Here is a 115,343-nt window from a genome sequence, read left to right as displayed (position 1 = left end):
TCCTTCCTCTTTGCGAACATTGCACGCAAAGTAGAAGAGTTTCAGAAGGCACATCCCGATGCTGACATCATTCGACTTGGCATCGGCGACGTAACACTGCCGCTTGTACCGGCTGTAATCGACGCTCTTCACAAAGCCGTTGACGAAATGGGCAATGCCGAAACCTTCCGTGGCTACGGTCCGGAGCAGGGCTATGAATTTTTGCGCAAAGCGGTAGTAGAAAAAGACTATGCACCGTTGGGCATCACTATTGCCCTCGATGAAGTATTCATCTCCGATGGCGCTAAATCCGATGTAGGTAATATTCAAGAATTATTTGCCGAAGACAACATCGTAGCCATTACCGATCCTGTATATCCGGTGTACTTAGACAGTAATGTCATGGGCGGCCGCACCGGTAAAGCTATTGACGGCATCTTCGAAAAAGTTGTATATTTGCCGACGACGGCAGAAAATAACTTCTCTCCGCACATTCCGAAAGAACGCGTTGATATTGTATATCTTTGCTGCCCTAACAATCCTACAGGAACCGTACTCAGCCGTGCCCGCCTAAAAGAATGGGTTGACTGGTGTAAACAAAACGATGCTATCCTCATGTTCGACTCCGCATACGAAGCATTCATTTCCAGTGAAGACACCGTTCACAGCATTTACGAAATCGAAGGCGCTCGCGAAGTAGCCATCGAATTCCGTTCTTTCTCCAAGACGGCCGGCTTTACGGGCACTCGTTGCGCTTACACCATTGTTCCTAAGGAAGTGACTGCCCGTACTAAAGATGGCGAACGCAAACAGCTTAATCCGATGTGGAACCGCCGTCAGTGCACCAAGTTCAATGGCGTGCCGTATATCATTCAGCGTGCTGCCGAAGCAGTATATACCGAAGATGGTTACAAACAGACGCGCGAGAACATCGCCTACTACAAAGAAAATGCCCGCATCATTCGTGAAGGTCTCGAAAGCATTGGGCTTACCGTATTCGGTGGTGTAGACGCACCGTACATTTGGCTAAAAGCTCCGGCCGGCATGACCAGCTGGGATCTCTTTGATCTCTTATTAGAAAAAGTTCACATCGTAAGCACGCCGGGTTCCGGTTTCGGTCCATCCGGTGAAGGCTATTTACGCCTTACCGCATTCGGTAGTCGCGAAAATACATTACGCGCTATCGAACGCATCAAGACGTTGTCTTTTAAATAAGATAACATCTCGGCGGTAACGCACTCGTTATAAATGCGGGCCCGCCTATGACGGCGGGCCCATTTAAATATATTCTTTACAAAGTATAGTCAAAAAATTTTAAAGGAGATGTATCTCTATGAACAAAATCAGAATTGGTATCGTAGGCTATGGTAACCTCGGTCGCGGTGTAGAAGCTGCTGTAGGTCGTCAGCCGGATATGGAACTTATCGGTGTATTCTCTCGTCGTTCCGGTCTCACCACCAACAGCGGTGTAGCCACCTACACAATGGATCAGCTCGCCGATTTTCAAGGTAAAATCGATGTCATGGTCTTGTGCGGAGGTTCCGCTACAGACCTTATCGAGCAAACACCGGAAGTTGTAAAATACTTTAACGTTATCGACAGCTTCGATACCCACGCCCGCATTCCGGAACACTTCGAGAATGTAAAAAAGGCAGCCCTTGCCTCCGGTAAAGCCGGTCTCATTTCCTGCGGCTGGGATCCGGGTATGTTCTCCTTGCAGCGTGTGTACGGCGAAAGCGTATTGCCGCACGGAGAATCCTACACCTTCTGGGGTCGTGGCGTAAGCCAAGGTCACTCCGATGCCATTCGTCGCATCAAAGGTGTTGTAGATGCTCGCCAGTATACGGTGCCGAAGAAAGAAATCATCGACGCAATCCGCAATGGTGAAACGCCGGAAGTAACTGCCACCTCTTCCCATGATCGCGAATGCTACGTAGTCGTAGAAGATGGTGCCGACAAAGCAGCTATCGAAAAAGAAATCAAAACGATGCCGAACTACTTTGAAGGCTATCATACAACGGTTAACTTCATTTCCCAAGAAGAACTCGATGCCAATCACAAAGGCATTCCTCATGGTGGCTTCGTCATCCGCAGCGGTGAAACCACAGAAGGAACTAAACATATTTATGAATTTTCTTTACAGCTTGACAGTAATCCGGAATTCACCGGTTCTGTCTTAACCGCCTTCGCCCGCGGCCTCTATCGTTTGGCCAGTCACGGTGGTCGCGGTGCCTTCACTGTATTCGATATTCCGCCGGCATGGTTGTCGCCGAAAACGGAAGAAGAATTGCGTGCTCACTATTTATAATGCTATAATAAAATAAATTATGGTTACAGCGCATCTATGAAAATAGGTGCGCTATGATTTTGAGGTGAACACATGAGTACAAATTTAGAAGTAGGTATTGTAGGCTTGCCGAACGTCGGCAAGAGTACCCTATTCAATGCTATTACAAAAGCCGGAGCGGAAGCAGCTAACTATCCGTTCTGTACCATCGAACCAAATGTAGGCGTCGTTGATGTGCCGGACGAACGCATTAACGTCTTGGCTGAAATGTTTAAGTCAAAAAAAATTGTCCCTGCCGCAATGCGCTTCGTAGACATTGCCGGTCTCGTAGCCGGAGCTTCCAAAGGCGAAGGGTTGGGCAACAAATTTCTCAGTCACATTCGTCAGGTAGATGCGATTGCCCAAGTAATTCGTTGCTTTGATGATCCTAACATCACACATGTATCCGGCTCTATCGATCCGATTCGTGATATTGAAATTATCAATACCGAATTATGTCTGGCCGATTTGGACAGTGTCGAAAAACGTCAGCAACGTATTGAAAAGATTGCCAAAAGCGGTGATAAAGCAGCTCGTGCCGAATTGCCGGTATTAGAAAAAGTAGCTGCTGCACTTAGCGAAGCTATTCCGGTGCGTGCGCTTGGTCTTGAAGAAGAAGAACTGGATATGCTCAAGGAGTTAACTCTCTTAACGGCCAAGAAATCCTTGTATGTAGCTAACATTTCCGAAGATGAAGTGTCTGATTATTCCGGTAACGACTACGTTAAGCGTGTACAAGAATACGCAGCTAAGGAAGGTTCCGGTGTCGTTGTCGTGTCGGCACGTATCGAATCGGAAATCGCCGAGCTCTCCGACGAAGAAGCCAAAGCCTTCCTCGAAGATTTAGGCGTAACCGAAAGTGGTCTTGATAAGCTCATTAAAGCCAGCTACAGTTTGCTCGGTTTGATTAACTTTTTTACAGCCGGTGAAATGGAAGCGCGTGCCTGGACGATCGTAGACGGCACTAAGGCGCCGCAAGCTGCCGGCAAAATTCACTCCGATATAGAAAAAGGATTTATACGTGCAGAAATTGTTGCCTATGATGACCTCATTGCCTGCGGCAGTCAAAATGCAGCCAAAGAAAAAGGTCTTGTTCGCTTAGAAGGCAAAGACTATGTCATGAAAGACGGCGATGTAACCTACTTCCGTTTTAATGTATAAACAGAATACGATCCATAAGTAAATTACTGTAACAAAAAGGCCATCGGCTTTGCATTTGCAAAACTGATGGTCTTTTTACATCGTTTTATAAAATTTTATATAATCTCTACTGACTCATCTTAGGCAATGATTTTCTGCTCACTCATCCCCTAAGCGATGCACCGAACAATTCATCTGCCGATAGCTTTACACAATCTTTCGCCGATCCACCGTAGCTATATACCCCGGAATGCGATATACCATTATCTCGCATGTACCCTAAAGCCATTCCCAAATCTACTCGCTTTAGCAAAATACACAAGCCACATGCATGGTGTAACTGCGGTGGTGTAGGAATCAGCTTCATCACCAGTCCCTTTTCTTTGAAAAGTGTCTCTGCTTTAGTAGCAAAATAATAACTGGTGAACATAATCAAAGTATCCATTGCGCGTTCCTAATCCTTTAGCCTACAGAGTGACCATGGCTTCCGTCATCATCGAATCGGAAATAACATACATGTTAGTAATGGTGCCAACCTTAACAGACTCCTTCAAGCCATAAAAATCAAGACAGATACCGCAGGCCGCAATCTCTACACCTGCATCCGCCAAAGCCTGCAGATTTTCCAAGTGTTCCGATCCTTCCGCAACCATTTTAACGCCGCTGTTAATGAAGAAAATCTTTTTCGGTTTTACATCGGCTTCCGTCAAGCAAAACCAGAATGTCTTCATCAAGGAGCGTCCCAACTCTTCACTGCCTTCACCAAGATAGTCCTTGGTCATCAAAAGAACACGACCGCCTACTTCGGGAATTCCTTTTTTCTCATGTACTGTAGCCGTCGATTCTGTCTGATTTGCCACTATATCATTACCCGGCGGCGTCATTCGAATATAGTAAGCACTCCCGCGTTGCTGAATACCTACCGCATACTTTTTAGATTTCCCCAACTTAATTACATTATCTCGGCTGACTTCATTATCTACGACGGTAACAATTACCGCTTCCGGAGAAGCATCCATAGCTTTTTTACTTTCAATAACGGGGACCGGACATAATTTTCCCCGTACGTCCACTACTACTTCTTTACTTGACATATACTGCGCAATCTCCTTTCGTTACTACTTCACCGATACGCGTTGCTGCAACTACACCTGCCTCATGCATGGCCTTCACTAAATCATCGGCTTCCTCCGGCGGCACCGCCAACAGCAATCCACCGGATGTCTGCGGGTCAAAGCAAATATCGCTCCATACTTCATCTACGTTTTCTGCAAAACAAATACCCGATACGGCTTTACGATTTCCATACGTTGCCGCCGGCACCAATCCCATAGATGCCGCTTCCACCGTATCCGTAAACAAAGGCAGCTGCGCTGTGTTGATAACAATAGACACATCACTGCCCTCTGCCATCTCACGCCCATGTCCCATAAGACTGAATCCGGTCACATCCGTGCAAGCATGTACCGTAAAGTGTTGTGCCGTTTCTGCCGCCGCTTTATTAAGTGTAAACATACTGTTTGCCGCCTCTTGCGTGCCGGTCTCAAAGACGCCGCCTTTCAAAGCAGTGCTCATAATTCCGGTACCGATAGGCTTGGTCAAAATCAATGCATCGCCAACCTTAGCACCGCTATTCTTCCATACCTTGTCGGGATGAATCACTCCGGTAACGGACAAACCAAAAATAGGCGTTTCGTTTTCAATGCTGTGTCCGCCTACTACTGCAATCCCGGCAGACTCCAGAATATCCGCCGCCCCGTTTAACACTTCCGTCAATACACCTTGCTCTACCAAAGGCACGGGAAAACCTACAATATTCATCGCTGTCAACGGCCGTCCTCCCATAGCATAAATATCACTGACGCTATTTGCCGCCGCAATGCGCCCGAAGGTACGAGGCTCATCTACGATGGGCGTAAAAAAATCTAGGGTCTGTACTAATGCCGCATCATCCGTCAAGCGATACACGCCGGCATCATCAGCCCCTTTCATGTCTACCAGCACATGTTCATTCGTCGGTACCCGAACTTGCTGCAACACACCTGCCAATATATGCGGCCCTATCTTACAGGCACAACCTCCCTTGGCTGCATAGGTTGTAAGCTTAACCATGTCGCACTTCCTTTCTTACTCTACGGCCTCCGGTCCGCGAGACACAATCTTTTTAACCGCCTTTTCAAATTTAGGGCGAGCGATCATAACTTGGTGACCGCAGCCTCGACACACCATAGTAAAATCTACCCCTATACGTCGCACTTCCCATTCGTCACTACCACAGGGATGCGTCTTCTTCATTTTTACTATATCGCCTACATAATATCTAACAAATGCCATAACTGCCTCCTACACGATACGCTACCTTATTACTTTCTTATTGTAACACTCTTATTTTCTCTATGCAAAATTCAATACGCCCTTACCCGCTTCATCTTTCTTGTCATAATCTACTTCGTCCAGCCACGCAACATAATTTGCTTATTGCAGTTATATCCTTTCGCTTATCTTTTAGATTTCCTAATCTACGCTAGCACAAACCGGATTCTGACATAAACTGGGTTACGGTAACGTAGGTTATCTTATTATAAAGCGTATCAAGTTACCTCATTGAATGGTATATAAAGAATATATTCCGTTAATTATCAATAGAGGATTCTTTACTATGATATTAATTCTCATTTAATAAAATCAGAGTATAGATTATCATATTACTATTACGTATTCCCGAAACATAGATGAAATCTACATTGATAAGCATTATCATTTGAAAATAAATTTATAAAATTCGATAAAAAAGACTTGCTTTTCTCATTTCTATGTCCTATAATGTAATCAACAATGATTATTCATTAATTTGAATTGTTTACTACATTCTAAAAGTTTGTATGTATTGTTGTTTATGTGAGTGCATAAAGGAGAGATTATCATGTCAGAATTAAAAGGAACTAAAACTGAACAGAACTTACAGGCTGCATTTGCTGGTGAATCCCAGGCTAACCGTAAATACACGTATTATGCTGCTGCAGCTCGTAAAGCAGGCTTGAACAAAATCGCTGATTACTTCGAAGAAACCGCTTTGAACGAAAGCGCTCATGCTAAAATCTGGTTCAAACTTCTCCAGGGTGGCGACGTTAACGCTGACGTAGCTGTTAACTTGAAAGACGCTGCTGCCGGTGAAAACTACGAACACACTACAATGTATCCGGAATTCGCTAAAGTAGCTAAAGAAGAAGGCTTTGCTAAAATCGCTTACCTCTTCGAACAGGTTGGTAACATCGAAGCTCGTCATGAAGAACGCTACAACGATCTTCTTAGCTATGTAAACGGCGGTAAAGTGTTCAAACGCGAACAGCCAGTTGCTTGGATTTGCGCTAACTGCGGTTACATTCATGTAGGTAACGAAGCTCCGCAGGTTTGCCCGGTATGTGCTCATCCGCAGGCTTACTTCTCCCAGCATAGCGACGTTCTTCTCTAATTCTAACTACTAAGTAGCTTGATTATAGTGAACGCAAGGTTGCAATACTATATAATAATATAGCCAAGTGGCATTACATGTATGCAAGTGCATACTAAAAGACCGACGGTGGTTTTCCATCGTCGGTCTTTTTCATATCTATAAGCTTCTCATTCTGTTTATTCTGTATATAACTGCCCTGCCTCACAATGCCATCGCTGTTGTCCTACCTCATCAGCTTCATTTTTATCATGAGTAACCCATAAGCAGGGGATCTGCCATTCACCGATAATATCTACCAAATCCCGGCGTACCTGTTCCCGCAAATTCCAATCTAATGCCGACAACGGTTCATCCAAAAGCAGTATGACCGGCTTAGCATATAGAGCACGCCCTAATGCTACCCTCTGTTGCTCACCGCCCGATAATGTGCCTGCCTTTATATCTTTGTACTTACCAAGTCCCAAGCGATTCATAATATGGGATAGTAACGCTTCATCACCGCGTTTGCTATAGGTAATATTGTGATATACCGACATGTGTGGAAAAACAATATTTCCCTGAGGCATATAACCTACAAAGCGTTGCTGCGGAGCCAGAAAAATATTCTTTGTCGTATCCACCCATACCTCATCATTGCGGATAATACATCCCGTAGTAGGGCGTACCAAACCGGCCAGCGATTTGATGATGGTAGACTTGCCGCTTCCCGAAGAACCGGTTAGTGTAGTAATCCCGGTATCCAATACGCCCTCTGCCTGTATTAACAGCGTTGGGCGCTGCACTGTTATTGCAAAAGATATCAAACTCCATCGCTCCTTATTTCTTCATCCTTCAACGTCGCACCGTTAACTTTAAAACGACTAGCGCTCAAAACAGCAACACTACTAAAAATAGTAACACTAATAATACTAACACTAGTAATACTAACACCAATAACACTAACACCCAAAATGCTTACTTCAAAACGATCAGAACAATTATATCAGCGTCGCTGTCCGAATAAACCGCCCTTGGTAATAAGATGTACACTCCACAACAAACCCAGCGTAAGCGCGCAGATATAAACGACAATAGCAAAGGCTCCGCTGTAATCGCCTACTTCCACTAAAGAATAAATAGCCAGCGGCATGGTCCGTGTAAGCCCCGGAATATTACCGGCAATTAAAATCGTCGCACCGAATTCCCCCAATGCTCGACTAAATGCCAAAATAGCCCCCGTCACAATTCCCTTCCAAGCCAAGGGAATAGAAATAGTAAAGAAAATCCGCAGTTCCGAAGCACCCAAGGTACGAGCCACATCTTCTACAGCGGGATCAATCGAACTTAGCGCTGCCCGCACTGTCTGATAAAATAATGGAAAGCCGATGATCGATGATGCCAATACAGCCCCCATTTTGCTGAATACCACCTGTATTCCTATGGACTGCAGCCACGCACCAAAGGCTCCGCCGGGGGAAAAAATAACTAACAACGCAAAGCCCACTACTACCGGCGGCAAAACTAAAGGCAAGGTCAACACCGAATCGATGAGTGCCTTGCCTTTCACATCATACCGCTTCAATATATAATTCAGCAGCAGGCCCACTACGATAATATGTACTAATGCCAGGAGAGCAACCTCCAGCGACAACCATAATGGACTCATAGTTTATAACTACTCCTTGCTAGCTACCGCTATGCATTTATTTTGCTGTATTCGGTACACTGGTAAATCCGTACTTCTGTAAAATCTGTTGTGCTTCGGCACTGGTCAGATACGCATAAAAATCCTTAGCCAATTGATTTTCGTTCTTTGTTACTAACGCAATAGGATAGATAATTGGCTTGTGACTGTCTGCCGGAGCCGTATCGGTAATGACAACGCGATCCTTGGAAGCCATGGCATCCGTCTTATACACAAATCCTGCATCCGCTGTTGCTTCCGCAATATAAGCGGTTACTGCTTTTACATCCTTCGCATATACCAGCTTAGGTTGTACTTGTTCCCATACACCTAATTTTTTAAGACTTTCTTCTGCATACTTACCGGCCGGTACCGTTTCAACCGCGCCGATAGCCAAGCGATTTACATTTCCTAAATCACTGATTTTATAGGCCTGCTTACCTTTGGGAACGATAAGTACCAATGAGTTCGCCGTCAAAGGCTTTACCTTTTCCACCAAATTCTTATCTTGTAACAGCTTCATATTACTTTCGTTAGCCGAAATAAAAATGGACGTAGGTGCCCCCTGCTCAATTTGCTGCCGCAGCGTACCGGAACCGCCGTAATTAATTGCGATCTGGGAAGCATCCAAATGATGTGCCTTCACGTAATCATCCTTCAACTCGTTCATAGCTGCCTGCATGCTGGCTGCTGCTGATACCGTAATAGTTTCTTTTGAAACATCCGCTTTTTTTGTGTCATCGCTTTGCCCGCAACCGGCCGTTACCAATAACAACGCACTTAATGCTACCCCCAACCATTTCTTATTCATCTCACTACCTCCTTATCGTATCGACTCTGATGCTCTGCTCATCACCATATCATATACGCCATCGCAGTCTTTCTAAAAGCAGAGCACAATATATATTTATCTGTTCATATCCATATTACTACAAAACACGCAGTTCCGCACGTCTCATTCATCACATAGGCATAAATTGTCAGTTAATTATCTTTGCTAATCACAGGCTATATGCATTCTCTTTTCTATGGGTACTACATTATGATAGTATCTCACTAAAGAATGTAGGCAGTACATATTTTCATACCGGCTATAGGAAATTAATATATTTTTATTCTTACTTCACTGTGATATAGTATAAATAACAAGTGTAGGTATAGAATTAACAGAGGTTGTCCCTCTCTTAGGAAGGAAGTCATGTATGGAACTGTTTATACATATTTTTTGGACCAGCATTATGCCGATTCTCATTATGGTATTCGCCGGCTTTATATTGGATAAATTATTTACATTGGATTTACGTACCTTAAGTAAGCTGAATTTTTTTATTCTCTTACCTACCTACGTATTCACTCAAATTTACACGGCTCATTTAACAACGGAAAGTATCGAAATTTTCTTCTGTGCCCTGCTCATCTTAATCAGCAACAGTTATGTTGGTGTCGGCGTCAGTAAACTGCTGGGCTATGATTTGAAGAAAACCCAGATCATCCGCAATGCTACCATGTTTAACAATGGAGGCAATATAGGGATTGCCATTGCCACCTTTGTATTTTCCAATGTACCATACATCGTCAACGGCAAAACACCTTATGTGGAAGTAGGCATCGTCGCCATTATCGCTTCTTTTATCATCCAAACCATCAGCTGTAATACGCTGGGCTTTTATCAAGCCGGTGTCGGCGTACTGACTAAACGCGATGCATTGCGCATGGTCTTTCATATGCCGGTGTTATATGTAGCCCCCGCTGCTGTTCTGGCGCGCTGGATTCCCTACGATCTTACCACTCTTATGGTTTGGTCACCGCTGAGCATCTTCTCTCATGCCTTCGTTGGTATGGCTATGATGACCTTAGGTGTACAAATGAGTCGCACTCCTTTGAATTTTATAAAGAAAGACGTTATGGTCGCTACGGCCTTACGCCTCATCGGCGGTCCGATTATTGCTGCCACCTTGATGCTCTTGTTTATCACCCTCTATTCACCGGTGCATCCTATCTCTGCCCAGGCTATCATCATTAGCTATAGCGTACCTTCCGCGGTAAACACGGCCCTCATCGCCTTTGAAATGAAAAATCATCCGGAGTTGGCTACGCAAATCGTCATGGCCACCACCCTTTTCTCGGCCGTCACCATGCCACTAGCCATACTCTTTGCCTATTACCTTTTTCCGATATAAGAGAATATAAAAAAATAAACCCTCTCCTGCGTGGAGGCTCTTCGCAAGACCGAGCCTCCTAGTGGGAGAGGGCTATTTTTGTTATTATAACTTAGCTTTTACCTTTACCGCTACCTTATACATGAACACGCAAAGTACTAAGTACATTACGATGCCCAAATACGTAGCACCTTGGGTAGCATGCCATGCCTTAGCAAACCAGTCGATACCGGCAATGCGCAATACCGCACTGATTAAACTGCCGATAGCACCGCCGGCTACAAAGCCGGATGCAATGGTGCTGCCTTCACTGAGGCGCAATTCATTAGTATCCTTATCATCACTGCTGTGAGATACCAAATGAGAAATCAAGCCGCCTACCAAGACCGGTAAGTTGATTTCCATTGGCAAGTAACTACCAAGGGCAAAAGCCAACGGCGGCACACCAATCATCCAGAGTACAACGGCGAAAAGAGCACCGGCCATATACAACGGCCAATGAGCGCTACCGCCGGACATAAGCGGCTGAACAATAGCTGCCATCGCATTTGCCTGCGGTGCCGGCAATGCATCCGGACCGGTAAATCCATATGCATGATTTAACAAGAGCAATACGCCTACGGACACAACAGCAGATACGATAACACCTACCAACTGCCACAGCTGCATGCGTTTCGGCGTAGCACCTACCAAGTAGGCTACCTTCAATTCCGACATAAAGTTACCGGCTACACCAATAGTGGTACCCAGGAACGCTGCCATCATTAAGATTGCAATGATACCGACATCACCGGTCATACCGGTAGAAGCCAATACTACCGCCGAGAGAATAATCATAAAGATGGTCATACCCGATACCGGTTCGTTACCGGTAAAAGCGATAGAACTGATACCTACTACAGACAACAGGAATCCCAAAATCAAAACGATAAGGAAGGCTAAAATAGTCTGTAAGAAAGTTTGCGCGTAATAAATATGGAAGAAAATAGCAAATAAAACGACAGTAGCAATAATACCTAATGCCAATACGGACATCGGTAAATCGCGCTGCGTGCGCAAGATTTCTACCTGCACTGTCTTATTCGGCGTAAAAATATCTTTTAACGCACGAACGACAACATCCTTAACTACACCGGCCATTGTCAAAAGACCGATGACCCCGGCCATAGCCAGCATACCGATACCTACATGACGTACATAGTTGCTGAATACGGCACGTACCGGTGCATCCGCCAACATCACCGTCTGACCATCAATCACCATCGGATGCGTACCACCTAAGTAGTATACAATCGGCACGCATACAAACCAGGAGAAGAAGGAACCGGCCGCAATAATAGCTGCGTAACGCAACCCCGTAAAGTAACCGATACCGAGCAAGGCCGCATCACTATCAAGACCGAAGCTCAGCTTTAATTTATCTTCCAGTACCTGTCCCCAGGAAAAAGCAGCCGAAGAAATCCCTTCCTTCCACCATCCTAAGCTGTTCAATACAAAGTCGTATGCCATAGCCAAGGTACCGCTGACAATCATCAGCTTTGCCTTACTGCCTTCAGAGCTGCTCAATACTTCTGCAGCGGCACGACCGGCCGGGAACGGATATACGGAATTCATTTCTTCACAGAAATACCGCCGGAACATAACGGACAGGAACACACCCAAAAGACCGCCGAGAATAATCGGCACAATCATCTGGAAGAAGGATAAGCTCGGCATTTTCAAAATATAAATAGCCGGCAAAATAAACATGGCCCCGCACAACACATTTGTGCCGGAGCTAGCAATGGCTTGGATATGCACCGTTTCCGGGAATGCATTTTTGCGTTTGAACATAACCGCCATGCCCATAGCCAATACCGATACCGGTGCAAACGCATCGACGGTCTGACCGATTTTAAGACATAAATACCCTACTGCCAACGCAAACAAAGCAGCATAAAACAAGCCCCAAAATACAACGTAGCCGTTGATTTCCACGTATTCCTTTTGAGGCGACATAATTGGCTCGTGAAGCTCTGTTTTTACCTCTTCGGTAGCCATAAAAAAACCTCCAATTCACATCGACCGTAACACTGAGTTAGTTCGCTGCAATCAGGGCGTTTACAACCGTAACCTGCGAGATCAATCGATCCTCCTCGTCAACGACGCGAATAGACCATACATGACTGCGCTTACCGCGATGCAACAGTTCTCCGATTGCGGTAACAGTCCCTTCCGCCTTTTTAGGTCGCACATGATGTGCCGTAACGGACTGTCCCACCCCCAGATACTCTCCTCTTTCAATCTCATTTGAGGCCATACCGGCGATAGCTTCGCAGAATGCAATCGTGGCGCCGCCGTTCAAATAACCGAACGGCTGTGCATGGAAGGGACCTAGTTTCATACGACTTTCCAATCCCGTTTCCGTACAACGCACATATTCAATAGTAAGCTGCTCTACTAACGACTTCATCGGTCTCGCTCCTCTCTTTTTCATGGCGTAAAAGTTACCTGCCGCTGCGTATACTGATTCAGCACAGCTTCATCCACAACGGCCCCCGAGCCTATACCTGTAGGCACCTGCATAGATCCTTCACTGAATGCGATATCCGGACATATCACATCCTTTTCAAAATATCTGGCGGAATCCGACAAATCGCCGGCCATATACGTATCCGGTAATGCTGCCAACTGTACATGCAGCCACTTAGATATTCCGCTTTCTACCATACTTCCAATCCAATAGGCGATATGCTGCCTCCGGCAATAGTGAATGATTTCCTTCGCCCGTACTAAGCCGCCGAGACGACCGATTTTAACATTGAGCACGTCCAAGGCACCTGCACGGTGTGCCCGTCGTAAATCATCCATGGATTGCACGCTTTCATCAAGGCAAATAGGTGTGCTTGACGGCGTATCTTGCCGCAATTTTCCCAGCACCGACACATCCGCATCCAGCGGTTCTTCAACACACGCCAGCTTATACGGTGCCAGTGCCTGTATCAACGGCCATTCACTGACATGAAAGCTGCGATTCGCATCCGCTGCCAATGTAATCTCCGGAAAAGTGCGGCGCACCAAGCTCACCCGTTCTACCGCATCCGATGGATTAATCTTCAATTTAATACGTTTACATCCCTTCTCAACTTCTCGTCTCACCTTTGCCAACATGTCATCCAGCGCCATGTCTCCGATGACAACCCCCGACGCAATCATCGGCGTAAGAGGCTCACCGAAAAAGGTGCTTACCATAGGCTGACCCAACTTCCTATAGTATAGATCCAACAGCGCATTTTCAACGCCCGCCGTTGTCATTGGATAGGCGTCGCTACCGATTAATCGCACTATATCGTCGGCTACCTGTTCCGGATTCGTTATACGGTACCCCACTAAGCGCGGACCGATGCACTCGGTGCACAGTGACCACGCCGTATCCAGCGTTTCTGCCGTATAAAACGGTGTCGTAAAAGCCACTATCTCACCATAGCCCGTAAGTCCTGTGTTATCGGTAACTGTCACACATAAAGTGTCGCGCTGCGCCAGCCTCCCTTTTGCCGTAACAAAGGCAAATTTCATCGGCAGCACAACGTGTCGTACAGTCACTCGGGCAACCTGCACCGCTGTCGGTACAGATGCACCGTCATTGTCATAGTTCTCTGCCGATGCGGCAACGAACCGTACATTATCGCTGTCCTTCATAGGTGTAGCTCGCCTCGCAGTACTTTACCGGATGCATTTTTCGGCAGACTCGCAATCTGTCGTATGTACTTCGGCAACTTATACCGCGCCAAACGGTTTGCCAAAAAATCACGTACTGCCTCCGGTGCTACCGTACCGGCATAAAACAATGCCGGTACCTGTCCCCAATGTGCGTCTGCTACCGGTATGACCGCACATTCTTCCAAGCCGTCCAGTTCATATAAGGTATCTTCCAATTCTTTAGGATAAATATTTTCTCCGCCGGAGATGATAATATCCTTGCGGCGATTTAACAAATATAAAAAGCCATCCTCATCAATATAACCAATATCATCGGTATTAAGACCTTCCGGCGATAATGGTTTCTTTCCCAAATACCCCGTCATCAACATTGGCGACTGTATCCATATGTCACCGACACCGTGGCTGTCCTGATTCTTAACGGTAATTGTTACGCCCGGCAAGGGCTTACCCACCGCCGCCAATTTATGGGGATACGCTAAAATATTAAAAGTCGCACTTTGTGCAAAGCTTTCCGTCATACCGTATGTTTTATATACAGGTAATCGTTTTTCCAAGCACCGCTTAATCAAAGGCTGAGGAATAAATTCACCGCCTAAGAGAATCATCCGCAAACCATGTGCCGGCACGGCTTCAATAATTCGCTGTAAAATCGTAGGCACCAAGGAAATCATATTCACCTTACCTGCGCCGATAACCTTCAGTACCGGACCTTCTTCATACTTGCGCATAATCGTGGCCGCCGTACCATTGTAAAGGGTACGAAGTATAATGGACAATCCCGACACATGGAACATCGGTAACACAACAAGCCAGTTATCCTCGGCTTCGACACCGATAACCTCCGCCGATGCCGCTACATGCGCGCGAATCTGTCCCCAACGAATAGGTACCGATTTAAAGCGTCCCGTAGTCGCACTGGTATTCATAATCACCGCTATTGCCTTATCATCCGGCTGCCAACAAAAGGACGTGTTTGCCGGTGAATTCGGCATCACCGTTTTACCGCCGGCTGCCGTTAACGCATCGCGTTTCTCTGCCGCTTTTGATGAGCGTGTCGGCACGGTTATATGTAAACTATGAAGTCCCATTGCTGAAATGTCCTCGATTCCATTCCACGGGACATCCCCGGCTACGGTTAGCAAGCTGGTAATCTCTAACGTTTGCATCTGATCCGCCACCTCGCCCGCCGTCAAATGCGTATTTATCGTCAGCACTTCCTTACCGCACAATAGCGCCGCAAATAAAGTGACCGCCATAGCAACGGAGTTTTCTGCTCGAAGTGCCACACGCCGCTGCCCTTCCAATGCCTCTTGCAAGTAGGTAGCCACCGCTATCGTCGCTTCGTACACATCACCATAGGTCCACTCATTTAAAAAGAGTGCCGACGGCCGTTCAACCGCCCATCGTCGAAGCCATTCCATGACTGCACCTCACCATCAAGGGAATTTCGGGAATTGCTTGAAGTCCGGTTTGCGTTTTTCCTTAAATGCGTCGCGGCCTTCCTTGGCTTCATCCGTTGTGTAGTAAAGAAGGGTTGCGTCACCGCCGAGCTGCTGCAAACCTGCTAAACCGTCCGTATCGGCATTAAAGGATGCCTTCAAGAAACGTAACGCCATCGGGGAAAGCTGTAAAATTTCTTCACACCATTTCACCGTTTCTTCTTCTAACTTATCGAAAGGTACCACCGTATTGACAAGCCCCATGTCCAATGCCTGCTGCGCCGTGTATTGGCGGCAAAGGAACCAAATTTCGCGAGCCTTTTTATGACCTACCAAACGAGCCAAGTAACCGGCACCGTAACCGGCATCAAAGGATCCTACACGCGGACCGGTTTGCCCGAACTTCGCATTTTCCGAAGCAATGGTCAAGTCACATACGATATGAAGCACATGACCGCCACCGATTGCATAGCCGTTAACCATAGCAATAACCGGTTTCGGCGTAATGCGAATTAAATGCTGTAAATCGAGCACGTTCAAACGAGGAATACGGTCTTCACCGACATAACCGCCATTACCGCGAACGCGTTGGTCGCCGCCGGAGCAGAACGCTTCCTTATCCTCACCCTGTCCATGGTTGGCACCGGTCAGAATAATAACACCTACTTCCGCATCATCGCGGGCTACCGTAAACGCATCAATCAGTTCCACTACTGTTTTAGGGCGGAATGCATTGCGTACTTCCGGACGATTAATGGTAATTTTAGCAATGCCATTATAGGTTTCATAAATGACATCCTCATACCCTCTGTCCAATACTTGCCAGTTAAATTTGCTCATACCATGACCTCCTTATACATTCTGTCATATCTATATGAAAGATAGTAATTGTGTTAACAGCCTAAGAATAAGCCGACAATCTCGGCAAATTCCTCCGGCTTTTCTACATGCACATTATGCCCCGCACCGGCAACAGACGTTGTCGTAATATTTGGCCACTGCGCATACACCTCGCGCCGAATCGTATCATATTTTTCATCCAGCTCTCCGCTGATATAAAGAGTGGGCATCTTCAGTCTATTCAGCTTATTGCCTGCATAAAGGAACATTCCCTGCCCTGCACCGCGAAGCATGCCGGCAAGGCCGTGCGGCGATACCTCACAACGGCGTTGCCTAATAGCCGCCTGTACGGCCGGTGGCAAATGGCGTTGCGTTTCAAAGATAGGTAACTTTTCCCAGTAGTTCGCAAACCATATTGCCCCATGCGACTCTATCCTAGCCGCCAATCCCGCATCCTTTATGCACCGTTGCAATCGATCATGTCTATCCTTAATACCCGGCGATGCCGACTCGAGAATCAACGCACGATAGGGCAAGTCGGGATACTCCAATGCCATTTGTAAAGCCAGGCGCCCGCCCATAGAGTAACCTAATAGTACGAAAGGCTTTCTCCGGCTGATGACTGTACAAAGAAATTGTAAATCATCCAATATAATATCCGAATCGTACGATGCCGGACTCCACGGTACCGAAGTCTTACCATGCCCCATCATATCAATGGCATAGATACGGAAACCGGGCAATGTCAGTTGATCCCAAGTGCGTCCATCCTCGCCAAAACCATGAAAACAAATCAGCGGCACGCCGTGCTTATCCCCATGCATATGCACATAATATTCCTTACTGTCTATGCCGATACAGGTTCCCTGTCCTTCGCGCAACGATTCCTCCAGTGCCATTGCCTCGTAATCATCTCCTATTAAAGCTTCGCTCGTATAAAGTTCATGACTCATCGCATCACCGTATACTTTCTATGTAACTCTCTACTGCGTGCCCGATCGGTGGGCACTTCAATCAAATATATATCATCGCCGCTTAACGCTTCCGCCAACGTGCGATTAAATGCTTCATACGACTCCGCCTTACAATACCGCAAACCTGTAAGCTGTGCCAAGCCGCCGAAATCAAGCCCGTGCGGCGTAGCAAACAAATAATCAAAGTGCGGTGATTCCCGCTGCGGCAGATATTCAAAAATACCGCCACCATCATTATTGAACAGAACGATTACCAACGGAATCCGATGTGTTTTCCCCATGATAAGACCGTTCATATCATGTAGAAACGATAAGTCACCGGTAACCATAACAGTGCGTTTACCGGCCGCCGCTATTCCCAACGCCGTCGACACCGTACCATCAATTCCGTTAACGCCGCGATTGCCCAATAGTTCTACATCCGCCGAACCGGCTGTCCAGAAGTAATCCATGTCGCGAATGGTCATACTATTTGCTGCCAACAAGCGACTATCCTTGGGCATCTGTTTCTGGAGCAAGCTAATGATGCGCCCTTCAAAAAGGAACGGCTCCGACGCTACGGTAGATAGTTGCGTACGCATTCGTCTTTGATACTCTTGCCAACGAGCTGTGTACGCCGTTGCTTCCGTTACATCCGTAGGCAACATTTGCGCTAATACCTCACGACAAAACAAAGCTACATCGCTGCGCACCACTACATTCGTAGTCAAGGCCGCATTGCGATACTCCACTGCCGGATCCACCTGCACGCATAGTACATCATTGTGAAGACGCATAAACTGCTGGACCCGTTTTGATACAGGAATCTGTCCGAACAGCACCATAAAATCCGGTTTTATATCGGCCTTTACCTCATCAGACGATAAGAACGCATCATAGCTGTCTATAATGTGCGAATGCGTAAAGCGCCGCACCGGTGATAGCGGATCCGCCAATATGGGCACCTGCCATGCTTCGGCCAGCTTCACTATGTCAGCCGCATAGCTATCCCCTCGATAATCGGGCCCGCATAAAAATAAACCGCGCCGACCTACGGGAAGTTCCGGCAACGCCGCTGTCATCTGGCCCGGTATAATACGAAATCCGCGCTGGCTGCGTCCCATAGTAAAATGTGATTCATCTGTATCCGGCATCAACGGTTCGCTGACGGGAACATTAATATGCACCGGTGCCGGGGCTACATCTGTAGCAGCCAGCACGGCTTTTTGAATCACCGTTCGCGGATACACGTTTGGCGTACTTTCTGTGGGGGCCGCCAGTTCTTCGTAGTAAGCAACGAACTCACCGAACAAATTTGCCTGCTTCATCGTCTGCGGCGCTCCCACGGCTCGTAATTCCGCCGGACGATCCGCCGTAATGATGATAAGCGGTACGCGACTGTGCTTCGCCTCTGCCAGCGCCGGTAAATAATGGGCACCGGCGGAACCGGAGGTACAAACCAACACCACCGGACGCCGTGATGCCTTGGCTAATCCGAGGGCAAAAAAGCCGGCGGACCGTTCGTCCAAATTCATATATGTAGAAAATTTCTTATACGCCGTAAACAAAATTGCCAAGGCCGTAGACCGTGATCCGGGACTGAATACAACATCCCTAACGCCTAACAGATACAGCTCATCTACGGCAGACGCTAAATACTCATTCATTACAGGGCCTCCACTATCGTTCTCAGCTTTGTCTTCGTTTCCGTATATTCTTCATCGCACTCGGATCCGTCCACAATGCCGCAGCCCGCATACGCATACATATGCTTGCCTTTAACAAGGGCCGATCGAATGCCTACGGCCAATACGCCGTCGCCTTTGCTGTCCCACATGCCCAGCGGGGATGCATACAGTCCGCGTTCATGACCTTCATACTCCTTGAGTAATTTCAGAGAAACATCCCGTGGCTGACCGCCCATAGCCGGCGTCGGATGCAGCACGCCGCTCCAATCCAACAAACTGTGTTCGTTGTCCTCGGCAGTCACTAAGGTACGCAGGTGAAACAGATTTTTCAACTCCATCAATTCCATCGGCCCCGCTGTTACCGAAGAAGCCAAGCGCTTCATAGATTCCGTAATCATGCGCACCACGATACCATGTTCCCGCACATTCTTATCATCTTGTAGCAACCGCTGTCCCTGCGCCTCGCGATTCTCTGCCGTTTTGCCGATTGTACCGGCCAAAGCATAGCTGGTAATACAGGAGCCTTCCTTTTGCACTAAAATCTCCGGCGATGCCCCCAAGAAGGTACGTCCCTCTTTGTGGTAGCCAAAAATAAAGCATCCCGGATTATTGCTGACGAGACGATGGAGAATACTGCATTCATCAAAATCCTCATCGCCCACCAAGTGCACCTCGCGGGAGGCTACGGCTTTAGTAATGCGCCCGTCTTGAATCGCCGATGTAATAGCCGTAAACAATCGTTGCCAAGCTTCGTAGTCATCGGTACGTTCCTCATAGTGATGTGTGCGAAGTATCGTTCGGTCATCGTCAATCGTTTCCGGTACATCCGCATACATATAGCGCTCACCGTCGGCATCGGCTATGTAATAATGGGAGAATGCAATCATTTCATTGCCCATATCTCGCCACAGATCACCGCGGGCCGTGTCAAAAAAGGTACGCCCGTAAAATATGTACGGATACGCCTTACTATCAGCTTCCGTTTGCAGCACCGCACGACGATCGGCACCGATAATCAAACGCTGCTTCTGTGTATCATACCAAAAGACCCGTTCCCGGCCATCAAAGTGACGCCAAAAGGATAAAGGGTCTGTCAGTTGTAATGTCATTGTATTGTAATTCATGTAGATCCTCACATGACCGCCGCAGCGGCCCCACTCATTCGGTTACCTAACTGTGTTATTATACAACATCTTATTATAGCACTCCCACCCCGTAATCACCAACCAAAAACCGCAACCTGTCTTCTAAAAAAGGACGGCAAAAAGGACTGCTCTGTTCATAGTCCATGCAATGAACAAAGCAGCCCTTCATATAATGACACGTTACTCGTCTATTGATGTGATACATGCTCGATGCCTTGTTCGAGCAATACCGTCACATGATCATCGTTCAAGCTGTACCATGCCGTCTTGCCTTCCTTGCGAAAGGTGACAAGCCGCGCTTGTCTGAGCACGCGCAGTTGATGGGAAATGGCAGACTGTCCCATATCCATGGCATCGGCAATATCGGATACGCACATCTCCTTCGCAAGCAACAGCTGCACGATGCGCAATCGTGTAGGATCGCCGAGCACCTTAAACAACTCGGCTAATTGCAAATAATCTATTTCTTCTGTACGCAGGTCCATCATGTCACTCCTCTAATTAGTATCGGTACTATTATATACCCAATACTCCGTCTTCCGCTACTCTTCTACGGGCGGCGTTATCTTGCCGTCACCGTTTCCCAACTCTTCCAAGGGTATGCGACTATCTCGTTCCTGCTCTTCAATGCTGCCGGGCTTTGCTATCTCGATGGATACACCTTTAGAGTAAACGCCCGTCACCACACCGTGACCATCTTTCACTTTTAGCGTTGCCAACAGCGTGCCCTTATAGCCTTTATAAAATTGCGGATTCACTTTACTGAGATCCACCTTAACGCGATCAAAGGGAATCTGAAATTCTGCGATACCGTTTTCATAGCGCGTAATACGAGCCAATATGTATTCGCCGCTATCCGGTCGATTGGGTGTAACTTCCTTAACCGTAAGTAATCCGCTGGGCTTGGGCACTACCACAACATAAGCTTCTTGCTGCTCCACCGGTGCCCGCTCTCCCATCCACGGGCCTTGGGCACCCAAAAAAGTAACATGCAAATAGTCGGACGGAATCCAACTTGCTCTTCGACTGATAGACACCGGCCACTGATATTCACTGCCTACCTGAAGTAGGCTTGTATACCGTTGTTGCACGAAGAATTGCGACACAATGGCACCGATGGCCACCAAGGCAAAGACAATCCATTTTCTATACTTCATGGTCTTCGCCTCCCTTCATCGCTTCGCTTTCCTCACGTTTAGGCTCTCGCAGCATACGATGTCCTTCTCCTTTAGTCATGCGCAGCGGCACAACCGAAGATGTATTGTCATCAGCTTCACGTTGCGGCAATGTCTTTTCTTTTCCATCTGTACCGATTCGATTTGTTTGTAGGTTTGCTTGCCGATTTGTTTGTCGGTTCGTTTGCCGACTCCCTTGCTGTACCTGTAAATGCTTACGCCACATATAAAATGCATTAATGCCGAACACGGCCAAGCCTACCAGTAGAAATACAATGCCCCGCTCTACAAAGGTAAAGGCCGGATCGAAGAATCGCGCCCCCATCATGGCAATGCACATCACGACACAGCCGTTGAAAAGACCTACCCGCTTTTCTACCGTGCCGCGGATACACATGATGATGGCTAAAAAGATGATATACACATTAAAGATTGCGGACGCCATAAAAGGAGACACTCCGCCGTGAACGGCTCCGCTGATGCCGGCCAAGACTAGCGGGCACAGCCCGATGATCGATTCCGTCACCAATCGTGCCTGTAACAAGCGCCGTTCCAAATATAGCGTAGCGCCCAGTCCCACTACGGCAAGCAATCCTGTAAACCATCCGGGAGTAATCACCGCTTCCGTTTGCCAAGTGCTGAGCAAAGTACCGCACACGACTACATATAAAAGTCCCAATGCTCCGATTCCGCGAAACGGCAATGTCCAAATGCCCTTGCTCCGCGAAAGACTTCCCATGGCAAACGTGCCGTTGGCAAAGGCACCGACAAGTACCAAAGCCAGCGACAGATTATATGACTCAATGACGAAAAACAAGGCTCCCAGCGCAGCTGCCATATATGCCCACGACAACCATAGCAAGAGAAAGTGTCGTTCCTTGTATCGCTGAATCGTATGCCAATAGAAGGGCACGCCCAATGCCAACAGCCCCCACAGCACGATAGGTTCCGCATGAACTGCCACCGCATGCGACGACACACTCCATACCAGGGCACCCAATAAATACACGATCATGCCGATGCCGGATTCCATGATATAGATAACCGGCAAACTAAGCATTAACACCATCAGCACATAGATGCCCACCGCTTCGCCGGTATAGTATGTATCGGCCATGAGAAACGTCGACACACTAAGCGCACCCATAAAAAGTAACGTTGCCCCTTCTGCAAGCGCGCCGCCGCGCTTGGCATGTCCCACGGCAATCCCCAGTACCAATAGAGACAGCACCACAATAACCAGGCTCCAATCGAAGCGCCCATTCGGTGAAAATCCGTACCAATACCCGGCAAAGAGCAAAAATATTCCCATGCCTACCAATATAGATCCCATGGCGAGCACCAACAAACGCGTCATAGACGGCCCCTTGGTGATAGGCGCCGCCAAATACCGATTCCTAATCTCGCGGGCCCCCTCTTCACTGAGCCAACCGTTTGCTTCCCATTCCGGCACTCGGCTACGCAACCATTGCAGTATTTTTGTATCCATCGCTCGCTCCTTTCTCACCTGTCCCCGTAATTCCAAAAAAGGCTTTGCTCTTACGAGCAAAGCCTTCAGCTGCCGTCATACTTATTTAACAACCAATACCGGACATGTGGAGTGGCTCGTTACATAGCTACTTACACTACCCATGAATAAGCCTTTCAATGGGCCGAGGCCTCGGCTACCCATGACGATAAGATCGGCATTGAATTTCTTTGCCACAGCAAGCACAGCCGGTCCCGGTGAACCTACTTCGAATACGCTCTTCACCGTTACATCCGCCGGCACTTCCTTCACTACATCGTTAAGGATTTCCTTGCCCGTTTCTTCCATGTCTTCCGCAATCTGTTCTGATACATAGCCACCGCTGATCGGGGTCTGGTCAAAATTGGAAATAGCCGACACGATGTTAGCTACATGAACAACAACAAGCTGCGCCTTATTGCGTTCCGCAATGGATACGGCATGCTGCAACGCACGCTTTGAGTTTTCCGAACCATCTGCCGGAACAACAATCGTTTTGTATTCTACCGTCATATAAATCCCTCCCATAACGGATACTCCATCCGGTATCTGTACATGTAATCTTTATATTATTTATTTCTTTACCGTACCTATGAACTCCTTCTTTTTTATAAAAAATTTTTCATTTTCTTTTTAAACCTACAGCATAGAATCCAAGAAAGCTTTCGTACGCGGCGATTTCGGAGCACCGAATACCTCTTCTGCGGTCCCCTCTTCTTGGATGATGCCATCAGCCATAAAGATAACGCGGTCTGCTACTTCCCGAGCAAACGCCATCTCATGGGTGACAATAATCATCGTCATGTGTTCTTCCGCCAGTTGTTTAATCGTGCGCAATACCTCGCCGGTCAGCTCCGGGTCGAGAGCCGATGTCGGTTCGTCAAAGAGCATAATGTCCGGATTCATCGCCAACGCCCGCGCAATTGCCACACGTTGCTTTTGACCACCGGATAAACGCGACGGATACACATCCCGTTTGTCCCATAGGCCTACTTTTTTAAGAAGCCGTTCCGCCGTCGGCAGAATATCCGCCTCCTTCATGCCCTTCACCATCTTCGGTGCAATCAAAATATTATCCAACACCGTCATGTGCGGGAATAAATTAAATTGCTGAAATACCATTCCCATGCGCAAAAGCAATTGTTGCTGCGTTGCCTTATCCGCATATACCGCTTTAGCCGTGCCTTCGCTCTTAGCCAGATAGGTACCGTCTACACAAATAGAACCGCCGTCGATAATTTCCAGCTGCCCCAAACAGCGAAGAAACGTAGATTTACCGGAACCGGACGGTCCGATCATCGCCACGACTTCCCCCTTTTCCATTGCCAACGACACATCCTTCAGAACAGGTGTGCCGTCGAAGCTCTTTTCAATATGTTTCATTTCAATAAAGCTCATAGTGCCCTCCTATTCATCATATACGGCATACCGTTTTTCTAAGTAATTAAAGATATTCGTCAAAACAAAGGTCATGATCAAGTAAAAGACCCCGGCCACGATGAAGGCCGACGTATCAAAATCACGCTGCACAATACCGCGAGTGATGCGGAGTACATCGTTCATCGCCAAAATATACACCAAGGATGTATCCTTGAGCAAGTTAATCGTTTCGTTAGCCAGCGGTGGCAACACGCGCTTAATCACCTGCGGCAAAATAATTTTACGCATGGTCTGCGCATAGGTAAAGCCCAACACCTTGGCTCCTTCGTATTGCCCTTTCGGAATCGATTGAATACCGCCGCGGAAAATTTCACACAAATAGGCCGCATAGTTTAATACGAAGGAAATCACTGCCGCCGTCGGTGCATCTAACTGTACACCGATGTAAGGAATAAAAGGCAAGCCGTAATAAATAAATAAGATCTGAAGCATAAGCGGCGTGCCACGCATGATGTACACATAAAACTCAACGATACGACGTACAATCGTCAGCGGTGACAACCGAAGCATAGCCAGTAAAATACCGGATGGCAACGATAGCACCAACACCACAAAGAATAACGAAACCGTTACTTCCAAACCTTCGGAAATAATCGGAACGATATGAAGTAAATAATCCATGATAACCTCCTCTACATGAAACATAGGGAGGACTATGCCTCCCTACGCTTGGGTACTGCCATTTTATTTATAGGCATCTTTGTCGAGCAACGCAGATGTGCCGAACCATTTTTCTGCCAGCTTATCTGCTGTGCCGTCTTTCATCATGTCGCCTAAGATGCTGTTCAGTTTTTCACGCAATGCCGTATCTTCCTTGCGAAGGCCGATAGCATTATCTTCGGAGCCGTAATCACTGCCCGTTACCGCACGGAATTCGCCGGGTTCTTTACTCATTGTATAGTTACCTACGATGCCGTCTACAACCATGGCATCGATACGACCTAATTTAAGATCCATAAACGCATTTACATAGTCACCGTATTTTTTCACTTCTTTAATTTTTTTAGTGAACGGATCCTTTTCCATTACCGTTTCACCGGTACTGCCCTGCTGCGTGCCTACGATTTTACCTTCCAACTGTTCCTTGGAGTTAATCGGAGAATCCTTTCTGACTACGATGATTTGTTTATCTTTCAAATACGGTTTGGTAAATGCCATGTTCTGTTTGCGTTCTTCCGTTACCGTAAGACCGTTCCAGAGAACATCAATATGCTTACTCTTCAATTCCGCTTCCTTGCTGTCCCAGTCGATAGGTTTGAATTCTACTTCCATGCCTGCTCGCTTGGCCGCTTCCTTCGCCATATCAATATCAAAGCCTACGAGATTACCTTTTTCATCGCGAAATCCCATAGGCGGATAGTTGTCGTCAAGACCGATAACAATCTTTTTCGGCAACGTCTGCGTATCCGCCTTATTCGTATCACTGCCGCAACCGGCGGTAAACGCTACCAATGTCAACGCTGCCATACCTAATGTCACTACTTTTTTCCAATTCATGGTGGTCACACTCCCTTTTCTTCATCTCATACAATTACCTTTGTAGTCAAGGTAATCCTTCCTCTCACCGCTTAGCCGCTCGGTAGTGTTGGATGAGCAAACATCTTTCATTACTATCGAACGAATTCTTTGCTGCCAGAGCGTCTCTTGGTTAACTCATGGGCCTATTATACTTTACTTCAATAAAGTTGTAAAGAGGAAAATAAAAGATTCTTTTTTCAGACCGCACTCTCCTTTCTTTGATGGTTTTCTTTCCTACTGTTTAGTTTAGTTTTGTTTAGTTTAAGAATGGTATCGGCGTGCGTATCGGTTTGCGTACCGTTGTGCGTATCGGTTTGTGTATCGGTGTGCGTATCACCGTGCGTATCGCTATGCGTCTCTCGCGCGTATCGTTTTGCGTATCACCGTGCGTATCGGTTTGCGTCTCTCGCGCGTATCGCTGTGCGTCTCTCTCTCGTATCACTTCTGTATCGCTAGGTACATCATCACATGCATTGCGAATTATACCGACTAATGATTTGTACCATCTAATGGTTTGTACTGTCTAATGGTTCCTCCTCTCTAATGGTTCCTCCTGTCTAATCATTTGTAGTAAGGTCTTACATTTTTGTTTTTCATAAAAATAAAAAGAGCCACCCCGCCACAGACATAGTATTGATTACCTATGACTGTCAAAACAGGGTAGCTCTTTTTTAATCATCCTTATGCCCTCTATCATCGATGATGGATAGCAAACGCATTTTATCGGCGTAACGCAAAAACTGAAGGTCCACCGATATGATCATGAGACCACCGTCATTGAGGTTAGCCACATGAATTTCTTCCCAGTTGGCCGTAAAGCCTACAATGTTACCGTAAGGTATATAATTATAATATTTTTCTACATCCCAAACCATATCAATGCGTTCAAAAAAATCTGCCGCCTTTCGCCGTATGACAATCCCTTTATTACAGATATACACCACCGGATCGCCTTGATGATGTATCCGCCACAGGCAAAAGACGATGACAATATAGTCAATCATAAGATGGTTCCAGATGTCGCCATGTCGGGAGTGCCAAAAGGCCCACATCGCCAAAGCCAGATAAAACAGACGCATGATTATGATGACTACCTTATAGTTTGTTATATATTCCTCCACTTCACCACAAGGAAACCGCCGCTCCACCGCTGCTTTATCCATAGCTTTGTCGCCTCCCTTGGTCTTACGATCCCGATTGTCGCTTATTTACGATGCAATCCCATGGCCAATTCTACCTGGCGATAGGTTTTAGCCGCCTTTTCATGTGCCTTTGCCGCCCCTTCGTCAAGAATCGTATCCAGCTCCGGACTGTTGATTAATTCATTGTAACGAGTTTGAATCGGTACCAACGCACCAACGATTAAATCGGCTACATCCTTCTTGAACACACCGTATCCCTTGCCGGCATATTCGCTTTCGATGGTTTCGTACGGCGTTTTGGTAATGGCTGCGTAAATGCCCATCAAGTTAGAAATGCCCGGTTTATTTTCCTTATCGTAATGAACGGAATTATCCGAATCGGTTTGCGCTCGTTTGATTTTCTTGACAATCGTCTTTTCATCATCCAACAAACGGATTGTAGCCAGCTGATTGTCATCGGACTTACTCATTTTCTTTGTCGGCTCTTGCAAGCTCATAACACGAGCACCGCCGATACCGGTTTTTATTTCCGGAATAGTAAAGACCTCACCGTATACGCGGTTAAAGCGCTGCGCCAGGTCGCGAGTCAATTCCATATGCTGACGCTGATCTTCGCCGACCGGCACATAATTGGTTTGGTACAGCAAAATATCGGCAGCCATTAACGGCGGATAGGTCAGAAGACCTGCCGGAATCGAATCACCACGCTTTTGAGATTTATCCTTGTACTGCGTCATGCGTTCCAATTCGCCTACGTAGCTGATGGTGTTCATCACCCACCCCAGCTTAGCATGCTCCGGTACTTCGGATTGTACGAAAAGCGTAACCTTCTTCGGATCTAAGCCGACTGCCAAATACAATGCTGCCAATTTACGAGTATTTTCAAATAATTCTTTCGGATCCTGAGGCACTGTAATCGCATGCTGATTAACAATGCAATAATAGCATTCGTTATCATCCTGATAATCCAAGAAATTGCGAAGAGCCCCCAAATAGTTACCTAATGTCAATTCGCCGCTGGGCTGAATGCCCGAAAATATTACTGCCATTACAAACCTCCTAGTATCCACGCACTGATGAGCGCGTTCTTTACTTACTTTTATCTACTGATGTGTCGCCCAACCCACGAGGGCCATGCAAAAAGGGAGCGACCACACTTCGGCCACTCCCATATTCATATGGTCCGCAGTCGGACGCACGTACTATACTGCTATGCTTATTCTACGGTTACGGATTTTGCCAAATTACGCGGCTTATCTACATCAGCACCGCGCGTAATCGCTGCATAATAGGCTAACAGCTGCAACGGAATAACCGCTAAAATCGGCACCGTATATTTGTCGGCCTTCGGTACAAAAATCGTATGATCCACGTATTTAGCCAGTTCCGTATCACCGTCTACACCGACACCGATAACAACGGCATCGCGCGCTTTTACTTCCTTGATGTTGCTCATCATTTTTTCGCGCACATCTTCCTGCGTTGCCAAACCGATAACCGGCACGCCTTCTTCGATAAGCGCTAAGGTGCCATGCTTCAATTCACCGCCTGCATATGCTTCCGCATGAATATAAGAAATTTCCTTCAACTTCAAGGAGCCTTCCATCGCTACGGCGTAGTCGATAGAGCGTCCCAAGAAGAAGGCATCTTCACGGAAACCATAGTTACGGGCAAAGGATTTAATATCATCTACACCTTCAAAGATTTCATGACACAACGTCGGCAATTTATGTAGGTCTGTCAGAATACGCTGTGCCAAACCGCTGTCCAGTTTGCCGTTAAGCTGACCCAAGTATACGGCCAGCAGTAAAAGTGCTACCAGCTGTGTCGTATAAGCTTTCGTCGACGCTACGGCAATTTCCGGACCGGCCCATGTATAAATAACTTGATCTGCTTCACGGGATATGGACGAACCTACCACATTGGTAATGGCCAATGTCCGGGCACCTAAGCGTTTCGCTTCCTTCAATGCTGCCAAGGTATCGCTGGTTTCACCGGACTGACTGATAACGATAGCCAAGGTATTCTTATCGGTTAACGGGTTGCGATACCGGTATTCGGAGGCAATATCCACTTCCACCGGGATGCGCGCCAACTGTTCGATATAGTATTTTGCTACCAAACCGGCATGATATGCTGTACCGCATGCCGTAATAAGTACGCGGTTAATGGAAGCTACATCGTCCGGCGTCCAGTTCAATTCTTCGTAAACTACTTCCGTATTGTCTTTGGAAATACGGCCTGTCAAGGTGTCGCGAATGGCCTTCGGCTGTTCGTAGATTTCCTTGAGCATAAAATGTTCGTAGCCGCCTTTTTCGGCTGCTTCCGCATTCCATGTTACATGATAAATTTCTTTTTCTATCGGATGTCCCGCACGGTCACTGATTGCTACGGAGTCTGCCGTTACGATGGCTACTTCGCCATCATTCAAAATATATGTATCCCGCGTGCGATTGATAATGGCCGGAATATCGGAGGCAATAAAGTTTTCTCCTTTGCCAAGACCGATAACGAGCGGATTATCCTGCTTCGTACAAATAATACGGGACGGATCGTCGGCACAGGTAATTACCAAGGAATAGGAGCCTTCAATGCGGTCTAGCATCCGGCGTACAGTTCCTTCGAAATCACCGTCATACAAGTCTGCCAACAAATGAGCGACTACTTCCGTATCGGTTTCCGATTTGAATTCATAGCCTTTGGCAATCAATTCTTCTTTGATGGGCAAGTAATTTTCTACAATACCGTTGTGAACAACAGCAAACAAGCCCTTAGCATCCGTATGCGGATGCGCATTCATATCCGACGGACGACCGTGAGTAGCCCAACGAGTATGACCGATACCCACATGTCCCGGGTTCGGATCTGCCTTAACAACGGCTTCCAAGTTGGCCAAACGGCCTACCTTTTTCTGCACTTTTATTACATTATCAGGACCGATAACGGCAATCCCTGCCGAATCGTAGCCGCGATACTCCAGCTTCGACAATCCTTCTAACATAAAATCGGCGGCATTTTCAAAGCCGATATATCCAACAATACCACACATGGTGTTATTCCTCCTTGTTATTGCGTATGTACTTTTTTCTGCGAAACCCTTTGTCTCCGATGTCACCATCGGTCTTTGCTGTTTCGCTGACGACCCTATCGGGCCGAGAGGCATCCGCTGACACTTCGATACTCCTCTACCTCGTCTACTGAAATCGTCTGTCTCCGTTCAGTACTTGCGCTATTCGCTGTTACGAATTCCGTTACCTCCTCATCATTTGCTTCGACAGATCTAATAGCCTGCCCCCAGGGGCGCACTGCTATACGGTATATTATAAATGATAGTCCCCTACATTGTAAAGAAGAGCCACCTTCCGAGGAAAGCAGCTCTTCCGCTATATTAATCTTCTGCCAAGCCTTGTTCGCGACCGATGCAGTCGGCGATGGTTTGACATAAACGTTCCAATTGTGCTTGGTCCGGACCTTCGGCCATAACGCGAATCAACGGTTCTGTGCCGGACGGACGTACCAACACGCGACCGTTTTCGCCAAGCTCACGAGAGGCTTCGGAAATTTCTGCCTGAATAAGAGGATTTTCTTCCCACCCCGTCTTTGTGAGAACACGCACATTGATAAGCAGCTGCGGGTATTTTGTCATAATACCGGCCAATTCCGATAAAGGCTTGCCCGTTTTCTTCATAATGGACAACATCTGTACAGCAGTAAGCAAACCGTCACCGGTAGAATTATAGTCCAAGAAAATAACATGGCCGGATTGTTCGCCGCCGATAGAATACCCTTCTTCACGCATTTTTTCCAATACATAGCGATCGCCTACAGCAGTAGCAAAGGTACGCATTCCCAGTTCGTGCGCCGCTTTGTGGAATCCGATGTTGCTCATAACGGTGCCCACAATCATATCGTCTTTCAGCTTGCCCTGTTCTTTGAGATGACGAGCGCAGAGAAGCATAATCTGATCGCCATCGAGAGCTGTCCCCGTTTCATCAACCAACAAGCAACGGTCCGCATCACCATCATTGGCAATCCCCACCTGTGCACCTTCGGCAACCACTCTTGCCTGAAGTCCTTCCAAATGTGTGGAGCCGGCATTTTCGTTAATGTTCACCCCATCCGGATCCACATTGATAGCAATCACTTCGGCACCTAAGCCGCGCAATACTTCCGGACCTACCATGGAAGCCGCTCCGTTGGCCCCGTCATACACAACGCGTAATCCTTCTAAGGATACATCAATGGTAGACTGTACAAAGCGAGCGTATTCATGAGCCAACGAGCTGTCCCAATGAATGCGTCCCACATGCTCTGCCACTGGTCGCGGTAATTCGTTTTCACCGCTTTTGCGGCACAACACTTCCAGTTCATCTTCTACCGCATCGGGCAATTTAAAGCCTTTGCTGTCAAAAAACTTAATACCGTTATCCGGAAATTTATTGTGCGATGCGGAAATAACAACCCCTGCATCCCAACCGTGTTTACGTACCAAATACGCTACCCCCGGTGTAGGGATGACTCCGGCAATAACCACATCACCACCTACCGAGCAGATGCCGGCGGCCAGTGCGCTTTCAAGCATAGCACCGGATATACGGGTATCGCGGCCGATTAAAAAGACCGGTCGTTCTTTGGATTCTCCGAAATGAGCGGCTGCCGCACGTCCCAAATGATAGGCTAACTCCGGTGTCAAAAATTCGTTAACTACACCTCTAACACCGTCAGTACCAAATAATCTTGCCATCTTTTCATTCCTCCTATAGTGCCAACGGCGCATATTCCGCCATAATGCGAATCGCTGTTTCCGCGCCGTCCAAAGCTGCACTCATAATTCCGCCGGCATATCCGGCTCCTTCGCCCATAGGATACATCCCGCTGGTCGTGGGCGATACTCTATCATCATCGCGCTGTATTCGCAGCGGCGAAGATGTTCTTGTTTCTACACCGGTCATACATACCTCCGGTGCATCAAATCCTTTGATGCGACGTCCGAAATACGGTAACGCTCGCTCCATAACACTCGTTACATAGGTGGGCAGGCAGTCATGCAAATCGGCCGGCACCACACCGGGTGTGTAACTATGTACCGCCGTCTCAGGTATATTGCCTTTTGTATGATTCAAAAAGTCGCCTACGGTCTGAATCGGCGCACAATAATTTCGTCCACCCAATTCAAAGGCTTTTGCTTCCCATTCTCGTTGGAACGCTACCCCTGCCAAGGGATGCTCACCGAAATCATCAGGGCCTACCGTTACTACCACGGCACTGTTCGCCACACCGCTGTCCCGCGCATACAGGCTCATGCCGTTCGTAACCACATGATTGTCTTCCGACGCACTGGCTACGACTTGACCGCCCGGACACATACAAAAGCTGTATGCCGTACGGCCGGTTTCCTTATCGTGGTACACCACAGAATATTCGGCCGCACCCAATCCCAACTCCGCCGGCTCCACACCGTACTGTGATACATCGATAACGTGTTGCGGATGCTCAATGCGAACACCTACCGCAAAGGGCTTGCTTTCCATTCCCACGCCGCGTCGATACAACATTTCGTAAGTGTCGCGCGCACTATGACCGATGCCCATGAGAACAACCGAAGCGGGAATCACTTCATCGTCATTAACGACTACGGCTGCCACATTGCCATTCTCTAAACGCAAGTCCGTTACTTTCGCGCCGAACCGCACATCACCGCCCCACGCAATAATTTGCTCACGCATGCCCTTTACCATATCGCGTAAAATATCGGTGCCTACATGAGGCTTATGCTTAAATAAAATTTCCTGCGGTGCACCAAACTCTACAAAGTATTGCGCAATTTCATGAAGTCTTGGATGCGTTACTCGCGTCGTCAGCTTGCCGTCCGAAAAGGTACCGGCACCGCCTTCGCCAAATTGTACATTGGACTCCGCCTTAAAATGACCATGCGTCCAAAACTCTTCTACATCCTTCGTCCGCGTATCCACATCCTGTCCACGCTCCAGCACAATCGGTCGATAGCCTTCGCGTGCCAAGTAAAATGCTGCCAGCATACCGGCCGGGCCAAAGCCGATAACCACCGGTCGATGCTGCAGCTTCTTCGTGCCGTGTACAATCGCTTCCGGCTTCTCCGGTTGCATGGCACTTATATTTTTGTCGCGACTTAATTTTCTTAACACTGTCTCTTCGTCATTGACCTCCAGGAACAATGTATACACGAAGGTAATCAGCGGTTTCTTGCGCGCATCCACGGCTCGGCGTACAACATGCACCGTCCGAATGCGGCCGCGCAAAGGGGGATATTTTTTCTCCAACAGCGCCGTCAAATCTTTCTGCGCTTTTACATTAACCCTAAAATTAATGACTCTTAGCATTTGTATCTCCTAATAATTTTTTTCGTATATCTACCGTTACATGTACGCGAGTAGGCACTGCCGTCATACCGTCCTCCTGCCGAAGCTCATAATCGCCGGCAAAGGTTTCCGTTACATTTTGCAAAGGAATATCCACGGTTCTGATTTCCGAAAGTCCTCCAATAGCACTTTCCTTACCGCTTACGATGGCCTGCTGCGGATCGACGGTAATACTGCGCACTACATAACCGGCCGGTACTTCACCGACCGTGCTTACCGTAACGGGTAAATTCTTTTCAAAGCGGATTTGTTCCAATTCCAATTGTGCCTGTCCTTGGCGCGGCGTAATGGTCACACCGTCTACAACACCGCCGGCTGCATTCACTGCCGTGATAACGCCGGATGAAGTGAAGTTGCTTTTGCGGTCCACCATGTTTACTTTTAACAGCACATGCGATACTGTTGCTACCAACCGCTTAGGGCCGCTGACGGATACCACCTTCGGCACGGTGCTGATTTTCTTCACCGCAATATCATCGGCCACTTTTCCCAGCTGTTGCACTTCTACGGGAAATTCCTTAACCATATATTCATCTACGGAAATCGTCGCATTGTCCGGGGTCATGCTTACCAGTGCCAAACCACTGGGCGATACAAACTGAATCGGTACATTCTGCTGTCCCGGTGAAATATCTCCTAAATCAACGTACGCCCGTAAAGAGTTTTGCGCCAAAGCCAAAATAGTATTACGAGGTCCTCGCAAATGAACGATGACCTGCTTCGGAATATCTTCTACCACGTATTTATCGCTAAGATTCTGTACATGGACAGGTACTGTATAGGTAGCATCGGTAATCGGATTTTGTTCCTTCATAACATAAAACCACATCAGTACTGCCCCGAGGAAGGACAATACCTTGGCTACCCAGTTGTTTTGCATTTTACGCAGCAATCGCATCATTTGCCCCACCTCCATGTTTTAACGAAGGAAAAGGCCGATTTGGGCTTATCCAGGAACGTACGCAACGCTTCACGCAGCTTTTCTTCCGTTAAATTACGGTAAATATGTCCGCCGTATGTATAAGAAATCTTACCGGTTTCTTCACTGACTACCAATACGATAGCATCGGCCTGTTCGCTAAGACCGATGGCGGCACGATGGCGCGTACCCAATTCCGTACTAAGCGTACGCTGCTGCGTCAGCGGCAATAAGCAAGCCGCCGCCATAATCCGATTATTGCGAATAACTACGGCACCGTCATGCAGCGGTGTATTGGGAATAAAAATATTATTTAACAATTCTCGTGATACTTTACCGTCAATATCAATGCCTGTGTCGATAATTTCGCCGAGACCTACTTCACGTTCGAATACGATGAGCGCACCAATGCGTTCGCGCGACATAACCTTCGCCGCCGCTACGACTTCGCCCACCATGCTTTCGATTTCCGCTTCGCTGGCATCCACCTTCTTAGCCAATAATCGTCCGCGCCCCAGCTGTTCCAGCGCGCGTCTGAGTTCCGGTTGGAATACGACCGGCAAGGCAACAAGAAGAACTGTCATACCTTGGCTGAGGAGCCAGCTCACTACATGCAAATCAAAGAAACGGCTGATGACATTAATAACCAACAGCACTGCCAAGCCCTTTAAGAGAGCCATGGCACGGGTATCCTTTATTTGTTTGTACAAGAAATAAAATATTACGGCCACGCAAAGGATATCGAAAAAATCGCCGACCCGAAATGTTTGAATCAATCCTTGAAATTGAAGCGACATTATATGAAACCTCCTATGAGGGTACTCGTAAAAAAAGAAGGGTATAGCGTCTATACACTTATACCCTTCATTCTATACTATTTTATGTATGGTGTAAAACCAAATTTATCACTGCACACCGGCGTTCTGCGTTTCAATCCACACATCAAGATGACCGCCGCAGACCATCCCTTCCTTCATGGCCACATCATCATTGAGGTCTACATCGATACGACGAAACGCTTCCTTCTTCATCAATGCCTCCAATGCGCTGAGGCGTATTTCATTTTCTGCACGCCCACCACCGATGGTACCGAAAATGGATCCATCCGGATGAACGATCATAGTCGTCCCCGCTTTGCGTGGTGTGGAGCCTTCTGTCTTTAAGATTGTCGCAACGGCTAAGGTACTCTCGGGCCGTGCTTGTAAATATTCAATAAATTCACGCTTCATACTTTAGCCCCTTTCTCGACAAAAACCTTCCTTGCTTGCCTCGTGTAACCGCCAGGTATTCGCTAACAATGGAAAGAGCAATTTCTTCCGGCGTTTCCGCTCCGATTTCAAGACCGATAGGACCGTAAATCATATCTAATTCCTGCTGTGTCCAGCCTTCCGCCTTTAATGCTTCAAAGGCGTGGAAGATACGCTTATGGCTACCCATGACACCCATGTACGTAGGCAGTAACTCGCGCAATTGATTCAAGCATATACTGTCATATTCGTGAGCACGGGTAACAATGATGATACCGTTGTAGGAAGTAAGCGGCAAGTTTCCTTTCAATTCGCGAAAATCCATGCAAATGCGTTTAACCCGACTGTCGAAAAAGTCTTCGCGCAAATACTCGCTGCGATCATCTACCACCGTCACATGGCAACCGATGAACAGCAACATATCCGCAATGCAACGACTTACATGGCCGGCACCAAGTACCAATACTTCCGGATCTTTTTCCACCGGTTCCACAAAGCATTCCGTTGCGCCGACGCGCACAATTTGATTCTGTAAATTGCTGTCCAACGTAAAGCCTTCAATGGACTGGCCGTATAAGACGGTACCGTCTGCACCGTATACTACCTTATCACCCTGGCGAGGGCCGGACACTACCGTCACGATCCACGAAGCCTCATCTCTATCCAGTTGCTGCTTCATCACATCATACATTGTCATCCTATAACCTCTTTCCTCGTAAATGTCTGTTTTCGTCAACACCGTTCGCGCTCTGCCTGCCACGCGGTAATCGCTTCCATTACACCGCCGGCCACGGCCAGCGCCTTATCCGAAATCGTATAGCAATGGAACTCTTCACATCGCGCATCCACATCGGCCAACTTAAAGCCTTTGGTCACCATGAGCCCGCTGGTTAAAATGCCGCGCAGGATGCCGCGGATCTTCGCCTTCACAGGCTCTTTATCCACATAGCCTACGACTTCACCGGCTTCAACTTCTTCTCCGATATGACGACGTGCCGTAAAGAGACCGTCACACGGCGAGTGCATAACCCGTTCCGTCGTATAACCGCCCACATTACCGGGTACCCCCGTATTAGGTAAGGCGGTTCCTTCGTAAATACACCGTCCCAAGGTATGACCGCGCATGGTTTCGATAACCACATCTACGTCATCACCGGCAGTAAATCCCGGTCCGCAACCGATGACGAGCTCCGCATCATCGTTACGCGTGCCTATATTGCGTTTTGCCAAAATGGCATCCACCACAATCGTCGGTCGCAGCGTATCCAAGATTCGTTCGTACGGCTCCGTCACTACGGGAATAACAGCATCGCCGCTGTCAATCAGCTGCTTTGCTTCAGCCAAGGTCATATGACGCGCTGTTAATCGTTCTAAAATCATCTCGCCTAAATGAACGGCATTGCCGTAACACACATCGCGGCGAATCATAGTTGGAATGGCAATCTCACTGACTACCACCGGAAAGCCTGCTCGTTTCAGGCGATAAATAGAGCCGGAAGCAATATCGCCTCCGCCTCTGACTAATACTAATGGTTTCATAGTTTACCCCATAATCGATACATCTTTGCATATTCCTCCGGTGTATCGAGATCGCAACCTACCTCGGCCGGTAAGGGACAATAACTTACATACGCCTTACCCTTGCCGCGCACAATTGCGCGACCGCCTACATCACCGGTCACCTTCATTAAGTCCTCGCGCCATGAAGCGCCGAAGATAACCGGATTGCCACCTCTCGTATCACCGTATTGCGGACAAACAATCCGTTGTCTGTTGCCGCCGTGCTTACCGAACACATCGACCATGCGCCGTATATACCGTGCCTCCAGTAGTGGTTGATCCGCAACGGCACAAAGAATACCGTCTACGTCGCCCAAAGCCGCCACCCCTTGTCGCAATGAGGAGGCCTGACCGTCTTCGGGACAAGGATTTTCTACCGTACAAAAGCCGTGCCGAGTAGCGATGGGCTCCATCGTTGCTCGGTCACGACCTACTACCAGTATTCGTTCACTTTGCATCGGCAAATCCGTAAATGCTGCCAACACCGCATCCAGTACGGTACCGTTTCGCCATGGCAGCAGTGCTTTGCAACGTCCCATGCGCGATGACAAACCGGCCGCCAATACCACCACACCTAACGACATTGGATATGCCGCCTAATTTCACAGCTCGCCTTATAGCCGTCAGCGAGGACAATCCCATCAATAGTCGCACCGGCCAAGCAGTCCAAGAAGGCATCAATCATACGATGCTGCACCGTATCATAGCCGGTGCCGAACAAGATTTTGCGTCCGCGACTGTACTGAAAAAGACCGTGCGGATGCAATACCAAGCGTGCCAGCATATGCGGTGTAACTACAGCTCCGACACGACGCTCCATAACCTCCGATACTTCAGCCATGTTATGTACATGCTCTTCATCGATAGCTTGTCCCAACATTTGCAAGTTAATAACACCTATGGTCATTGTTGTTTCTTTTGGAATAACCGGTTCCGTTTCCTTCGGTGCCTTCAACCATTTTTCACGGGCTCCGTCTGCTTCCACCAAAATTTGCCAATTCGGATGTACCTTGTGCATATCATCGATTTGTCTTGATGACAATGCTGTAACTTTTGTTCCATCTATACCACCGAACCAAGCGGCACAACGACCTTGATGAACCGCTGCCGTACAAAGCTCATCGGCGCGATTAAAATCCTCACCGTAGTACGGATTCCACTGCGCTACCTGTGATTCGTACAGTTTAGTCGTCGTTGTTACCAATGTAGGTTGGCCTTGCAAACGACCGTACTCCACCAATTTAGATAATACCGTCGTCTTACCGCCGGCACCGACAATAGATGTAATTCCCGGTGCGATAAGTGCGTTCCAATGCCTTGCCTGTGTCATGGTCATAGCTGTGCCTCCTCACTGCAAACCAACAAACCTGCCTATACCTGTGCAAGCGTGCGCGGCGCGTTAAGCCGTTTACGCAGTAAGCTCCCCTTTATTATACTCCCATAAGGATGATTAATGTGTTGTTATTTATGCATAGCTTCAAAAACAACCTCAGGAATCATAGGTAATTCGGTCGGTTCTGCACCGCATGCATTAAGAATAGCGCCTTGAATGGCTGGGCATGACGTATTGATAACTACTTCACCGATAGACTTTACGCCAAAAGCCCCCGTCGGCTCATAGGACTCTACAAAATCCACCGTCACCTTACCTGTATCGGTACGATCCGGTATCTTATATAACATAAAGTTATTGGTTTCCAATTGCCCCGCCTGAGAATACCGAACTTCTTCATAAAGAGCCATACCGATACCTTGCACAATACCGCCTTCTGCCTGTACCTTAGCCAACGTCGGATTTACGATCGTACCGCAATCTACTACGGAATAAAATTCAATAGGCACTACCTGTCCCGTTTGGGTATCCACACTTACTTCCGCAATGCTGGCCATAAACGGCGGCGGTGACGTATGACTGCCAAAGGTAGCTGTCGCACTGAGTTGACCGTACGTCGGTCCTACGGACAACTTTGCAGCCATTTCTTTGGTTGTCATGGTGCGACCATCATCCAAGGTGCGCGCTGTCAATCCATCAAAATCTATATTGGCTGTATCTGTTTCCAGCAGCGTAGCAAACTGCTGTACAATTTTTTGACGTAACTCCTCCGCTGCCAGATTGGCCGCTGTCCCGGTTACGTAGGTTGTACTCGATGCATATGAACCCGGATCGAAAGGCACTACATCCGTATCCGCTTCGTAACAACTCATCGCTTCCATAGGGCATCCCAATACTTCACAGGCCATCTGCAATAGTACCGTATTGGAACCGGTCCCCATATCCGTAGAGCCGGTGTATAAAATATAATTACCTTCATCGTTCAAACGAATTTCCACGGTAGCATTATCAATGTTGGCAATCCCCGATCCTTGAAAAGCCAAAGCAATTCCCAAGCCGCCACGATGATGCTCATCAATTTGCCAACTTTTCGGACGTTCATCCCAACGTGCCATAGCCTTTACCTTCGCAATAGCTTCCTTGAGATTGCCGGATTCCAATACCTCATCCGGAGCGTACACCAAAGATGTTTCGCCTACATTGATTAAATTCTTCTCCCGCAGCTCGATTTCATCTATGCCCATCTTCTTCGCCAGCTTTGTTACCGCACATTCCAAAGGCCACAAGGCTTCCGTTGCGCCATAACCGCGGAAAGCACCGCCCGGCATGTGATTGGTATACACAATGTTGGAGCTGTAACGTACAGCCTTCCCCTTATTGTACAGCGGCACCGACTTATGCTCGCCGGCAGTAAAGGTAGTAAATGCATGCGTACCGTATGCACCGGCATCGGATATGGCCACCATGTCAATCACCTGAATGATGCCGTCTTTCGTTGCACCTAGGCGCACCTTCCATTCCCTGGCATGACGGCTGGTCGAACAATTCATGGCTTCTTTGCGATCGAGAATAAGAACTGCCGGTTTTTTTAACGTCCAAGTAACAAAGGCACAAATGAGTTCGGTACAAGCAGTTTGCTTTGAACCGAAACCACCGCCGATACGCGGCTTAATCACGCGTACCTTGCTGGCCGGAATATCAAGGGCATGCGCAATATGACGACGTACATGGAAAGGAATCTGCGTCGAGCTGGTACATACCAATCGTCCGAATTGGTCAATGGTACAAAACGTGCGGAATGTTTCCATTGCCGTCTGCGAGGTAGCTTGGTCAAAATAGGTTTCTTCCACCACATAATCGCATTTTGCCAGTTCGCCTTCAACATCGCCTACCACATGGTTATACGAGCAGGCTAAATTTCGTTTCGGATCTCCACCTACAGGGAAATTGTAATGTAAATCCTCTTCCGGATGTACTACGCTCGGATGATCTAAAGCCGTATGAATATCAAGAACCGGCTCCAATACGTCGTAGGTTACCTTGATAAGCCACATCGCCTGCTTAGCCGCCTTTTCCGATTCTGCCACCACAAAGGCCACTTCATCACCAACATAACGCACCAAAGGCTCCAACAATAACTTATCATACGCAGACGGTTCCGGATAACTTTGCCCGGCCAAGGTAAATCGCCGCTGCGGTACATCCTTATATGTATAAATAGCTACTACTCCGGGAACGCGCATCGCCGCTGCCGTATCAATTGTCACGATACGTGCGAATGCATGAGGGCTGCGCAATACTTTAATAACCAATGCATGAGCCGGTACTAAATCTTCCGTATATACGGCACGACCGCTGAGAATCATAGCGGAATCTATTTTTTTATATCCCTTGCCAACGTGTTTCATACCTCGTCTCCTCTCAAGTATTTGCGAATGCCCCTTAGCTGCGATTCATAGCCGGTACAACGGCAAAGATTTCCTTTTAAGAACGCTTTAATATCTTCGTCTGTAGGATGTTCCTTTTCACGTTTCAACGCCATAGCACTCATCATCATCCCCGTCGTGCAATAACCACATTGATCCGCTCCTTCCGAAGCCAGGCACTCGCCGAGATAGGCTGCTTCATCCGCCAATCCTTCCAAAGTAGTAATGCTATGTCCTACAGCACGGAAAGTCGGGTACGCACAAGATAAAATCGTCTTGCCGTCAAGCCATACCGTACACAACCCACAGTTTGTCGTTTCACAACCACATCGTACACTGTAATATCCGAGATTGCGCAATGTCGCAAGTAACGCTTCATCCTGCGCAATATCAACATTAATTTTTTTATCGTTAATAGTTAATGTTACTTCCATGCCGGTACCTCCCCTGCATTATCGCCTGCTGTCGTCACCGTATGCCATAATCGTTCAATCAACACCTTTGTCATCGCCTGTCGATACGAGGCTGATGCATGGGAATTGCTTTCAAAAAACAATTCTGCCGCTGCTACTTCACCGGCTTCGGCTACCGCATTCTCTCTGCCGGCTGTTAGAATACTGCTTGCCCGCTTTGCTTTTACCGCTACCCCGGGACGACCTCCGACATAAATACTGTAGCCTACCGCATCATGACGCATGGCACCTACCAAATACGGAAAATCCGAAGCAGATTTACGCAGTGCCATAAGAGCCACCGCCGGTTGTTCGCATTTTATACGAACCTCTATTAAAATATCCCGCTTGTCATATGTAAGATAGTCTTCCAAGGACATGCGTCCCGCTTTATAAAGTACTACATCTGCTTTGAGTGCCAACAGCGCCGGAATAATATCGGAAAATCCAAAGCGTCCCGCCACCGATCCACCGATGGTCGCCATGTTTCTAAACTGCACACCTAAAATGGGAGACAGCGCCTGCGGCAAGATGCCGCCGCCCAAATGTTGAAACGCTTCATAGGTTTCCACATCGCGCTGCGTCGTCATCGCTCCGATAGCGTATTCATCGCCGTCCTTTACGATATATTCCAATTCTAATTCCGTTAAATCAATAACAGCCGGCCATTGGCGCTTCCCTAAGCGCAGCCAACATCCTCCGGCCAATAGCGGCGCTGTTTTATGCCGTGTCGTAATCAATTCATACGCCTCATCTAGCGTCGTCGGTTGTAGCATTCGCACACATGTTAGCATCGTTTTTCTCCTGTACCATTACTTAATTCACAAGCAAACTTTCCACAGTTAATATACATTAGTCTTTTATTTACTACTTCAATATAATTATAACTTACGTTTCACTGATAAGCTATAGTTATTTTTAAAAGTTTAATATGCTCATTATGTATATATCTATATATTTTGCTATTTCTTCTCACTTACGCTATAATAAGCCCCATACTCCATAGCTATTTCAATATTTAATTCACGACAATTAGCAGAAAGTAGGTGATCCTATGACAAACAAAATAACTTCGCTCGCTAACCCCCTTGCATCCCCAGACTCCGCTTCCGTAACAGTTTCTACGATTGAAACTCTTTGTCACCGTCTCGGCATTCCTACCGTTGGTATTGCACCATGGCCCTTACCGGCCGACGCCAAAGAACATCTCTTCACGGATGAACCTTGTCCCTTCACGGCCGGTACCCTCGAAGAACGCTTGCAAGGCGGAACGCACCTGGTAACACCGCGCAGTGCTATCGTCTGCCTCTTTCCTTATTACATGAGCACGCCCGCAAAAACAACATCCAACATTGCCCGTTATGCTTGGGCTGATGATTATCACCTGGTCGTAACCGACTATCTGTCTCGTCTTATTGACCAACTGCGTCTAATAGCACCGGAAGCAGAATTTGAAATTCACTGTGATACTTCGCCATTAGCCGATCGCTATATGGCCTACTTGGCCGGCCTTGGTTTTTATGGCAAGAACCGCGCCTTAATCAATCCTACCTGGGGCACCTATACCAACATCGGCTCCATCCTTACCACGCTCCCCTTAGAGCCGGCCACTCCCATGACCCGAAGCTGCCTCGGCTGCAATGCTTGTATACGTCACTGCCCGGGACAGTCCTTAGGCGATAAAGACTTCCACTTTCATACCTGCAAAAGTTATGTAACACAAAAAAAAGGCGACCTTACGGACGATGAAAAAAGTATCATCCGCAAGACGCCATTAATTTGGGGTTGTGATGTATGTCAAGAAGTATGCCCGCATAATCGCGGAATTCCGGAAACACCGATTCCCGAATTCCGCCGAATACAGGCTCGTCTTGATGTATCCGAAGTGGCCCCTCTCAGCAATCGGGAGTTTAAAAATGCCTTTGGTCATCGCGCTTTTGCTTGGCGCGGAAAAAAAGTGCTACTGCGAAATCAGGAAATACTGGACACCTAATCGTATGCCCTACTACGAATCCATTCTTTCCTTTTTATTTTAGTCAGTCATTCTTTAGCTCATCCAAAGAGCATCCCATAGCCGGTAAGTAGAGTTCCATAAAGCGATGTACTGCCGGTAGTTCCATTGCCATCAGTTTATTGTAAATCGAATTATATGCATCATCAAATTCATCGTTTCCCGCACGACGTTCGATGATGCACTTCATAAAAGCGGCCAGAGTATCCGCAGCCTTTAACAATCGCCGGTAACTCTCTTCTACCGGTTCATCGATAACCTGTCGATATTCGTCGCGCAACGATACCGGCAACGTACCGACGAGTAAATTTCTTGCTCGTCGCTCAATATCACCGTATAAGCTACGCAGCTGAGGATCAAAATATTTTATAGGTGTCGGCATGTCACCGGTAAAAATTTCACTTACTTCATGGTACATGGCCAGCACCGCCAAGCGGTTAGCATCCACCGGTACAAGATTCGTCGCAGCTATTTTTTCGCCGATCTCGTTGTCCTCTGTCGAGGTTTCGGTCTTACAATCTGCAGGTAAATTACGCAACCATTCATTGTGAAGCAACGCCAGATTATGTGCGATGAACGCCGTTTCCAAGCTATGCTCCAAAATATTTTCTTCTTCCGTGTTACGCATCAGCCCCCACCGACGGATATACCGCATGCGATGTAATAAGGCAAAAAAGGAGTGCTCTTTCATTTCTCTCCTCCCACGGTAGCAAAACCGTAATCCAAAAGGGCCGGTGCATCACTCCACCGGTAGTCATCATTGAGAAGAACGGCAATCATTGTATGACCGTTACGGGTAGCCGAAGCCACCAAACAATCTCCAGCGGCTTCCGTATACCCTGTCTTTAATCCATTGGCACCGGGATATTTATTGCGGATAAACAGATTGGTAGTACGCACCGTTTCCGGCGCACGGTTTTGATAAGGTATCTTGTAATAGTCATTGGCCACATAATCGCGGAACATAGGAATTCGCATTCCATAGGCAGCAATACGAGCTAAGTCCCGCGCCGTCGTATGATGCCCTACCTGTGTTAATCCATGAGGGTTTAAGAAATGACTGTGTGTTGCTCCGGCTTCGGCAGCTACTTTATTCATTTCTTCCGCAAAGGCCTCTACGGAACCGCTTACATTTTCCGCCACTACTACAGCCGCATCATTACCACTGGCTACCATCATACCTTCCGCCACAGCCTGTAAGGGCAATTCATCACCTACGCGCACACCTAACACCGAAGGCTCCATGGAGGTGGCGTACGGTGTAATGGTCGCCATTTCATCCATCCGTGTACCTCGTAGCTTTAACGCCGTCAGGAGCGTAACCATCTTTGTCGTACTGGCCGGATGCATCCATTTATCTGCATTGTGTTCATATAAGATGCGCCCGGATTCAGCCTCGATCAACACCGATGCTTCCGCATGCACTGTCGGCACCGGCAATGTCGGCGATGGCGTTGCTGTTCCCGTCTCGGTTTGAATACGAGCACGCAAATCGATAGGACCGTCAGCGGCATATACTGTTCCCGACAGCGCCGTGCCGCACAGACTTGCTACCACTAAGCCTGTGACTATTGTTTGTTTCCACATACTCCTTCATCCTCTCTTTTCTTTTATGGAAGCCTTCGTTTCTCCGTACTGTTTATTTTCGACCACAATACCATATCACTTGGTTATTACTTACCACTAGTTTTTGCTTGACGGCGTTTGCAACGGAGACACCGATTCATCGATACCGGCCTTCGGGTAATCTGCAATATGCACTGTCCGCTGTGGGTACGGAATGCTAATGTCATGTGCATCGAAAGCATCCTTTACGGCAGACATGGTATCGTAAAAGACGGCCAAATAATTTTCATTTTTAATAAGCGGAAATGCCGCAATGCGTACGGAATTATCCCCAAATTCTTTAATGCCGATTTCCATATGCTCTGCATTTAAAATGCGTTTATCTGCTTGGAAAAGTTCACGCAATACCGCAATTGCCTGATGATGGTCATTTTCATACGCAATATCAAAAACAAAAGGAATATAGCGGGTGTCTCCGTAGGTACTATTCGTCACTTGCGATGTAGTCAACATGGAATTCGGAATAAAAATAGTCCGCGACTCTTTAGTAACAATAGTGGTACTCATAAATTGAATGCTCGTTACCGTACCGGATACATCATTAATCGTAATCCAATCACCGGCTTTGAAGGGTTTAAAAATCAGAATGAGCAAACCGGATGCAAAATTTGATAGATTATTTTGTAAAGCCAAACCTACAGCCAAACCTAATGCACCAAAGGCAGCTAGAAAGGAATTTGTCGGGAAGCCTGCCACACCTAATGCGGTCATCAGGACAATAATCAGAATACTGTAGTAAATAATTTGTCCCACAAAGGAAATAACCGTATGATCATAGTTAGCCTTGGCCATCATACGATCGGCAATATTTTTAATGACCCCGGCAATATATCGCCCGATGATGAAAACCACAATCCCCATCACCAGCGAAGGACCATGCGCCAACGCAAAATCCTGTAATTTGTCGATGTAATTTACTCCTTGATGAACCTGTTCCTTTACATTGTCGGCAACCGTCGTCGCTGCCGCGCTGGCTAATAACATAAACGTCTCCTTTCCGCGATACCCTAATGACAAACTATATAAAAACGAGTAAGATAAAAGTAATACAATATCTACTATTATACATCATTTATACAATGACGCGAGGTATTAACAATGCAAACAAATCCCTACACGGCTCCTACTGAACTTATCACCGGAGGTCGTGTAACAACCACAATAAATTCTATTACGGTAGATTTTGATACGATTCACTACGCTATCTGCACCGGCCCTTTACACGGTGGCCTGCACCACGTCATGGCCGTACGCAATCAGCAATTAGCCTTCTTTGTAGAAACAGAAAAGGAATTACCCGGTGGCTCTGCGGCTAACTATTTAGCCGCAGAATTCGAGCAAGTCGACTTGCCCGTCAATTTCTGTTCCGGTCTCTTAACAAGTGCTTCTATGGAAAAACATGCGTATGCCAAAGTGGAGCAAGGCTCGGTTATTGTAGAAGTAATTGCTACTGCCGGCTTTGAAGCTACCGCTCATCGCGCCGGCGACGGCTATCTTTACGAAGAAGCCGATGGTTCCTTTCATAGTCCGGGTACTATCAATTTGCTGATTTTTACCAACAAAGCTTTAACCGACGGTGCCATGGTACGCGCGCTCATCACGGCAACGGAAGCTAAAGCAGCCGCCTTAGCCGATGCCGGTAAAACGAGCGTAGTCAGTCACAACATAGCTACAGGTACCGCTACGGACGGCGTAATACTCACCATTGATACCGGCGGTGAAATTCTTACCGATGCCGGCACCTTCTCCCTTTTCGGAGATACATTAGCCAAAGCCGTACGCCTTGCCTTGGCTCGTTGCGTGGAAAATGTAAAATAGCAAAAAGGGGAGGTATCCCGTATATGAAAATCAAGTCTTATGAATGACATGATTTCGACACGGGTTGCCTCCCTTTCTCTATTATTAATACGTACCAAACATAGATTGCAATTCATCGATACGTCGCGTTTTCGTAAGTCCCAACATGAGGAGAATACGCGCCTTCACCGGCGTCAATGTATCTGCTGCCACCATACCGTGTAGGCTATCGTTTTTCATAGGCGATACCATACCATGCCCAGTTTTGGATGCACGCACAATCGGGATAGTAAGCGATGATAACTGCGATTCTATGCGTTGCGGTATAATCCCGTGGCCAAGACCGGCCACTACTAAGCCGTCTAAACGCTGGCTAAGAACAGCTGCTACAAAATTCTCTTCAATGCCACCGTACAAATACAGAATTTCAACCTGCGGCAATGTCTGTTCGCCCAGGCGTGCAAACTCGCTATGTTTCGTGTGTCGACGCAGCGGTTCGTAATAGTAAAAAGGAATGCCATCCTGTACCAGTCCCATATGTCCAAAATAATCGTTGCCGAAGGTGGCCACATCCGTAGTGTGCAGCTTTGCCACTTCGCGAGCACAATCCAGGTATCCGTTTAACGCTACGATAATTCCCTTTCCTCGGGAAGCCTCGGACCGTACCGTTTGTACTGCCATCAATAAATTCAGCGGCCCATCGGCACTGATGGCCGTAGCCGGTCGCATGGATCCCGTCAGTACCACAGGTTTATCCGTGTCCACCGTTAAGTGGAGAAAATATGCTGTTTCCTCCATACTGTCCGTACCATGTGTAATCACAATACCTGCCACCGTATCATCATCGACATAACGCTGCACCGTTGCCGCCAGTCGCACCCAATGCTCTACCGTAATGTCCGAGCTATCTATATTGGAAAACTGTTCACACTCGAACGGTCCGTACTGCATCAAGCCCGGCACTGATGACAACAAGGACTCCACCGACAATTCGCCGGCATGATACCCCGTCAAATCCTCAGCCGCTCCGCTACGCCCGGCAATCGTTCCGCCGGTACCGATAATAATTACTTTTTTATCATAAGTCATGCCCTCTCCCTACCTTTCCGGCTATGTCACCATATAACGAAGCACCTACTTATACGGTGTACAATCATACGAGTATATGTAGCCTCAGTATTATTTTCTATTATAACAGGTATCAACCTCTCGTTGTATACTGAAAATTAATGTCACAAAAAGCCTGTAATGTGGTATAGTGAAGATGTATCTATTAAGACGTTAGTCATATATGGCGAGATGCGTATGCTATCTACAGGATATGTCATGGCCTATATAAACTACGTTTACACTACACATCATAAAAAAGGAGTAACTACTATGGACGCAAACAAGGTAATAGAATATTTCAAAGCAATGAACCAAATTCCGCGTGGGTCCGGCAACGAAAAAGCTGTCAGCGATTGGCTCGTACAATTTGCCAAGGATCGCAATCTGGATGTACTACAAGACGAAGCCAACAATGTTATTATTCGCAAACCGGCTACCGCCGGTTATGAAGATCGCCCGGCTGTCATTCTGCAAGGCCACATGGATATGGTCTGCGAAAAAGCGGCTGACTCCACCCATGATTTTACTAAGGATCCTATCGAACATATCATGGACGGTGAATGGCTCCATGCTAACGGCACTACCTTAGGAGCAGATAACGGCATTGCCGTAGCCATGTCACTTGCGGTCCTCGATTCCGATACAATTCAGCATGGTCCCCTGGAATGCTTGTTCACCACTGCCGAAGAAACTGGTATGGATGGTGCATTGGCCGTAAAAGGAGAACACCTTCACGGCCAATATCTTTTGAATATCGACACCGAAGTAGAAGGTGAGTTCATCGTTAGCTGTGCCGGCGGTTGCCGCGTAGAAGTAGACGTACCGGCTGAACGCGAAGCCTGCCCGTCTGCTTATGATGCGGCTTTAAACCTTTATATGGAAGGATTACTCGGCGGTCATTCCGGTATTGAAATCCACAAAGAACGCGCCAATGGCAATCAGGTGTTGGCACGTTTACTCTTAGATCTTCGCCAACAGTTTGATTTCCAGCTTGCCTTCTTTGAAGGCGGTACAAAACACAATGCTATTCCGCGCAATTCCCATGCGCAAATCGTTCTTAAATCCGCTGACGTCCCGGCCGTAACCAAAGCACTCACCGAAGCTGCCGCTCAGTTCCGTCAGGAATTTACACCGCAGGATCCGGATATTTCCATACGCATCGAACCTACGGACGTACCGGCTGAGGTATATACCATCGAAACAGCACAAAAACTCATTTTCTTCCTCTATCTTGCTCCAAATGGTGTATTCGGCATGAGCCACTCCTTAGATAATCTTGTAGAAACCAGTAATAATCTGGCCATTGTCAAAGATAACGGCGCTACACTATCTATTCTCATTTCCATCCGCAGCTTATCCGAACACGCTCTTACATACTTAACCGGCAAAATTACTCTCTTAGCACAGAGTCTCGGTGCCAAGGCAACGGTAGCCGGCGGCTATCCGGCTTGGGAATATTCTCGCGGCAGCAAGTTGGAAGAACAAGCTATCGCCGTGTACAAACAAGTGACCGGACATGAACCGACCGTAACCGCTATTCACGCCGGCTTGGAATGCGGTCTTTTAAGTGCTGCGTTACCAAATACGCAGATGATTAGCTTCGGACCTACTATCACGCATGCCCATACACCGCAGGAACGTGTCAGTGTTCCTTCCGTGGAACGCATATTCACGTACCTCGTTGCTCTTTTAAAAGAATTACAATAAGTAATCACTGCTACACGATATAACCGTATAGCCAAAAACATAACCACAAAAAGAAGGGAGTATATACCCATACCCCCTTCTTTTCTTATGCTTTCATCCATGTTAGAATATCATTGTAAACAATTTATATGTATGCTATCAGATTTGAGTAATTACCCATAGCAATGCACATTGCTTTCATTTTGACAGTATACATTTCAAATAATTTTTTCCTACCTAAATTACGAGGTGATACTATGCACACATTAACAGATACTGTAACGTTACCCAATGGGGCTACGCTTAAAAATCGTTTGGTTATAGCACCGCTCACCGTATGTCTAAGCGATGCTAACGGTTATGTAACACCGCAAGAAGTTGACTACTATGCATCCCGCACCGGTGCTGTCGGTATGTACATTGCCGGATGCTCCTACATTCAACCGAACGGTCGTGGTTGGCTCGGTGAAGAAGCAATTTACGACGACTCGTTCATTCCCGGCTTATCAAAAATGGCTGCCGCTATGAAACGGAACGGCACTAAAGCTATTATGCAAATTTTCCATGCCGGTCGTATGGCAGAGGCTGATGCTATCTTCGGTCACGATCTCGTATCGGCCGGTGATGTGGCTGCCCCTCTCGAAGGGTATCGCACACCCCGCCCGCTAACCGAAGAAGAAATTACGGATGTAATTAAAAACTTTAAGGCCGCCACAATCCGTGCCATCAAAGCCGGCTTTGACGGTGTAGAAATTCATGGAGCCAACAACTATTTAATTCATCAATTCTTCTCTCCCCATTCCAATACGCGTACCGATCGTTGGGGCGGCTCCTTAGAAAAACGTGCTGCGTTCCCCTTGGCCGTAGTAGAAGCTGTACTCTGTGCTGCCCGCGAAGCCGGTCGTAAGGATTTTATTGTTGGCTATCGTTTATCGCCGCGCGAACAATGGACACCGGGGATTACACTGAAGGACACCTTATATCTGGTAGATAAACTCGCTTCCTTGCAGTTGGATTATCTGCACATTTCCCAAAGTCATATTGGCAGCGTAGCTACCGAACAGGGGTATACGGATAAATCCATTCTTGCCTACATCAACGAAACCGTGAACGGTCGCTTACCGATTATTTCCGTTGGTAACATTCAAACTCGCAGCGATGTGGAAGAAGCCTTAACGAACTCTGATATGGCAGCCGTAGGCGGCTCCGCCTTAATCGATCCAAACTGGGCTGCTAAATTATTAAACAACCATGATGCGGCTATTCGTACCAAGCTTGCGCCGGAGGATTGTGAAATTTTAAAGGTCTCCCCTTTAGCCTATAAAATTCTCGCCAGTCGTGCACCGGAACGCATTTTGTAAATAAACACACCCCGTAGAATAACAGAAGGCCTTCAATACTATGCTGTAGGCCTTTCGCATCTCCGCTCCATACTCAAGAAAATATCGCATAGAAAAATAGGCTATCATCACTATTTAAGGGAGTCTTAGCAAGACTGGCTCCCCCAAAAGTGATGATAGCCTATTTAATATGTCAAATTATTTTTTTATAAACATTCCTTTAGTCGCTGTCCGAATACAATAAAACACGAACAACGAAGCGACTATAATAATCGCTTTTGAAATATCATTCAACTGATCGGAGCGATACATGGCCAACGAATAAAAGAACACAGCCAGCAGAGTTGTTACATACGCTACAATAAAACGACATGTATCGGCCATATGCCGATTAGTTGCCAATGCCCGTTTTCGCAGTGCCCAATAGCCCCCGCCGATAACCGCCGCCAACAGTGACAATCCGGCCAATAAGGTGACCTCATAGTCCATATAAAACAGGTACGCCAGAACGACATACAAAATTTGTAATACGACGCGCACCGCTACACCTACTGTATCCTTTACTACCGGTATAGCTTGCTTGCGTTGTTTCTTTTGCTTCATTACCAAATTCGCTCCTTAAAAAAACATGTGAGATGTATAAATCAGGCGCAATGCCAATGCACCGACACCAATGGACAATACCATTAAAATAGAGGTTGCCTTCATGCGCTTAGAAATCTGCGCACCCAACTGGGCTCCGAAAATGGCACCGATACTGCAAGGAATCCCTACGGCAAACTGGATATGACCAAATATAAAATGAGATGCTACCCCCACCATAGTCGATACTGCCAAAATAAAATGACTCGTCGCCGTTGCCATATGCGTAGGGAATCCCATTAAATAAATAAGCGCCGGCACGTGAATCAATCCACCGCCGATACCGAAGATACTGGAGATAAAACCTACAATAGCACTGATACCTATCCCCAAGGGTTTGTTATAGGTCAACTCTTCACGAGTCAGCTTTTCCTCCTTGCGTTCGCCCTTCTTCCAATTCTTATACCCGATAAGTACTGACATACACAAAAGGAATAGCCCGAACCAGAATCGGAACGTCATTTCATTAAAACTTCCCGATGCCTGTGCACCGATGTACGACCCAGGGAATGTGGCAATACTGAAAATAATAGCAGCGCTATATAATACCTTTTTTTGTCGTACATATGCCCACGAACCAGATATGGCATTACACATAACCGCCAACAGGGATGTACCGACTACCATCGCCGGTGACCAATCCGGAAACATATATAAGAACACCGGTACAAAAATAATTCCGCCGCCGGCACCGATTAACGTGCCTAACGCAGCCACGACTACGCCTAATGCAATTAACTCGATAATTTCTATCGGCGATACACCAAGCCCCATTACTGCAGCATCCATATACAATCCTCCTTTTCACTCAATCACTCGCACACTTGTTATCAGCTGTATATGGTTATTAAATTGTATTTTGATTATACCTCAAACTTCCCACATCACCAACACTGTTCATATGAGACCAGCAAAAGGATTTCGGGGAAATAAAAAGGCGTAAAGCCTATCCTTGTCGAAAATAGATATAGCAACAAACCATCCGAAAAGGAGCTTTACGCTATGTCTATTCTATCATCAAATCATCCAGTTGAAAACCAGGTTGCCAATTCTATCTCTCGCTTTCTTTCAGATTTTCAGGTCATCCGCTTATTCCGTGCCTGTGGCTGCGTCAAGACGAAAGGCATTTCCGTCGAATTCCTTTTCGCCTACATCCTCGGCAATGCCTTCCGATCTTCTAGCTTCTACATGCAGCAACGCATGCAGGAGCTGCGGGGCTGCTTTTCCAAGAACACGTATTACCGTTTTCTTTCCAATCCTCATGTGAACTGGCTGCATTTCACAACACGACTGGCTGTGAGGATTATCGAGCAGTTCCTGAAGCCACTGACTTCCGAGAATCGGAGGGAGTGCTTCGTCATCGATGATTCTCTTTACGAGCGTGCCGGTTACAAGCGCACAGAGCTTGCGGCTCGTGTATTCGACCATGTATCCATGCGATACAAGAAGGGATTCCGCCTCTTGACGCTTGGCTGGACAGATGGCGCTTCCTTCCTCCCTGTGAATTCCGTGCTGCTCTCCTCGACGAAGGACGAGAACATTCTCGGCAAGAGATGTTCCTTTGACCGCCGGACGCTCTCACATAAACGCCAAGAGATGGCATGTGAGAAAGCCACGACTGTCATGATCCACTTGCTGAAGGAGGCACTTGACGCAGGGGCTTCCGCGCGCTACGTCCTCTTTGACAGCTGGTTTTCCAGCCCGCGGCAGTTGCTCGATGTCCTTGCGCTCAAGCTTCATACCATCGCCATGATCAAGCGAAGTTCCAAGCGTCACTATGAGTTTGAGGGGAAACGTATGACCGTCAAGCAGATTTTTGCCGCTTGTAAGAAGCGGCGCGGGCGTTCCAGGTACCTCCTGTCTGTCCCTGTGAAAATTTCAGCGAAGGACGCGGAGGGCCGTGAGGAAACAGCTGAGGCGAGAATTGTCTGCGTGCGTAATCGTCAGAATCGGAAGGATTGGATTGCCATCATCAGCACGGATATGAGCCTCAGTGAGGAGGAAATCATCCGCCTTTACGGGAGACGCTGGGACATCGAGGTGTTCTTCAAGACATGCAAGAGCTATCTGCATCTGTGCAGCTATCACGGGCTGTCCTATGATGCGCTTACCGCACATGTGGCGTTTGTCTTTACGCGTTACATGATGCTATCTGTGACAAAGCGGAAGGATGAGGATGAGCGCGCCATCGGCGAACTGTTCTATCTGATGGTGAAGGAAATAGCCGACGTAACGTTCCAGCAGTCCATGATGATTTTGCAGGAGGTGATGCTGGCTAGTATCAAGACGGTGTTCCATGCGACCGATAAACAGCTGCAAGTAATTGCACAGGATTTCGTCAACAGACTACCGGAATATATGCGTAGTGCACTACAAAAGTCTGCGGCTTGATAATGCTTGTTGCTGAGAGCCGTATGGTTATGGGAAAAGCTCATGTTTTTCATGTGGGAAGTTTGAGTTATACCATAAATCACTTGCTATAATGTCTTATCTTTTCCTTATAATATACTTTTACGGAATACAACAAAATATGCTTACAAAATAAGAGGCTGTAACGATCTGAGATACACAACTCATTTCATTACAGCCTTTTTTATAACTAATTATTTCATCACAACAGAGCAAACACTTCTATGATGATACCTTCATTGCTACTACGTTACATGCTAACCAAACATACCGTACAAATAAAAGCAGGGAAAAGCTACTTGCATATATCGACTACGATTGGGTGAAATATTTTTTCGCTGCCTCCAGCCTGCCGCGCCGACATGAAATATACAACTCATCGCCGGCTTCCAGCTTAGTATCACCTAACGGTACCAAGTGCATGCCGCGCCGGGCAATGCTGACGATAATTGTTCCCTCCGGCATATTCAAAGTGCGTAACTCTTTACCGGTAATCCCGCTGACAACAGGAATTTTCGTTTCAAAAAAGGTTTGTACCGCATCTGTCTTTTCTGCCGGCCCGGCCATCATTTCCAACAAGGAATCATAAATCGGCGCTTCCTTGCACAATTCAGCGGTCAAGTATGCCACGATAGCTACCGTGCCGACGGAATAAATACTATGAAAACTATTCGTCATCTCCAAGACTAACAGAATCGACAGCAAAGGAGTACGCATAGCCGCAGCCAACATACCTCCCATGGCGCAGATGACAAAATTTCCCAAATAGGCTTGATCCATCAATCCTGCCGTGACCAAAACAGCTTGTACCAAGGCCCCGGCAGCTGCCCCGATAACAAGCATCGGTAAAAAAATCCCGCCTTGTGCACCACTGCCATAGCACAACGCAGTCAGCAAAATCTTACCTACCACAATACCTACCAGCAGCCACAATCCCAAATGCTCTGCCGATAGCTGTCCTACCAAATCATTGCCGCCTCCGAGAAGCAGTTGTGAATCATAACCAATCATGGTTACCACCAAGAAGGTAGTTATAATTTTCACCGTACCACCGGCCGACCAACGGCTAAACAATCTCTTCCCCAACAAAATTGTGCGGTTAAACGCCACCCCGATAAGTCCCATCACCACACCGAGAAGTAATAAATAGGAAAAGGACGACAAGGGAAGTCCGGTCATAACTGTAAAGCCTAACGATGGTTGCAAACCAAAAATAGTGCTGGTAACGAAATTAGACATCAACGCTGCCGTAAAGGTGGGAATCACCAACATGGGATAAAAACTTTTATGTACCTCTTCAAAAACAAAGATGGCTCCCGACACCGGAGCACTGAAAGCTGCCGTTAAACCGGCAGCTGCCCCTGCCGAAGTGAGGATGCGCTCCTCGCGAAGAGGACTTTTAAACCAATAGGCTAAAATTTTTCCTACCGAACCACCCAGTTGCACCGACGGACCTTCACGACCGACAGAAAATCCGCACAGGCCATTAAAGATTCCGCCTAAATACTTGGACACTAGCGTACGATATGGATTCATATCAAAGATACCCATCATTTCACCTTCGATTTGAGGAATCCCGGACCCGCCGGACAGCGGTGCCCAGCGTAGTAGCTTCGCACAAATCCAACCTAAGATAATCATGAGCACTACCCAACAGCTTATACTGAGCCAATCCGTATTCATCATGTACACACGGCGTACTTCCTCACCGTAATGAATAAAATAGCGAAAGGTAGCTCCGAAAAAACCGGCGGCCATCCCCACCAAGGCACCCTTAATTACCAACTGAATGATGGTATAAATGTCCATATTATTGTATAAGTCATTCGTATGATGACTGCGAAAAAAATTTCTGATTTTAAACTGCATCCAATACCACTCCTTTGGCTTTTATTGTAGCGTATTTGGAGCAGCTGTGCCACTTGAAATTTTATCGTTCCGTTTCCACCTTCGGATAATGATACACCGGCACCTTTCCTTGGCGACGTCGATCATAGTCACGAAGAATATGTTTTATTTCCTTGCGAAGTAAAATAAGAGCAATCAAGTTCGGGATTACCATAATACCGTTGAAGAGGTCACTGAGACTCCACACGAGATCTACCTTTCCCAACGTACCTACGATGATAAAGAGTAATACCAATACGCGATATACCGCTACCCCTTTCGGCGATGCAATGAGGTAACGGATATTGGACTCACCGAAATAGTACCAACCGATGACAGTAGTAAACGCAAAGAACAATAAACAAACAGCAATAAGCTTCGGTCCCACATCACCAAAGGCAATTTGGAAAGCTTGTTGCGTTACCAACGGACCATCAAGACCTAACTGATTGGCACCGGTCAACAAAATAATTAATGCCGTTGCCGTACAAATTACCATCGTATCTACAAACACGCCGATAAACGCCGTAAAGCCTTGCAATACCGGATGTGCTACTAAAGCGGTAGCATGCGCATGCGGTGTAGAACCCATACCGGCTTCATTCGAGAAAAGACCGCGGGCGACACCAAAGCGAATTGCTTCCTTCATGGTAACCCCCAGTACACCACCGCCGATGGCTTCCGGATTAAAAGCACCTACGATAATATGTTCAAACATCGGTCCGATTTCCGATCGATACGTCACTAAAATAATAATGGCCAACACAATATAGATGAATGCCATAAAAGGAACCACCAACTGAGCAACGCGAGCAATGCGACTGATACCACCGATAAAAATCAATCCGGCCAATATAGCAATAATCACGCCCACGTATAACGGATTGATATCAAATGCATTCTGCACGGCCGATGCCATTGAATTGGATTGCACCATGTTGCCAATAAATCCCAATGCAATAATAATTGCTACTGCAAAGAAGCCTGCCATGAACCGTGCCGTGCCTTGTCCAACAATACCGGCAAGACCCTTTGAAATATAAAACGCCGGGCCACCGATAAATTTACCGGCCACCTCTTTGCGATATTGCTGCGCCAGCATTGCTTCGGCAAAAATAGTACTCATCCCGAACAAGGCACTGACCCACATCCAGAAAATAGCACCGGGACCACCGGCCATGATTGCCGTAGCTACACCGGCAATATTACCTGTCCCTACCTGCGCCGAAATAGCTACTGCCAACGCTTGAAACGACGAAATGGAGTGACCGTCACGATCCGTCGGATGCTCCTTGTATAAACGACCGAATACCTGACGCACGGCCGGCCCGAATCGAATCAGCTGCGGACAGCCCAAGTAGATAGTAAAAAATACGCCTACTCCTACCAAGGCGTAAATTAATACATATCCCCACAACACATCATTAACTCCGTTTACTATGCTCTCTAGCATATGTAACACCTCTTTTTCTCTAAATACCCTACCTATTAGGCACATTCTACCACAGCTTCGCCTGTATGTCTATCTGAAAAAATCATTTTTCCATTTATAATAAACATATAAGAGTATAGAAAGAAACACCGACACCGTCTGCAGTTTTCTACAGACAGTGTCGGTGCGAGGTATCACCCTGCGGTGACCTGTATCAAATTACCCTTACATCCACTGTTACAACAAGCTTTTCTTAGAGCACTCCGGCCAACGCCGATACAATTGGTGCTATGATGGTGGTCATAATACCCATGAAGATCATCGACAGCGAAGCAATGGCCCCTGTCTTCGGACCGTCTTCATACGCCTTAGCTGTTCCCGTACCATGTGCGGAAATGCCGTATAACATGCCTTTCAATAAACGATTATGGATACGCTGACGTTTGATCAGCATCGTTGTCATAATCATTCCCAACAAGCCGGTGGCAATAACAAGGATAGCCGTAATCGTCGGGTCCCCACCCAACGTATCGGATGCAGCCAATGCTAACGGTGTCGTCACGGAACGCGGTGCAATACTATGCACCAGTTCCGGACTGAGTCCGATAGCTTCTGCCAATCCCATCGACCCCAAAAAGGCTACCCAACATCCCATACCGATAACTACGATAAGCGGTACGGCATATTCCTTAACAACGCCACGGAATTTATACAAAGGCACAGCGAAGGCTACCGTCGCCGGCTGTAACATCAAAGAAATATATTGGCTACCTTCTTGATATGTACTATAGGGAATATGCATAGTTACCAAGAACAAACCAATAACGACCGGCACTGCCAGCAAGGGAGTTAAATATAATTTTTTGCCGGACCGTTCATATAACTTTTTAAACGCATAGTACAGCACCAACGTGCCCACCAAGGATTCGATAATATGGATACTGATGAGCTGGAATATATTGTAATTTACCATAACCGATACCCCTTTCTGCGCAATTTCATAATACTTAATGTAATAACCGTTACCGATGCTAACAAGGTAATGATGCTAGTGACGATAACACCGAGCAGCATAGCTCCGGTGGATCCGAAAAGCTGCGAATACTGAATAATGCCGATGGCCGAGGGAATAAAAAATAAGAGCAACTCACCAATGAGCACTGCCGCTCCTTGTTCGAACCATTCCAACTTAACCACACCGGTCAGTAATAAAACAAATAATAAAATCATTCCTACCAGCGTCCCCGGTAAGGGAAGATGTAATAATTCGGTAATCATATTGCCGATGCCGGCGATAATAGCCAGCCCAATAATCTGTGTCACAATCAATGCGATGCGCTTCATCGCTCCTCACGCTCCTTAACTACCTAATCCCACTGCTTTGCAACCTTCTTCGGCAAAGCATATTGTTTTACTCTTTGTTAACAACTCTTTCCGTTGTCTTATGATACTCCATTTGTCTTAATAATAAAAATATAAATTTACTATACTCTCATATTCCTTTTGGCTATAATAAAAGAAAGAATATCATCGAAGGAGTTTTACTATGGATATTACGCATCTTACTTATTTTGTCACTGTAGCCAAGCATAAAAGCTTTACCAAAGCTGCTCAAGCACTGCATGTAAGCCAACCTTCTCTCTCAAAAGCGGTACGGCTTCTTGAAAACGAATGGAATACCAAGCTTTTCAAACGCTGCGGCCATCGCATTGAACTCACCGCCGATGCTCAAGCCATATTACCGCAAATAGAAAATCTGGTACAACGCTTTGAAGCCTTGCAACATCAAATGAGTCGCGATTATGATACGGAGGAAGGTAACCTAAGCTTAGGTATTCCGCCCATGGTGGGATCCTCCTTTTTATCACCGCTGATTCGTGATTTTATGAAAGCGTATCCTCGTATTTCATTACAGGTTACAGAGCATGGCTCCCATCATATTGCCGAACTGATTCATGAAGGACGCTTGCAAGTCGGGTTCGTATCACTACCGGTGCCGGCTATGGCCGATGCAGATTTACAGAGCTATATTTTCACCAAACAGCCTTTACGCTATGTTGTCACACCTGACTCGCCCTTCACCGACTACACCAGCGTCACCTTGGAGGAAATAAAAAAAGAACCATTGGTCTTCTTCCAACAGTCCTTTTCATTATATGACATCATCCTCGGTCGCTTCCAAGAAATCGGTGCACGCCCCAACATCGTGGCGCAAAGTAATAATTGGGATTTTGTAACCGAATTAGTCAAGAGCGGTCTCGGCGGGGCTATTTTACCGCAAGCCATTTGCCGTCGTCTATCGGGAGATGCTTTCCGCATCATTCCTATTACCCCTTGTATCAATTGGGTGCTGGGTATGGTTTGGGATGAACGCTCCATGATCATCCCCGCCACACGCTTGTGGGTTAACTATTTTAAAACGCACGTATCCAACGAGCAATCACTGCTATAAAAAGAAAAGGCCGCTCCGCTCTACACCGACTATCATTGCCATTGCTTGATAGTCCCGTAGGGCAGAGCGTGCCTTTATTTTTTATCTTTCTTACAAGGATTGCATTTTGTTTTACAGCCTTTGCACGGCTTATCTTTTGCATGGGCTCCATGTTTTTTACCATGCTTCTTTTCTTTATGCGCCGCCTTTTCAGCCTTCTTCGCCTTATGGCCGGCCTTTTTTAGAATCTTACCTAATTTTTTTAAGGACTTGCTATCCATGCATTCCATAAGCGCCGTTACATCTATAGTTGTTGCATCTTCTCCGACAATAACGGGAAGTCCCGTTTTTACCGGTACACTACTCTGCCGCATAGTCGGTAAATTATTCTCCTTTTCCACAGGCATCCCTACCGGTTTGGTCATCGGCACCGCCGCTTCCTTGCGCATAGCCACATCACCGCTTTCCGGACGCACTGCTACATCACCATCTTGCCGCGTCACCACTTCACTTTTATTATGACGTGGCATGACATCCCCGGCAGTGCGTGATGTCATCGTCCCGTCATGACGCTCTGCCATTGCTCTATCTTCCCGCACCTGAACAGCGCCGCCCAGTCCATTGATGTCCACATCTTCCAACATGACATTATCTATACTGTCGCCAAATTCATTCTCTGCGTCTACGTCGCTGAACTCGCGTTCCAATGAGTCATACACATGTAACCCTTGCAATGTTTGCTGCACTTCATAAATTTCCTGCCATAAGCCATCCAAGAGAGACGTATAGTACAATCGTGCCGACACTTCATCATGCGCCTGTTTGGTCACTTCCGCCTCATCCGGCTTCAGACCTCTCTCCGCACCCAATTCTTCTATTAAATTGCGAATACGAATATCTTCTTTATATTTATTCTGTAGTGAACGCCGTACCGAAGTGATAAACGACGGCCCCACAATTCCTTGTCGACTATGCATATATACCTCTCCTATCTATGTTACCTAAGTTCCATGTTATTTCTTAACGATAGGCATGGTGTTGCTGGCCAAAGGCATTACATTATATGTGAAGGTATCATTGCCGATAATTTTTTCCGCCTTAGCCAATGCCTCTTCAATGCTGGTCACTACTTCAATACCTACGCGATCGCACACTTCTTTATTTTCCGGTTTAGTCACTAAAATATGCTTACATTTTTGAAAATCTTCGCCAAGGTGCAAAGAAATAAAGCCCGGTACAGTAAACCCACCACGCAATTTTACTTCACGGTCATATAAGTTCTGTGTAGCAAACCAATCGATAAACTCCGCCGGTTCACTGATATCATCTAGCTCCATCATTAAAATGACTACGCCGCCCGGTTTGCAAGCCTTCACTGCATTATCCTGCGTCTTAACCCCTTGATAGAGGTTGATATCTTTCGGATACCCGCCAGCGGTAGCTACAACACAATCTGCCTTCTCGGAGATCTCCACACCGTAAATCTCATCTACCAATTGCGTCCCCTGTTCCCAGGCCTTGGCCCAATGACCGGTAACAAATTTGCAGTGCTCGCCGTCGGCATTGCAAATAACGTTTACCAAAAAGTCAGCATCAGCTGCTTCGCCATGCTCCATCTGGTCGTCGTGCATAATATTATGTGCAATGTTACCGCTTACAATTTCCGGATTGGTACCGCCACCGACTTCGTCCTGCAAGCATAAGCAATGATTTTTTTGAATCGCTTGGTATGAAGAAATCCCCGGCAAAATAGCTTTGCGTCCCGCACCATAGCCGGCCATCAAATGATAAATAATTCCTCCCGTAAGAATGAGGCGATCTGCATCTAGCGCAAGTTCATTAATCTCGATGGGGACACCGTGAGACGTCGTTCCCAAATGACGGAACTTGCTCTCTGGATTGATACCACTGCTATGCTCGATGCGTACACGATCCACCACTTCGTCACCGAATTCAAGACGAGACTCAGCTTCGGTCTGCAAACGGTGCGCACCGTAGGCAATGAGCAAGAAAATATCCTTGTCTGGAATACCGGCCGCATTCAGGTAATTTAACAAATATGGCAAAAAGCGTTCATAGTGAATCCACCCACGTGTAATATCCGATACAACTACACACACCGATTCGCCGGGTTTTACGATTTCTTTTAATGCCGGAGTTCCCACCGGATGATCCAATGCCTCAATCAAGGCCGCATTCAAATCATCCAAGGCCGGGTACGGCGCACCTTCCACCACGTTAAGCACACGTTCCTTAGGTAAATCAAATTCTACATATCCTTTACCATACTTCAATTTAAAATGTGTCATCTCTCTCATCCAACTTCCCATCCTTTCTACACGCAACGCTGCGTTGCCACAACGCGCCCTTCATGACAACCTCGGTGCCGTACTTCTTTGTCAGCTCATCGAGGGTGGTAGCCAGCTTTTCCTCCGCTCGATCTTCTTCGAACAAAGATGGCTGAACAACCGCCTTTTCCAAGCCACTTACAGTTACCCCCAATAGCCGTACCGGCATAGTGTTGTTGAGCCTATTATACAACATTCTACTCACACGATACAATACATTCTCACTATCCGTGGCATGATCCAATCTCGTTTGTCGCGTTACGGTAGAAAAATTTGCATAGCGCACTTTGATAGCCACTGTATGCCCGCGCAATCGTTTCCTGCGCAGGCGCTCTGCTACATAATGCGCAAAATAACGCCATTCTAAATCAATACGTGCTTCATCAACTAAATCCGTTTCATACGTTTCTTCATTACCTACGGATTGTATCTCGCGGTTATATTCCACCGGCCGATGATCAATCCCTTGTGCCATTTCATACATACGTCGTCCCATAGAACCGCATATAGAAAGTAAAGGACGCTCGTCCTTTAGCGCTGCTATATCACCGATGGTATGAAAACCTGCTTTCTCCAGTGCTTGTGCCGTCCGTTTACCTACGCCCCACAACCGCCGCACCGGTAAAGGCGCTATCATAGCCGCCTCCTTGCCATGCGGTACGATAACCAGACCATCCGGTTTTCTAATATCCGAAGCCAGCTTAGCCAGAAATTTATTAGGCGCCACCCCGACGGAAACTACCAATCCCGTTGCTGCCAATACGTCATCCTTAAATTGACGGGCCATAGCATAGGGACTGGCAAATTGTGCGCCTGCCCCCGTCACATCCAGAAAAGCTTCATCCAACGATAAGGGTTCGATATAAGGCGAGTAGCGTTCCATGATTCGATGAATTTGCTCAGAAATTGCCCGATAATGATAAAAGCGAGGACGCAGAAAAATTCCCTCCGGGCATAGTTCTCGCGCCTTAGCCATACTCATAGCCGAGTGCACGCCATACCGTCGCGCTTCATAGGACGCCGTTGCTACTACGCCACGTAAAGAAAGGCCGCCTACAATAACAGGGCGGCCTTTGTACTCGGGATGATCGCGTTGTTCTACCGATGCATAGAAAGCATCCATATCAACATGCATTATCCAACGACGCATCGGTAATTACTCCGGTTTATCCTCTAACCGACAATACTTAATCTGGGCGCAAATGCATTCATCCTTTGTTTGATATAATTCGGGAATGATACGCACCAATTCACCAAAGGTTTCTTCATTGATGGAATAGCGCGTCCATAATCCGTTGCGCTGTGAGTTTACCACACCGGCATCAATTAAAATCTTCATGTGATAACTCAACGTAGACTGCGATAAATTAAAGCTTGCCAAGATATCACATGCACACAATTCATTACAAGAGAGCATGTCGATAATATGCAATCTTGTTTCATCACTTAGCGCTTTAAAAATTGTAGCCAACCGCTCATATGACACTTCCATAAATCCAAACTCCTTCTTCCTACTAACCTGATACTTACCTGTAACGCTATTATATAATAAAATTTTCCATAAATCTAATAATTTAAATAAATCAATATAGGAATTCTCTCGATAACGGAATATAGACAGGACCATTTTTAAATTCTATTCCCCACCTACGAAACTATCCACATACGGCAAGCGGCGATGCTCCGAGGAACACCGCCGCTATTTTGAGGAAAAGGGATACAATCTAACTGTTAAGAAGTTCGCTATTCGTTATTTTATATTATAGTTTGCCTACAAGATCAAGACCCGGTTTCAAGGTATCCTTACCCGGTTTCCACTTAGCCGGACATACCTGGTCACCATGCTTAGCTACGAACTGAGCTGCCTGTACTTTACGCACTAACTCGTCGGCGCTGCGACCGATACCCATGTTATGGATTTCCGCCGTCTGTACACGACCTTCCGGATCGACTACAAAGCTACCGCGGTACGCACGACCTTCTTCTTCGGAGAAGGTTTCAAAGAAGTCAGCCAATTCATGTTTCTGATCGGCCAACATAGTATACTGAATCTTGGCGATGTTCGGGGATGCATCGGCCCATGCTTTGTGAACGAATTCGGAGTCAACGGATACGGAGAAAACTTCTACGCCCATATCCTTCAATTCTTCATAATGGGACTGCAAGTCTTCCAGTTCTGTAGGACACACAAAGGTGAAGTCAGCTGGGTAGAATACGAACACACTCCATTTGCCGATAACATCAGCCTTAGTTACGGTAACCACATCAGGATTGCGGAAACCCTGTACACTAAATTCCGGTAATTCTTTGCCGATAATTGCCATGTTTTCATCTCCTTTTCATTACACCGTAAACAGCGACTGTAACTTTTGCTGCTTACTTATAATCTATATACGCTATAATTGATAATAAATAACAATCAATAATTACTATTGATTACATGTATATAGTACCCTAACTACAGAAAAAAATCAATATATTTTTTCATAATCGAGCTAAACAAAAGATTTTCCTATCATTTCGTTACTTATGAAATCTATATGATAAGTTATATTTTCATCATAATCCATCCCTTATGAACAAAGAACGACAAGACTATACCTTGTCGTTCTTTGTTTATATATTTTATTGTACTAAGCCTTCCTTAACAATGAAATCATGTGCCACATCCTTTGGATCGCGATGCTCCACATCAACCTGATAATTAAGATCCTGCATTGTCTTTGTATCCAATTTTGCAGTCATTTTATTAATAATATCTTTCAATTCAGGATGCGTATCCAATATGTCCTGACGAACTACCGGCACACCGTAGTACGGCGGGAAGAAGGACGCGTCATCTTCCAGGACAGTTAAATCATATTTCTTAAGAAGCCCGTCCGTACTAAATGCATCAACAATCTGTACGCGACCGTTTTCCAAAGCTACATAACGAGTTGCCCCGTCAATCCCTTTGGCACTATTAAAGGTAAAGTCATAGGCTTGCTCTAATCCTTTTAAGCCATCCGCACGATTTAAGAACTCCAACGTAGTCCCGGCATTAAGGAAACGTCCGGCTCGACGCAAATCACTCAGCTTTGATAAATTATATTCGGCAGCTACACTTTTCGGTACTGCTAAGGTGTATGTATTGGAGAACGGAGCTGCGTCGAGTAACGCCATATTATATTTGGCTGCCATCTCTTCACGTCCCGTATCGTATACAAGTTTTGCATCTGTTTCCGGCGCATGCTTTAACACATCTACATACACGGTACCGGTATACTCAATGTACGCATCCAGATCACCCTTCTGCATAGCATTAAACAATACCTGCGTACCACCGGCCCCTAAATGTTTCTCTACCTTTATATCCGAATTTTTCTCAATCATTTCAGCCAGCATGTTTCCTAATACCAACTGTTCGGAAAACTGCTTACTGCCTATGCGCAATACATTGCTGTCCTTAAAAAAACTACTGTAGGCTGCGCTGCCAAACATTACTACAAGACAGGCCACCGCCGCACCGACGATAACTTTCTTATACCGGCGGGACGTAATTAAGGCAGATTTATTTTTTAATACTCCCGGCTGCAGACTGATTGGTGTTACCAATGATTCTACGGCAGACAACACCCAATCGATGAGGAGCGCCAAGATACAAGCCGGCACCGCTCCGGCCATAATCATTCCATTATTAACGGAAGAAATCCCACTGAACACCAAGAAACCTAAGCCACCGGCCCCGATGAAGGCGGCAATCGTCATAAGGCCTACCGCGGTTACTGCCGAGATGCGCACCCCTGCCATCAACACGGGCAAGGTTAACGGTATTTGTACTTTAAACAAAATCTGGGCCCGCGTCATTCCTATCCCTTTAGCGGCCTCAATGGTTTGCGGATTAATCTGGCTGATACCGATATATGTATTTTTTACAATCGGCAACAATGAATATAAGAACACTACACCTACTGCAGGAATGGTACCGATACCGAGAAGAGGAATGGCAAAGCCTAAAAGTGCCATACTCGGTACAGCCTGAATGAGATTCGTAAAGCCTAACACCGGTTTATTTAATGGCCTAACATAGCTAATTAAAATCCCCAGCGGCACACCTACCAAAATTGCCAGTCCTACGGATACGGCTGTTAAATGAATATGTTCCAACAGAAGTGACCACACCTGTGAGGAGTTCTGTAGCATATAATTAAATATGTCCATGATTACACAACCTCCTCTTCATCAATATATTGACTACCCATAGTTGCCACCAAACTGCTTTGGGTAATAATCCCGGCCAGGCATTCCTTATCGTCAAGCACAATCATATAGGGACGATGAAGTTGGCGTATGGTATTAAGCACATCCGGTAACGAATCGCCTACATGAGCAACGGCCTTCGGCTGTTTCATAATATCCGCAGCCGTCTTATGTAAGTCATCCTGTTCACGAATCATACGGGCATTCAACAATCCATGGAACTTATGGCTGTACTTATCTACTACAATCAGAAAGTCCTGTGGCATGGCTTTAATTTTTTGTATGCATCGCACCAAGCTATCTGTAGGCGTACATAAATTATCGGCCTCTATCATAATGTCTTCGGCTTTAATGAATTCCGGCGAATTCCAAATGCGATTCTTCCCGATAAAGCTTTCTACATACGCCGTAGCGGGATTGCGCAAAATTGCTTCCGGTGTATCATATTGTTCTACGTACCCTTCGCGCAACAAACAGATACGATCGGAAATCTTAATCGCTTCATCCATATCATGCGTAACGAAGACGATTGTTTTTTTTACCGTATCCTGCAGACTGCGTAATTCATCCTGTAAAGATACTCGCGTAATCGGATCAATAGCCGAAAACGGTTCGTCCATAAGAATAACTTCCGGATCTACAATGAGCGCTCGCGCCACTCCCACACGTTGCTGCTGCCCACCGGATAATTCGATAGGATACCGATCCAATAAGTCCTGAGCTAACCCTACGGTATCCATCATATTGCGAATGGTTTCCTCCCGACCGTTGTTAGGTATAGCATGTAAATCCATTACCAATTCAAGATTACGACGAATCGTCATATGCGGGAACAACCCGGTCTGCTGAATAACATAGCCAATCTTCCGGCGCAATTCTACGGGCTGTAAATCATGAACACTTGTGCCGTTCACCACAATATCTCCGGATGTAATGGGGATTAATCGGTTAATCATCTTCAACAACGTTGTCTTACCACAACCACTGCCGCCTATAATCGATACGATTTCCCCTTCGGGAATCGTTAAACTAATATCGTGTAATACTTCTTTTTTGCCATAGCGCTTTGCTACACTTTTAAATTCAATCATATAAGACCTCCTCTTATTTATGCCGTGTACGACTGTATGTATTACAATGGTTACTAAATACGCATACTATGTTCATACTCATTTGATAAACCATTGCCGACTATACGTTATGTCTTCAACCTATTATCTACATTAATTGTATTAGTATATTTAAATATCAATGTTAGCATATGTAAAACGTCTATATTCTCAAAGCATTGCTGTTTTCAAACCATCAACACCTGTAAAACATCAACACCCGCAAAACATCGCGCTCCTCTTAAACAACTCAATATAAAATATAAGTTGTTTCTTTCAATAAATAAAAAAGTACGTATGTAGCCACCTTCTCTATGGCCACTGTCGTACCTTATCACAATCTACACATATCCTTACAGCTGTCATAAAAAGTAACAACCTTATTATATCATTAAGATGTTTCTTTGTCAAAAGCACTCTCTTTAAGTAGGCATTAGAAAAGCGGTTCGAAGATACTTTTATATCTTCAAACCGCTTTCACATTTTGGGGTTACATCTACTTACACCCCTTTATATATTTTGTTGTATCGTATCACTATCTTCAGATTGTCTGCTCTTACGGGTAGGCATATCATTATATAAGAAATGATGCAATCGTTGCCACGAGTCTTCGGGACCGACAAAGAATATTTCTTCACCGGCCGTCAATGTTGCATAAGGGCCCGGCGATATGATCATCTTTCCTTCCGATTGAATAGCCACAATAGTCACGCCCGTATTTTGCCACAACTTGATAGTACCAATAGATTCGCCCAAGTAGCGACATCCTTCGGTAACCCGCATATGTAATGGCTGTAACGGATTTGTATGCTGATAATGTGCCAAATGTTCGCTAAGCTTACCGGCTGTTTCCTTTAATCGCTGCAAGCCGGCAATTTGTGTATCAATTTCATCATCAAAGCTTTGCCACAAGGTACTGACAGAAGTAAAATCGTTGAAGCGACGGCGGAACGCTTCCGCTTTTTCTCGGGAAGCAACCGTACAGCCGCTTCCTTTAATAACCTCTACAATTCCTAAATCAGCTAGCAACGCAATCGCCCGGCGCGCCGTCTCCGGCGAAACACCGTACTGCACCGATAACGCCGATCGAGCAAAAATGCGATCTCCCGGAGCATAATCACCGGACGCAATTTTACCGGCCACATCCACTGCGATTTGCTGGTACCTTGATCCTCCAACCGTGCGCTTCATTACTTACCGGACACCTTCAACACCGCTTCTACAAAGCCTTTGAAAAGCGGATGCGGATTAGTCGGGCGAGATTTCAATTCCGGATGGAACTGTACCCCTACAAACCACGGATGATCGGCAATTTCTACGCATTCTACCAAACGATTATCCGGCGAAGTACCGCTGATGATAAGACCTTTATCCGTTAAAAGCTGACGATATTCATTATTGAATTCATAGCGATGACGATGACGTTCGTAAATAAGATCTTCCCCATAGGCTTCGCGTACCTTCGTACCCGCTGTAGTCTTACACGGATAAAGACCGAGACGCATCGTACCGCCCTTCTTATCCACATCTACTTGGTCCGGCATAAGATCGATAACGCCGTACTTTGTACCGTCTTCAAACTCTGTAGAGCTGGCGCCTTCAAGACCTGCTACGTGACGAGCAAATTCCATAACGGCCGTCTGCATTCCCAAGCACAAGCCAAGATACGGCACCTTATTTTCGCGAGCATATTGAATCGTGCGAATCTTACCTTCCACGCCGCGATAGCCAAAGCCGCCCGGTACGACAATACCGTCTACATCCTTATAGAATGCAGCTACATCTACGCCGTCTTCTTCCAGTTCTTCGGAATCCACCCATTTAATATTTACCTTTGTATCTTCCGCAATACCTGCATGAGTCAACGCTTCCGCCACGCTGAGGTAAGCATCGTGAAGCGCCACGTATTTACCTACGAGAGCTACGTTGATTTCCTTCTTCGGATTAAGAATCTTGTCAACCATCTTCTTCCAAGCTTCCATATCCGCCGGACGATCCGGTAAATCAAGCTTCTTCACAACGATACTGTCCAGGCCTTCTTCTTGCATCATCAACGGCACTTCATAAATAGTGCTGCATGTCTGATTTTCGATAACTGCATCGGGATCGATGTCGCAGAAAAGAGCTAGCTTTTCTTTCATTTCATTGGAAATCGTCTTTTCCGTACGGCATACTATGATGTCCGGCTGAATACCAATGCTGCGCAATTCTTTAACACTGTGCTGCGTCGGTTTCGTTTTCAATTCACCGGCCGCATTAATGTACGGTACCAAGGTTACATGAATATAGAGTACGTCATTACGGCCCACTTCTTTTTTAACCTGGCGAATGGCTTCGAGGAACGGCAAGCTTTCAATATCGCCTACGGTACCGCCAATTTCGGTGATAACTACATCGGCGTTATCTTCCTTACCTACGCGATATACGTTCTGTTTAATTTCATTGGTAATATGAGGAATTACCTGTACAGTACTTCCCAAGTAATCACCTTTACGTTCCTTATTGATAACGGACCAGTACACCTTACCTGCCGTCACATTAGAACTTTTACCGAGGTTAATATCAATAAAGCGTTCGTAGTGACCGAGGTCAAGGTCGGTTTCGGCCCCATCATCGGTAACAAACACTTCACCATGCTGGTAAGGGCTCATCGTTCCCGGGTCAATATTAATATATGGATCGAACTTTTGAATGGTTACATTAAATCCGCGATTCTTCAACAATCGTCCCAAGGATGCTGCCGTAATACCTTTACCTAATGAAGATACAACCCCGCCTGTTACGAAAATATACTTAGTTGCCATGGTTCCTCCCAATTTACATCTTTTCCGGCGCCGAAATGCCCAATACGCCTAAACCGTGTTTCAATACATTTGCAATAACCGTGATAAGACCCAATCGAGCCTGCTGCAGTTCCGGTTCTACACCCATGATACGTCCTTGTTTGTAGAAGGAGTGGAACATACTTGCTAAATCATAGAGGTAACGCGCAATGCGATGCGGTGCCCGATGCAACGCCGACTGTGCGATTTCTTCCGGATAGGCAGCCAATTTCTTAATCAATTCTAATTCGATGTCGGCAGTCAAGCTATCATAAGAAGTATGTTCCCAATCACCGTAGCTGATACCTGCTTCCTTCGCTTGATTGAAAATACTGTGAATACGTGCATGCGCATATTGAATGTAGTATACCGGATTATCATTACTCTTAGATGCCGCCAAGTTAATATCAAAATCAAGCTGGCTGTCCAAAGAGCGCATAAGGAAGAAATACCGTGCCGCATCAACGCCAACTTCTTCCATTAATTCGTCCAGCGTAATCGCCTGACCGGTACGTTTTGACATCTTCACCATTTCGCCGTCACGATAGAGTGCTACCATCTGAAGTAAAAGCACTTCCAGATTATCCGGGTTGTAGCCGAATGCCTGCATAGCTGCCTTAACGCGGGCTACATAGCCGTGATGATCGGCACCCCACACATTAATCATTTTCTTATAGCCCCGTTCGTATTTGTTGCGGTGGTATGCAATATCGGCCGCCAAATACGTCGGTTCGCCGTTTTCACGAATAACTACGCGGTCCTTATCATCGCCGTAACGTGTAGATGCTAGCCACAATGCGCCATCTTTTTCATATACGTCGCCGGTATCCTTTAAGAACTGAACGGCTTCTTTAAGTTCGCCATCGCGATGAATCTGGCGTTCGCTAAACCATTTATCGAATTCTACATTGAATTTACGCAGCGTAACGCGTAAAGCATTCAATTTTTCCGTCAGTGCGAACTCACGGAAGAACGGCAACCGATCCGTTTCCGGAATAATTGCGAAGAAATCACCGCGCCAGTTGATGATGGACTGCGCCGTTTCTACAATATCCTGGCCGTGATAGCCGTTTTCCGGAAATTCGAATTTCATATCTAACAATTCTAAATAACGAGCATTTACGGACTTAGCCAAATTGTCGATTTGCTTGCCCGCATCATTGATATAGTACTCGGAGCTTACATTATATCCGGCGGCGCGAAGCAAATTCACCAATGCACTGCCGTAAGCAGCACCGCGACCGTGACCTACATGAAGCGGCCCCGTCGGATTTGCGCTGACATATTCTACCTGTACTGTATCTTCTTCACGCAACGGTGCGTTACCATAATTTTCACCGGCTAACAACGCTGCTTTTAAGCTATCATATACCATGTCGCTTTTCACAAAGAAATTGATAAAGCCGGCACCGGCTACTTCTGCCTTATCAAGCCACGGATAATCCATATTGGCAATCAGCGTATCCGCAATGGCACGCGGATTCATCTTTGCTACACGCGCCGACTGCATAGCGATATTTGTCGAAAAATCGCCGAATTCTTTTTGTGGCGGAACCTCCAACACTACTTCCGGATAGGTGCCTGCCGGCAGCTTGCCGTCAGCCAACGCTTTTTCAACGGCCGCTTCAATGCCCTGTTTCAGCACGTCCTTCATTTCCATACTCTGCATCCTCCCGTAACTCTATATCCAACTGATTATAAAATTGCCAATCGCCGCCTACCGATATATCGTAGCCCAAATGAACTCGTCCGATACCATCGGTAATATCCGTAGTCAGCTCGTGGGTGTTAACAACCATTTTTAAATTGCCAAACGGCGTCTTGTACTCGGACTCCCGCTCTTTACCCAATTCATAGTAATGTCGCATGGTCACCTTACCGTTGCGTAAAAGCACAATCGACGTGGGATATACCTTTATCGTCGTCTGCACTCCTTCGAGACCGGTAACTTCGCTTTCTTCATAACGAATATACTTAACGCCGCCGCGCTCGTAATACTTTCCCGGCGAGACCAATTCAATTACCGTATCTTCACCGGCTATATCGCGTTGCACGCTCTTTACAGCCACCATTACACGCTTCATCATTGCCTCCCAGAAAATATATAGCAAAAGTCTATTATCGTTTTATTATACCATAGATAATATGCATTTTACACTAGCCGTCCGCGGATTTTGCGGTTGCCTGCTCGGCTTGAAACGCCGCAATAAGTGCTCTTTTCTGATCGCGCACCATCCGCTTTACCTGTGCCTCCATAGACTGTGCATCGTTTTTACGTTCAAAGGCTGTATACCAAACCAGCTTAACCGGTCGTCGCGACCGCGTGTACTTAGCACCGCCGGGAATCTCACCGTTATGTGCCTTCACCCGTTGCACCAAATCCGTGGTCCATCCCGTATAGAGGGACCCATCGGCACATTCTACCATATATGTGTAATATGCATTCGTACCTGTTTCCATACGCCCTCCTATTTCGAAGGATTGGCATCCGGCATAGGCTCCAAGGTAATCGATTGAATCACCACCGGTGTTTTCGGTGCATCGTGACTATCCGTAGGTACCTTGCCTATTTTTTCTACCACATCCATTCCCTGTACAACCGTACCGAAAATAGTATGCTTATTATCTAACCACGGTGTAGGTGCCAAGGTTATAAAAAATTGCGCATTGCCCGTATTGGGACCGCGATTGGCCATAGCCACCACGCCCATAGCATTGAAATGCAAATCCTTAGCAAATTCATCGGGAATCTCATAGCCGGGACCACCCTTTTTATTATCCCCGCCTTGTATCATAAATCCGTCAATAACACGATGAAATGTCAAATCCTTGTAATACCCTTTGGTTACCAAGCTGTCAAAGTTCTTCACCGTAATCGGTGTCTTCGTCCCAAACAGCCGTATCTTAAAGGTTCCCATGTTCGTCGTGACCACGGCGTAATGATCCTTCACGGGCGTACTGTCAAAGGTCGGTGCCGTCGCTTTTGGCTCTGCCGAAGGCGTTGCCGGTTCGGCCGGTGCATTACCGCAAGCGCCGGTAACAAACAGCACCGCACTGAGGGCGAGGCAAGCCATCCATCTTTGTAGCTTCATAACTCCTCCTAGTGATATAGAATAAAACCGCTCACAACCATGAGCGGCTTTTGACATTTCATTATAGCATATTTAATTATCCGTAACAAGCAACCTACATACTGTCTGCTTGAAGACATTTTTTAAATCCAACCGAACGCCTTACATGCATTGTAGATGCCATCATGATAACAATCATCGGTAACATAGTCCGCTGCGGCCTTGAGTTCCGGACGTCCGTTCCCCATAGCAATGTTCAGCCACGTAGGCGAGAACATCGACAAATCATTATAACCATCACCGAATACGACCGCCGCCGTGTCTTCCATTCCATAATGCGCCAGCATGGCTCGTACACCGCGCGCCTTCTCCATCGGCTCAAACAGAATACAGTTTTCACCGTAACGAATAAGATCCGTTGTCATATGTACCACGCCGCTTTGCGTTTCTTCCTCCGGCGTCATGAACGCATAGATTTTATAAAACTGCTCCGTCCTGCGGTAATCATAGTCCGCTTGATGTACCGTAGTAAACACATCCCATGACGGATGCCAATTCAATACGTCTTCATAAGGAGTAACACGACGCAATTCATTGGTATCCGTTACCGCCCAGTGCAATCCCTTTGCATCAAGTTGTGCCAAATAGGCCAAACACATTTCACGATCCATGCCTTCCATATAGACAATTTCATTCTCCGCCGTCATGCTGCGACCGCCATCGGCAACGAAGTCACCGAGCTCGGCCATAATCGCAAAACGCTTTGCATCTGCCTGCAGACGCCCCGTCGCCAGTGCCACCCGATGTCCCGCCTTTTCCAATCGGCGCAACGTATCCATGGTACTGTCCGGGATACAGCCGTCCGGCCATACAGCCAGTGTATTATCTATATCAAAAAAGAAAAATTTTTGTTTCATTTCGCCTCCCCGACTTATTCGTCACGGCCACTCATCAGTTTAAACCGTTCCTTCTGTGTTACCTGCGGATATTTATCATGATCTACTTCACTGGCAAACATAGCCAACGGACGAATGTATGTCTTTCGTTCACCGTAAAGCTGTTGATACACTACAAAGGGTTCCCCCGTCTCCGAGTGAATCGCAATATCCGATACGTAATAATACATGCCTTTAAAATGACGATACAAACCGCCTACTACGATCTCTTGCACCATAATCCTCCCACCTAATTTGCTTCTTCCAATGCTTCAATGGCTTCGTTTAATCCTTCGGCCGTTACGGTAAACGGTGCAATTTTAGCATCCGGTACCTCCAGGGCGCGCGCAATGACAGGTGGTAACATGTCCCTTGTCATATCCAGATCCTGTAATCGCGTCGGTAACCCGATAGCGCGATACAGCTTCATCAATTCGTTTCGTTCGCTCCGTTGACCATCCATCGTGAGCAATACCAGCACACCGTACGCCACAATCTCACCGTGCAAATGATGCTCTTCCACAGCCGGTTGCGTAGTCAAACCATAGCAAAGCGCATGTGCCACACTACTGTTATATTCTTCCGCCAACATGCCCGACACAAGTCCGGTGCTAACAATAATCGCCATAGCCACCGCATCAAAAGCTGCATTGCGCACCTGAGCTTCGGCGGCTTTCATCGCTGCTGCACCGCCTTTAATAATCGGGTCCACACACATAGAGGACAAAGCTAACCCCATTTGTGTTTCGTAATCCGTTTCACGACCGCGAGCAGAAAAATGACTTTCAAAATGTTTAGCCACCGTATCACCCATTCCGGCCCACACAAAACGTGTCGGTGCGGCGACCAAAATATCGCTATTAATGAAAGCATGTACCGCCGGATACGTATTCTCACGCACCTCTTCAAATACATGGTCATCGGTATATACAATGGACACTTTCGATAAAGCCGCACAGGTAGATGCTACGGTAGGGAATGTAAAGAAAGGCTTGCGCGTCGGCTCTTCGCAAATGACTTTTACCGTATCAATAGCCTTGCCGCCACCAATAGCAAAAATCATATTCGCCGTCTGAACCTCAGGGCGCATAGCCAACGCACGACCATTAGCCACCGTACACTCCTTGCCGTACATAACGCTACCCGTTATCGTAAAACCTGCTTTCTCCATAATGGGACGCAGCATGGGCTCTACTATACGCAATGCCGTTTCGCCGCCAACGAAGCACACCTTTGTGCCATACGGCGCAACAATCTGCGGCACCGCTTCATAGGCATCGAATCCACCAAACGTATAACTTGGTATAATTTGTGTAATCATTTCATCCACCTCGTAATCTCTTTCGGCACTCTCATCCGGATACTGCCGACTCTTATTTCCCATGTATCGTACATTACAACTGATAGCAACACCTATTACACCACAACAAACTGCCGTACAGATAGCCTTTCCCATCGACACGCATGTTACCCGTAGTACAGAAACTACTGCCACCAGCCAATTAAATCTCATATACGCTTTTTATTATAATGCAAAAGAGGCGAGAAATAAAAGACCTAATACGATAGCGATGCAACACCCTCCCTCTTTAGAATAACAAAGACCTACTACGATAGCTATGCCCCCTTCTTATATAAAAAGACCTCCCATGATAGCGATGCAGAATGCCCTTCGACAGACCGGGCTTCTAGTCGCTATCATGGGAGGTCTAGCTTATTATTTTATATCACAGATGTCTATTTTTACCACTATATATAATAACATTAAATATAATTACATAATCGTACAGTGATTACATAATTGCGGTTCTTGACCGCCAACTGTTCAAAATGTCGCCGGCGCTCAAGGGAACCAATCATTTATACACCGATTATTACGGATTAATTATTTTTTAATCCACGGCATCAAGTTGCGCAATGCAGCCCCTACTTTTTCTACTTCGTGGTTTTCTGCCTTAGCGCGTTCACCCTTAAGGAACGGGAAGCCGGTCTTGCTGTCTTTAATGAATGCTTCCGCAAAGGCACCGGACTGAATATCCTTCAATACGTCGCGCATAGCCTGACGCGTCTGTTCGGTAATCATCTTCGGACCGGTCAGATAGTCGCCGTATTCAGCCGTATTGGAAATAGAGTTACGCATAGTCTGGAAGCCGCCTTCGTAGATAAGGTCAACGATAAGCTTCATTTCATGCACGCATTCGAAGTACGCATTAACCGGATTATAACCTGCTTCTACTAAAGTTTCAAAACCTGTCTGCATCAATGCACATACGCCGCCGCACAATACAGCCTGTTCACCGAACAAGTCAGTTTCCGTTTCCTGACGGAAGGTCGTTTCCAAGATACCAGAACGACCAGCACCGATACCGGCAGCCCAAGCCTTTGCAATTTCCATCGTGTCGCCGCTGGGATCTTTTTCTACAGCTACGAGGCACGGTACCCCACTGCCTTCCTGGAAGGTACGGCGAACCAAATGACCTGGGCCCTTCGGAGCTACCATGAATACATTGGCATCAGCCGGCGGTACGATTTTATTGAAGTGAATATTAAAACCATGAGCAAAGGCAAGGTAAGCGCCTTTCTTCAAATTCGGAGCAATAGCATTAGCATAGGTATCTGCCTGCAGTTCGTCCGGAATCAAAACCATAACGATGTCCGCACCCTTAACGGCTTCGCCTGTTTCCTTTACCGGGAAGCCAGCTTCTTCAGCGGCGGTCCAAGATTTAGAACCTTTGCGCAAACCGATGGTAACGTCCATGCCGTTTTCTTTTAAGTTTAACGCATGTGCATGGCCCTGAGAACCATAGCCCAATACGGTGATTTTTTTACCAACCAATTTTTCTACATTGCAATCTGCGTCGTAATATACTGTTGTTCCTAAGATGTTCCCTGCCATAATAATGACCTCCTGTTTTCTCAATCATTGTACCTTGCGGTGTCGCCCTCACTTTCTATGCGGCACCAAAAATATATACTACGTTATTAATACACAACGCTTTCTTTCGCTGCCCATCAATAACGGAAGTACCATCATAACTTACGAGCGCGCCGTAACAATCAGCCAAGGTCGATCCTGTTCCCATACGACCTTCACCGGTACATCGTACAGCGCCGATAGTCGTTCACCGGTAAGAATTTCTTTCTTTGGCCCTTTCGCGACCAGTTCGCCATCATCCAAAATAGCCACGTGCGTAACGGAAGGCATGATTTCCTCCGTTCGATGCGTCACATAAATGAACGGTGGCCAGGTGCGTTCATTGGCTTTTTCCTCCAAGGTGGCCAAGAACTGCTCCCGTGCCCGAATATCCAAAGCACTACACGGTTCGTCCAGCACCAGCAAATCCGGATTCGCCATCACGGCCCGCGCCAACAGCGTGCGCCGCTGTTCACCGGCCGACAGCATCCCGTAAGGATTCTGCCCTACATAGCCGAGTCCGAATTCATCGACTAACTGTTTAGCCCGTGCCCTATCTTCCTCGGTAACCTCACGGTAAATACCGATGGAGCTGTACGCACCGGACAGCACCACATTTTCTAAAGTTTCACTGTTCAATGTACCTGCGAATTGATGAAGGGCTGCGCTGACAAATCCAACCCGCTCCTTAATCTTCTGCCACGGATAACGGCCGAAGGTTTCACCTAAAACGATAAGCTCACCCTTTGAGGGGAAGGTGTATGCCGGTATCATGCCCAGCAAGGTGGATTTACCGGCACCGTTCAATCCCAAAAGCGCCCAGTTTTCACCGCAGTGCATCTGCCAGTTTACTCGGCGCAATATATGCCGACCGCCGCGCACATACGCCACATCGGTGAAAGATAATAACAATTCGTTTGTTTGCTCTCTCTCTTTTTCTGTCATATATCCCCCTTTGTTCTCATTTGCTTTCGTATGTATCGCACGTTTCGACAGCACCACTCCGATGTCTTTCTCACTGTATCCATCTGCCAAACGCCAATCCATAAGAATTACATGCGCTCGCCGCGACTCATTGCGGTAATACCGGTTTTGGCAATTTCCAGCACACCGTAATCCTGCATAATGTCAATAAAACCACGTAGCTTTTCCGTATCACCGGTCAACTCAACGATGAGCGATGTCGGCGATACATCAAGAATGTTGCCGCGATAAATGGTGGCAATCTGAACGATTTGTGATCGCGTATGTTCATCCGCCTTTACCTTAATGAGCATCAACTCACGGCGTACCACATTGTGGTCGGGGAATACTTTCACCTTAACCACATCGATGAGCTTGTAAATCTGCTTTTGGATTTGATCCAACGAAGCCGCATCCGCATCCACCGTCAAGGTAAGTCGCGCATAACCGGGCTTTACCGTAACACCGGACGTCATCTTTTTAACCGAATACCCGCGGCGATTAAACAAGGAAAGAATGCGGGCCCCGATGCCCGGTGTATTCTTAGCAATAATCAAAATTTCATGATCTCTGGACATCAGTCAGCCACCCCTTTCTTCCCTACCATATCCGCTACCGTCTTACCGGCAGGAATCATGGGATATACATTTTCTTCTCGTTCCACTACGCATTCGATGAGTACACCTTCATCGCTGCGAATAGCATCGGTCAGTTTTGTATGTAACTCATCATGCGTTTGAATCTTTACGCCTTTTACGCCATATGCTTCGGCCAGCTTCATAAAATCCGGATTGTATTCCATATCCACGTAGGAGTACCGGCGATCATTAAACAACTCTTGCCATTGCCGTACCATGCCGAGATACGAATTGTTTAAGAGCAAAATTTTTACGGGCAGTTTATATTGCTGCATGAGCATCATTTCCTGCGCCGTCATCTGGAAGCCACCGTCACCGACGACAAGGACAACCTTGCTGCTTGGCATAGCCACCTGAGCACCGATGGCTGCCGGCACCCCGAAGCCCATCGTACCGGCACCGCCGGAAGTAAGAATCGTATTCGGATGACGATAGGTCAAGTACTGTGCTGCCCACATTTGATGCTGACCTACGTCGGTAACTACAATGCCTTCACCTTGTAAAATTTCATTTAATACGGTCAGCACTTCCTGCGGCACCAGCTTACCGTCCGGTGCTTCATTGTAACGCAGCTTGTAAGTAGTCTTCCAATCCGTCACGCGTCGTACCCAATCTTCATGCGTATCCGGTTCCAACAGCGGATGTATCTCTGACAATACTTGCTTCAAGTCACCAACGATAGGTACATCTACCTTGCAGTTCTTTTCAATCTCTGCCGGGTCAATATCGATATGAATGATACGCGCTTGTTTACAAAACTCTTTGGGATCACCGGTGATACGATCATCAAAACGTATCCCCGCAGCGACTACTACATCAGCTTCCGTCGTAGCATAGTTTGCCGCTGCCGTACCGTGCATCCCCAACATCCCCAATGCCAACGGATGATCGCTGGGGAACGAGCCTAAGCCAAGTAAGGTGTTCGTCACCGGAATTTGCAATTTTTCGGCCAACTCGAAAAGCTCTTTCGACGCACCGGATTTTAAAATTCCCGCACCGGCAATGATAAGCGGTCGTTTTGCTTCTCGTAACAGTCGCGCCGCTTTTTTAATCTGCAAAGGATGGCCTTTATAATTCGGATCATACCCTTCCAATGTAAAATCCTTATTATATAAGCGATCGAATTCATCACGACTGATTTCCTGCAACTGAATGTCCTTGGGAATATCTATCAGCACAGGGCCCGGTCGACCGGTCGTGGCAATATAATGTGCTTCCTTTAAAATACGCGGTAAATCGCGAATATCTTTCACTAAGTAATTCGTTTTCGTAATGGGGAGGGTAATACCTACAATGTCCGATTCCTGGAATGCATCCTTTCCTAAGAGGGAGCGTCCTACCTGTCCCGTTATGGCCAGCATCGGTACAGAGTCCATATGTGCCGTCATGATACCGGTCACTAAATTTGTTGCCCCCGGTCCCGAAGTTGCCAGGCATACGCCGCAACGCCCGGAAGCTCTGGCATAACCGTCGGCTTCATGAGCTGCCCCTTGCTCATGACGGGCAAAATAATGATTGAGTCCATCGAACTTGTAAATCTCATCGTAAATGGGAATAACCGCGCCACCGGGATAGCCGAAAATATCGCGAATCCCGATGCGGTACAGGGTTTCCAATACCATGCGGGCACCGTTAATCATGCTCATAGTTACCCTTCCTTTCTCTCGTTTCTTCTCCTATATTCTCTATACATTCTATATACGTTGTTCTTACATCGTATTACGTCCGTCACCATTGATAGCCGGAGTAGTTATACACTACCGCCTACGACTATCGTTCCACCACATCATGCACTTCATGGGAGTTAATCCGATGAATGTCGTATCCGGCATCCTTCATGGCTTTAGTAATCTTAGCAATATGATCTTCTCCGTTGGTTTCCACCGTTACCTGTAATTCCACTTCGTGGAAGCGATCCAGGTTTTTAAACTGATTGTGTTCCAATTTAACAACGTTAGCGTTTTCATTGGCTAAGATTTCCGATACTGCCACTAACTGACCCGGTTTATCCGGCAGATTTACGGAGAAGGTAAAAATACGACCGCGAACGATAAGCCCTTTCGTTATCATCGAGGCAATCGTCAATACATCTATATTACCGCCGCTGAGAATCGATACTACTTTCTTGCCTTTTTCCTTGATCTTTTTCAATCCGGCTACAGATAAAATACCGGCATTTTCACCGACGATTTTATGCTTTTCTGCCAACAGCAAGAAGGCTTCCATCAATTCATAATCCGATACGGTGACGATTTCATCCACATATTGCTTAATGTATTCATAGGTAAGGCCGCCGATTTTCTTAACTGCTGCGCCATCGGCGATGGTGCTGACACCGTCCAAATCAACAGGGCCGCCCTGGGCCAACGCGGCTTTGGCACTGGCTGCGCCTTCCGGTTCCACACCGATCACTTTAATCTGCGGATTTTTCATCTTTGCCGCTGCAGCTACACCGGCGATAAGTCCGCCGCCACCGATGGGGACCAACAATACATCCGCATCGGGCAATTCCTCTAATACTTCCAGTGCAATCGTCCCTTGCCCTTCGATGACATCGGGATCATCAAAAGGATGTACAAATACATAACCGTTGGCTTCCTGTAACTCCTTTGCCTTCGCATACGCTTCATCGTAAATATCACCGGCCAATACCACATCCGCGCCGTATTGCTTGGTAGCATCTACTTTAATAAGCGGTGTATGCCTAGGCATAACGATCACTGCCTGTGTCCCTAACCGCTGCGCCGCCAAGGCCACACCTTGCGCATGATTGCCGGCGGAGGAAGCGATAACACCGCGTTCCTTTTCTTCCTTCGTAAGCTTGGCAATCTTGTTATAGGCACCGCGTAATTTAAACGATCCCGTACGCTGTAAGTTTTCCGGCTTGATGTACACATCATTGCCGCATTCGTTGGAAAACACCGTGCTGTGGATGAGCTTTGTTTTTACCGTAACGGTACTCAAGCGCTCCCGGGCTTCCATGAAATCATATAGTTTATGCATTCTTATATCCTCTTAGTTTCTCATCATATAGTATCTTTTTCCCTCTAACGTTTTCTCTCTAACGTTTTCTCTCTAACGTTTTCCCTCTAACTTTTTTCACTGGCTTTTTTCTTCCCCGGATTCTCTCCATTTCTCTCCCATCTATTGCTTATGCCGGTCGTTACTGCTTCCCCGCTTACAGCCTCCACCTTAGTCTTCAAAAATTTCGATGGCTCCTTCGGCTGCCGAAGATACATGGGCTGCATACTTGCGAAGATAGCCGGTTACATTTGCTTTATACGGCGGTAACGCTGCCTTGCGACGAGCAATTTCTTCATCGGAAAGTTTAACATTCAAGCGACGATTCGGGATATCAATTTCGATGATATCACCGTCTTCGACTACGGCGATGGTACCACCGGCGGCTGCTTCCGGTGAAACGTGACCGATGGAAGCACCGCGCGTTGCTCCGGAGAATCGACCGTCCGTAATCAATGCTACGTCTTTGCCCAATCCCATACCGGTAATCGTTGCCGTCGGCGTTAACATTTCTCGCATGCCCGGACCGCCCTTCGGTCCTTCGTAACGAATTACCACTACGTCACCGGCTACAATCTTGCCACCGGTAATAGCTTCTACCGCTTCTTCTTCATTGTTGAATACCTTGGCCGGACCACTGTGAACAAGCATTTCCTTGTCAACGGCCCCTTCTTTTACAACCGATCCATCCGGTGCCAGGTTGCCCTTTAGTACCGCAATCCCACCGGTAGGATATACCGGCGCATCAAAGGGATGAATTACATCTTCATCCAATACCTTAGCGCTGTCTGCCACAACACCTTGTGTAGTAAGCATTACATTCTTGGCATCCTTTTTTAAGCGTCCGTTATCGGCTAAGCGTTTCATCACCGCCGGGATACCACCGGCTGCATGTAAGTCTTCGATGAAGTACACACCGGACGGTGAAAGCTTAGACAACTGCGGCGTGTTCTTGGCAATCGTATTGAAATCATCTAACGTAAGCTTCACACCGGCTTCATGTGCTACGGCTGGTAAGTGAAGCGCCGTATTGGAGGAACCGCCCAGTGCCATATCGACCGACACCGCATTGAAGAAAGCATCTTCCGTCATAATATCCTTCGGTCGAAGATCGGCGGCCAACACTTTCATAACCTGCATGCCTGCGCGTTTTGCCAAGCGAAGTCGTTCGGAATACACTGCCGGCACCGTACCGTTACCGGGAAGTCCCATGCCGAGAACTTCCGTCAAGCAATTCATGGTGTTCGCCGTATACATACCGGCGCAGGAACCGCACGTCGGACAAGCACTTTCTTCGATGGCTGCCAATTCTTCTTCGTCCATGGTACCCGCTTCGTATCGTCCTACCGCTTCGAACACATCGCTCAATCCGATTTTCTTACCATTGTGCACACCGGCAAGCATTGCCCCACCGCTGACAAACACGGAAGGTAGATTCAAGCGAGCCGCAGCGATAAGCATACCCGGTACCACCTTGTCACAGTTCGGAATGAATACCATGCCGTCAAACGGTGTTGCCATGGCTGCTGCTTCAATGGAGTCCGCAATAATATTACGCGTTACCAAAGAATACTTCATGCCGATGTGGTTCATGGCTAAACCGTCGCAAATACCAATCGTATTGAACTCCATCGGAATACCGCCGGCTTCGCGAATCCCATCCTTTACGGCTTGCACCAAATTTTTCAGATGCATATGGCCCGGAATAATTTCGTTAAAGGAATTGGCAATCCCGATAATCGGTTTACCCATTTCTTCATCAACAAATCCCAATGCTTTCAGCAAGGATCTATGCGGTGCTCTGGCTACGCCTTTTTCTACATTATCGCTTCTCATCATCGTAATCCCTCCATTGTGTGTTCGTGCACAACTATAACTCTCTCAACTTTCGCAACCTCGTTGCGTATGACGTATATATAATGTCTCTCTCATCTCTCGCCCGTTAAGGCCTCTCAATTCCCCGCATGAGCTCTCTCCTTCTCATGTGGTTCTCTCTCTTTTTCCTATGGCTTGTTATCTTGTATCTACCTTCTTTTACCTACAAAAAAAGACGATTTCCAAGGAAATCGTCTTAAAAGCCATATATATCTAGGTTCCTACCGCGAGCTTTTATCACGGTACCCCGTATCCCCGAAAAAGGGAACGCCAAGCAACCGTATCAAGTACGGCTCGCACGGGCGGGGGTAAATGAATTCATGTTAAAAGCTTCTAAGACGGACGCTGTTAAGTTTTGTGTTTCGCTAATAATGCTAATAATGACTAGAATGCCAATAATTAGCAAGCTAATAATGACCAAAACCACTGCTAACATGATGTCCTCCAAAAACTTATAACCAATTCACCTATCCGCACCGACAAAACCAAATCGGTGAGGGATACGCCCACGCATCTCGACCTGCTACCGATCCGCTATATTCATAACCATCCGGATTAACCACATCCGTTTTACTTATTAATATAACGATTTCATAATCAGTAACTATATAATCCGTATATCACGTATCACTGTCCATTATAATAGCACTAACCGATGAAAAGTGCAACTAATTTCTAAAAAATATTTTTATTTTTTACACATTGTCCTTATTCAGTAGACTATGGCGATGACTGTACAAGGCATAGATCACAATTCCCAAGAGGCTCCAGCCGGTAAACAAGTACAGTGTATGCGATGATAACTGGGAAAATACAAATCCACAGAAAAGGAGTCCCAACGGTGCCACAATGTACACTGCAGGGCAACGGAAATCCCGATGCTCCGTAGGATATACACGGCGCAATACTAAAATCCCCGCGCAGGAACACATAAAGGCAAAGAGCGTTCCGGCACTGCACATTTCCGCTACGATATGAATCGGCGTAAAACCGGAGATCAATGCGACCACTGTCCCCACAATCATAGTGATAATATGCGGTGTGCGATACTTACTGTGAATGCGGCACAATGCTTCCGGAATCAAACCATCACGACTCATGGCGTAAAACGCCCGAGTTTGTGCGTAAATCATAACCAACAGCACCGTAGACAAGCCACACAAGGCGCCGGTTCCCACGATGGCCGATCCCAGACGCGAGCCGATGTATTCCAATACGAAGGAAGCCGGTGCAGCCGTATCCAATTCGGGATAGGGTACAACGCCGGTCATCACCGCACATACGGCAATGTACAAAATAGTACAAATAATCAAAGAAGCAATAATCCCTACGGGCATATCGCGACGAGGATTTTTTGTTTCCTCCGCCGCCGTAGCCAAGGCATCCACGCCAAGGTAGGCAAAGAATAAAATGGCCGTACCTGCCGTTACCCCTTGCCAACCGAAGGGCAGAAAGGGATCCCAGTTCGCTACATCCACATGAGGTCCTGCTAAAAACAAAAAGAGAAAGATGGTTCCGATTTTAATAAACACCAAGGTCTTATTCACGCGGGCGCTTTCACGAATCCCCAAGACCAATAGCACCGTTACAACCAAAACCGCCAGCATGGCCGGCAAATTTACAATGCCCCCTTCGAAGGGCACCGTGGTAAGCGACTTAGGTATATCAATGCCGGCAGAGTGCAAAATTCCTACCAAGTAAGCCGACCAACCGCCGGCCACGGCACTGGCACCTACGGAATATTCCAGGACGAGTCCCCAGCCGACCCACCAACCGAAAAATTCTCCCAGCGATGCGTACGTATATGTATAAGCACTGCCCGACACCGGAATCAACGACACCAATTCGGAATAGGCTAAGCAAACGAATGCACAGGTAATCGCAGCCAGTACAAAGGACAACATCAATCCCGGTCCCGCATATTGCGCTGCGCCGATGCCCGTCAATACAAAAATTCCCGTTCCGATAATAACACCCAAGCCGAGCAATGTAATATCCAGTGCACTCAGTGCTTTAGACAGCTTCTTTTCATTCGATGCCTGCACCAAGTCGGTCAAGGGCTTCCTACGTAACCAATCCATGGTTAATCCTCCTATCCTACAACAAAACTACATGTCCCATTATACACTAATCCGCCCTACCTGCCTAACGATATTCGCCTGGCTGTTCTTAACAATAAACAAGCAGCCATGCAAGGAATTTTGTAATTCCCCGCATGGCTGCCAAGTGAATGAAATCTACTATTTTACTATTGCAATCTACCGTTTTACCATTGCCTTATGAATAAGACCGATGATAAAACCGGCTACGGCAAAGGTTACCCAGCCCATGCCCACTGCATGAAACGGAACCTGCTGCTGGAAGAATGTTTCCAAACCACCAAGACTAACGCCGGCCGTTTCGGCACCACTTACCAAGGCAGCGATAAATGTTAAGCCAATGCTCCATGCATATACACACTGACGGCCGCCGAAGGTATTATTAAGAAACGCTAAGGCAATAATAACAATCGTCAACGGATACAAGAACATGAGCACCGGAATAGCGGATACGATAATCGTCTTCAAGCCGAACATGCCGATGAAGAAAGACACTACCGCAAAAAGAACGGCATATGCTTTGTAGCCCAATCCACCGAATACGCTGTGGAAATAAGTAGCGCAAGAAGTGATAAGACCAATGCTGGTGGTCAAGCAAGCCAGCAATACGATAACCGCCAAAATCATGGCCCCTAAATTACCAAATAAAATCTTCGCGCTATCTGCCAATACAGGAGCACCGGTATCAAGGATACCCAACTGCTGCACACTGGTTGCACCGATGTTGGCAATAAATACGTACACAAAGCCTAAACAACCAACAGCGATAAGCCCGGCTTTAAAAGTGGAAGCCGTAACTTCCTGTTTCGTCTTGGCGCCGGACAGCATAACAAATTCGATAACCAAAATACCGAATACCAACGAAGCCAACGCATCCAATGTGTTATAACCATCCAAGAAACCCTGTAGTACGGCAATACCGGCAGTACCGTATTCCTTTGTCGGTGCCTGGTACGCCCCCATAGGATCAATTAAAGATTTAATGATTAAGACAACGATAGTGACCAGCAATGCCGGTGTTAAAATTTTCCCGATACGCTGAACCAACTTTTGCGGATTGATTGCCAACCATAAGGATACGACAAAGAATACAATTAGGAATATAGTCTGTGCCATATCACTGCCACCATCTACCAAGAAAGGTTTAATCGCGATTTCATACGACACTGTACCGGTACGCGGAATAGCAAAAGCCGGTCCAATCGACAAGTACAACAAAATTGTAAAGATAAGTCCGTAAGCGGGGTGAACGCGGCTGGCCAACTCCTGTACGTTTTTACAACCGGAATAACCCATGGCCATAACGCCTAATAGCGGCAAACCTACCCCCGTAATGATGAAGCCCAATACCGCCCACCATACATTTTCACCGGCATGCTGTCCCAAGGACGCCGGGAAAATCAAGTTGCCGGCACCGAAGAACAAAGCGAACAGCATTAAACCGACAGCGATATACGCCCTGTTGTTTAATTTCACATCATTGTGTTCCATACTACCATCCTCCCTCTTAAAAATATAATTCGTAGCTAAGATTATACAACGCTTTTCCTCAATAGACAAATGTATTCTATAGATTTTTCTGCAAAAACGTATTACAATTTAGCATACTTGTCCTCTGAAACAGGATTTTATCGGTCTATGTCCTATATACACAAGCCGACAACCCCGTATCCTGTCTTCATAAGACGCACTTTGTCCACCCTATGAGTAATACTTATTCATCAACGCGTACATTTACCTTGACATCATAGAAAGTACTTCCCCAAGCGCAATCCGTCGGCCTGTCCGCTGTTAATGCATTGATGCCGTGCTCATCATCGGAGGAATATTTTTGCCACCACACACCATCGGATACTACCGTTCCCGGCAACACGGCTTCATCCGTAGCCAGTGTCATTCGCACCTCGCCGCGGTCATTGTAAAGAACAACTTTCGCTCCGTCACGAAGCTTCTTTTTATCCATATCTGCCGGATGCATACGCGCTTTCATCAAAGGGCCGTCACTGATAAATACACGTTCATTAAAGGATGAATCCAAAATGCGAGGGTCCGGTCCGTTGATCAACCAAAATTCCGCCTCGTCTCCATGAGGGGTGGTGTAACGCGGCATCGGCTCTTCATCGCGGTCCGTCCAAAGTTCAATCTTGCCGGACGGCGTTTTAAACTGCAACTTATAATCCTCGGGCAATGTCATCTCCACCGGTTGTCCCTGCCAAATTTTTTCTTTTTCTTCTTCCGTAAGCGTCGTATCTGCCAACATGTGAGCAATCAATTCTCTTTCGGAACAAGTGAATACAGGATGATCGATGCCCATTGCTCCGGCTAACAGGCGCATCACCTCCCAGTTGGATTTACTTTCACCGACAGGCGCAATCGCACGCCAACCGCAGCCGATAGTGTAATGCCCATACGAATTATATAGATCATCATGCTCCAAAGAAGTCGTTGCGGGCAACACGATGTCTGCGTATTTTGCCGTATCCGTCATAAATCGTTCGTGAACCACGGTAAACAAATCCTCTCGCGCCAATCCGCGGCGCACCAGATTTTGATTCGGCGATGTAATAGCCGGGTTTGAAGAATAAATATACAAACAGTGCAGTGCCTTCTCACCGACTTCATTTAACGCTTCCCCCAGACGAATCATCGGCACCAAGCGCGTTTCTTTCGCCGCGTATCGATCCCAATCCATTATGTGTCCGCCTACAAAACTACTGCCGCCGGCACTACTCAAAAAGCCGCCGCCTTTACGAGCATACGCACCTACCAATGCCGGCAATGCAACGATACACCGCACAGTCATGGCTCCGTTGCCATAGCGCGACAAGCCGCTGCCCAATCGGATAAACGGTGCTCTCGCTTTGCCGTATGCCTGTGCCAACGCTTCAATATCCGCTGCTTCGACACCGGTAATTTGCATGGCCCATTGAGGCGTGCAACCGGGTAATATCTCTTCTACGAACTGTTCATACCCCTGCACGTGTTCCTTTACAAATTCTGTATCTATCAATCTATCCCGTACCAAGATATGAGCCACCGCCAATGCCAACGCACTGTCCGTACCCGGCCGCAGTTGAATTCCATGGTCTGCTTGACGAAACGATACCGTTTGACGCGTGTCAATCACCCATAACTCGGCTCCGTTTTTTCGGGCTGCCGTTGCATCATGTAAGCTGTGAAGATTTGTCGATGTAGCATCCAGCCCCCAAAAAATTACCATATCACTATGGGCCATCTCCTGCGGTCTGGTTCCCAAGGTTTGTCCCATAACCGCTTGCCAACCATAGCTCTTCGCCGGCGAGCAAATGCCTCGATCCTGGCGTGTAGCCCCTAAGATAGCAAACAGCGGATTACCGGCCGCTTTCTGCACCAATCCCATTGTCCCCGCATAGGAATAAGGCATAATACTTTCACCGCCGTAATCAACGATACTCTCGTGAAAGCGCAAAGCAACCTCTTCGATAGCTTCCTCCCAACTAATGGACGTAAATCGTCCTTCTCCCTTGGCACCGGTGCGACGAAGCGGTGTGGTCAATCGCTCCGGGGAATGTACTGTTTCTTCATAATGTTGCATTTTCATGCATAACGTACCGCGCGTAAACGTGTGCTCCGGATTTCCCTGCACCTTAATGACTCTATCGTTTTCCGTGGTCACCACGAGTCCGCAAGCATCCGGACAATCGTAAGGACACACAGAGGTATGTTTTACTTCCATGGGTATCACTCCTTTTCTCTTTGTATCGTAGCATATCCACTGTTAAAAAACTATCGTTTTTATCACATCTCCATTCCCATGAATTTCATTGAAACTTGTCTTTCCACTACCTCCATAGAAACAAACCACATCAAATAATCGATTCCAGCAGAGCTACACCGAATGATCTACGCCGGCAGAGCCACATCGGCTAAGCGCCATCGAATAAACTACCCGAATAACCTACTCCGAATAACCTGCTCCAATAATCTACTCCAATAATCTACTCCGAATAACCCGCTCCGGCTACGCTATCCAAGGCTCTTCCTGCATAAAAAATTCTGTGCAATACGCGGATTATGATGATGCCCGTAATGACAATTAAGAATACTCTGCGCCATATGCTCTCTACGCAAAAAGAGAACCCTCCGAAGAGGGTTCTCTTTATACATGGCTAAGTACCGATCAAGATATGCAGTAGTAAAATCCCTGTACAGCTTGAAATTTCCAAAGCCACTCCTTTTCTAGACATCCTATTAGATGATACCTTGTCCGATATTGAGATAGCAGATGATACCGGCTACGATAACGTAGAGCAAGAAGTATTTGAAGATATGACGCATAATGGAGCTAGGTTCAATGCTGTCATGCAATTCCTTTGCTTTTGCTGCATCAATCTTATTTTCTTTTACGTATTCATCGAGTGCCGGAGCAACGGCGCCGATAGCGATAGCAATACTCTGCGGCGAGAACATTTTACCGATACCGGTAGCTGCCGAGCTTGCTGCGGTAAGCCACAATGCCAATTCGCCATCGCCAGGGATTAATTTCTGAGCAGCTGCCGTCTGCAATGGTCCAAACAATACGTTGGAGTTTGTACCGGAACCTGTCAAGAAGGAGCCCAACGCACCGATAAGAGGAGCAAATGCCGGATACAATGTACCGGTTGCTGCCACAAGACCGTCCGCAATATTTGCTGTCATGCCACTGTAGGTCATGATTTTTGCAGTTACAACTACAGAGATAATCGTAATGTACGTAAATTTCAAGCCATTGAAAGTCTTGCCCAATACACCGAGCATTTCACCAAATCCGGCTTTCTGTACAGCACCGCCAATGAAAGCGGACAAGAAGATCATGATACCCGGAGTAGCAATCCATACGAAGGTGTACGGTTTAGCACCAGGGCCTGCATAAATCGGTACAGACGTTTTAATCGCACTGAGCGGACCGTTGATAGCCGGTACCAATTTAGAAGTTAACAATAACAATACGAAAATAAGGATGAACGGCATAGCCGCTACGAAGCCTTCACCGCCGGAAATTTTCTGCGTTTCAGATTTAAACTGATATTCCGGATTATTCGTCGGCAATACCTTTGCGCAAATACCGATGGAAGCCATCATAACGATGGAGGATACGATAACAGATAATTCCGGGCCGGCTACTTTATTGATGAATAATTCAGGAATAGCCAATGCCAAACCGGAAATCAAAGTGGTAAGGAACACACCTTTCAGTGCCTTTACGCCACCGCCGATAATCATAACTACGAAGAACGGAGTTACAACGTTAAGAATGAATAATTGCAGTGCAATAGACGTACCGAGCAAATTAAGATCAAGTCCCGTCAAGGAAGCCAACGTCGTCGTCGGAATACCAATGGAACCGAATGTAGTCGGTACGGAGTTAGCTACCAAGCAAGCCAAAATAGATTTCAACGGGTCAAAGCCAACGCCAACCATCATAGCTGCCGGAATAGCAACGGCAGTACCGAAGCCGGCCATCCCTTCCATGAAGCCACCGAAGCCCCATGCAAGAAGTAATGCCAATAAACGCATATCGCTGGTTACGGAAGAAAGCATAGCTTTAATCGTTTCCATAGCTTTGGTATGAACTACCAAGTTATATGCAAAAATTGCAGCGGTAATAACAAGTAAAATAGGCCAAACTGCCAGTGCCACACCTTCCAGTGCACCGGAGAGCATGATAGCCGAATCTTTACCGTAAGGTACTACGGCAATAATAAAGGAAATAATAGCGGCTGCTAAACATGCTTTCCATGCCGGCACTTTCAACACTGCCAAGGCAACGATGAGCCACAAAATAGGCAATAATGCGAGTGCAATAGTCATTTGTGAAATCACCCTTTCTCACTACTTATAGAGTACAAATTTATCCTTAGTTCAATATAAAATTCTCATAGTACATACTGTACATAACTTTTTCGAAACCATAAGGTTAAAAAGAAAGAGGAAATCACCAAATCCCCTGGATTTCCTCTTCTTCTTATACAAAACGAGGCTTCGACCGACTTCTGTACTGACTGTTTCACAGCTCTGTCATGTAAGAGCATCGTCGATTACGCATCGACTCGTATTCAGTTGTATCGGCCGAACACCATCGCTTCTATGCCTTATTTCACTGTTTACTGTTTGACAATCGTCAAATTAGTACGTAGCTTTTACGCCTTCTACTGGCGGTTTGTAATCGCCGAAGTATTTGGAGAAGTCAAGACCTAAGTACTGGCAAAGGTCATATACTTCCGTCATCGTCTTATCGATTACAGGGATACCGTTTTCTTCGCGGTCCTTAATAGCTTCCATTTCTTTTTCGCCATGAGTATAAATGCGAGTCTGACCTTCAGCTTTAGGAGCTTCACGCAATTCCTGGAGGTACGTGGAGAAATGTTTCTTAATAGCTTCCGGATCACCGAAGAATGCAGGGTTAATAGCCATGAAGCCGTGGCAAATGTTGGATTTGCCGCCAACCATACATTTGTTGGAAGTACCACCCATGGAAAGGATAGCTGCGAACAATTCTACAACCATGCCGTTACCATAACCTTTGTGGGAACCTAATTTTTCAGTACTGCCGCCGAGAGGCATGATACCGCCGCCGATATGAGCGGAGATGTTAGCCAATACGTCTGCTGCATCTGTGGACGGGTTGCCGTCTTTGTTCAATGCCCAGCCGTCCGGCAAAGCTTTACCCAATTTGTTGTACATTTCGAGTTTACCACGAGTTACTACTGTAGTGGAAGCATCGAAGAAGAAGTTGTACGGATCAGCCGGTGCTGCCCAAGCCTGCGGGTTGGAACCCAACATAGCTTTACGAGCATAGGTCGGAACCATGATAGCTTCGGAGTTAGTGCAGGAGAAGCCGATTAAGCCTTCCTTAACTGCCATGTTAGCATAGTAGCCGGCAATACCGTAGTGGTTGGAGTTACGTACAGAAACGATACCTACGCCATTTTCTTTAGCTTTTTTAACAGCCAATTCCATAGCGAAGTGACCGTTCAACTGACCCATAGCTTCGTGGCCATCGATAACAGCGGATACCGGTGTTTCGAAAACAACTTCCGGTTTAGCGTCAACTTTGATCGTACCTTTTTCGATACCTTTGTGGTAACGAACCATACGCTGCATACCATGGCTTTCGATGCCGTATAAGTCAGACGTCAAAAGTACGTCTTTAATAATTTCAGCATCGGATTTGGAGAAACCGAATTTTACGAAAGCGTCTACACAGAGTCTGTTGAGCTGGTCATAAGAGAATTTTACGTATCCCATTTTACAAACCTCTTTCCAAATAAACATATACCTGAATAAGTCCTGCCGATTGAGAACTTATTCCCTTCTAAAGACATGCTCATTATAGCACAGGCACATTAATAGTTGAATAGCACAGGCGGCATAAAACGCAAAATAACGTTACTAAATCCGCATAGCTCCCTCATTTTTGACGATTAACTGACGATGTACAGACGTGCCCAAGCCAGTGCCAAAGGGACTTTTATAGACAATGACTTTTACTAATAGCAAGTATGAATTCGAAGGGTTGTCCCGGGGATTTCTCACTATTTTTTCTTTGTTAACGCATTATTTATCGCCGTTGACACCTTAAATGCCTCATCGGCATTGTCTGCCGTTACCAACGACATTGTCCCCATCATAACTTGATTACCGTTCACCGATGTAGCCGTTAATTGATTATCATGCGCCAATCGAGCCAACTTGCCGGCTACCAAAAACGCCCGCATTTCGTCCGTGTAGCGTCCCATAGTAGTACCGGTGTAAACAGCCTGCTTATTTAGATATACTGTCTTGTCTTTCACATCCACTTGCTTACGGCTGTATTCATACATGCGCTTTACATTATCCCTAATACGATCGCTGGTCTTTGGATGATTGTTCGGGGACAACACCTTCGACAAGCCTTCATGATACAAATCGCCGTACTTAGCTTTTATAACCGCCATCGAGCTGGGCGCACCGCCCAAATTGTAAGGCGAGTCGGCCAAAATAACAAAGCCTAATTTATCCGCATCCTTTTCCTGGCCCATGGTGAATACTTGATTTTCCATGTACTGCCCGATAATACCGCCCAGCATCTGTCCGGCTCCGTCGGCTCCGGATGTAGCCATGCCGATGGCTGTGGCCAAGCCTACGGATTTCTTAGCTCCATGGACCAAATCCTTGTGCTCGCCGTGACCGATTTCATGAGCCATAACATAGGCAAGCTCGTTATCATCCATAGCATCCATGGTGCCTGTATTGACAGCCATAACGCGACCAAAGGTCATAAACGCATTGATGTCCGGATCCGGTACTACGTAAACCACGTAATCACGTTTTACCTGCGGTGATGCTTCGAGTGTTCCCAAGATTCGATCCACCCGTTCTTGATAAGCCGGGTTGTCATAAAAACCGGTTCTGCGTTTCGTTTCTTTCAGCATTTCCGCCTGACCTTCATCGGTGTCGTCGATTTTGGACAGCGCCGTCGATACATAGGCCATGGATGCCGCACCTTGAAACAATATTTCCCACGGTGACGCTGCCTGTGCCGCCGGCATATACATGCCGCTGCCCAGCCCCAATGCTACAGCCCCTGCAATCAAACCTTTTTTCCATCGATTCATGGGAATCCCTCCTTATTCGTTACGATAACTTACATCGCGGAAGCGCGTAAACTCGCCTTGGAACATGAGTTCCACCGTTTTGAGCGCCCCGTTACGATGCTTACGGATAATAACCTCCGTAATATCACCTTTCTCGGTATTTTCATTGTAATACTTATCACGATACAGGAATGCTACAATGTCCGCATCCTGTTCCAAGGATCCCGATTCGCGCAAATCACTGAGAATCGGTCGTTTATCCGTACGGCTTTCCACACCGCGGCTCAACTGCGACAACGCAATGAGCGGTACATCCATTTCACGGGCGATTAATTTAAGATTACGGGAAATTTCGGAAATTTCTTGCTGCCGATTATCGCTGTTGCCGTGACCGCGTCCCTGCATAAGCTGCACATAGTCGATTACCACCAAATCAAGGCCGTGTTCTACCTTGAGTCGCCGCAGCTTAGACCGCATTTCCTGTGCCGTCAGCCCCGGCGTATCATCAATGTAAAGCGGTGCTTTACTCATCATATCCGCCGCCTTGATGACCCGTGCCCAATCATTCGGTTCCAGCTGTCCCGTGCGAAGCTTTTCCGAGCTCACCTCTGCGACGGACGATAAAATACGATTGACCAGCTGCTCCTTAGACATTTCCAAAGAGAAAAAAGCTACCGTCTTTTTTGCCAAAATGGAAACATTCTGTGCAATATTCAACGTAAATGCCGTCTTCCCCATACTCGGACGCGCCGCGATGAGGATGAGGTCCGACTTCTGCAAGCCGTTGGTGACTTCGTCCAAATCGTGAAAGCCCGTAGGCAAGCCCGTCAGGTATCCTTCGTATTGTTGAATTTCATTGATTCGTTCCATAGATTGCTGAACAACCATCCCCATCGGCGTAAAGGTACTTTCCGATTTTGTTTGGCCACTTACATTGAGCACCAGCTGCTCCGCTTCATTAATGATCGACTGCGGCTCTTCCTCGCCGGCATAGCTCATCCCTACAATTTTGTTGCCCGCATCGATAAGCCGACGGAGCTGTGCCTTTTCACTGACAATGCGTGCATGCGCTTCCACGTTGTACGCTGCCAAGGAGTCTTCCGTAAGCGATGTAATATACGCAATGCCGCCTACCGTTTCCAATTTGCCCATACGCGTCAATTCATCGGCTAACAAAACAAAGTCGGCCCGCCGCTCCGTATGAATGATATTTTGCAAGGCCTCATAAATCACGCGATGTGCATCGCGATAAAAATCCTCTGTCTTAACAATGGTACTCACCGTATCATACGCATCCTCACTGGTAAGCAGCGCTCCCAATACGGCCCGCTCCGCTTCTATACTGTGTGGCGGAATACGTGCTTCAGCCATAATTTACCCCTTTCCGCACGGCCCATGCCATGCTGCCTCTTAGGCATTTTGCAACAAAAGAGGGCATCCGCCTCACATCACTCTGACGGATGTACGGATACCCTATACGTAACTTGTAGCTACCAATCCAACTTGGTTTGATTAGTATGCGCTCCGCTTAGCCGGCTACAACGTCTACCTTGATGGTCGTCGTAATTTCCGGATGCACGCGGATGACTACATCATGAACGCCCAACGTTTTAAGCGGTTCTTTGATTTCGATTTTCTTTTTGTCCACGTCTACCTTCACCTGAGATGCCAATGCATCAGCAATATCCTTAGCCGTTACGGAACCGAACACGCGACCGCCTTCACCCATCTTCACGGGAATGGTAACGGATACCTTGGCCAACTGGCTGGCCAAGATTTTAGCTTCATCCGCATCCACCTGCTTCTTATGTGCGGCCGATGCCTGACGCTGCTTGGCATTGTTCAAGTTTGCCGGCGTACCTTCCAGGGCCTGCCCTTTTTTGATGAGCACATTGCGGCCGTAGCCTTCGCTTACTTCTACAATTTCCCCTTTTTTACCTACTTTTTTTACATCTTCCAGCAAGATTACCTTCATTCTTCCTGTTCCTCCTTCTTCATCTGTTCCACGGCTTTCAGCGCTTCCGCCTGCACGGCTGCTTTGGCCTCTTCTATGGTCATATGTGAAAGCTGTGCGCCGGCGACAGTGCGATGACCGCCACCGCCTAAGGCTTCCATAATCAACTGTACATTTACATTGCCTTGCGAACGCGCACTGACACCGATAACATCATCGGGCAAGTTATACAACACAAAGCTGGCTTCAATGCCTTCAATGGTAATCAGCACATCCGCTGTTTGCGCCGCCAAAATAGACGGCCCCTTTACACCGCCGGGGCATACCGTAAAGGCCAAGCCTTCCGTGCGCTCTGCTTCTGCCAACATTTGCGAACGATACTGCATCGCCTCAAAGCTTTCCATAAAGAGATGGCGCACAATGGATAAATCCGCACCGGAACGTCGCAAGAAGGACGCTGCATCAAAGGTGCGCGAACCGGTTTGAACGGCGAAGTTTTTCGTATCCACCACAATACCCGCGTATAACGCACTGGCTTCGATAACATTCAGCGAAATCGGTTCCGCAAAGTATTGAATCAATTCCGTCACCAATTCACTGGTCGACGACGAAGCCGGTTCCAAATAGGTAAGCAACGGCTTTTCGATAAAATCCGATGCCCGGCGATGGTGATCGATAACTACGCGGCGTTTTGATTTTTGAAGCGCCTTTACTGCCGCCACCATGTCGGGGCGATGCACATCCACTACAAATACCAAGGTATTGTCCGTCGTCAATTCCTCCGCTTCCTGTGGCGTTACCAACAGACGAGCAAAGGTGGGCTCTGTGGGGAATAAATCGGATAATTTTTTAATCGCCACCGTCTGATCGCTTACGGCGACATGCACAATCTTGCCGGCTGCCTTGGCCATGGCCGCTACACCGATGGCCCCGCCTATGCTGTCGTAATCTTCCCGTTCATGGCCCATGACGATAACATTGTCCGCATCATCCATAAGCTCTTTAATGGCCTGTGCCACCACGCGAGCACGCACACGGGTATTCTTTTCGGACCCCTGCGTCTTGCCGCCGTAGAAGGTCAAATCGGATCCGATGTACACACTGGCCTGATCGCCACCGCGGCCCAATGCCAATTCCAATGCCGACCGCGCCCGTTCCGATTGTTCTTTAATGGACGGTTCGCCTGCGGCAATACCGATACTGATGGTGGCCGGTATACGGCGACTGGTAGGAATGCTGTGTACCCGTGCCAACAGCGGAAAGTTGTGAGCAATCATATCCGTTAGGGCTTCTTTGGAGATACAGAAGATGTACGAATCCTCCGCATAGTTCCGGATGAAGCCGTCATATTTATCGATTTCTTCCACTACGGCATTATTGATTTCTGCCCACAAGTTCGTGTATTCCACATCGCTAAGACCCTTCGTTACATCTTCGATATTATCCATCATAAGAAAGCCGAAAGCCGGTGCCGATGCTTCCGCATCCAGGCGCAACTGTTCCGATTCGGTAATATCATCAAAATAAAAGGCCATATACGATTCCAGCTCCGCATCCTCCGACTCGGCATAGGCATGCGGATTTTCAATGTACTTGTAAATAACGCGGAAGTACCGTTCATCAATATGTTCGTTAAAGTGGCCGGACTTTCCCCAAATTTTATCCAATCGCAACGCCGGAATAAAGCTGTTCAATCGCTGTGTCTTATCAAGATCTACGGTAAGCCAATCGCGAAATACGCTGTTGCACCAACAAATGCGCGCCTTGCTGTCGATGATAACAATAGCCGTCGGCAAATTTTGCAGCGCAAAGCTGGACGCCTGCGTAACGCCTTTGGCAATGGCATCAAACTGCTCCTTCCAAATGCGTTGCTCCCGTCGCACCGCTTTATGATTATACAAATAAACGGCAATGACAAAGATAAAACTCAATACCGCAAAGGGCCAGCTTAACCACGCAATTACAGCCAATAAAATAAGCACTACGCCGATGGTCGTACGCGTCAATATTCTAAAAAAATCTCGTTCTGAATTCATACGATGTCCCTGCTTTCTTCTCAGTCTTACTCAGACCGCTTAGCAAAGCGGTTTCGACAATCCAGTAATATATCAAGGGCTCCCAAAATGACCGCCGTCATCTGCATGACAAACAGCATGGCCATCAAGAAGGTTCTAAGCACGGGCCCCAGTCGATAGCTTTTGCATAAACTCCAACCGCAGGCCAGTCCCTGCAACGCCAGAAGCAAACCGCCGATCCACCACATATTAAGGCTTACCAAGGACAGCCATTCGATGGATCGCGTATCACCCCAGTACATCAGGAGCAATCCTAAAATATAAATGTACAGCACCGCTACGGGCATGCGCCACTGGGATAATCCCGGCAACTGCCGATCCATACTGCCCGTTCGGCGCAATACCATCGCCGTCAAACGGCATGTCAAATACGACAAAATTCCCATGGCTGCAAAGCAAGCCGTCAACAGCGTGCGACCGATAAACTCGATTTGCCGCTGCATGTTTTGCGTCATTTCCTGCAGCTGCGATGCCGTCATGCCCTGTGACGTATACATATCGACGACGTTCTTCATGGCCTCCGATTTTACGGATTCCCACATGCCCACATAATCTATGTTGAGCAAGTACATGCCGCCTACAATTTGCAGCACCGTTGCCACCGTAGCCACCACGGCAGGAATCCCTACCAAGCGGCCCAGGCCCCAATGCTTACTGAAACCATACCCCACCAAGGCACCGGGCAAGGCAAAGGTCAATCCTTCCGCCAAAGCCACCATGGGCGATAACAAAAAGGACAAGGCGATGGTCGAACCGATGACGGCCAATATACTCCATCGCACACCATGCCGTACACCGACCACCGCAACCGTAGTGGGCACAACAATGCTGCTCAAAAATCCCATGAGCGGAATGTTCGTACCGATAATGGTCAATACCATAATTACCGCCGTTAAAAAACCGGTTTCCACAACGGCTCTCGTCTCACTGTATTTCATATAAATCTCTCCGTCTTTTATTTACCCAGGGGGCTGCGTTTGGTTACCGCCGTCCCGAGCAAGTTAGTAGTTGTTGCCTCGCTTCATTACCTATGAGTACGCATCGCGACTCATAATCTATGAGTGCCGATTTCGACGCATTACCTATGAATACGCATCGCGACTCATAGCCTATGAATGCCGAGTAACATATACCTATTATAAGAAATTTTATAGAAAAAATATAGTGCTTGCCCTACACCGTCTATCACTCAAGATTCATCGGGTCTCAATCATCCCAATCCTTTTCCTGATTCATCATCGAAAATCCTTCTTGGTTATTCATGGAGTATCCGTCGGTACGTTCATATTCCATTTCGCCTTCTACGATTTCAAAGGGTCGCGTGCGCATCGCTTTTACAGCACCCCAAGGACGCTTCAACGACAGCTGCTGTCCGGAGTCGGCTAAGATCCACAAGATGGGATAGCCCTTGGGATCGACGGTAAGCCGCGGTTCCCCTTTGCCGTCCGTAAAATAAATAAGCACGTCAATCTGATGCTCGTTGCCATAAGCAATCACCGGCGAGAAGGCCGTACCGCCTCGCGCTGCCAACCGAGATTGCACATCCTCCGGTCGCTGCACCGTATAGGTGCGCCGGATTTGATCGTCACATTCGACGATCGTAATTTCATAATCGTAGCTTTTCACCAAGCGAAGCACTTCGCGCAGTGCCTCCGTAAACGCCGCATCGCTGATACTGCCGCTGCAATCGAGAGCGACCACAATGCGCGCCCGATGCTTTCTAAGCTGTCCCCGTAAATCGAGACGCTCCGGCTGTCGCCGATGACGGCGGGTATTGGTTTTCTTATAGCCGCTTACTACGCGTCCCAACATGCGTTTTAAATACAACTGCCACGGCAAGCCTTCCTTTTGCTCTGCCAATAGCTTTAGCAACGGTTCCATATACCCCGGCGTGCCGCCCTTTTGCGCGGCCTTGGCAGCCTTCTCCGTAAACTGCTGCATCAAATCGCTTTCCACGGGAATCTCTTCCCATTCATCGTGAGTATGCGCCGCATCGAAGGAGGTAGCCACCTCGTACGCATCGCGATCGCTCCATATATCGCCCACCTCTGCACTGCCGTCCGTTTCGCGAGCAATATCGATGGCTTCCTCGATGTGCTCAATATAATATTCCAAGCTCTTAAAGGGCAACAGCTCCAAACCGTATGCAGCGTTAACGCCCTTCACCGTTACGGCCTCATCGGGAAGCTCCGTTAAATATCCGTTCACCACCAAATCCATGGCCAGGTTAATGGCCAGCGGACTGTATTGCTCCCGCAAGCGGCGAATGCGCAGCGGATGAAGGGCTACGACGTGAAGAATTTCATGGCGCAGTGCCGTCATCATTTGCTCCGGCGTAAGTGTTAAAAATAAAAACGGATTAAACCGAAGCACGTAACGCGTATCTTTAAAGGTAACCCCCGTGGCATCCGTCAAATGCCATGCCAGGGTTTGTCCCATTTGAAACAGGAAGTAGCCGTAAAAGGGATCCTCATCGACGAGGCGCCGTCCTACGGCAGCGACAATCGAAAAGAACCTCGCTTCATACGCTGCTTTTCGTTCCGCTTCCTCGCTTGTCAGCGATGCGTCCCGCCAGTATTCGCTGCGATGATTCTCCACGGCATCCTTTGTTTCTTCATGCAGCCTGCCGATGCGCTCGCGCAGCGGCAACGCCTGCCACTGTCTTTCAGTCATCATACCGCCTCATCTCAATCGCGTTGCATTGCGAAATACATATCTACAAAACCATCGTAGCCCTTGGCTTTATCGTACACATAAGGCAATGTATTTTTCATATCCTTCATAAGCCCCAGTCGCAAATCTTCCGGGTACAGGCCTAACCATTCCACCAAGCGCTGCAAAACTGCGCTTTCATCACCGGCCCATACCTCATGACGCTCTTCCATATAGCGCAGTACATGCTTGGCTGCTAGGTAAAGGCGCGTCGGTGTTTCCTTTTGAATCCATGCGGCGACCTGTGCCATATCCGCGTCCTGTCCAAACACATCGTCAAAGCCGAGCAAAGGCTGACGGTCGCTTTCAATGAACGCCATAAATTCACGGGCAATCGCCGTACCTACATTACCGCGCACCACATTGTAAAAGACATCGCTGCCGAAAGCGTCCGCATCTGCCATGTAAGCGCGATACAAAGCGGACACGCGTTCATAGCTGCGCGGCGTCGCCTGCAGATCGTCGGTATTACTCTTATTCAAATATTCCGGGAAGGTGGCGATAAACTCAATCACCGTTTCATCCAATCCTTCTTCAGCGGCCCAATCGAGCCATTGCAAATAATCCGCTTCCATGGTGAGCCAAACAAAACGATTTTGCTGGGCCACGTCCATTTCCACCGTCTGGTATTCATAGCGATCCGCCGGATTCATGGCCGCTACGATATGCACTTTGTCCGGCAACACAAAGCCGTTGATTTCCCGATTCAAAATCAAATTCATCAGCTCCTGCTGCACCGCATGTTCGCAGCGATTGATTTCATCAATAAAGAGGAGCACCTCCCGACCGGCCGCGATTTCCTCCGCTACGCGGCGCAACAGATGATGCACCGCATACACGGTAACGCGCATCGTATCACTACTGTTTTTTTCCGGGGACACAACCGTAGGCAAGCCACCGATTTCACCTTCTTTAAGCAAATTGCCGTCGATAGTCACCACCGACCAGCCGTGCCGTTCTGCCAGCTTACGCGCCAACGATGTTTTGCCGATACCCGTATCGCCTACGAGCAGCGGTACCTGTCCGACGGATAATACCAACTCTACACTTTTCATGGTATCTCTGAAATTCATATATACACCTCTCAAAATTTTAATTTTTCATCCATGGCAACCCGCCGTGCCTTAGCACTGCCATGCGTGTCGATAATCAACAGCGGATTCACGGGAAAGCTCACCGCATGAATATCAAAAATACGGCTGCTTACCAAATGGCGAATGTAGCTTTCATCCACATCGGGATCGGCCACTACATCCTGCAACGCCTTCGTCAAACGCCCCACGTCAATAACCAAGGACGGCGGCAAATATTTGCCTACCAAACAGTTCACCTTCAACATGGCCAGCGCCGTATCCTCATCGAGATCTGTCACCAACCGCGCCGCTCTGGCATCTTGCCGCACTGCTTCCAGAATCGCCGACAGTGCCGGGTGCTGTATGTAGCGCAAGGCCTGATAATTTTCCTTCACCGCCGCCATCTGCACCGCTTCCGACGGATGATCCAAAAACTTAATGGCATCGTAATTGTGTGTCACCGCCAGCAGCTGTAATTCTTCGGATGGCTCCGGAATGTATTGAATGGCCCAACCGGACTGTGCCAAGGCTGCGTGAATCAACTCATCGTCGGGATTGTCGATTAAGGATAAATTATTCCACCCTCGATCGACGACATAGCGCAGCAATTCCTTACTGGGATGCGCAATGTATTGCAACGCCCGCGGCATGGAGTCCACCGCTGCCTTCATCATTTCCTCCGTAGGTTCCTTGATATGTTGAATGACCAACCCATTTTTACGAAGCGCAGTCATTTTCATTTCATCCGTAGGAGTATCCATGTAGGCAATCGCATACGGATTGACCTGTAAAATTGCTAATTGTTTATCATCACTCATCGTATTTCCCTCATCGTATTTCCCTTATCGAATATATTCGTTCTATCGTTATATGATACCACTTCTCATTTGTTTTGCCTATAAGAAATAGCCGGGCACACAAAATGACGGTTACCTACGCATCGTCCGTATCCTGCCGGCACAGCTTGCCAATGGCAAGACATGCAAAACGGTCGCCGCCTTTTGAGCAACGACCGTCTGTTGGATGTACCTGCATGATGATACGCCATCCATCCTTATATACTATTTTACACAGCGCGACTACGTAGCGTATCCAACGATTCGCTCATACACCCATCGACTTGTAGCCGCTGTACACGTATCGACTTATACGCGCTGCACACGCATCAACTTATACGTCTTGAATAATCGGCAAAATCATCGGACGACGACGGGTTTTTTCATACAAGAATTTACCCAATGCATCCCGCACCTGCTGCTTAATCGTAGCCCAGTCTTTGATGTTCTGCATTTCACAGCGTTCCACTGCCGCTTCGGCGCGATGCTGCGCTTCCTTCATCAAATCCTCCGCATCCCGTACATACACAAAGCCGCGGGATACGATATCGGGACCGGACACAATAGTGCCGGACGCACGATCCATAGCCATCGCTACGATAACCATACCTTCCTGTGCCAACTGCTGGCGATCGCGAATAACGATATTGCCTACATCGCCGACGCCGAGACCATCTACGAACACCTTGCCCGCCGTTACGTGACCGCCTTTACGGGCCGTGCGACTGGTAAACTCAAAAATCTGACCGTTATCACCGACCAGCACGTGATTCGGTTTCACAATGCCCATGGACACCGCCAACTCACCGTGCTTTTTAAGCATGCGATACTCGCCGTGTACCGGAACAAAGAAGCGCGGACGCACCAAGTTGAGCATCGTCTTCAAATCTTCCTGGCTGCCGTGACCGGATACGTGAATGCCGCGATCCTTGCCGTAAATAACATTGGCGCCCAAGCGAAGCAGGTTGTCGATAGTGCGACCTACGGCCGCTTCGTTCCCCGGAATCGGCGTAGCCGAAATAATAATCGTATCGTTCGGCGTAATTTCTACACTGCGATGATTATTGGTAGCCATGCGGGACAAGCCGGCCATCGGTTCGCCTTGGCTGCCGGTGGTTAAAATCATAATTTCTTCATCGCGGTAACGATTCATTTCGTCCGCATCGATCAAGGTGCCTTCGGGAATATTGAGGTAGCCTCGTTCCACGGCAATTTCCGTAACATTAACCATGCTGCGCCCGAGCACCACTACCTTGCGATGGAAGGCTACGGCAGCATCGACGGCCTGCTGAATACGCGACACGTTGGACGCAAAGGTAGCCAACACAACGCGGCCCTTGGCTTCCCCTACCGCACGCAAGAGCGCCGGTCCAACCGTACTTTCCGACGGCGTAAAGCCCGGCTTTTCCACATTGGTGGAATCGGACAGAAGTGCCAATACACCTTTATTGCCCAATTCGGCAAATTTATGAACATCCATCAGCTTGCCGTCTACCGGCGTCTGATCGATTTTAAAGTCCCCCGTATGAACTACTGTGCCTACCGGCGTTTGGAAATAGATAGCACAGGCGTCCGGAATGGAGTGGTTCGTCTGGATAAAGCCTACCTTGAAGGCACCGATGCGAATTTCATCGCCGGCCTTCACCGTATTCAGCTTATCCGCGCTGACATGGTTTTCCCGCAGCTTGCCTTCGATAAGACCACACACCAAGTTCGTCGCATACACGGGCACGTCGATTTCCTTCAGCAAATACGCCAACGAACCGATATGGTCTTCGTGACCGTGCGTAATAACCACGGCGCGCACCTTGTCTTTGTTCTCGATCAAATAACTCATGTCCGGAATGACAATATCCACGCCGAACATGTCACTGTCCGGGAATGCCAAGCCCGCATCCAAAACGATAATGTCGTCGCCGTACTGGAACACAGTCATGTTCTTACCGATTTCGCCGAGACCGCCCAGCGGAATGATCATGAGCTTTTCCTTTTTGCCCGACGTGCTTTCGCGATGCGTCGTACGCGTACTCTTAGTCGTGCGAGTGCGCGTTGTCTTTTCATTGGCACCGGTTGCTTTTGTTTTATTGGCTGTGCTGCGCGTGGTGCGACGTGCCGTATGCTGTTCACCATCGGCGGCTACGGTGCGACTCGTCTTGCTCGTGCGGCGAGTCGTGCGCTTGGTGGTTGCATCGCCGTCTGTTTTACTTGTCGTGGTGCGACGGGAACGGCGCGGTGCAGCTTCCTTACGGGCATCGCCCTTAGTACCTTCACTATGATTAGCGGTGCGGCGCGTACGCTTTACTTCCTTCACCGGCGCATCTACCCCGGCCGCTTCCTGTAATACCGATTCTAATACGGCAGTCATTTCATTTTTTGTTGTCATAAGTATATACAATCCTCCTATAAAAAAGAGGCCAGCCCTACGGCTGACCTTGCAAGTATCATTTGAACATACCAAAATAGAGTGTCCCTTATAGGTACACCTGGTATACGTTGTGCAATTAGTCCGAACAATATACGCTGCAGGTCAATCACGAGCAACTACCTTAGACCTACCCAATATATTTTGTCCTAAGCCGATCAAATACGTTGCTATTAGTATACCACAAATTATTTCTTCAAGGAAAGTAAAACCTATGAAACGATGAAAAAAATTTTCAATTTGTATAATTACCTATTTGCACGATTCGCTGCTCATGTATGGGCTACCTATCTTCCTTATTCGATGCCCATGTATCACCGTGCATGGCAGCCGTTGCCACCATATCCCCAAACTGTGCCTTGTACAGCGTCGCACCACCGTTGGCCGGATGTCGCAGCGGCGTTGCCTCCACGCCAAAGGCAGCCAGCGTCTGCGCCGCCTTTTGACCGACCGCGAGAATGCGACATGCACCGTTTAATTCCAGCAGCGCTTTCGTGTACGGCCATCCGGCCGTAAGCTCTGTCGGTGTCGGTGTACGATTGGACAAGGCCTCGTCCGCTTTGTGAGGATGAAAAGGAAAGATATTCCACAGCAACACACGGTACGGGTCGAGACCATTCTCAATTATCGCATTCCACACGACGGTATCCGTCGGTTCGTTAAAGCCCTTCGTTCGCTGCGTTGCCTTCGTAATGAATGGGCTGTCGCTGCGGCTTGTCCGCATGGCTTCGCCGGGAAAAATCATGGACGGCGAAATCGTCGGATGTTCTCCCAGCAGCATGCGTTCACAAGTAATGGCAATTCCCGTAAAGCGACCGCCTTGGTAACCGATGGCTTCCGCCACAACCACATAAGGGCACCGACCGAGGCGCGGTGCCAAATAGGCCGCCAGCTGTCTGCGGCGAATAGCCGGTGCTTCCGGTCCTATGTCGTATCGCTCATCGTAATCACGCCACGGATTATACACCTGCGGCGCTTCATAGTCGGCCAAGCTGTCAATAAAATTCGCTATGCTGTCCTTCATCAATTATCTCCCATGGTAACCAACCCGCTGCCTGTCATAAAAATGATAACCCCCGGCTCTTCCGCATACACGCGGAACAATCCCATCAGCGGCGATTGCTGTAAATACTTCAGCGACCTGCGCGGTACGATGACCAACGCTTGCTCCTTGCTCAATTGGGCACAGGCTTCCTGCTCGGATACGATGGGCATTTTATACTTGCCGTTCCATACGGCACTGCGTTTTTCCTCCGGTGCATAATCGCTGTTGATGCGAATCACTTCGCGATCCGTGTAATACACCAAGGACGTACTGTAACCATCATAATAATATACCTGTCCGCGGAAGGCCTCCACCGCCGGTACGTAATCCACCGAGGAGCGGCGAATCACCAGCGGTGCCACGCCTTCGTAAATCACCACGCCGGCAATGAGCATCGTCACCAAGCCGATAACCGCCGGCAGTAAATAGCGCTTGCCGTTAAAGTAACATGCCAGCAGCAATACAATGCCGACACCTACCAGCACATACAGCAAATACCAAAAGCCCCAGCCGACAAAGTAACTGCCTACGGCCAACAGCCCCCACAGGAAGAACGTCGGTCCCATCAAGATCCACCACAAGCGGCGATCGGCGCCGATGCGCAAGAGCTTTACAATGCCTACAGCCCCTAAAAAGCTAAATGGCACCAGGCTGATAAATGTGTATGTCGGATACTTGGTAGCCATCAATGTGTAAAAGAGAATCGTCCCCCAGCCGGCAATCATGGAGAACAAATAAAAATCGGAACGCTGGCGCCAACCGTAATACATACCGTAAATAACGGCGCCCGTCCAAGGCAAGGAAGCCGCCGGGAACAATGCCAGGTAATACCACCAATGATTGTCCGCCGGATGCTCGGACTCTAGGGCCCGACCTATGTTATGCAAACCTAAAAAGCCGTCTACAAATGCTTGCCCGTGTGTATGGTACATATAACCGTACCAAGGCCCGGCCACCAACAAGAAGACCAGAATCCCTTGCCACGGAAACAGCAATCGCACCATGCGCCACGACCGCATCACACCGGCATAGACAAGGAACAACAGCCCCGGCAATACGATGCCCACCGGTCCCTTGGCCAACACGCCGATACCGGCAAAGAGATAGGCAATGACAATCCACTTGGTACGTCCTTCCGCCAAACCGCGATACGCATACCCGAAGGTACCTACCGAAGCCAAAAGTAATGCCATATCCGTGACGATACCATGGGCCAAAATCCAGAACTCCAGCGATGTACCCAGTACGATGGCACTCCAAATCGCCAGCAGACGACGACCGGATATACTGCGTACCAGCTGGTACATCCACGCCACCGATAACGCGCCCAATAGCCCCGACGGCAATCGCGCCGCAAAATCGGAAATGCCGAACAGCTTGTACGACAGCGCAATCAACCAATATATCAACGCCGGCTTATCATACCAATACTGGTGAAAAATCTGCGGTGACAACCAATCACCGGATATCACCATTTCCTTTGCCGTCAACGCATACGCAGATTCTACGGGGTCCGTTATCGGCAACGATACGTTGCCGGCCACATACATAACCAAGGTGACAATAAAGAAAACTATGGATAATCGATGTATTTTCACGTCTTCCTCCGCCTACCTCTCTTCCTGCCTCTGCTTACGCCGCTTATGTCTGATCAACCAGTACACGCCGATAAGGGCAAACACCACAATCATCGCAATAAGCAATTCATGATTATACGCGATTAAATCTTTCCAATGCTCACCTAATTTAACACCTAGCCATACTAAGAGGAGCGTCCATGGGATCGTTCCCAATGTCGTCCATAAAAGGAAGTGAGGCATAGGATACCGCGCTACCCCTGCGGGGAATGAAATAAAGGTGCGCACCCCGGGCAGCAAACGACCGATGAACACCGCTGCGCCGCCGTATTTACCGAACAAGGATTCCGCCATGGCAAACTTCTTTTCGTTGAAAAAAATATACTTACCGTACTTTAACAGCACCGGCCGTCCACCGTATTCCCCGAGCCAGTACGATAACACCGATCCTACAATGCCGGCAAGCACGCCGACGATCATCGTCGTCGTCATATCGAATACACCTTGTGCAATCAAATACCCGGCAAATCCTAAGACTACTTCACTGGGAATAGGAATATTTGCATTTTCCAACACCATAGCAATAAACATGGCCCAATAGCCGTACTCGTGCATAAACATAATAATGTAGTCCACGTCACTTATCTCCTTTATACGTCGTAATACAACTGTCGCACCGTCCCGAAACTCACGGCGGCGATGTGGCGTTTTATATACACGCACTCATATACAGTTCATTGTAACACACATGAGACCTATACTCAAATACTCAATACTGCCGTCCTTAGCGAAAGCGCGGTGTCTTCTCATAGCAGCAATGCATTACAACAATGCTGTCACCGTCTCCGTTTAGTACGAATGCGCTTCGTGATTTTTGTCGCTATCCTATTATGTCCGCCTATGCTATACTGAGGGCAATCCGCCGCAAGAGAAATAAATAACGTACCTGCGGCGACAATTCGTATCGTTTTCCCTGCGAATTGTAACCGTCTTGTCAGCTCGGCTCGCGCACAACGATCTGCGCTGTCTAACTTTTTATGAACTTTGGAAGGTGATTGCTATGAAAAAACCACGTATCGGCTTGTCCGGTAGCCATATTGTCGATACCGCCGGTGTATGTCCCGGCTATCGTCGCGCTTTTGTAAACCACGATTATGTACAGTCCGTCATCAATGCCGGTGGCACTCCCATCATGCTGCCCTTTACCGATGACGAAGAGGTTGCCAAAGATATGATAGCTGCCGTAGATGGCCTGCTCCTCACCGGCGGTCACGACGTGTACCCCCTTCATTACGGCGAAGAACCGTTGCAAGGCATCGAAGATGTATGGCCCGAACGGGATCGCTTCGACTTCGCTCTCCTTGAAGAAGCACAGCGTCGTCGCTTGCCCATCATGGGAATTTGCCGCGGTCACCAAATCATCAATGTCTATCACGGTGGCTCCTTGTATCAGGATCTCAAGTATGATGATCGCTGCACACTAAAACATTCTCAGGACCAACGCCCCGACCTGGCTACCCATACCGTTACCTTAGAAGGCGATTCCCGTCTGGCTCGGCTGCTGAACACTACGAGTATCGTCACCAACAGTTTTCATCATCAAACCGTCCGCCGCGTCGGCGAAGGACTGCTCGTCACCGGTCTTGCCAAGGACGGTACCGTGGAAGCCATGGAGGGCACCGAGTATCCCTATCTCATGACCTACCAATTCCACCCGGAAATGATGACGGCTACTGCCGATTTTGCCAAACGCATCTTTGAAGACTTTATCCAAGCTGCCCGTCAATAAATGTTCGCCACAATCGATAGCATTCATTGCCGTCAGCTCTTCTTAGTGTCCATTGCCATCACCGCGTTGTAACAGTCATCCCTATTACTACTTCGTCACAGTCATCGCTATTAATACTGCGTCACAGTCATCGCTATCAGTGCATTGTAGCATTCTATACTTTGCCTGTCTGTACTCAATGCTGTACTCAATGGTACTCAAACATAATCGGCAGACCTTCAGCCTCTACATAGCTGCCGTCACCGGCGTCTATATCCCCATACTTTTTCGGTGGCATCTGCTCATCAGGTGATGCTATCTGCTCGTTAGGTGATGATGTCTGCTTCTTAACGATTTGACATCGCTCCCAGCTTCGCTCCACCGCCTTCCAGTTTTTCATCTTCGTTTCTCCTACAAACCAATCCCGACGTTGATAGTAGTCTACAAATTGTTTCGGGTCCACCGTCTCTACCTTTCTTTACACTTTCTTTAGAGATAGATTGTCTTGTATTGTCTTGTTTAGGTTTAGCTAAAAAAGTTGCGTCACTTTTTTCCTCCGTTCTTTCCATCACCCTTTCCATAGGGCTTTCCATGGCACTTTCCATGGTGCTTTCCATGGTACTTTCCGTAGAGCTTTCCATAGTACTTTCCGTAGGGCTTTCCATAGTACTTTCCGTAGGGCTTTCCATGGTGCTTTCTGTATACGTTTCCTTAGGTCTTTCGTTGGTTCTTTCGTAAGTTCTTTCATCGGTTCTTGTATCGGCTTCCTTATTGGTTCCTTCAACAGTTCTTTTATTGGTTCTTTCATTGGATCTTTCATACGCCCTTTGGGTGGTTCTTTCAGAATCGTCCTTCCCCACAGTCGCATCCATCGCCCGTTCCTTCGCCGACGACGCGGCTCCAAAGCTGGCCAGCGGGTTGAGCCGATATACTGCCGAGTGGTCCATACTTCCCTTTCTATACGCAATGCGCCCCATGCGGCGTAACTGCTCTCTGGCCTTGCGAATGGTCGGCGCCGATAGCCCCGTACTCAGCTGCAAGGCGGACATGGATAAGTCAAATTCCTCTTTCCACCCGCACAGATTGTTATAATGAAACAGCGAATGCCAAACCAACCTAGCTGACGGCGATACATTGGGATGCACCAACAACCAATTCTCAAATTTTTTAAATTCTTCAATGAAATTCATGGACAAATACCTCCTCTAAATGAATTAGGTCCTCTCCCCTCCTCACTTATTACCATCCAGCAGATGTAAACTTGTAAACGTCATTTTTAAAAAATTTTTTAAAAATTTTAAATTCCGTTGTAATGGAATTGCAACGGGCAGCAATCCAACGTGTAAAAATTTCTGTATGTTTTTACAAAATAAAAAATTACCCCTCCACTTATTACAGGCAAAAAATGGCCTAGTTTTAAACATACTCATTTATACTTTTTTCGCAATACATCTGTAACTCACTCGTCTAAAACTCTCATGAGTGTAGAAGTTGCAAGGGCCAACATGTTATATGTTTTTGTAATACAAAACGAATATTTCTCTTACATTAAAATTCCCCTCATTATATAAATCGTTTGAAAAGTGAATTTGTAAACAAAAATAGAAAAAATATCCTACGATAGCTCTTTGAAGCCCGGTCTTACGAATAAACAAAGCCCCTATAATAGCGCTTTGAAGCCTAGTCTTACGAAAGGCATTCTTCATCGCTACTATAGGGGCTTTTCCTCTGAGGGATGAAAAAAGAGAGATTCATGCCTCGACAGTCAAGTCTCCCTTCTTTTCTTCTCTCCCCAAAAAGAAAAGCGATGCTCATATATCGCAAGAGTGTCATTCGCAAGACCTGACCTCTGAGATATATGAGCATCGCCTTCTTTAATTCTCCTTATACTTCTACGCGCATTTTCTTATGAGGTATGCCGTCTTCCATAAATTCGTCGGAAATAACCCTAAAGCCTACGTTTTCATAAAACGGCTGCGCATAGCTTTGCGCTTCAATTGTGATATAACGTGCCCCCAAATCATTCTTAGCACAATTCATAGCTGCTTTTACAATCTGCGTACCCAAACCACAGCGTCGTCGCACGGCAATGACGCGACCGAACGAAGCATGTCCGTCCGCTTCGTTTTTCCAATACACCCGCGAGTACGCAACGGGCGTACCCGTTTCATCGGCAAGCCACAGATGGTACGATCGCAAATCACGCTCATCTACCTCTTGGTACGGGCAAGACTGTTCCACTACAAATACCGCCACCCGCAACCGGTAAATGGCGAACAGCTCCTCCACGGTTAATTCACTAAATCGTTTTTTATGTATTGTCCATGTCGTATCCTGTGTGTTCATCAAATGTTCGTCCTTCCTCTCGGCTTCTCTTGCGCTCGGTATAGTAGTATTCAAATCATCACGCGTATCTACGCATCCCCCTATCATTATGCGTATTGGCTCATGTTCCCATCATCACTTTCAGGCACATACCCCCATCATTACTTTCATTTGTTACTATCTGTATCATCGCCCTTGTACGTGTTACTTCCTTTTATATTATCGCTTCAACAACTCCCGGGCCTTGATATAGGGATTCGTATACTGCCGATTCATAAAATCAATATAGCCCATGCGAATGGCACCGGTAGGACACCAATGAATGCACGCCAAGCAATGGATGCAGTGACCACGCAGTTTCATCTTCCCCGCATAGGACTTGCTCGCCTTTGCTTCCCTATCTTTCTTTTTCTTCGTTTCCTTAAAATATATATTTTCTACCGGGCAAAGTCGTTCACATAATCGGCACCGAATACAACGGTGGTGATCAATTTTCATCGCCACCACGGGACTGTCCAAATACAGCTTTGACAATTCTGTCTTTAAGGCCATTTTATAACTATACGGTTCCTCTTCATGACTGCGCCGACGACCCTTCACAGCTTCGGCAATTCTCGCCAACCGTTCGTCCAATGTATATAAACTGATTAAGTCATAGGGACGACGAATGATCGGCCCTGCGTTGTCCGGCACCATAACTATCGTGTTGTACACAAGGTCCCACCCCTTTTGCAAACATGCCCGGCGCAGATTCGCCCGCGCATTGCCCTCGGCACCACCGTAAGTAATGAGTCCGTAAAAGTACGTCTGCCCACAGGAACCGCTGAACCTAGCACGCCGAAACCAATCCTTCACGGCGTCGGGAATATCAAAGTTATGCACCGGTACAACAAAACCGATGGATGGCGCGCTTTCAATGACAGGCTGCGCCTCATGAATATCCATGAGCTGCACCGTATCGCCCAACAACACTGCCAAACGCTTCGCCACATCCAGTGAATTGCCTGTTCCCGTAAAATAGTATATCATATGGCTCCCTCCTTTTTTACGCTCTCCCCTATTGAACCTTTTCATTATATAAAAGCTAACCATTGATCATATTTATTATAATAATAGCGTATATTTTTCATTCCTTCTACTGCATAACAAAAACAATGAAAAAAGCTGTAACAAGCGCTACTATTTTTAGCCTTGCTACAGCTTTTATTTCAAATATGTTTCAACATCACGTCTTATTAAACACAATACAAGTTGGGCTTTCTGTATGAACTGTTTTATCCAAGAATGTTAAATAACCACTTTCCTCTTGTACCTTAAAGAATTGCAACGTATCACTATCTTCATTAGCAACTACAATCTCATCGCTTTCCGGCACACGACTTCCAAATCGTGGTGTCTGGCCCATAACCGGCACCCAGCCCACCGATGTGAGAAAGCCTGTATCCTTGTTGATTCTATACATTGCAATGCTATCATGTAATCGATTCGTGGCATACAAAAACTCTTCTCGCCTATCTAGAATGATAGCACTCGCCTGTCCTTCCCCTGTATATGTTTCTGGTAAAGAACTAACAATCTGTACCGGTGTAAGCCTCCCTGTATTCTCGCAGAATTCATAATACGTAACGCTATTCCCTTTTTCATTAACGAGATATACCCGTCTATTGTCAGCACTTACTACAACATGGCGTGGTTCTGAATAGCATCTCGACTGTACGCTATCAACAAGTGTCAATGCTCCTGTTTCGTGGCAAACTGCAAATACCCATATTCGTTCATATCCCACATGTCTAGCCTGCGTAGGAACAAACAAGAAATTACCCGACTGATCAAATTCACACTGATGCGCAAAGGAAACATTTGCTGCATCTTGCCCCGGCAAGTGTTGCACACTCGCCGCTTCTCCCAAAGAGCCATCCGGCTTAATAGGAAATGAAGCAACAGTACCGCCTTGCAAAGTTGCTACGAAAGCAAATGTATTACTTTTATTTATTGTGATATATACCGGATTGTTTCCCGTTGCATTAACTTCCGACATATATTGTAAATTCCCATCAGCTTGAATAGCAAAAGAAGTAATAAAATTAAAGTCACCATGAACTGCATATAGATAATGTCCTGTTCTATCTATCGCCAAATAAGAAGGATTTGCCTTCGTATGCACAGTAGATATATAACGCCATACATTATCTGTTACGTCGAAAATAGAAATTCCTTTTCCCCGGGCATTTCTTTCTCTTGTTGTCCTACAACCAATATATGCAAACATAGACACACCTCTCTTTAGATTGCTCTCTACCATATACTAATCCAATTATAATAACCTAATCCGCATACCAAAGCAAACCCTATTAGCATGACAAAGGTCCACACAAACAACAAGGTAAATAATCTATTAATTTCTCTTGGTGACTTTTCTTCCCCTTGTGTATACGTAGCCATAATAAGGGAGCCTGCTGTAGACAAAGGACTCAAGGTAACTACAGCCGCAAAAGTGATCGCAAATACTAGTTCATGAACGCTAACTCCAGGGATCATTAAAGCAATGTCTGTCGCTGTAGGCACCAATGTTGGAATTACTACTCCATTAGCTGAACTAAACTGAGACATAATACCACCTGTTAATGCCATAATAGCTGCCGCACTTTGTTCCGACATAAAGTTGGCTAAAAAGTTAGCCAACAGCTTTACCCCGCCTAGTTTTTGTACTAATGTCATCAACACATTAACGCCACATACCATGATAATAACACTCCAAGGAATTTGAGAGATTCCACCTTTTTCATCGCTTCCTTTTACGGCCAATAGCACCATAGCTAGAAAGAAACCAACCAGGCCCACATCAAAGTTAAAACCAATAACCATAATGACAAGAAATATTAATAACACTACGCTAATTTTGAGGCTTCGGGCATGATTGTGGGTAAGTAGCCTCTGCCTCGCCCACTGTTT

104 protein-coding genes (1 of these 104 running past the window's edge) are annotated in these 115,343 nt (G+C 47.2%); 12 read left to right on the top strand and 92 right to left on the bottom strand.

All coding sequences use genetic code 11. The annotated features are described in order from the left end of the window. From Q5873_RS02990 to ychF, 3 genes are all read left to right on the top strand, one after another. Nucleotides 1-1,194, top strand: partial view of an LL-diaminopimelate aminotransferase gene (locus Q5873_RS02990; RefSeq protein ID WP_303059165.1) — the 3' portion only. 39 nt of this gene lie to the left of the window's left edge; only the last 1,194 of its 1,233 coding nucleotides appear in the window; its start codon lies off the left edge, out of view; its stop codon occupies nucleotides 1,192-1,194. Between the two features lie 118 nt (nucleotides 1,195-1,312). Further along, nucleotides 1,313-2,287 (top strand): diaminopimelate dehydrogenase, encoded by a 975-nt coding sequence (locus Q5873_RS02985; protein ID WP_028254502.1) that lies wholly within the window; start codon nucleotides 1,313-1,315, stop codon nucleotides 2,285-2,287. A gap of 72 nt (nucleotides 2,288-2,359) precedes the next feature. Then, entirely contained in the window at nucleotides 2,360-3,466 is a 1,107-nt protein-coding gene (ychF, locus tag Q5873_RS02980) for a redox-regulated ATPase YchF (protein ID WP_028254501.1), read from the top strand. Nucleotides 3,467-3,608: 142 nt separating this feature from the next. Here the strand turns inward: ychF and Q5873_RS02975 are convergent, their stop codons facing one another. Genes Q5873_RS02975 through Q5873_RS02960 form a run of 4 tightly spaced genes read right to left on the bottom strand, consistent with a single transcriptional unit; the run spans nucleotide 3,609 to nucleotide 5,779 of the window. Next, on the bottom strand, nucleotides 3,609-3,890 hold the full coding sequence (locus tag Q5873_RS02975) for a putative Se/S carrier protein (protein ID WP_288302032.1): 282 nt from the start codon (nucleotides 3,888-3,890) through the stop codon (nucleotides 3,609-3,611). A gap of 22 nt (nucleotides 3,891-3,912) precedes the next feature. Next, the gene (gene yedF, locus Q5873_RS02970) at nucleotides 3,913-4,539 is read right to left on the bottom strand and encodes a sulfurtransferase-like selenium metabolism protein YedF (RefSeq protein ID WP_288759933.1); all 627 of its coding nucleotides are present in this window, start codon (nucleotides 4,537-4,539) and stop codon (nucleotides 3,913-3,915) included. Further along, nucleotides 4,529-5,557, bottom strand: a complete 1,029-nt coding sequence (gene selD, locus Q5873_RS02965; protein ID WP_288190750.1) for a selenide, water dikinase SelD — start codon at nucleotides 5,555-5,557, stop codon at nucleotides 4,529-4,531. The genes yedF and selD overlap by 11 nt, the downstream gene beginning before the upstream one ends. Nucleotides 5,558-5,572: 15 nt before the next feature. Continuing rightward, nucleotides 5,573-5,779 (bottom strand): DUF951 domain-containing protein, encoded by a 207-nt coding sequence (locus Q5873_RS02960; protein ID WP_288190749.1) that lies wholly within the window; start codon nucleotides 5,777-5,779, stop codon nucleotides 5,573-5,575. Between the two features lie 589 nt (nucleotides 5,780-6,368). On the opposite strand from Q5873_RS02960, the gene rbr reads away from it, so the two are divergent. Then, nucleotides 6,369-6,917, top strand: a complete 549-nt coding sequence (rbr, locus tag Q5873_RS02955; protein ID WP_028254497.1) for a rubrerythrin — start codon at nucleotides 6,369-6,371, stop codon at nucleotides 6,915-6,917. Nucleotides 6,918-7,075: 158 nt separating this feature from the next. Here rbr and Q5873_RS02950 read toward each other — a convergent pair whose 3' ends face one another. The 3 genes from Q5873_RS02950 to modA all read right to left on the bottom strand — a co-directional run bounded on the left by Q5873_RS02950 (nucleotide 7,076) and on the right by modA (nucleotide 9,373). Then, a complete protein-coding gene (locus Q5873_RS02950; RefSeq protein ID WP_205087556.1) occupies nucleotides 7,076-7,702 on the bottom strand; it encodes an ATP-binding cassette domain-containing protein in 627 nt (208 codons plus the stop codon). Between the two features lie 179 nt (nucleotides 7,703-7,881). Next, complete coding sequence (gene modB, locus Q5873_RS02945; protein ID WP_028254495.1) at nucleotides 7,882-8,544, bottom strand: molybdate ABC transporter permease subunit; 663 nt, start codon at nucleotides 8,542-8,544, stop codon at nucleotides 7,882-7,884. A 37-nt stretch (nucleotides 8,545-8,581) separates the two neighbouring features. Then, nucleotides 8,582-9,373: a molybdate ABC transporter substrate-binding protein gene (gene modA, locus Q5873_RS02940; RefSeq protein ID WP_303059164.1), complete on the bottom strand. Its 792-nt coding sequence runs from the start codon at nucleotides 9,371-9,373 to the stop codon at nucleotides 8,582-8,584. Nucleotides 9,374-9,764: 391 nt separating this feature from the next. Between modA and Q5873_RS02935 the strand changes: the two genes are divergently transcribed. Next, a complete protein-coding gene (locus Q5873_RS02935) occupies nucleotides 9,765-10,742 on the top strand; it encodes an AEC family transporter (RefSeq protein WP_303059163.1) in 978 nt (325 codons plus the stop codon). Nucleotides 10,743-10,826: 84 nt separating this feature from the next. Here the strand turns inward: Q5873_RS02935 and Q5873_RS02930 are convergent, their stop codons facing one another. From Q5873_RS02930 to Q5873_RS02785, 30 genes are all read right to left on the bottom strand, one after another. After that, the gene (locus Q5873_RS02930) at nucleotides 10,827-12,761 is read right to left on the bottom strand and encodes an OPT family oligopeptide transporter (protein ID WP_028254492.1); all 1,935 of its coding nucleotides are present in this window, start codon (nucleotides 12,759-12,761) and stop codon (nucleotides 10,827-10,829) included. A gap of 37 nt (nucleotides 12,762-12,798) precedes the next feature. Beyond that, nucleotides 12,799-13,173: a PaaI family thioesterase gene (locus Q5873_RS02925; protein WP_028254491.1), complete on the bottom strand. Its 375-nt coding sequence runs from the start codon at nucleotides 13,171-13,173 to the stop codon at nucleotides 12,799-12,801. Nucleotides 13,174-13,193: 20 nt separating this feature from the next. Then, on the bottom strand, nucleotides 13,194-14,399 hold the full coding sequence (gene menC, locus Q5873_RS02920; protein WP_303059162.1) for an o-succinylbenzoate synthase: 1,206 nt from the start codon (nucleotides 14,397-14,399) through the stop codon (nucleotides 13,194-13,196). Further along, a complete protein-coding gene (gene menE / locus Q5873_RS02915) occupies nucleotides 14,396-15,844 on the bottom strand; it encodes an o-succinylbenzoate--CoA ligase (protein ID WP_303059161.1) in 1,449 nt (482 codons plus the stop codon). The genes menC and menE overlap by 4 nt, the downstream gene beginning before the upstream one ends. Nucleotides 15,845-15,859: 15 nt before the next feature. Then, on the bottom strand, nucleotides 15,860-16,702 hold the full coding sequence (gene menB / locus Q5873_RS02910; RefSeq protein ID WP_028254488.1) for a 1,4-dihydroxy-2-naphthoyl-CoA synthase: 843 nt from the start codon (nucleotides 16,700-16,702) through the stop codon (nucleotides 15,860-15,862). 53 nt (nucleotides 16,703-16,755) lie between these two features. After that, on the bottom strand, nucleotides 16,756-17,601 hold the full coding sequence (gene menH, locus Q5873_RS02905) for a 2-succinyl-6-hydroxy-2,4-cyclohexadiene-1-carboxylate synthase (RefSeq protein ID WP_288190114.1): 846 nt from the start codon (nucleotides 17,599-17,601) through the stop codon (nucleotides 16,756-16,758). A 50-nt stretch (nucleotides 17,602-17,651) separates the two neighbouring features. Further along, entirely contained in the window at nucleotides 17,652-19,322 is a 1,671-nt protein-coding gene (gene menD, locus Q5873_RS02900; RefSeq protein WP_303059160.1) for a 2-succinyl-5-enolpyruvyl-6-hydroxy-3-cyclohexene-1-carboxylic-acid synthase, read from the bottom strand. Continuing rightward, entirely contained in the window at nucleotides 19,322-20,467 is a 1,146-nt protein-coding gene (locus Q5873_RS02895) for an isochorismate synthase (RefSeq protein WP_303059159.1), read from the bottom strand. Before Q5873_RS02895 ends, menD begins: the two co-directional genes overlap by 1 nt. A 209-nt stretch (nucleotides 20,468-20,676) precedes the next feature. After that, nucleotides 20,677-20,973, bottom strand: a complete 297-nt coding sequence (locus Q5873_RS02890) for an ArsR/SmtB family transcription factor (protein WP_156886119.1) — start codon at nucleotides 20,971-20,973, stop codon at nucleotides 20,677-20,679. Nucleotides 20,974-21,030: 57 nt separating this feature from the next. Beyond that, a complete protein-coding gene (locus Q5873_RS02885; protein ID WP_028254483.1) occupies nucleotides 21,031-21,645 on the bottom strand; it encodes a hypothetical protein in 615 nt (204 codons plus the stop codon). Then, complete coding sequence (locus Q5873_RS02880) at nucleotides 21,635-23,152, bottom strand: DUF2157 domain-containing protein (protein WP_303059158.1); 1,518 nt, start codon at nucleotides 23,150-23,152, stop codon at nucleotides 21,635-21,637. The genes Q5873_RS02885 and Q5873_RS02880 overlap by 11 nt, the downstream gene beginning before the upstream one ends. An 81-nt stretch (nucleotides 23,153-23,233) precedes the next feature. Then, complete coding sequence (locus Q5873_RS02875; protein ID WP_038154598.1) at nucleotides 23,234-23,683, bottom strand: universal stress protein; 450 nt, start codon at nucleotides 23,681-23,683, stop codon at nucleotides 23,234-23,236. 126 nt (nucleotides 23,684-23,809) lie between these two features. After that, entirely contained in the window at nucleotides 23,810-24,568 is a 759-nt protein-coding gene (locus Q5873_RS02870; RefSeq protein WP_288190109.1) for an amino acid ABC transporter ATP-binding protein, read from the bottom strand. A 9-nt stretch (nucleotides 24,569-24,577) separates the two neighbouring features. Beyond that, on the bottom strand, nucleotides 24,578-25,231 hold the full coding sequence (locus Q5873_RS02865) for an amino acid ABC transporter permease (RefSeq protein ID WP_038154596.1): 654 nt from the start codon (nucleotides 25,229-25,231) through the stop codon (nucleotides 24,578-24,580). A gap of 63 nt (nucleotides 25,232-25,294) precedes the next feature. Continuing rightward, nucleotides 25,295-26,107 carry an amino acid ABC transporter substrate-binding protein gene (locus tag Q5873_RS02860; RefSeq protein WP_028254478.1) on the bottom strand — a complete coding sequence of 271 codons (813 nt, stop codon included), beginning with the start codon at nucleotides 26,105-26,107 and terminating at the stop codon, nucleotides 25,295-25,297. 692 nt (nucleotides 26,108-26,799) lie between these two features. Beyond that, complete coding sequence (locus tag Q5873_RS02855; RefSeq protein ID WP_028254477.1) at nucleotides 26,800-27,291, bottom strand: hypothetical protein; 492 nt, start codon at nucleotides 27,289-27,291, stop codon at nucleotides 26,800-26,802. A 41-nt stretch (nucleotides 27,292-27,332) separates the two neighbouring features. Then, complete coding sequence (gene trpS, locus Q5873_RS02850) at nucleotides 27,333-28,319, bottom strand: tryptophan--tRNA ligase (RefSeq protein ID WP_028254476.1); 987 nt, start codon at nucleotides 28,317-28,319, stop codon at nucleotides 27,333-27,335. A gap of 167 nt (nucleotides 28,320-28,486) precedes the next feature. Then, nucleotides 28,487-30,319 (bottom strand): glutamine--fructose-6-phosphate transaminase (isomerizing), encoded by a 1,833-nt coding sequence (gene glmS / locus Q5873_RS02845; protein WP_028254475.1) that lies wholly within the window; start codon nucleotides 30,317-30,319, stop codon nucleotides 28,487-28,489. A gap of 339 nt (nucleotides 30,320-30,658) precedes the next feature. After that, nucleotides 30,659-32,014, bottom strand: coding sequence for a phosphoglucosamine mutase (glmM, locus tag Q5873_RS02840; RefSeq protein WP_303059157.1), 1,356 nt, complete (start codon nucleotides 32,012-32,014; stop codon nucleotides 30,659-30,661). Between the two features lie 13 nt (nucleotides 32,015-32,027). Beyond that, entirely contained in the window at nucleotides 32,028-33,629 is a 1,602-nt protein-coding gene (locus Q5873_RS02835; RefSeq protein ID WP_303059156.1) for an NAD(P)/FAD-dependent oxidoreductase, read from the bottom strand. Then, nucleotides 33,613-34,569 carry a CdaR family protein gene (locus Q5873_RS02830; RefSeq protein WP_303059155.1) on the bottom strand — a complete coding sequence of 319 codons (957 nt, stop codon included), beginning with the start codon at nucleotides 34,567-34,569 and terminating at the stop codon, nucleotides 33,613-33,615. Before Q5873_RS02830 ends, Q5873_RS02835 begins: the two co-directional genes overlap by 17 nt. Further along, entirely contained in the window at nucleotides 34,566-35,384 is an 819-nt protein-coding gene (gene cdaA / locus Q5873_RS02825) for a diadenylate cyclase CdaA (RefSeq protein WP_028254471.1), read from the bottom strand. The genes Q5873_RS02830 and cdaA overlap by 4 nt, the downstream gene beginning before the upstream one ends. Before the next feature lie 108 nt (nucleotides 35,385-35,492). Beyond that, nucleotides 35,493-35,816 (bottom strand): XdhC family protein, encoded by a 324-nt coding sequence (locus tag Q5873_RS02820; protein WP_205087545.1) that lies wholly within the window; start codon nucleotides 35,814-35,816, stop codon nucleotides 35,493-35,495. Continuing rightward, the gene (locus tag Q5873_RS02815; protein WP_288190582.1) at nucleotides 35,806-36,531 is read right to left on the bottom strand and encodes an XdhC family protein; all 726 of its coding nucleotides are present in this window, start codon (nucleotides 36,529-36,531) and stop codon (nucleotides 35,806-35,808) included. Before Q5873_RS02815 ends, Q5873_RS02820 begins: the two co-directional genes overlap by 11 nt. 35 nt (nucleotides 36,532-36,566) lie before the next feature. After that, nucleotides 36,567-37,373 (bottom strand): selenium-dependent molybdenum cofactor biosynthesis protein YqeB, encoded by an 807-nt coding sequence (gene yqeB / locus Q5873_RS02810; protein WP_288190583.1) that lies wholly within the window; start codon nucleotides 37,371-37,373, stop codon nucleotides 36,567-36,569. Further along, nucleotides 37,370-37,978 (bottom strand): nucleotidyltransferase family protein, encoded by a 609-nt coding sequence (locus Q5873_RS02805; RefSeq protein WP_303059154.1) that lies wholly within the window; start codon nucleotides 37,976-37,978, stop codon nucleotides 37,370-37,372. Before Q5873_RS02805 ends, yqeB begins: the two co-directional genes overlap by 4 nt. Then, nucleotides 37,969-38,730 (bottom strand): selenium cofactor biosynthesis protein YqeC, encoded by a 762-nt coding sequence (gene yqeC, locus Q5873_RS02800; RefSeq protein WP_288190585.1) that lies wholly within the window; start codon nucleotides 38,728-38,730, stop codon nucleotides 37,969-37,971. Before yqeC ends, Q5873_RS02805 begins: the two co-directional genes overlap by 10 nt. A 125-nt stretch (nucleotides 38,731-38,855) precedes the next feature. Next, on the bottom strand, nucleotides 38,856-41,135 hold the full coding sequence (locus Q5873_RS02795) for a xanthine dehydrogenase family protein molybdopterin-binding subunit (protein ID WP_303059153.1): 2,280 nt from the start codon (nucleotides 41,133-41,135) through the stop codon (nucleotides 38,856-38,858). Beyond that, the gene (locus Q5873_RS02790) at nucleotides 41,132-41,587 is read right to left on the bottom strand and encodes a (2Fe-2S)-binding protein (protein ID WP_303059152.1); all 456 of its coding nucleotides are present in this window, start codon (nucleotides 41,585-41,587) and stop codon (nucleotides 41,132-41,134) included. The genes Q5873_RS02795 and Q5873_RS02790 overlap by 4 nt, the downstream gene beginning before the upstream one ends. Next, nucleotides 41,578-42,399: an FAD binding domain-containing protein gene (locus Q5873_RS02785; RefSeq protein WP_303059151.1), complete on the bottom strand. Its 822-nt coding sequence runs from the start codon at nucleotides 42,397-42,399 to the stop codon at nucleotides 41,578-41,580. The genes Q5873_RS02790 and Q5873_RS02785 overlap by 10 nt, the downstream gene beginning before the upstream one ends. A gap of 260 nt (nucleotides 42,400-42,659) precedes the next feature. Between Q5873_RS02785 and Q5873_RS02780 the strand changes: the two genes are divergently transcribed. Then, nucleotides 42,660-43,598: an epoxyqueuosine reductase gene (locus Q5873_RS02780; protein ID WP_303059150.1), complete on the top strand. Its 939-nt coding sequence runs from the start codon at nucleotides 42,660-42,662 to the stop codon at nucleotides 43,596-43,598. A gap of 43 nt (nucleotides 43,599-43,641) precedes the next feature. Here the strand turns inward: Q5873_RS02780 and yfbR are convergent, their stop codons facing one another. From yfbR to Q5873_RS02765, 3 genes are all read right to left on the bottom strand, one after another. Further along, nucleotides 43,642-44,307 carry a 5'-deoxynucleotidase gene (gene yfbR, locus Q5873_RS02775; RefSeq protein ID WP_028254463.1) on the bottom strand — a complete coding sequence of 222 codons (666 nt, stop codon included), beginning with the start codon at nucleotides 44,305-44,307 and terminating at the stop codon, nucleotides 43,642-43,644. Further along, nucleotides 44,304-45,203 (bottom strand): D-alanyl-D-alanine carboxypeptidase family protein, encoded by a 900-nt coding sequence (locus tag Q5873_RS02770; protein WP_205087536.1) that lies wholly within the window; start codon nucleotides 45,201-45,203, stop codon nucleotides 44,304-44,306. The genes yfbR and Q5873_RS02770 overlap by 4 nt, the downstream gene beginning before the upstream one ends. Nucleotides 45,204-45,299: 96 nt before the next feature. After that, nucleotides 45,300-46,226: a mechanosensitive ion channel family protein gene (locus tag Q5873_RS02765; RefSeq protein WP_303059149.1), complete on the bottom strand. Its 927-nt coding sequence runs from the start codon at nucleotides 46,224-46,226 to the stop codon at nucleotides 45,300-45,302. A 114-nt stretch (nucleotides 46,227-46,340) separates the two neighbouring features. On the opposite strand from Q5873_RS02765, the gene Q5873_RS02760 reads away from it, so the two are divergent. Next, nucleotides 46,341-47,060 carry an adenosylcobinamide amidohydrolase gene (locus tag Q5873_RS02760; protein WP_303059148.1) on the top strand — a complete coding sequence of 240 codons (720 nt, stop codon included), beginning with the start codon at nucleotides 46,341-46,343 and terminating at the stop codon, nucleotides 47,058-47,060. A gap of 84 nt (nucleotides 47,061-47,144) precedes the next feature. Here Q5873_RS02760 and Q5873_RS02755 read toward each other — a convergent pair whose 3' ends face one another. Next, on the bottom strand, nucleotides 47,145-48,128 hold the full coding sequence (locus Q5873_RS02755; protein WP_303059147.1) for an asparaginase: 984 nt from the start codon (nucleotides 48,126-48,128) through the stop codon (nucleotides 47,145-47,147). A 291-nt stretch (nucleotides 48,129-48,419) separates the two neighbouring features. Here Q5873_RS02755 and Q5873_RS02750 point away from each other — a divergent pair, with 291 nt between their 5' ends. Both Q5873_RS02750 and Q5873_RS02745 read left to right on the top strand, forming a co-directional pair. Further along, nucleotides 48,420-49,856, top strand: coding sequence for an aminoacyl-histidine dipeptidase (locus Q5873_RS02750; RefSeq protein ID WP_303059146.1), 1,437 nt, complete (start codon nucleotides 48,420-48,422; stop codon nucleotides 49,854-49,856). A 236-nt stretch (nucleotides 49,857-50,092) separates the two neighbouring features. After that, on the top strand, nucleotides 50,093-51,196 hold the full coding sequence (locus Q5873_RS02745) for an NADH-dependent flavin oxidoreductase (RefSeq protein ID WP_303059145.1): 1,104 nt from the start codon (nucleotides 50,093-50,095) through the stop codon (nucleotides 51,194-51,196). 177 nt (nucleotides 51,197-51,373) lie between these two features. On the opposite strand, the gene Q5873_RS02740 is transcribed toward Q5873_RS02745, so the two are convergent. Both Q5873_RS02740 and Q5873_RS02735 read right to left on the bottom strand, forming a co-directional pair. Then, the gene (locus Q5873_RS02740; RefSeq protein ID WP_288758804.1) at nucleotides 51,374-51,778 is read right to left on the bottom strand and encodes a hypothetical protein; all 405 of its coding nucleotides are present in this window, start codon (nucleotides 51,776-51,778) and stop codon (nucleotides 51,374-51,376) included. 15 nt (nucleotides 51,779-51,793) lie between these two features. Beyond that, a complete protein-coding gene (locus Q5873_RS02735) occupies nucleotides 51,794-52,591 on the bottom strand; it encodes a sulfite exporter TauE/SafE family protein (RefSeq protein WP_038154626.1) in 798 nt (265 codons plus the stop codon). 228 nt (nucleotides 52,592-52,819) lie between these two features. Here Q5873_RS02735 and Q5873_RS02730 point away from each other — a divergent pair, with 228 nt between their 5' ends. Continuing rightward, on the top strand, nucleotides 52,820-54,208 hold the full coding sequence (locus Q5873_RS02730) for an IS4 family transposase (protein ID WP_303059144.1): 1,389 nt from the start codon (nucleotides 52,820-52,822) through the stop codon (nucleotides 54,206-54,208). A 330-nt stretch (nucleotides 54,209-54,538) separates the two neighbouring features. Here the strand turns inward: Q5873_RS02730 and Q5873_RS02725 are convergent, their stop codons facing one another. From Q5873_RS02725 to Q5873_RS02710, 4 genes are all read right to left on the bottom strand, one after another. Then, on the bottom strand, nucleotides 54,539-56,095 hold the full coding sequence (locus Q5873_RS02725; protein ID WP_303059143.1) for a ClC family H(+)/Cl(-) exchange transporter: 1,557 nt from the start codon (nucleotides 56,093-56,095) through the stop codon (nucleotides 54,539-54,541). Nucleotides 56,096-56,156: 61 nt separating this feature from the next. Next, a complete protein-coding gene (locus Q5873_RS02720) occupies nucleotides 56,157-57,566 on the bottom strand; it encodes an alanine/glycine:cation symporter family protein (protein WP_303059142.1) in 1,410 nt (469 codons plus the stop codon). A gap of 232 nt (nucleotides 57,567-57,798) precedes the next feature. Continuing rightward, nucleotides 57,799-58,518: an LrgB family protein gene (locus tag Q5873_RS02715; RefSeq protein ID WP_276626331.1), complete on the bottom strand. Its 720-nt coding sequence runs from the start codon at nucleotides 58,516-58,518 to the stop codon at nucleotides 57,799-57,801. Continuing rightward, complete coding sequence (locus Q5873_RS02710; protein ID WP_028254451.1) at nucleotides 58,512-58,889, bottom strand: CidA/LrgA family protein; 378 nt, start codon at nucleotides 58,887-58,889, stop codon at nucleotides 58,512-58,514. The genes Q5873_RS02715 and Q5873_RS02710 overlap by 7 nt, the downstream gene beginning before the upstream one ends. 202 nt (nucleotides 58,890-59,091) lie before the next feature. Here Q5873_RS02710 and Q5873_RS02705 point away from each other — a divergent pair, with 202 nt between their 5' ends. After that, nucleotides 59,092-59,997, top strand: coding sequence for a LysR family transcriptional regulator (locus tag Q5873_RS02705; RefSeq protein WP_303059141.1), 906 nt, complete (start codon nucleotides 59,092-59,094; stop codon nucleotides 59,995-59,997). Nucleotides 59,998-60,071: 74 nt separating this feature from the next. On the opposite strand, the gene Q5873_RS02700 is transcribed toward Q5873_RS02705, so the two are convergent. From Q5873_RS02700 to Q5873_RS02510, 39 genes are all read right to left on the bottom strand, one after another. After that, nucleotides 60,072-60,953: a hypothetical protein gene (locus Q5873_RS02700; RefSeq protein WP_303059140.1), complete on the bottom strand. Its 882-nt coding sequence runs from the start codon at nucleotides 60,951-60,953 to the stop codon at nucleotides 60,072-60,074. Between the two features lie 36 nt (nucleotides 60,954-60,989). Continuing rightward, nucleotides 60,990-62,294 carry an NPN-dependent 2-hydroxyacid racemase, LarAH10 family gene (gene larA, locus Q5873_RS02695; RefSeq protein WP_239447776.1) on the bottom strand — a complete coding sequence of 435 codons (1,305 nt, stop codon included), beginning with the start codon at nucleotides 62,292-62,294 and terminating at the stop codon, nucleotides 60,990-60,992. Then, entirely contained in the window at nucleotides 62,272-63,474 is a 1,203-nt protein-coding gene (locus Q5873_RS02690) for a DNA polymerase IV (RefSeq protein ID WP_205087524.1), read from the bottom strand. Before Q5873_RS02690 ends, larA begins: the two co-directional genes overlap by 23 nt. 6 nt (nucleotides 63,475-63,480) lie before the next feature. Continuing rightward, the gene (locus tag Q5873_RS02685) at nucleotides 63,481-63,816 is read right to left on the bottom strand and encodes an ArsR/SmtB family transcription factor (protein ID WP_028254446.1); all 336 of its coding nucleotides are present in this window, start codon (nucleotides 63,814-63,816) and stop codon (nucleotides 63,481-63,483) included. 268 nt (nucleotides 63,817-64,084) lie between these two features. Then, a complete protein-coding gene (ahpC, locus tag Q5873_RS02680) occupies nucleotides 64,085-64,648 on the bottom strand; it encodes an alkyl hydroperoxide reductase subunit C (RefSeq protein WP_028254445.1) in 564 nt (187 codons plus the stop codon). 301 nt (nucleotides 64,649-64,949) lie between these two features. Next, nucleotides 64,950-66,524, bottom strand: a complete 1,575-nt coding sequence (locus Q5873_RS02675; protein ID WP_303059139.1) for an ABC transporter permease/substrate-binding protein — start codon at nucleotides 66,522-66,524, stop codon at nucleotides 64,950-64,952. 2 nt (nucleotides 66,525-66,526) lie between these two features. After that, on the bottom strand, nucleotides 66,527-67,654 hold the full coding sequence (locus Q5873_RS02670) for an ABC transporter ATP-binding protein (protein ID WP_303059138.1): 1,128 nt from the start codon (nucleotides 67,652-67,654) through the stop codon (nucleotides 66,527-66,529). Between the two features lie 528 nt (nucleotides 67,655-68,182). Then, nucleotides 68,183-68,863 (bottom strand): GntR family transcriptional regulator, encoded by a 681-nt coding sequence (locus Q5873_RS02665; protein ID WP_303059137.1) that lies wholly within the window; start codon nucleotides 68,861-68,863, stop codon nucleotides 68,183-68,185. Next, complete coding sequence (locus Q5873_RS02660) at nucleotides 68,863-70,476, bottom strand: CTP synthase (protein ID WP_303059136.1); 1,614 nt, start codon at nucleotides 70,474-70,476, stop codon at nucleotides 68,863-68,865. The genes Q5873_RS02665 and Q5873_RS02660 overlap by 1 nt, the downstream gene beginning before the upstream one ends. Nucleotides 70,477-70,489: 13 nt before the next feature. Continuing rightward, the gene (gene argS, locus Q5873_RS02655; protein WP_303059135.1) at nucleotides 70,490-72,154 is read right to left on the bottom strand and encodes an arginine--tRNA ligase; all 1,665 of its coding nucleotides are present in this window, start codon (nucleotides 72,152-72,154) and stop codon (nucleotides 70,490-70,492) included. Then, nucleotides 72,120-72,578 carry a YwiB family protein gene (locus Q5873_RS02650; protein ID WP_028254440.1) on the bottom strand — a complete coding sequence of 153 codons (459 nt, stop codon included), beginning with the start codon at nucleotides 72,576-72,578 and terminating at the stop codon, nucleotides 72,120-72,122. Before Q5873_RS02650 ends, argS begins: the two co-directional genes overlap by 35 nt. A 73-nt stretch (nucleotides 72,579-72,651) precedes the next feature. Next, nucleotides 72,652-72,954 (bottom strand): GIY-YIG nuclease family protein, encoded by a 303-nt coding sequence (locus Q5873_RS02645; protein ID WP_051245597.1) that lies wholly within the window; start codon nucleotides 72,952-72,954, stop codon nucleotides 72,652-72,654. An 8-nt stretch (nucleotides 72,955-72,962) separates the two neighbouring features. Continuing rightward, nucleotides 72,963-73,586: a peptidylprolyl isomerase gene (locus tag Q5873_RS02640; protein ID WP_028254439.1), complete on the bottom strand. Its 624-nt coding sequence runs from the start codon at nucleotides 73,584-73,586 to the stop codon at nucleotides 72,963-72,965. 122 nt (nucleotides 73,587-73,708) lie between these two features. Continuing rightward, a complete protein-coding gene (locus Q5873_RS02635) occupies nucleotides 73,709-74,482 on the bottom strand; it encodes an HAD family hydrolase (protein ID WP_303059134.1) in 774 nt (257 codons plus the stop codon). Nucleotides 74,483-74,496: 14 nt separating this feature from the next. Further along, nucleotides 74,497-74,736 (bottom strand): DUF1653 domain-containing protein, encoded by a 240-nt coding sequence (locus tag Q5873_RS02630; protein WP_028254437.1) that lies wholly within the window; start codon nucleotides 74,734-74,736, stop codon nucleotides 74,497-74,499. 14 nt (nucleotides 74,737-74,750) lie between these two features. Beyond that, nucleotides 74,751-76,013, bottom strand: a complete 1,263-nt coding sequence (locus Q5873_RS02625) for an iron-containing alcohol dehydrogenase family protein (protein ID WP_303059133.1) — start codon at nucleotides 76,011-76,013, stop codon at nucleotides 74,751-74,753. Between the two features lie 372 nt (nucleotides 76,014-76,385). Next, on the bottom strand, nucleotides 76,386-77,396 hold the full coding sequence (gene ilvC / locus Q5873_RS02620; protein ID WP_028254435.1) for a ketol-acid reductoisomerase: 1,011 nt from the start codon (nucleotides 77,394-77,396) through the stop codon (nucleotides 76,386-76,388). A gap of 141 nt (nucleotides 77,397-77,537) precedes the next feature. After that, nucleotides 77,538-78,359: an ABC transporter ATP-binding protein gene (locus tag Q5873_RS02615; RefSeq protein WP_303059132.1), complete on the bottom strand. Its 822-nt coding sequence runs from the start codon at nucleotides 78,357-78,359 to the stop codon at nucleotides 77,538-77,540. A 107-nt stretch (nucleotides 78,360-78,466) separates the two neighbouring features. Continuing rightward, the gene (gene ilvN, locus Q5873_RS02610) at nucleotides 78,467-78,955 is read right to left on the bottom strand and encodes an acetolactate synthase small subunit (protein ID WP_276788061.1); all 489 of its coding nucleotides are present in this window, start codon (nucleotides 78,953-78,955) and stop codon (nucleotides 78,467-78,469) included. After that, a complete protein-coding gene (ilvB, locus tag Q5873_RS02605; RefSeq protein WP_303059131.1) occupies nucleotides 78,955-80,661 on the bottom strand; it encodes a biosynthetic-type acetolactate synthase large subunit in 1,707 nt (568 codons plus the stop codon). Before ilvB ends, ilvN begins: the two co-directional genes overlap by 1 nt. 124 nt (nucleotides 80,662-80,785) lie before the next feature. Then, entirely contained in the window at nucleotides 80,786-82,018 is a 1,233-nt protein-coding gene (ilvA, locus tag Q5873_RS02600; protein ID WP_028254431.1) for a threonine ammonia-lyase, read from the bottom strand. 189 nt (nucleotides 82,019-82,207) lie between these two features. Continuing rightward, nucleotides 82,208-83,872 carry a dihydroxy-acid dehydratase gene (gene ilvD, locus Q5873_RS02595; protein ID WP_211219539.1) on the bottom strand — a complete coding sequence of 555 codons (1,665 nt, stop codon included), beginning with the start codon at nucleotides 83,870-83,872 and terminating at the stop codon, nucleotides 82,208-82,210. A 734-nt stretch (nucleotides 83,873-84,606) separates the two neighbouring features. After that, nucleotides 84,607-85,992, bottom strand: a complete 1,386-nt coding sequence (locus Q5873_RS02590) for an amino acid permease (protein ID WP_028254429.1) — start codon at nucleotides 85,990-85,992, stop codon at nucleotides 84,607-84,609. 177 nt (nucleotides 85,993-86,169) lie between these two features. After that, nucleotides 86,170-87,501, bottom strand: coding sequence for a branched-chain amino acid transport system II carrier protein (gene brnQ, locus Q5873_RS02585; protein WP_303059130.1), 1,332 nt, complete (start codon nucleotides 87,499-87,501; stop codon nucleotides 86,170-86,172). A 223-nt stretch (nucleotides 87,502-87,724) separates the two neighbouring features. Then, nucleotides 87,725-89,725, bottom strand: a complete 2,001-nt coding sequence (locus Q5873_RS02580; protein WP_303059129.1) for a molybdopterin-dependent oxidoreductase — start codon at nucleotides 89,723-89,725, stop codon at nucleotides 87,725-87,727. A gap of 515 nt (nucleotides 89,726-90,240) precedes the next feature. After that, nucleotides 90,241-91,848, bottom strand: coding sequence for an L-lactate permease (locus tag Q5873_RS02575; RefSeq protein WP_288190457.1), 1,608 nt, complete (start codon nucleotides 91,846-91,848; stop codon nucleotides 90,241-90,243). 306 nt (nucleotides 91,849-92,154) lie between these two features. After that, nucleotides 92,155-93,276, bottom strand: a complete 1,122-nt coding sequence (locus Q5873_RS02570) for an Ldh family oxidoreductase (protein ID WP_028254425.1) — start codon at nucleotides 93,274-93,276, stop codon at nucleotides 92,155-92,157. 287 nt (nucleotides 93,277-93,563) lie between these two features. Further along, complete coding sequence (locus tag Q5873_RS02565; RefSeq protein WP_205087507.1) at nucleotides 93,564-94,625, bottom strand: M48 family metallopeptidase; 1,062 nt, start codon at nucleotides 94,623-94,625, stop codon at nucleotides 93,564-93,566. 12 nt (nucleotides 94,626-94,637) lie between these two features. After that, entirely contained in the window at nucleotides 94,638-95,975 is a 1,338-nt protein-coding gene (gene dnaB / locus Q5873_RS02560) for a replicative DNA helicase (protein WP_028254424.1), read from the bottom strand. A 157-nt stretch (nucleotides 95,976-96,132) separates the two neighbouring features. Continuing rightward, nucleotides 96,133-96,579 (bottom strand): 50S ribosomal protein L9, encoded by a 447-nt coding sequence (rplI, locus tag Q5873_RS02555; protein WP_028254423.1) that lies wholly within the window; start codon nucleotides 96,577-96,579, stop codon nucleotides 96,133-96,135. Next, a complete protein-coding gene (locus Q5873_RS02550) occupies nucleotides 96,576-98,594 on the bottom strand; it encodes a DHH family phosphoesterase (protein WP_303059128.1) in 2,019 nt (672 codons plus the stop codon). The genes rplI and Q5873_RS02550 overlap by 4 nt, the downstream gene beginning before the upstream one ends. 26 nt (nucleotides 98,595-98,620) lie before the next feature. After that, nucleotides 98,621-99,571 (bottom strand): DUF2232 domain-containing protein, encoded by a 951-nt coding sequence (locus Q5873_RS02545; RefSeq protein ID WP_303059127.1) that lies wholly within the window; start codon nucleotides 99,569-99,571, stop codon nucleotides 98,621-98,623. Nucleotides 99,572-99,839: 268 nt separating this feature from the next. Continuing rightward, the gene (locus Q5873_RS02540; protein ID WP_288758846.1) at nucleotides 99,840-101,309 is read right to left on the bottom strand and encodes a vWA domain-containing protein; all 1,470 of its coding nucleotides are present in this window, start codon (nucleotides 101,307-101,309) and stop codon (nucleotides 99,840-99,842) included. Between the two features lie 11 nt (nucleotides 101,310-101,320). After that, nucleotides 101,321-102,418 (bottom strand): AAA family ATPase, encoded by a 1,098-nt coding sequence (locus tag Q5873_RS02535; RefSeq protein WP_303059126.1) that lies wholly within the window; start codon nucleotides 102,416-102,418, stop codon nucleotides 101,321-101,323. Between the two features lie 11 nt (nucleotides 102,419-102,429). Next, nucleotides 102,430-103,236: a hypothetical protein gene (locus tag Q5873_RS02530; protein WP_205087502.1), complete on the bottom strand. Its 807-nt coding sequence runs from the start codon at nucleotides 103,234-103,236 to the stop codon at nucleotides 102,430-102,432. A gap of 352 nt (nucleotides 103,237-103,588) precedes the next feature. After that, complete coding sequence (locus Q5873_RS02525; protein ID WP_239447770.1) at nucleotides 103,589-105,637, bottom strand: ribonuclease J; 2,049 nt, start codon at nucleotides 105,635-105,637, stop codon at nucleotides 103,589-103,591. A 322-nt stretch (nucleotides 105,638-105,959) separates the two neighbouring features. Further along, the gene (locus Q5873_RS02520) at nucleotides 105,960-106,700 is read right to left on the bottom strand and encodes a uracil-DNA glycosylase (protein WP_303059125.1); all 741 of its coding nucleotides are present in this window, start codon (nucleotides 106,698-106,700) and stop codon (nucleotides 105,960-105,962) included. Then, a complete protein-coding gene (locus tag Q5873_RS02515) occupies nucleotides 106,700-108,319 on the bottom strand; it encodes an ArnT family glycosyltransferase (RefSeq protein ID WP_303059124.1) in 1,620 nt (539 codons plus the stop codon). The genes Q5873_RS02520 and Q5873_RS02515 overlap by 1 nt, the downstream gene beginning before the upstream one ends. A 12-nt stretch (nucleotides 108,320-108,331) precedes the next feature. Then, nucleotides 108,332-108,934 (bottom strand): DedA family protein, encoded by a 603-nt coding sequence (locus Q5873_RS02510; protein ID WP_028254416.1) that lies wholly within the window; start codon nucleotides 108,932-108,934, stop codon nucleotides 108,332-108,334. Between the two features lie 424 nt (nucleotides 108,935-109,358). On the opposite strand from Q5873_RS02510, the gene Q5873_RS02505 reads away from it, so the two are divergent. Beyond that, nucleotides 109,359-110,087, top strand: coding sequence for a gamma-glutamyl-gamma-aminobutyrate hydrolase family protein (locus Q5873_RS02505; RefSeq protein ID WP_303059123.1), 729 nt, complete (start codon nucleotides 109,359-109,361; stop codon nucleotides 110,085-110,087). A gap of 187 nt (nucleotides 110,088-110,274) precedes the next feature. On the opposite strand, the gene Q5873_RS02500 is transcribed toward Q5873_RS02505, so the two are convergent. The 6 genes from Q5873_RS02500 to Q5873_RS02475 all read right to left on the bottom strand — a co-directional run. Continuing rightward, nucleotides 110,275-110,466 carry a hypothetical protein gene (locus tag Q5873_RS02500; RefSeq protein ID WP_303059122.1) on the bottom strand — a complete coding sequence of 64 codons (192 nt, stop codon included), beginning with the start codon at nucleotides 110,464-110,466 and terminating at the stop codon, nucleotides 110,275-110,277. Next, nucleotides 110,414-111,256 (bottom strand): hypothetical protein, encoded by an 843-nt coding sequence (locus Q5873_RS02495; RefSeq protein ID WP_303059121.1) that lies wholly within the window; start codon nucleotides 111,254-111,256, stop codon nucleotides 110,414-110,416. The genes Q5873_RS02500 and Q5873_RS02495 overlap by 53 nt, the downstream gene beginning before the upstream one ends. A gap of 694 nt (nucleotides 111,257-111,950) precedes the next feature. Beyond that, a complete protein-coding gene (locus Q5873_RS02490; protein WP_303059120.1) occupies nucleotides 111,951-112,412 on the bottom strand; it encodes a GNAT family N-acetyltransferase in 462 nt (153 codons plus the stop codon). Nucleotides 112,413-112,610: 198 nt separating this feature from the next. Continuing rightward, the gene (locus tag Q5873_RS02485) at nucleotides 112,611-113,420 is read right to left on the bottom strand and encodes an EFR1 family ferrodoxin (RefSeq protein WP_303059119.1); all 810 of its coding nucleotides are present in this window, start codon (nucleotides 113,418-113,420) and stop codon (nucleotides 112,611-112,613) included. A gap of 196 nt (nucleotides 113,421-113,616) precedes the next feature. Further along, a complete protein-coding gene (locus Q5873_RS02480) occupies nucleotides 113,617-114,660 on the bottom strand; it encodes a lactonase family protein (RefSeq protein WP_303059118.1) in 1,044 nt (347 codons plus the stop codon). A gap of 26 nt (nucleotides 114,661-114,686) precedes the next feature. Then, a partial coding sequence (locus Q5873_RS02475; protein WP_303059117.1) for an SLC13 family permease occupies nucleotides 114,687-115,343 on the bottom strand: 657 nt, incomplete at its 5' end.

Origin of the sequence: Veillonella magna, assembly GCF_959600285.1 — a bacterium.
Lineage (GTDB): Bacteria > Bacillota > Negativicutes > Veillonellales > Veillonellaceae > Veillonella_A > Veillonella_A magna.
The sequence above is the reverse complement of the archived record's forward strand: the minus strand, read 5'-3'. Positions and strand labels throughout refer to the sequence as shown.

What these genes read in the sequence shown, in the direction of transcription:
- Q5873_RS02985 (WP_028254502.1), top strand. Translation starts at nt 1,313, where the DNA reads ATGAACAAAATCAGAATTGGTATCGTAGGCTATGGTAACCTCGGTCGC.
- ychF (WP_028254501.1), top strand. Translation starts at nt 2,360, where the DNA reads ATGAGTACAAATTTAGAAGTAGGTATTGTAGGCTTGCCGAACGTCGGC.
- Q5873_RS02975 (WP_288302032.1), bottom strand. Translation starts at nt 3,890, where the DNA reads ATGGATACTTTGATTATGTTCACCAGTTATTATTTTGCTACTAAAGCA.
- yedF (WP_288759933.1), bottom strand. Translation starts at nt 4,539, where the DNA reads ATGTCAAGTAAAGAAGTAGTAGTGGACGTACGGGGAAAATTATGTCCG.
- selD (WP_288190750.1), bottom strand. Translation starts at nt 5,557, where the DNA reads ATGGTTAAGCTTACAACCTATGCAGCCAAGGGAGGTTGTGCCTGTAAG.
- Q5873_RS02960 (WP_288190749.1), bottom strand. Translation starts at nt 5,779, where the DNA reads ATGGCATTTGTTAGATATTATGTAGGCGATATAGTAAAAATGAAGAAG.
- rbr (WP_028254497.1), top strand. Translation starts at nt 6,369, where the DNA reads ATGTCAGAATTAAAAGGAACTAAAACTGAACAGAACTTACAGGCTGCA.
- modB (WP_028254495.1), bottom strand. Translation starts at nt 8,544, where the DNA reads ATGAGTCCATTATGGTTGTCGCTGGAGGTTGCTCTCCTGGCATTAGTA.
- modA (WP_303059164.1), bottom strand. Translation starts at nt 9,373, where the DNA reads ATGAATAAGAAATGGTTGGGGGTAGCATTAAGTGCGTTGTTATTGGTA.
- Q5873_RS02935 (WP_303059163.1), top strand. Translation starts at nt 9,765, where the DNA reads ATGGAACTGTTTATACATATTTTTTGGACCAGCATTATGCCGATTCTC.
- Q5873_RS02930 (WP_028254492.1), bottom strand. Translation starts at nt 12,761, where the DNA reads ATGGCTACCGAAGAGGTAAAAACAGAGCTTCACGAGCCAATTATGTCG.
- Q5873_RS02925 (WP_028254491.1), bottom strand. Translation starts at nt 13,173, where the DNA reads ATGAAGTCGTTAGTAGAGCAGCTTACTATTGAATATGTGCGTTGTACG.
- menC (WP_303059162.1), bottom strand. Translation starts at nt 14,399, where the DNA reads ATGAAGGACAGCGATAATGTACGGTTCGTTGCCGCATCGGCAGAGAAC.
- menE (WP_303059161.1), bottom strand. Translation starts at nt 15,844, where the DNA reads ATGGAATGGCTTCGACGATGGGCGGTTGAACGGCCGTCGGCACTCTTT.
- menB (WP_028254488.1), bottom strand. Translation starts at nt 16,702, where the DNA reads ATGAGCAAATTTAACTGGCAAGTATTGGACAGAGGGTATGAGGATGTC.
- menH (WP_288190114.1), bottom strand. Translation starts at nt 17,601, where the DNA reads ATGGCACTGGAGGAATCGTTGCGCGAAGGACAGGGAACCTGTATCGGC.
- menD (WP_303059160.1), bottom strand. Translation starts at nt 19,322, where the DNA reads ATGAATGAGTATTTAGCGTCTGCCGTAGATGAGCTGTATCTGTTAGGC.
- Q5873_RS02895 (WP_303059159.1), bottom strand. Translation starts at nt 20,467, where the DNA reads ATGAATTACAATACAATGACATTACAACTGACAGACCCTTTATCCTTT.
- Q5873_RS02890 (WP_156886119.1), bottom strand. Translation starts at nt 20,973, where the DNA reads ATGGACCTGCGTACAGAAGAAATAGATTATTTGCAATTAGCCGAGTTG.
- Q5873_RS02885 (WP_028254483.1), bottom strand. Translation starts at nt 21,645, where the DNA reads ATGAAGTATAGAAAATGGATTGTCTTTGCCTTGGTGGCCATCGGTGCC.
- Q5873_RS02880 (WP_303059158.1), bottom strand. Translation starts at nt 23,152, where the DNA reads ATGGATACAAAAATACTGCAATGGTTGCGTAGCCGAGTGCCGGAATGG.
- Q5873_RS02875 (WP_038154598.1), bottom strand. Translation starts at nt 23,683, where the DNA reads ATGACGGTAGAATACAAAACGATTGTTGTTCCGGCAGATGGTTCGGAA.
- Q5873_RS02870 (WP_288190109.1), bottom strand. Translation starts at nt 24,568, where the DNA reads ATGAGCTTTATTGAAATGAAACATATTGAAAAGAGCTTCGACGGCACA.
- Q5873_RS02865 (WP_038154596.1), bottom strand. Translation starts at nt 25,231, where the DNA reads ATGGATTATTTACTTCATATCGTTCCGATTATTTCCGAAGGTTTGGAA.
- Q5873_RS02860 (WP_028254478.1), bottom strand. Translation starts at nt 26,107, where the DNA reads ATGAATTGGAAAAAAGTAGTGACATTAGGTATGGCAGCGTTGACATTG.
- Q5873_RS02855 (WP_028254477.1), bottom strand. Translation starts at nt 27,291, where the DNA reads ATGGATAAAGCAGCGGTGGAGCGGCGGTTTCCTTGTGGTGAAGTGGAG.
- trpS (WP_028254476.1), bottom strand. Translation starts at nt 28,319, where the DNA reads ATGGCAGTAATATTTTCGGGCATTCAGCCCAGCGGCGAATTGACATTA.
- glmS (WP_028254475.1), bottom strand. Translation starts at nt 30,319, where the DNA reads ATGTGTGGTATTGTTGGATATATCGGCTTTGAAAATGCCGCCGATTTT.
- glmM (WP_303059157.1), bottom strand. Translation starts at nt 32,014, where the DNA reads ATGGCAAGATTATTTGGTACTGACGGTGTTAGAGGTGTAGTTAACGAA.
- Q5873_RS02835 (WP_303059156.1), bottom strand. Translation starts at nt 33,629, where the DNA reads ATGCTAAGAGTCATTAATTTTAGGGTTAATGTAAAAGCGCAGAAAGAT.
- Q5873_RS02830 (WP_303059155.1), bottom strand. Translation starts at nt 34,569, where the DNA reads ATGATGCGATTGCTGCGTAAAATGCAAAACAACTGGGTAGCCAAGGTA.
- cdaA (WP_028254471.1), bottom strand. Translation starts at nt 35,384, where the DNA reads ATGTCGCTTCAATTTCAAGGATTGATTCAAACATTTCGGGTCGGCGAT.
- Q5873_RS02820 (WP_205087545.1), bottom strand. Translation starts at nt 35,816, where the DNA reads ATGAAGCGTGAATTTATTGAATATTTACAAGCACGGCCCGAGAGTACC.
- Q5873_RS02815 (WP_288190582.1), bottom strand. Translation starts at nt 36,531, where the DNA reads ATGACAATGTATGATGTGATGAAGCAGCAACTGGATAGAGATGAGGCT.
- yqeB (WP_288190583.1), bottom strand. Translation starts at nt 37,373, where the DNA reads ATGAAACCATTAGTATTAGTCAGAGGCGGAGGCGATATTGCTTCCGGC.
- Q5873_RS02805 (WP_303059154.1), bottom strand. Translation starts at nt 37,978, where the DNA reads ATGTCGTTAGGTGTGGTGGTATTGGCGGCCGGTTTGTCATCGCGCATG.
- yqeC (WP_288190585.1), bottom strand. Translation starts at nt 38,730, where the DNA reads ATGACCATGACACAGGCAAGGCATTGGAACGCACTTATCGCACCGGGA.
- Q5873_RS02795 (WP_303059153.1), bottom strand. Translation starts at nt 41,135, where the DNA reads ATGAAACACGTTGGCAAGGGATATAAAAAAATAGATTCCGCTATGATT.
- Q5873_RS02790 (WP_303059152.1), bottom strand. Translation starts at nt 41,587, where the DNA reads ATGGAAGTAACATTAACTATTAACGATAAAAAAATTAATGTTGATATT.
- Q5873_RS02785 (WP_303059151.1), bottom strand. Translation starts at nt 42,399, where the DNA reads ATGCTAACATGTGTGCGAATGCTACAACCGACGACGCTAGATGAGGCG.
- Q5873_RS02780 (WP_303059150.1), top strand. Translation starts at nt 42,660, where the DNA reads ATGACAAACAAAATAACTTCGCTCGCTAACCCCCTTGCATCCCCAGAC.
- yfbR (WP_028254463.1), bottom strand. Translation starts at nt 44,307, where the DNA reads ATGAAAGAGCACTCCTTTTTTGCCTTATTACATCGCATGCGGTATATC.
- Q5873_RS02770 (WP_205087536.1), bottom strand. Translation starts at nt 45,203, where the DNA reads ATGTGGAAACAAACAATAGTCACAGGCTTAGTGGTAGCAAGTCTGTGC.
- Q5873_RS02765 (WP_303059149.1), bottom strand. Translation starts at nt 46,226, where the DNA reads ATGTTATTAGCCAGCGCGGCAGCGACGACGGTTGCCGACAATGTAAAG.
- Q5873_RS02760 (WP_303059148.1), top strand. Translation starts at nt 46,341, where the DNA reads ATGCAAACAAATCCCTACACGGCTCCTACTGAACTTATCACCGGAGGT.
- Q5873_RS02755 (WP_303059147.1), bottom strand. Translation starts at nt 48,128, where the DNA reads ATGACTTATGATAAAAAAGTAATTATTATCGGTACCGGCGGAACGATT.
- Q5873_RS02750 (WP_303059146.1), top strand. Translation starts at nt 48,420, where the DNA reads ATGGACGCAAACAAGGTAATAGAATATTTCAAAGCAATGAACCAAATT.
- Q5873_RS02745 (WP_303059145.1), top strand. Translation starts at nt 50,093, where the DNA reads ATGCACACATTAACAGATACTGTAACGTTACCCAATGGGGCTACGCTT.
- Q5873_RS02740 (WP_288758804.1), bottom strand. Translation starts at nt 51,778, where the DNA reads ATGAAGCAAAAGAAACAACGCAAGCAAGCTATACCGGTAGTAAAGGAT.
- Q5873_RS02735 (WP_038154626.1), bottom strand. Translation starts at nt 52,591, where the DNA reads ATGGGGCTTGGTGTATCGCCGATAGAAATTATCGAGTTAATTGCATTA.
- Q5873_RS02730 (WP_303059144.1), top strand. Translation starts at nt 52,820, where the DNA reads ATGTCTATTCTATCATCAAATCATCCAGTTGAAAACCAGGTTGCCAAT.
- Q5873_RS02725 (WP_303059143.1), bottom strand. Translation starts at nt 56,095, where the DNA reads ATGCAGTTTAAAATCAGAAATTTTTTTCGCAGTCATCATACGAATGAC.
- Q5873_RS02720 (WP_303059142.1), bottom strand. Translation starts at nt 57,566, where the DNA reads ATGCTAGAGAGCATAGTAAACGGAGTTAATGATGTGTTGTGGGGATAT.
- Q5873_RS02715 (WP_276626331.1), bottom strand. Translation starts at nt 58,518, where the DNA reads ATGGTAAATTACAATATATTCCAGCTCATCAGTATCCATATTATCGAA.
- Q5873_RS02710 (WP_028254451.1), bottom strand. Translation starts at nt 58,889, where the DNA reads ATGAAGCGCATCGCATTGATTGTGACACAGATTATTGGGCTGGCTATT.
- Q5873_RS02705 (WP_303059141.1), top strand. Translation starts at nt 59,092, where the DNA reads ATGGATATTACGCATCTTACTTATTTTGTCACTGTAGCCAAGCATAAA.
- Q5873_RS02700 (WP_303059140.1), bottom strand. Translation starts at nt 60,953, where the DNA reads ATGCATAGTCGACAAGGAATTGTGGGGCCGTCGTTTATCACTTCGGTA.
- larA (WP_239447776.1), bottom strand. Translation starts at nt 62,294, where the DNA reads ATGAGAGAGATGACACATTTTAAATTGAAGTATGGTAAAGGATATGTA.
- Q5873_RS02690 (WP_205087524.1), bottom strand. Translation starts at nt 63,474, where the DNA reads ATGCGTCGTTGGATAATGCATGTTGATATGGATGCTTTCTATGCATCG.
- Q5873_RS02685 (WP_028254446.1), bottom strand. Translation starts at nt 63,816, where the DNA reads ATGGAAGTGTCATATGAGCGGTTGGCTACAATTTTTAAAGCGCTAAGT.
- ahpC (WP_028254445.1), bottom strand. Translation starts at nt 64,648, where the DNA reads ATGGCAATTATCGGCAAAGAATTACCGGAATTTAGTGTACAGGGTTTC.
- Q5873_RS02675 (WP_303059139.1), bottom strand. Translation starts at nt 66,524, where the DNA reads ATGGACATATTTAATTATATGCTACAGAACTCCTCACAGGTGTGGTCA.
- Q5873_RS02670 (WP_303059138.1), bottom strand. Translation starts at nt 67,654, where the DNA reads ATGATTGAATTTAAAAGTGTAGCAAAGCGCTATGGCAAAAAAGAAGTA.
- Q5873_RS02665 (WP_303059137.1), bottom strand. Translation starts at nt 68,863, where the DNA reads ATGAAGCGCACGGTTGGAGGATCAAGGTACCAGCAAATCGCAGTGGAT.
- Q5873_RS02660 (WP_303059136.1), bottom strand. Translation starts at nt 70,476, where the DNA reads ATGGCAACTAAGTATATTTTCGTAACAGGCGGGGTTGTATCTTCATTA.
- argS (WP_303059135.1), bottom strand. Translation starts at nt 72,154, where the DNA reads ATGGAAATGAAGGACGTGCTGAAACAGGGCATTGAAGCGGCCGTTGAA.
- Q5873_RS02650 (WP_028254440.1), bottom strand. Translation starts at nt 72,578, where the DNA reads ATGAAGCGTGTAATGGTGGCTGTAAAGAGCGTGCAACGCGATATAGCC.
- Q5873_RS02645 (WP_051245597.1), bottom strand. Translation starts at nt 72,954, where the DNA reads ATGGAAACAGGTACGAATGCATATTACACATATATGGTAGAATGTGCC.
- Q5873_RS02640 (WP_028254439.1), bottom strand. Translation starts at nt 73,586, where the DNA reads ATGAAGCTACAAAGATGGATGGCTTGCCTCGCCCTCAGTGCGGTGCTG.
- Q5873_RS02635 (WP_303059134.1), bottom strand. Translation starts at nt 74,482, where the DNA reads ATGAAACAAAAATTTTTCTTTTTTGATATAGATAATACACTGGCTGTA.
- Q5873_RS02625 (WP_303059133.1), bottom strand. Translation starts at nt 76,013, where the DNA reads ATGAGATTTAATTGGCTGGTGGCAGTAGTTTCTGTACTACGGGTAACA.
- ilvC (WP_028254435.1), bottom strand. Translation starts at nt 77,396, where the DNA reads ATGGCAGGGAACATCTTAGGAACAACAGTATATTACGACGCAGATTGC.
- Q5873_RS02615 (WP_303059132.1), bottom strand. Translation starts at nt 78,359, where the DNA reads ATGACAGAAAAAGAGAGAGAGCAAACAAACGAATTGTTATTATCTTTC.
- ilvN (WP_276788061.1), bottom strand. Translation starts at nt 78,955, where the DNA reads ATGTCCAGAGATCATGAAATTTTGATTATTGCTAAGAATACACCGGGC.
- ilvB (WP_303059131.1), bottom strand. Translation starts at nt 80,661, where the DNA reads ATGAGCATGATTAACGGTGCCCGCATGGTATTGGAAACCCTGTACCGC.
- ilvA (WP_028254431.1), bottom strand. Translation starts at nt 82,018, where the DNA reads ATGCATAAACTATATGATTTCATGGAAGCCCGGGAGCGCTTGAGTACC.
- ilvD (WP_211219539.1), bottom strand. Translation starts at nt 83,872, where the DNA reads ATGAGAAGCGATAATGTAGAAAAAGGCGTAGCCAGAGCACCGCATAGA.
- Q5873_RS02590 (WP_028254429.1), bottom strand. Translation starts at nt 85,992, where the DNA reads ATGGATTGGTTACGTAGGAAGCCCTTGACCGACTTGGTGCAGGCATCG.
- brnQ (WP_303059130.1), bottom strand. Translation starts at nt 87,501, where the DNA reads ATGGAACACAATGATGTGAAATTAAACAACAGGGCGTATATCGCTGTC.
- Q5873_RS02580 (WP_303059129.1), bottom strand. Translation starts at nt 89,725, where the DNA reads ATGGAAGTAAAACATACCTCTGTGTGTCCTTACGATTGTCCGGATGCT.
- Q5873_RS02570 (WP_028254425.1), bottom strand. Translation starts at nt 93,276, where the DNA reads ATGGGATACGTAAAATTCTCTTATGACCAGCTCAACAGACTCTGTGTA.
- Q5873_RS02565 (WP_205087507.1), bottom strand. Translation starts at nt 94,625, where the DNA reads ATGAATCGATGGAAAAAAGGTTTGATTGCAGGGGCTGTAGCATTGGGG.
- dnaB (WP_028254424.1), bottom strand. Translation starts at nt 95,975, where the DNA reads ATGGCTGAAGCACGTATTCCGCCACACAGTATAGAAGCGGAGCGGGCC.
- rplI (WP_028254423.1), bottom strand. Translation starts at nt 96,579, where the DNA reads ATGAAGGTAATCTTGCTGGAAGATGTAAAAAAAGTAGGTAAAAAAGGG.
- Q5873_RS02550 (WP_303059128.1), bottom strand. Translation starts at nt 98,594, where the DNA reads ATGAATTCAGAACGAGATTTTTTTAGAATATTGACGCGTACGACCATC.
- Q5873_RS02545 (WP_303059127.1), bottom strand. Translation starts at nt 99,571, where the DNA reads ATGAAATACAGTGAGACGAGAGCCGTTGTGGAAACCGGTTTTTTAACG.
- Q5873_RS02540 (WP_288758846.1), bottom strand. Translation starts at nt 101,309, where the DNA reads ATGATGACTGAAAGACAGTGGCAGGCGTTGCCGCTGCGCGAGCGCATC.
- Q5873_RS02535 (WP_303059126.1), bottom strand. Translation starts at nt 102,418, where the DNA reads ATGAATTTCAGAGATACCATGAAAAGTGTAGAGTTGGTATTATCCGTC.
- Q5873_RS02530 (WP_205087502.1), bottom strand. Translation starts at nt 103,236, where the DNA reads ATGAGTGATGATAAACAATTAGCAATTTTACAGGTCAATCCGTATGCG.
- Q5873_RS02525 (WP_239447770.1), bottom strand. Translation starts at nt 105,637, where the DNA reads ATGACAACAAAAAATGAAATGACTGCCGTATTAGAATCGGTATTACAG.
- Q5873_RS02520 (WP_303059125.1), bottom strand. Translation starts at nt 106,700, where the DNA reads ATGAAGGACAGCATAGCGAATTTTATTGACAGCTTGGCCGACTATGAA.
- Q5873_RS02505 (WP_303059123.1), top strand. Translation starts at nt 109,359, where the DNA reads ATGAAAAAACCACGTATCGGCTTGTCCGGTAGCCATATTGTCGATACC.
- Q5873_RS02500 (WP_303059122.1), bottom strand. Translation starts at nt 110,466, where the DNA reads ATGAAAAACTGGAAGGCGGTGGAGCGAAGCTGGGAGCGATGTCAAATC.
- Q5873_RS02495 (WP_303059121.1), bottom strand. Translation starts at nt 111,256, where the DNA reads ATGAATTTCATTGAAGAATTTAAAAAATTTGAGAATTGGTTGTTGGTG.
- Q5873_RS02490 (WP_303059120.1), bottom strand. Translation starts at nt 112,412, where the DNA reads ATGAACACACAGGATACGACATGGACAATACATAAAAAACGATTTAGT.
- Q5873_RS02485 (WP_303059119.1), bottom strand. Translation starts at nt 113,420, where the DNA reads ATGATATACTATTTTACGGGAACAGGCAATTCACTGGATGTGGCGAAG.
- Q5873_RS02480 (WP_303059118.1), bottom strand. Translation starts at nt 114,660, where the DNA reads ATGTTTGCATATATTGGTTGTAGGACAACAAGAGAAAGAAATGCCCGG.